Genomic DNA, 113,605 nt, shown 5'->3' with positions numbered 1-113,605 from the left:
CGTCGTACCGTCGAGGCCGCGGGCGGCCAGGCGCACCGAGAGCGGCGCCTCCTCCCGGGGCGTCGCCGGCGCGGCCGTGGGGAGCGAGGCGGAGGTCACGCGGCCTCGCCGGGGAAGACCAGGACCCGGGGCGAGGCGGCGGCGAGGTGCAGGGCCTCGTCCTGCGCCACCGACCGGTCGGAGCGGAAAAAAAGCTCGGTCCCGTCCTGGGCCACGGCGGTGCCGAAGAAGGCCCGGCCGCGATACTCGACGCTGGCAACCCGGACCGGCAGGCCCTCGGCGGCGGGCGTCAGGTCCTCCGGCCGGATCGCCGCGACGGCCGGGGAGCCCGGATTCACCGTCTCGCGCAGGATCCCGGCGAGGCGTGTCCCGCAGACCTCGACCTCCGCCCGCTCGCCGCTGACCGCGACCGCCCGGCCGCGCAGGCGATTGCGAAAGCCCATGAAGTCGGCGACGTCCGGGTGGCTCGGTCGCTCGTAGAGGTCTTCCGGCGTGCCGACCTGGCGGATGCGCCCGTCGCGCATCACCACGATCCGGTCGGCCATCGACAGGGCCTCGTCCTGGTCGTGGGTGACGTAGATCGTGGTCGAGCCGATGGCGTCGTGGATGCGGCGGATCTCGGCCCGCATCTCGAGACGCAGCTTGGCGTCGAGGTTCGACAGGGGCTCGTCCATCAGCACCACCGGCGGCTCGATCACGATCGCCCGGGCGATGGCGACGCGCTGCTGCTGGCCGCCGGACATCTGGCCCGGGAGCTTGGCGGCCTGCGATTGCAGCCGCACCAGCGCGAGGGCGTCGTCGACCCGGCGCGCGGCCGCCTCGCCCTTGACGCCCCGCATGGCGAGGCCGAAGCCGACATTCTTCGCCACGGTCATGTGGGGGAAGAGCGCGTAACTCTGAAACACCATGCCGAAGCCGCGCTCCTCCGGCTTCAGCCGATCGATGCGGCGCTCGCCGAGATGGATCGACCCGCCGGTGAGCGGCAGGAGCCCGGCGATGCAGTTGAGCGCCGTCGACTTGCCGCAGCCCGAGGGCCCCAGGAGGGCGATGAACTCGCCGCCCCGGATCGTCAGGTCGAGCCCGTCGAGGGCGGTCATCGCCCCGAACCGGCGGCTCAGGCCGCTCAATGACAGGTCCTGCGGCGCCTCGTGATGGCGTGCCATCGGTGTCCTCTCCTGCCGCGTCGCCTCTTCCGAGCGACCATTGCGGCGTTAGAGCATTTCCCGACGAAGCGGAGACTGGCTCGTCATGGAAAATGCGGCACAACAAAATATATAGAGTAGCGACCAATCGCAACGCCACTGTACACGACGGGACGGTTCACGTGCGACACCGGCCCTTCCCACTCGCAACCTCATCCTGAGGTGTCAGTCGATCTTCGATCGACTGACCTCGAAGGAGGGCTCCAGAAGTCTCCGAGCCAACTGGAGCCCTCCTTCGCGGTCAGTCCATCTCTGATGGAGTGACACCTCAGGATGAGGTTGCGGGTGGGATAAGGCCGGACGCTGCCGTGTATCGGGCGCGACTCAGCGCTTCTTGCCGGAGCCGACCTGCTCGTCCCAGCGGCGGAAGGCCACCACCAGCTTGTCGGCGTCGAGGGGCATCTCGATCGGGTGGCCGGCGATCATCGTGTCGTATTCCGGCCGGCCGAACTCCTTCAGCGCGGCGCGGCTCTCCGGCGGGGCCATGTCGAGGGTGACGCCCTTCACGGCGGGCCCGGGATAGAAGTAGCCCTCGTCGTAGGTGTAGGCCTGCTGCGCCGGCTGGAGCAGGAACGCCATCAGGTCGAGGATGACCGCGAGCTTCTCCTCCGGGACGCCCTTCGGCACCGCCATGTAGTGGGCGTCGGCCACCCAGCGGAAGTTCTTGAGCGTGCCGACCTTCGCCTCCGCCGGCACGATGCCGAGGACGCGGGGATTGATGTCCCAGCCGGTGGTCGAGACGATGATGTCGCGGCTGCCCTCGCCGAGCTCCTTCATGGTCTGCGAGGTCCCGCCCGGGTAGTAGTCGATCGTCTCGCCGATCGCCTTCAGGTACTCCCAGGTCTTGTCCCAGCCCTTGTCGGGATCGGTCGGGTTCGTGTCGCCCAGGATGTAGGGCAGACCCATGATCCAGGTGCGGCCCGGGCCGGAATTGGCCGGGCGGGCATACATGAACCGGCCCTTGTTCTGGCGCGCCCAGGCCAGCAGCTCCTCGGCAGTGGTCGGCGCCGTCTTCACCCGGTCGGGCATGTACTCGATCAGCGGACCCGACGGGTACCAGGCGACGCACAGGCCCTGGTCCTGCGCCAGGCCGTTCAGCCGCAGCGCGGCGGGCTGGTAGATCTCGGCGGGTTTCGGCAGCTGGCCGGCATAGGGCTTCAGGTCGATCCAGAGCTTCTGCTCGATGCCGGCCGCGATGCCGTCGGTGCCGGTGAGCACGAGGTCGATGTCGACCCGGCCGGCGGCCTGCTGCGCCTTGAGCTTCGAGGGCAGTTCCGGCGCCGGCGCCTTGGTGAAGGCGAAGCGCGAGACGATGCCGGGCCGCGCCCGGCGATAGGCCTCGATCGCCTTCTGGGTCAGCGCGAGGTTGCCGGCCACGTCCACCACCGTGACGACGACGGGCGAGGTCGGCAGCGCGAGGTTGGCCCGGGCGCGCCCGCCGAGGACGAGCCCCGCCCCGGCCGCGAGCCCCACGACCGCGCTGCGGCGTGTGATCGTCATGTTTCCCCCGCTCTCTCGCACGGGGCTCTGGCGGCCCACGACCGCTACGGATCGCTGCGTGCTTTCATTCCATTGGTGCACTAATATTTTAGGGCGTCAAGCCTGCCTGTAGGAGAGGCCGCACGGTGCGCAGGCCTGTGCACCTCCACTGATCGGCCGGGGTGTCCGGCAGAAGAAAAAGGCGTGGGTTTCCTTCCCTTCGCGCCCTCGGAGGGAAGGAAACCCACGCCCGGCCCCTCCCCCAAACCGCCCTGCTGGGGAGCGGAAGAGGCTCAGGCGTCATACCTCAGGTATACATCGCCTTCAGGTCGAGGGTGCTCTCGCGGCCGACCGAATCGTAGTTCTCCGCCAGCCAGGCCTTCGCCGCGTCCCGCCCGGCGTCGCGCAGGTGCAGGAAGAACGGCCACTGCGCACGAAGCCGCGAGGAGGCCGAGGCGTCGTCGAGCGCGCCGCCGCTGCCGTCGATGCGGTGGAGCAGCACCTGCTTGTAGGCGTTCGAGCGGCCGAGCACCCCGTCCTCGATCAGGTCGTCGACGAAGTCGATCGCCCGCAATTCCCGCAGCAGGTTGGCGTTGAAGGTGATCTCGTTGAGACGGTCGCGGATCTCGGCCGGGCTGCGCGGGGTCTCCCGCCGCTCGACCGGGTTGATCTGGACGAGGAGAATGTCGCGGGACCGGGCGCCGTGATAGAGCGGGTAGAGGGGCGGATTGCCGAGATAGCCGCCGTCCCAGTGCGGCACGCCGTCGATCTCCACCGCCTGGAAGACGGTCGGCAGGCATGCCGAGGCCATCAGGTGGTCGATGGTCAGGTCCGGCCGCTCGAACACCGCCATCTTGCCGGTCCACACGTTGGTGGCCGAAATGAACAGGTCGGCCGGCCCGTCGCGGCGCACGGCCTCGAAATCGACCGTGTCGGCGAGCGCCCGCTTCAGCGGATTGATGTTGAGCGGGTTGGTCATGTACGGGCTGGCGACGGCGTTCCAGAACGCGCCGACCGGCGTCTTCTTCCAGAAGCTCATCACGCCGTCGACGAAGGTCTGCTGGGCATGCGACAGGTCGGCGTCGAGACTGATCTCGCGCCAGAACGTCTCCAGCCGCTCGCGGGCGCCCTCGGGACCGCCGCGCAGCCAGCCGTCGACCATCACGACGGCGTTCATCGCGCCGGCGCTCGCTCCGGTGATCGCCTCGAGGGCGAGGCGGCCATCCTCGATCAGGGCGTCGAGCACGCCCCAGGTGAAGGCGCCGTGGGCGCCGCCGCCCTGGAGCGCCAGGGCGATCGCCTTCTCGGCCCGCGGACCGACGAGGCCGCGGCCCAAGGGTCCCGTCACGGCCTGGGGAGCCGCGGCGAGGTGCGGGCCGGTCGCCGCCTGCGGGCTGGCATCCTCCAGGCCGTGAGCGATGGTCGCGAGAGGCGCGGGCGGAGGGGGAGCGCGGTCACCCGCGTTCCGATCCGGTTCCGGGAGTGAGGCTGAATCCGTCATGGCGTGAGATGTGGTGCGCTGCACTGCGAAAACCAAATGGTGCGCCGCAAGGTCGCGCACGGGAACCCGGCCTGCGCGGGGCGTCACGCGCTTGACGTGCGGACGACGCATCTTCAGCTAAGGTCATGCTCCGGAGCGGATCGGCGCGCCCTCGAGATCCCCGGGCCGCCCGGCGGTCCGAGGAAGGATATCGCAAGGATGTCGCGGCATTCCGCTGGGGACCGGCGTAGCCCGTTGATCGCGCCGGGCTTTCATGCGGCCGGAGCGATTTCCACCGCGCCCGGAAATGCTCTAGACGGAGGGCACGCCGCGATCCTCGCGACCCCGCTCACCCGTCTTGTCTCGATTCTCCTGCGAACGACCCCCTGAAGGTATCCGATGGAAGCCATGGAAGCCCTCGCCCCGGCGGAGACCGCCGCTAAAGAGTACGCCGCCCAAGAGTACGCTGCCCCGGAGATCGCCGGCCCGAGCCCCCGGCACCGCACCGTCGGCGTCCGGATCGGCGAGGGCGAGGGCGCGGTGGTGATGGGCGGCGGCGCCCCGATCGTCGTGCAGTCGATGACCAACACCGACACCGCCGACATCGACGCCACGGTGGCGCAGGTGGCCGCGCTGGCCCGCGCCGGCTCCGAGGTCGTGCGCATCACCGTCGACCGCGACGAGGCGGCTTCCGCCGTGCCGAAGATCCGCGAGCGCCTGGACCGCATCGGCGTCCACGTCCCCCTCGTCGGCGACTTCCACTATATCGGCCACAAGCTCCTGACCGACCATCCGGCCTGCGCCGAGGCGCTGGCCAAGTACCGGATCAACCCGGGCAACGTCGGCTTCAAGGAGAAGAAGGACCTGCAGTTCGGCACCATCGTCGAGCAGGCGGCCCGCTACGGCAAGGCGGTGCGGATCGGCGCCAACTGGGGCTCCCTCGACGAGGCGCTCCTCACCCACATGATGGACGAGAACGCCAACTCGGCGCGTCCGCGCGACGCCCGCGCGGTGATGCGCGAGGCGATGGTGCAGTCCGCCCTGCTCTCCGCCGACCGGGCGGTGGAGATCGGCCTGCCCAAGGAGCGCATCGTGCTCTCGGCCAAGGTCTCGGCGGTGCAGGACCTGATCGCGGTCTACCGCGAGGTGGCGCGCCGCTCCGACTACGCCATCCATCTCGGGCTGACCGAGGCGGGCATGGGCACCAAGGGCATCGTGGCGGCCTCCGCGGCGATCGGCGTGCTGCTCCAGGAGGGCATCGGCGACACGATCCGCTACTCCCTGACCCCGGAGCCGGGCGGCGACCGCACCGTCGAGGTGAAGGTGGCCCAGGAACTGCTCCAGACCATGGGCTTCCGCACCTTCGTGCCGCTGGTCGCCGCCTGCCCGGGTTGCGGCCGCACCACCTCGACGGTGTTCCAGGAGCTCGCCCGCGACATCCAGAACTGGATCACCACCTCGATGCCCGAGTGGCGCAAGACCTATCCGGGCGTGGAAGGACTGAACGTCGCGGTCATGGGCTGCATCGTCAACGGCCCGGGCGAGTCGAAGCACGCCGATATCGGCATCTCGCTCCCCGGCACCGGCGAGACCCCGACCGCCCCGGTCTTCATCGACGGCAAGAAGGCGATGACCCTGCGCGGCCCGACGCTCGCCAAGGACTTCGAGGGCATCGTGATCGACTACATCGAGCGCCGCTTCGGCCAGGGGCGCCGCAGCGCCGCCGAGTAAGAGCCAGAGAAAGCGACGCAGCGAGAGCTGGTGACCGGTGGGGCAGCGGGCCGTGCGCCTTGCGCCCCTCCGGCCCCGTGCTACAATCCTGCCACATTCCGGCCCGGCGCCCACGCCGGACCGCCAAGGATTTGAGCCCGCCCCCGGCCCATCAGCGCGCTTGGCGGCCATCCCGACCGCCCGCGGGCACATCCCCGATCAGACATGACACAGTCAGCCGCACCCACGGACGGTTCCGCCGCGCCGCCCGACAGCCTCACCCCGCAGAGCGGCGGCCCGCCGACCAAGGCCGGCAGCGTCGACGAGGCCGAGGGCCACGGCCACGCCAAGGCGAGCTTCTGGACCCTCTTCCTCGGCTCCGTCGGCGTCGTCTACGGCGACATCGGCACGAGCCCGCTCTACGCCTTCCGCGAGGCGCTGGCCCCGGGCCGGGCCGACGGCGTGCTCACCGGCGAGGAGGTGCTCGGCACCGTCTCGCTGCTGCTCTGGGCGCTCGTGCTGATCGTCACCATCAAGTACGTCCTGCTGCTCCTGCAGATGGACAACAAGGGCGAGGGCGGCATCCTCTCGCTGATGGCGCTCGCCCGCAAGGCGCTGGGCGGCTCGCACATCGTGTTCATGCTGGGCCTGTTCGGCGCCGCCCTGTTCTACGGCGACGCGATCATCACCCCGGCGATCTCGGTCCTGTCGGCGGTGGAGGGCCTGAAGCTCGTCACCCCCGCCCTCGACCATTACGTCCTGCCGATCACCATCGCGATCATCCTGCCGCTGTTCCTGGTCCAGAGCCGGGGCACGGCCCGGATGGCGACGTTCTTCGGCCCGATCATGCTGGTGTGGTTCTCGGTGCTGATGCTGGCGGCCCTGCCGCATATCGCCCGCACCCCGCAGGTGCTGTGGGCGCTCAACCCCTGGCATGCCGTGCATTACCTGCTGGGCCACGGCACCGGCGCGCTGGTGGCGCTCGGCGCGGTGTTCCTGGCGGTGACCGGCGCCGAGGCCCTGTTCGCCGATCTCGGCCATTTCGGCCGCCGGCCGATCCAGACCGCCTGGATCGCCCTCGTCGGCCCGGCGCTCGCCGTCAACTACCTCGGCCAGGCCGCCCTCGTCCTGTCGAACCCCGACACGACCGACCCGTTCTACCAGCTCGTCCCCGAATGGGGCCTGCTGCCGATGGTGCTGCTCGCCACCGCCGCGACCGTCATCGCCAGCCAGGCCGTCATCACCGGCGCCTTCTCGCTCTCGCGCCAGGCGGTGCAGCTCGGGCTCCTGCCGCGCCTCGAGATTCGCCACACCTCGGAATCGCATTCGGGCCAGATCTACCTGCCGCAGATCAACACGCTGCTGATGCTCGGCGTGGTGATCCTGGTGGTGCTCTTTCGCTCCTCCTCCGCGCTCGCCTCCGCCTACGGCATCGCCGTCACCGGGACGATGCTGATCACCGCCGGCCTCGCCTTCCTGGTGCTGTGGCGGGTGTGGAAGTGGTCGCCGCTGGCCGCCGGCGCCGCGATGGTGCCGTTCATCGCCGTCGAGCTGCTCTTTCTGGTCTCGAACCTGCTCAAGGTGTTCGAGGGCGGCTACATGCCGCTGCTGCTCGCCGGCTGCCTCGTGGTGCTGATGTGGACCTGGGTGCGCGGCGTCACGATCCTGTTCAACAAGACCCGCAAGACCGACGTGCCGCTGACCGAGCTCGTCGCCATGCTGGAGAAGAGCCCGCCGCACCATGTCCGCGGGACCGCCGTCTTCCTCACCAGCGACCCCGAGACGGCGCCGGCAGCCCTCCTGCACAACCTGAAGCACAACAAGGTGCTGCACGAGAAGAACGTCGTGCTCACGGTGAAGACCATCGACCTGCCGCGCATCGCCGATGCCGACCGGGTCCGGATCGAGCCGATGGGGCCGCATTTCTGGAAGGTCGTGATGAAGTTCGGCTACATGGAATCGCCGAACATCCCGAAGGGCCTGGCGCTGCTGCGCAAGCAGGGCTTCAAGTTCGACATCATGGCGACGTCGTTCTTCCTGTCGCGGCGCTCGATCCGCCCGGCGGCGCAATCCGGCATGCCGCTGTGGCAGGACCGGGTGTTCATCACGCTCGCCCGCAACGCCAACGACGCGACGGACTTCTTCCAGATCCCGACCGGCCGCGTGGTCGAGGTCGGGACCCAGGTGACGGTGTAGGCCATCCATGGGCGCCCTCGACGGCAAGCGGATCCTTCTCGTCATCGGGGGCGGCATCGCGGCCTACAAGTCGCTGGACCTGATCCGGCGCTTACGCGAGCGCGGCGCCTCGGTGCGCTGCGTGCTCACCAAGGGCGCGCAGGAATTCGTCACTCCGCTCGCCGCCGCGGCGCTGGCCGGCCAGCGTGCCCATACCGACCTGTTCGACCGCGCCGACGAGGCCGATATCGGCCATATCAAGCTCGCCCGCGACGCCGACGCCGTGGTGGTCGCGCCCGCCACCGCCAACACGCTGGCGCGCATGGCCGGCGGCCACGCCCCGGACCTCGCCTCCACGATCCTGCTCGCCACCACCCTGCCGATCCTGATCGCGCCCGCGATGAACGTGCGGATGTGGCTGCACCCGGCGACGCAGCGCAACCTCGCGCTTTTGAAGGGCGACGGGGTCGCGGTGGTCGGACCCAATGTGGGCAGGATGGCCGAGGCCGAGACCGGTCCCGGCCGGATGGCCGAGCCCGACGAGATCGCGGACGCGGTGGAAGCGCTCCTGGCGGGATCGCCGGGGGAGCGGCCGCTTGCCGGCCGCCACGTTCTCGTCACCTCGGGGCCGACGCACGAGCCGATCGACCCGGTGCGCTACCTCGCCAACCGCTCGTCGGGCAAGCAGGGCCACGCCATCGCGGCGGCCGCGGCGGCGGCCGGCGCCCGGGTGACCCTGGTCTCGGGCCCCGTGACCCTGCCCGATCCCCCCGGGGTCGCGGTGGTCCGGATCGAGACCGCCCGCGAGATGCTGGCGGCGGTCGAGGCCGCGCTGCCGGCCGACATCGCGGTCTTCGCCGCCGCCGTCGCCGACTGGCGCCCGGCCGCCTTCGGCGAGGAGAAGATCAAGAAGGGACCGGAGGGCCCCCCTCCCCTCGCCCTCACCGAGAATCCCGACATCCTGGCGACGATCGCGCAGCGGGCACACGGGCGCCCGCCGCTCGTGGTGGGCTTCGCCGCCGAGACCACCGACGTGATCGCGCATGCCCGGGCCAAGATCGCCCGCAAGGGCTGCGACCTCATCGTCGCCAACGACGTCTCGCCCGCCACCGGCGTGATGGGGGGCGACCGCAACACCGTCCACTTGATCGGCCGCGACGGCAGCCTCGAGACCTGGCCGGACCTGCCGAAGGACGAGGTCGCCCGCCGCCTCGTCTCGCGGCTCGCCACCCCTGAGGCAAGATAACGCCGCCTGCCTGGTTTGGCGCGGCGGCGCCCGGCACTATCCTGCCTCCCCCACGAGGAGGCACGCCTCCTTCATCCGGGAGGCCGCCATGCCCACCATCCTCGTCGTCACCCTGATCTGCGCCTCGTCCCTGGCGGCGAAGGACTGCACCCGCGACACCGCCCAGGACGTGATGACCCATCCGGCGCACACGCCGCAGGAATGCCTGCTGCTCGGCCCGGCCATCGCGGCGAATTCGGGTCGCGGGACGGAGGCGGGGACGTATGTGAAGACGCTCTGCGAGCGGCGGCGCTGAGCGTTCTGGCGAGACAGTCCTGCGCCGCAAGGGTGGCTCCGTCTCCATCGGCGCGAAGGCATGGTTCGGACGACGCACCGAACCGATCGGAGAGCCGTGACCCCGCGCCGAGCCCCCGGGAAAGCGCGCGGCGGCACAGGCGCGGACCGCGCCGCCTTGCCATCCCACCCCCGATCGGATAAAGGCCCGGCCATCCCACACGCGGAGCCGGCCTCATGCCTGAATGAGGCGTTTCCGGTGGCCGGTCGATTCCTGGTTCTTGTCTCTCGGCAAGTCCCTGGTCACGCCGGTCGCTTCCTCCGCGGCGGAGACAACCGGAGAGAACAAAGATCATGGCCCTTCCCGACTTCACCATGCGCCAGCTGCTCGAGGCCGGCTCGCACTTCGGTCACCAGGCGCACCGCTGGAACCCGAAGATGCAGTCGTACATCTTCGGCACCCGCAACAACATCCACATCATCGACCTCGCCCAGACCGTGCCGGCGCTCGCCCAGGCGCTGCAGGCGGTGAGCGACACCGTCGCCAAGGGCGGCCGCGTGCTGTTCGTCGGCACCAAGCGCCAGGCGGCCGACACCATCGCCGACGCGGCCAAGCGCTCGGCCCAGTACTACGTGAACTCGCGCTGGCTCGGCGGCACGCTGACCAACTGGAAGACCATCTCGGGCTCGATCCAGCGCCTGCGCAAGGTCGACGAGACCCTCGCCGGCGGCGGCCAGGGCCTCACCAAGAAGGAGCGCCTGATGCTGTCCCGCGAGAAGGACAAGCTCGAGAAGGCGCTCGGCGGCATCAAGGACATGGGCGGCGTGCCCGACCTGCTGTTCGTGATCGACACCAACAAGGAGCAGCTGGCGATCAAGGAGGCGAACCGCCTCAAGATCCCGGTGGCCGCCATCGTCGACACCAACTGCAACCCGGACGGCATCACCTACGTGGTCCCGGCCAACGACGACGCCGGCCGCGCCATCGCGCTCTACTGCGACCTCGTCGCCCGCGCGGCGATCGACGGCATCTCCCGCGGCCAGGGCGCGCTCGGCGTCGACCTCGGCGAGTCCGAGGAGCCGATGGCCGAGGAGCTGCCCGCCCTCGCCAACGAGCCCGAGGTCGCCACCGTCGACATCACCGAGCCGTATGTCGGCGAGCCCTTCGAGCTGCTGGCCGCCCCGCGCGGCGCCCCGGACGACCTGACCAAGCTCACGGGCGTCGGCCCGCAGCTGGTCCAGAAGCTCAACGATGCCGGCATCTACCACTACTGGCAGATCGCCGCGATGAGCCCCGAGGACGTCGCCAAGGTCGACGGCGACCTGAAGCTCAACGGCCGCTTCGACCGCGACGGCTGGGTGAACCAGGCCCGCGGCTTCGTCGAGGCCGCCGCCGCCGCGTAACCTCGGCTCGGTGACCAGGCGGGGCGATCGTCCCGCGACCCGATGCTCTGCAAAAGCCCGGCGCCGCCACGGCGCCGGGTTCCCTTTTATCCGCCGACCGGCGCGGCCCTCGGGCCCGCGGGGGCGCCAATCGAGAGGATCCCACGATGGCCAACATCACGGCAGCGATGGTCAAGGAGCTGCGCGAGAAGACCGGCGCGGGCATGATGGACTGCAAGTCGGCCCTCAACGAGACCGCCGGCGACCTCGAGGCGGCCGTGGACTGGCTGCGCAAGAAGGGCCTCGCCAAGGCCGCCAAGAAGGCCGGCCGCGTCGCCGCCGAGGGTCTGGTCGCGGTCGAGTCCGCCGGCCATCACGCCGCGGTGCTCGAGGTGAACTCCGAGACCGACTTCGTCGCCCGCAACGACGGCTTCCAGGCCTTCGTGCGCGAGGCCGCTAAGCTGGCGCTGAATGCCGGCGACAGCATCGAGACCCTCGAGGCCGCCCGCTTCCCGGGCGCCGAGGGCACGGTGAAGGACAAGCTGCAGGAGCTGATCGCCACCATCGGCGAGAACATGACCCTGCGCCGCGTCGCCAAGCTGTCGGTCGAGAAGGGCGTCATCGCCTCCTACGTCCACGGCCAGGTCTCCGAGGGCCTCGGCAAGATCGGCGTGCTCGTCGCCCTCGAATCGGCCGGCGACGTGACGTTCCTCAGCCAGCTCGGCCGCCAGATCGCCATGCACGTCGCGGCGACCAACCCGGTGGCGCTGGACGCCTCGGGCGTCGACGCCGCCACGGTCGAGCGCGAGAGCAACATCCTGCGCGAGAAGAACGCCGGCAAGCCGGACCACGTCATGGCCAAGATCGTCGAGAGCGGCCTGAAGAGCTACTACAAGGAGGTCACCCTCCTCGAGCAGCCCTTCGTGCATGACGGCTCGAAGACCGTCTCGCAGGTGCTCAAGGAGGCCGAGGGCAAGGCCGGTTCTCCGGTGAAGCTCACCGGCTTCGTCCGCTACGCGCTCGGCGAGGGCATCGAGAAGGAAGAGGCCCCGGACTTCGCCGCCGAGGTCGCGGCCGCCGCCAAGGGCTGAGCTCGACGGCCAGCGTCGCCTCGGGCGATGCGTCGCATGAAACGAGGGGGTCCGCGCAGGCGGGCCCCCTTTTTCGTGGCGCGATCACCCCTCGCGCTGCCCCACGCGCGCCCCTGCCCCGACCCGTCCTGGCGTGCCGATTCCGTCGCGCCGACGCCTCGACGGGCCGGGAGCGACAGGCTAGAACCCGGCCCGACTCGCATCGATACTTGACGCCGGCAGCGGCCGCCCCACCCGGGCGGGCCAGAGGAGCGCCCATGCCAGACCATCGCTTGTCGGACCCTTCCCTGACGGCGCAGGGCTCGCCGCGCTTCCGCCGCGTGCTGGTGAAGCTCTCCGGCGAGGCGCTCGCCGCGCCCGACGGCTACTGGCTGCACCCGCCGACCCTCGCCGCGCTCGCCGACGACATCGCCCGGGCGGTGGACAAGGGCTTCGAGATCGCCCTCGTGGTCGGCGGCGGCAACGTGATCCGCGGCGCTCGCGTCTCGGCCGCCGGCTGGATCGACCGCGCCACCGGTGATTCCCTCGGCATGATGGCGACGGTGATGAACTCCCTGGCGCTCGAGACGGCGCTCAACGCCGCCGGCGTCACGGCCCGCACCATGTCGGCGGTGTCGATGCCGACGATCTGCGAGACCTATGCCCGCCAGCCCGCCCTGCACCACCTCGACAAGGGCCAGGTCGTGGTGCTGGCCGGCGGCACCGGCAACCCGTACTTCACCACCGACACCGCCGCGGTGCTGCGCGCGGCCGAGCTGAAATGCGACGCCGTGCTGAAGGCGACCCAGGTCGACGGCGTCTACTCGGCCGACCCGAAGACCAACCCCGATGCCGTGCGCTATGACCGCCTGAGCCACGACGAGGCGATCGCCCGCGACCTCAAGGTGATGGACACCGCCGCCTTCGCGCTCGCCCGCGACGGCGGGCTGCCGCTGATCGTCGGCTCGGTCCACGCCCCGAGCTCGGTGACGGCGATCCTCACCGGCGCCGCGCCCTCGACCTTGGTGGCGCCGTAGGATCCCGCGGCGCGCGAAATCCGCCATATCCTCAAGCGAAATCCGCGGCCCGACGATTTGCGGCGGGTCGGGTTTTGGTTCATTGAAGCCCGATCGGGGCGCGGCCTCGGCCCGCCCGCAAGGGTTCGGCGTCGGGCCCGCTCCTCCCCTTCTCCTCACGACGCCTCGGGACGCGCAGGAATGGCTACACCCTCCTTCGACCTCAACGACATCAAGCGGCGCATGCAGGGCGCGATCAACTCCCTGAAGCACGACCTCGGATCGCTGCGCACCGGGCGGGCCACGCCCTCGCTCCTCGACCCGATCCAGGTCGACGCCTACGGCGCCGCGATGTCGATGGCGCAGGTCGCCACGATCAGCGTGCCGGAGCCGCGCCTCCTCAGCGTCTCGGTCTGGGACCGCGGCATGGTGGCGGCGGTCGAGAAGGCGATCCGCGAATCCGATCTCGGTCTCAACCCGATGACCGAGGGCCAGACCATCCGCCTGCGCATCCCCGAGATGAACGAGCAGCGCCGCAAGGAGATGGTCAAGGTCGCGCACAAATATGCCGAGGAGGCCCGCGTCGCGGTCCGCCACGTGCGCCGCGACGGCCTCGATCTCCTGAAGAAGCTCGAGAAGGACGGCGCCATCGGCCAGGACGACGAGAAGCGTCAGGCCGACCAGGTGCAGAAGGCGACCGACCAGCACATCGCCGAGGTCGACCAGACCCTGGCGTCCAAGGAGAAGGAGATCATGCAGGTCTGAGGTGTCTCGGACCGGCATGATCGAAGCGACGGCGTGGAGAGCGCGGAGCCGGGTCACGGCTCCGCCGGGGTCGGGGCCAGCATGGCAGGCGACAGCGAGACGGTGACCCTGCTGGACGCAGGCCGGGCCGAGGGCCGGGACGGGGCGTGTCCCGAAGCCGGCGGCGCGAATCCCGGGACGATGCCGGCGCATGTCGCCATCATCATGGACGGCAACGGCCGCTGGGCCGCCCGCCGCGGCCTGCCGCGGGTCGAGGGCCACCGCCGCGGCGTCGAGGCGGTGCGCCGGGCCGTACGCTCGGCGATCGACCTGCGGATCCCCTACCTCACCATCTACAGCTTCTCGTCGGAGAACTGGCGCCGGCCCGCCGCCGAAGTCGCCGACCTGATGGGCCTGCTCAAGCTGTTCGTGCGCCGCGACCTCGCCGACCTGCACGCCAACGGCGTGCGGGTGCGGATCATCGGCGAGCGCGACGGCCTGCCGGGGGACATCGCCGGCCTCCTGCGCGAGGCCGAGGAGCGCACCGCCCGCAACACCAAGCTGACGCTCGTGGTGGCGTTCAACTACGGCGGCCGCCAGGAGATCCTGCGCGCCGTGCGGGACCTCGCCCGCGCCGTCGCCGAGGGGCGGCTCTCGCCCGAGGCGATCGACGCCGCGGCGATGACGGGGGCGCTCGACACCCACGGCATTCCCGATCCAGACCTCGTGATCCGCACCTCCGGCGAGCAGCGGGTCTCGAACTTCCTGACCTGGCAGACCGCCTACTCGGAATTCGTGTTCGTACCGGATTTCTGGCCGGACTTCGATCACGCCACCTTCCTCGCCGCGATCGGCGAGTTCCAGAATCGCGACCGCCGCTTCGGCGGCCTCAGCGCCCGGGCGGGCTGATGGCGGGCTCCGACGGAACGAAGCTCCCGGGCGCGCGGCCGGGCTGGCCGGCGACGGAACTCGGCGCCCGCACGGTGTCGGGCATCGTGCTCGGCCTCCTGGTGCTCGGCGCCACCCTCAACGGCGGCTGGATCTTCGCGGTGGTCTGGTTCCTGGCCGGCCTCGCCATCGTCGGCGAATGGCTCGCCATCACCCGGACCGCGCCGCACCGGCCGCTTCTGGCCATCGCCGGCCTCGTCCTCCTCGGCGTCGTCGCGGGCGCGCGGCTGCCGGTCGCGACGCCCTGGCTCGTCGGCACCGTCGCGCTCGGCCTCGCGGCCCTCGCGCTCCTCGCCCGGCCGGCCGCGGGCCGGATCTGGGCGCCTGCCAGCCTCGCCTGCGCCCTCGTCGTCGCCCTGGTGCCGGTGCTCCTGCGCGACGATCCCCGCATCGGGCTCGCCGGCCCGCTCTGGCTGTTCGGGGTGGTCTGGACCACCGACATCGCCGCCTACTTCACCGGCCGGTCGCTCGGCGGGCCGAAGCTGTGGCCGGCGGTGAGCCCGAAGAAGACCTGGTCGGGCTTCTGCGGCGGACTCGTCGGCGCGACGATCGTCGGCGGCGCGGTGGCGGCGGGCGCGCGCCATCTCGGCGCCACCGAGGCGCTGTCGCTGCCGCTGGCCTGCGCGCTGTCGGCCATCGCCTCGGTGATGAGCCAGGGCGGCGACCTCGCCGAATCGGCCCTCAAGCGCGCCTACGGCGCCAAGGATTCCGGCCGCCTGATCCCGGGCCATGGCGGCGTGATGGACCGCCTCGACGGCTTCTTCGCCGTCGCGCTCCTCGCCGGGCTCCTGCTCGCCGGCCTCACTCTCACGGGACATCCATGACCCTCACCGTTTCCGTCCTGGGGGCCACCGGCTCGATCGGGCGCTCCACTGCCGACCTGCTCGACCAGCACCGGGACCGCTTCCGGGTCGGTGCCGTGGCGGGCGGCCGCGACGCGCAGGCGCTGGCCCGCGTCGCGCGCGAGCTGAACGCCGAGTTCGCGGCGATCGCCGATCCCGAGGCCGGCCCGGCGCTGCGCGACGCGCTGTCGGGCTCCGGCATCGCCTGCGGCGCCGGTCCCTCGGCGGTGATCGAGGCGGCAACGCGCGAGGCCGACATCGTCGTGGCGGCGGTGAGCGGGGCGGCGGGCCTGAGCCCCACCTGCGCGGCGATCCGCCAGGGCCGCACCGTGGCGCTCGCCAACAAGGAGAGCCTGGTCTGCGCCGGCGACGCCTTCATGCGCGACGCGAAAAAATACGGCGCCCGTCTCCTGCCGATGGATTCCGAGCACAACGCGCTGGAGCAGTCGATCGGCACCGGCCGGATCGACGACATCACCCGGATGACCATCACGGCGTCCGGCGGGCCGTTCCGGACCGCGACCCGCGAGCGGATCGCCGCGGCGAGCGCCGCGGACGCGGCCGCCCACCCGACCTGGTCGATGGGCATGAAGATCAACATCGATTCGGCCACCCTGATGAACAAGGGGCTGGAGCTGATCGAGGCCCACCATCTGTTCGGCATCGAGGCCGAGCGTCTCGACGCCGTGGTGCATCCGCAATCGATCGTCCACGCCCTCGTCACCTGGCGCGACGGCGCGGTCACGGCCGGGCTCTACGTCCCCGACATGCGGGTGCCGATCTCGCACTGCCTGGGCTTGGGCGACCGCCTGTCGATCGCCCGCGGCAAGCCCCTCGACCTCGCAAGCGTCGGCAGCCTCACCTTCGAGCGCCCGGACGAGGAGCGCTTCCCCTGCCTGCGCATCGCCAAGGCCGCGCTCGCGGCGGGCGGTGCCCAGCCGACGGTGATGAACGCCGCGAACGAGATCGCGGTCGCGGCCTTCATCGCCGGGCGCATCGGCTTCTACGACATCGCCGCCCTGGTCGAGCGGGCCTGCGAGCATTTCGCGGCTCGCTTCCCGGAAGCCCCCGCCGACGTCGAGGAGGCGCTCGCCATCGACGCCGAGGTGCGCGGCTGGAGCACGGCGGCACTCGCGGCCTGAGGGAGCGTCAAGCTTCCGTTAAGTTAACCCTCGGTCGACGCGCGGCCTGTTCGCAGGCCCGTGGACTCTGTATGAGTGACGATCGGCAAGGTGGCCGGATCGGACCGGAGAGGGTCCGCCGCGCCGCATCGAGGTGACCATGGATCTGCTCAACGTCGTCGGCGGCGCGACGACGAACCTGCTCGGCTACATCGTGCCGTTCCTGTTCGTCCTGACCGTCGTGGTCTTCATCCACGAGCTCGGCCATTTTCTGGTCGGGCGCTGGTGCGGCGTCGGGGTGACCAGCTTCTCGATCGGCTTCGGGCCCGAGATCGTCGGCTTCAACGACCGTCGCGGCACCCGCTGGAAGCTCTCGGCGATCCCGCTCGGCGGCTACGTCAAGTTCGTCGGCGACATGAACGGCGCCAGCGTGCCGGACCCGAGCGCCATGGCGCGGATGAACCCGGCCGATCACGCGATCAGCTTCCACGCCCAGAACGTCTGGAAGCGGGTCGCCATCGTGGCGGCGGGCCCGGTCGCCAACTTCCTTCTCGCCATCGCGGTCTTTGCCGGCGCCGTCTACGCCACCGGCCGCTACGAGGTGGCGCCCCGGGTGTCGGCGGTGCAGGCGGGCAGCGCGGCCGAGCGGGCCGGTTTCCAGGCCGGCGACGTCGTGCTGACGATCAACGGCAGCGCCATCCACAACTTCGCCGACATGCAGCGCACCGTCTCGGGCGCCGCCGGCGACCGGCTCGACTTCACGGTCGAGCGCGGCGGCGTCACCACGCCGCTCACCGCGACGCCGGACGTCTACGAGGACAAGACCCCGTTCGGCACCCAGCGCATCGGGCGGCTGGGCATCCAGGGCCCGCGCGACGCCGCCGACGTCAAGCTGGTGCAGTACGGCGCCCTCGACTCGCTGAAGATCGGCGTGACCGAGACCTACTTCGTCGTCGACCGCACCTTCAGCTACATCGGCAAGCTGATCACGGGGCGCGAATCGGCCGACCAGCTCTCGGGGCCGATGGGCATCGCCCGGGTGTCGGGCCAGGCCGCCAAGGTCGGCGGCATCGGCGCGCTCGTCGGGCTGATCGCGGTCCTGTCGGTCTCGATCGGCCTCATCAACCTGTTTCCGGTGCCGATGCTCGATGGCGGGCACCTGATGTTCTACGCCGTCGAGATCGTCCGCGGCCGGCCCCTGAGCGAGCGGGCGCAGGAGATCGGCTTCCGCATCGGTCTCGCGCTCGTGCTGATGCTGATGCTGTTCGCGACCTGGAACGACATCCTGCACATCGGCGCCGCCTTCAACCGCGGCACCTGAGGCCTCCCCTCCCCCGAGGGCACGCCGTCCGCGCGCGAGCGCGGGCGGCGTTTTGGCGAATCCACACAATTTTCATAAAAAGCGTTCCATTCCGGGGCTTTCGCCTCGGTGCGCCGTTCACCGCGCGCTGACCCTGCCCTGTGAAAAGCGTGGCCGTGGGCCGTGACAGGAAGGCAACGTCTGGGCAAAATCCCGGTAGGTCGGGAGCGTGGCGTTTGCGTCGCCGGGGATTCCCGATAGAAGCAGGGCTAGGACCAGGGGACTTCGACCTCGTGAGAGTTCGATCGTCTGCGGGTGCAAACCCGTGCCGACAAAAAATGAGACGGGCCATTTATGATGTCGATGACGGGTAAGCGCCGGCGTGCGTCGGCGAAGGGCGCCATTGTCATGGCCGCTACCATCGCCGCCAGCGGCAGCGCCTTCGCGCAGCAGATCGTCGTTCAGGGCAATTCCCGGATCGACCCGGATACGGTCCGTTCCTACGTGGTCGGCGTGTCGCCCGAGGAGGGCCGCCGCAACCTGATCGCCAGCGGCATGTTCTCGGACGTGCGGGTCTCGCATAGCGGCGGCCGCATCGTCGTCTCGGTGCGCGAGAACAACACGATCAACCGCGTCTTCTTCGAGGGCAACAAGAAGGTCGAGAAGGGGACGCTCGAGAGTATCGTCGAGTCGAAGTCGCGCGGGCCCTACAGCCAGGCGCAGGTCAACTCCGACCTCGAGCGCATCCGCGAGGTGTACCGTCGCGCCGGCCGCGGCTCGGCCAAGGTCTCGGTTCGCACCGTCGACCTGCCGAACGGCCGCGTTGATGTCGTCTACACCATCGAGGAAGGCGACAAGACCGGCGTCAAGGAAATCAAGTTCGTCGGCAACCACGTCTACTCGGACGGCCGACTGAAGGACCTGATGACGCTGTCGGAGATGAACCTCCTCAGCTTCGTCAAGACCTCCGACGTCTACGATCCCGACCGGCTCGCCAACGATCTCGACCTGATCCGCCGCTACTACCTGAAGAACGGCTATGCCGACTTCCGGATCGCCTCGGCGGATTCGCGCTACGACGACGCGGCCGGCGGCTGGATCATCACCATCACGGTCGAGGAAGGCCAGCAGTACCGCGTCGGCGCGGTCTCGGTCGATTCCCGCATCCCGGGCGTCGACGGCACCGTCCTGCGCGACGAGCTGCGCACCGGCGTCGGCGACGTCTACAACGCCGAGGACGTCGAGAAGACGCTGACCGGCGTCACGACGTCGGTGGCCCGGTCCGGCCATCCCTTCGCGCAGGTCCGCCCGACCGGCGAGCGCGACCGTGCCACCGGCACCGTCGCCCTCGGCTACATCGTCGAGGACGGCCCGAAGGTCTACATCGAGCGCATCAACGTGCGCGGCAACACCCGCACCCGCGACTATGTCGTGCGGCGCGAGCTCGACCTCACCGAGGGCGACGCCTACAACCGCGTCCTCGTCGACCGCGCCGAGCGGCGCCTGAACGGCCTCGGCTTCTTCAAGAAGGTGCGGTTCTCCAACGAGCCCGGCTCCGCCCCCGACCGCGTCGTCGTGAACATCGATGTCGAGGATCAACCGACCGGTTCGTTCTCGGTCGCCGGCGGCTACTCGACGGCGGACGGCATCATCGGCGAGGTCTCGGTCTCGGAGTCGAACTTCCTCGGTCGCGGCCAGTACGTCCGCCTCGCCGGCACCGCCGGCCAGTACACCCGTGGTGTCGACTTCTCGTTCACCGAGCCGTACTTCCTCGGCTACCGCCTGGCGGCCGGCTTCGACGTCTTCAACAAGTACAGCGACCAGACCCGCTACTCGCGCTACGTGACCGACGTGGTCGGCGGCCAGCTCCGCCTCGGCCTGCCGATCACCGAGGATTTCGGCATCACGCTGCGCTACTCGATCTACAACACCGACCTGAAGATCCCGAACACCCTCAAGCGGCCGTACAACGACTGCTCGTTCCCGATCCCGGGCTACACCAAGACCTACGATCCGGGCACGATCCTCAACGGCCGCAACGTCGGCGGCCTGGCCCAGTACCCGAACTGCGCCTATGACGGCGAGGCCTCGATCGCGCTCAAGGAGGCGGTGGGCTCCACCCTCACCTCGCTCGCCGGCGTGACGCTCGCGTACTCGACCCTCGACAACCTGCAGCTGCCGCGCAACGGCTTCTACGGCGAGATCAAGCCGGAATACGCGGGCATCGGCGGCGATTCGAAGTTCTTCCGCGTCACCGGCGAGGCCCGCTACTACAAGGAGCTGTGGGAAGACGTCGTCGGCTTCGTGAAGTTCCAGGGCGGCCACGTCCAGCCGACCGAGGGCAACTCGCTCCGCGTCACCGACCAGTTCTTCCTCGGCCCGTCGCTGGTGCGCGGCTTCGCGCCCAACGGCATCGGCCCGCGCGACGTCGGCTCGGGCGACGCCCGCTCCAACGCGATCGGCGGCACCACCTATGTCGGCGCCTCGGTCGAGGTGCAGTTCCCGATCTGGGGTCTGCCCCGGGATCTGGGCCTGAAGGGCGCGGTCTTCGCCGATGCCGGTACGCTGTTCGGCTACAAGGGCCGCCGCGCCTTCGACGTCAACGGCGACGGCTTCATCAACGGCACCGCGCCGGGCGGCGCGTGCAACTTCAACGCCTCGACCATCGGCGTCGAGCCGGAATGCGTGAACGTCCGCGACAAGGCCACGATCCGCTCGTCGGTCGGCGCCTCGATCCTGTGGAACTCGCCGCTCGGCCCGATCCGCTTCGACTACGCCTACGCCCTGACCAAGGACGAGGGCCAGAAGGTCTTCGGCGCCGACGGCACCTACTTCGGCAAGGTCGGCAAGGACCAGACGCAGGCGTTCCGCTTCTCGGGCGGCTCGCGCTTCTAAGACCGATCGCGGGGGCGCCGCCGGCGCCCCTTCCGGACAGACGGCCGCCGGGCATCCAGCCCCGCGGCCGTTTTCGTTTGTACCCACCCGATTATGCCGCTAGTCCGGGCGCCCTCCCCTCGACGAGGACGGGACGGGCCGGCTCCCCGGCGCGCCCGGCCCCAGCGGATGCAGGCGATGTCGGAACCGGTCTTCTTTCCCCTCGCGGGGCCCGTCTCGTTGAGCGAGATCGCGGCGCTCGCCGGTGCGACCCTGCCGCCGGAGGTCGACGGCGAGGCGGTGATCCGGGCCGCGAGCCCGCTCGAGAGCGCCGGGCCCGACGACCTCGCCTACATGGACAACGCCAAGTACGGCGACGCGCTGGCGGCGACCCGCGCCCGCGCCTGCCTGGTCTCCCCGCGCTTCTCCGCCCGGGTGCCCGCCGGCACGGTCGCCCTCGTGACGCCCCAGCCCTACCGGGGCTTCGCCAAGGTGCTGGCCCGGCTGTTTCCGAGCGCGGCGCGTCCGACCTCGCTGTTTGGCGCCACCGGGATCTCGCCCGGCTCCTTCGTCCACCCGACCGCCCGGCTCGAACCCGGGGTGGTGGTCGATCCCGGCGTGGTGATCGGGCCGGAGGCCGAGATCGGCGCCGAGACGGTGCTGGCGGCGGGCTGCGTCGTCGGTCCGGGGGTGCGGATCGGGCGGGGATGCGCCGTGGGTCCCGGGGCCTCGGTGCTGCACGCCTTCCTGGGGAATCGGGTGATCGTGCATGGCGGCGCCCGCATCGGCCAGGACGGGTTCGGCTTCGCCATGGGGCCGGGCGGCCATCTCAAGGTGCCGCAGGTCGGCCGGGTGATCATCCAGGACGACGTCGAGATCGGCGCCAACACCACGATCGACCGCGGCGCCAGCCGCGACACGGTGGTGGGCGAGGGCACCAAGATCGACAACCTCGTGCAGATCGCCCACAACGTCGTCATCGGCCGCCACTGCGTGATCGTCGCCCAGGTCGGCATCTCGGGCTCGACCACGCTCGAGGATTACGTCGTGCTCGGCGGCCAGGTCGGCGTGGTGGGGCATCTGCGCATCGGCATGGGCGCGCAGATCGCCGGATCGAGCAACGTCAACAAGGACGTGCCGGCGGGCTCGCGCTGGGGCGGCACGCCGGCCAAGCCCGTGCGCGAGTGGTTCCGCGAGATGACGACGCTCAAGAACCTCGCGGCGCGCGCGCGCGACGAGGGCGGCGAGGGCTGAGGCGCCGGACGTCACGGCCGGGCCGCCGGGGACGACGCCTCCGCCGCGCTCCCGCCGCAAATCGCTTGCATCCGCGCCGCTTCTCGCCAAAGACGACGCACCGATGACCGGAGCGTCTCCGGGACCGCCACGAGGGAGCCAGACACCATGACCGAGATGCCAGCCGAGCTGGGCACGGCCGACATCCTGCGGGTGATGGAGCTTCTGCCCCACCGCTACCCGTTCCTGATGATCGACAAGATCGTCCAGATCGATCGGGACGAGAGCTGCATCGGCATCAAGAACGTCACGATCAACGAACCGCACTTCACCGGCCACTTCCCGGCCGCCCCGGTCTTCCCGGGCGTGCTGCTGATCGAGGGCATGGCCCAGACTGCCGGCGCGATCTGCTGCGCCCACAAGCTCAAGGGCGACACCAAGCCGAGCAAGGTCTTCTTCATGACCATCGACAAGGCGAAGTTCCGCAAGCCGGTCGTGCCGGGCGACGTGGTCGAGTACCATATGCGCAAGACCAGCAACCGCCGCTTCATGTGGTGGTTCAAGGGCGAGGCCAAGGTCAACGGCGTGCTGGTGGCCGAGGCCGAGATCGGCGCGATGCTGGTGACCGAATGAGCGAGAGCCAGACGAGCGAGGCCCGGACGGCCGATCTCCCGGAGACCCGCATCCACCCGAGCGCGGTGGTCGAGGACGGCGCGGTGATCGGCGCCGGCGTCGAGATCGGGCCGTTCTGCCATGTCGGGCCGCAGGCCGTGCTCGGCGACGGCGTCAAGCTCGTCAGCCACGTCGTCGTGGCCGGCCGCACCACGGTCGGCCCGCGCACCCGGATCTATCCCTTCGCCTCGATCGGCCACCCGCCGCAGGACCTGAAGTTCCGCGGCGAGGACTCGACCCTGACGATCGGCGCCGATTGCCAGATCCGCGAGGGCGTGACGATGAACCCCGGCACCGCCGGCGGCGGGCTGGCCACCACGGTCGGCGATTCCTGCGCGTTCCTCGCCAACAGCCATGTCGGCCACGATTGCCGGGTCGGCCACCACGTCGTGTTCTCCAACAACGTGATGCTGGCCGGCCATTGCCAGGTCGGCGACTACGCGATCCTCGGCGGCGGCGCGGCGGTGATCCAGTTCGCCCGGGTCGGCGCCCATTCCTTCGTGGGCGGGCTGTCGGGCCTCGAGAACGACCTGATTCCCTACGGCATGGCGGTGGGCAACCGCGCCCACCTGTCGGGGCTCAACATCATCGGGCTGCAGCGCCGCGGCTTCTCCCGCGAGGAGATCCACGCGCTGCGCAAGGCCTACCGGCTGCTCTTCGCCCTCGAAGGCACCCTGATGGAGCGGGTCGAGGACGTGGCGGCGGAGTTCGACCAGCACCCGATCGTGCAGGAGATCCTGGCCTTCATCCGCGAGGGCGGCAAGCGCTCGGTCTGCACCCCGCGCGAGGCGCCGGGCCCGGCGTGATGGCCGCCGCGGCGGCCCACGCCGATCGCTCTCCCGCTCCGCAGGCGGCCGGGCCGGTCGCCATCGTGGCCGGGGCCGGCCGGCTGCCGCTCCTCATCGCCGCCGCCCTGGAGGCGGTCGGGCGTCCCTGCCGCGTGCTGGCGATCCGGGGCTTCGCCGATCCGGCGACCCGGCGGCGGGCCGACGCCACGGTCGACCTCCTCGACGTGCGCGGCGCCCTCGACATCCTCTGCGGCTGGCATCCGGCCGGCGTGACGCTCGCCGGCGCGGTGGCGCGGCCGAGCCCCGCCGCCCTCCTCAACACGCTCGCGGCCTACCGCAACCGCGAGACCCTGCGCTCCCTCGCCTCCGGCGGCGACGACCACCTCCTGCGCGGCGTGCTGGCCCTGCTGGAGGAGCACGGCCTGCAGGTGCTCGGCGTGCGCGACCTCGCCCCCGGGCTGATGGCACCGGTCGGCCGCCTCGGGGCGCTGGGGCCGGACGCGGCGGCGGAGGCCTCGGTGGCGGCCGGGCGGGCGCTGCTCGCCAGCCTCTCGCCGCACGATGTCGGCCAGGCCGCGGTCGTGGCGAGCCGGCGGGTCCTGGCGGTCGAGGGGCCGGAGGGCACCGACCGCATGCTCGACCGCGCGAGGGCGCTCTCCCGCCGCCCCTTCGGCCTCGGGCGCGCCCCCGCCGCGATGGTGCTGGTGAAGCGCGCCAAGGACGGCCAGGACCTCCGGGTCGACCTGCCGGCGATCGGTCCGCGCACGGTGAAGCGGGCGGCGCAGGCCGGCTGCATCGGCATCGCGGTCGGGGCCGGCGACACCCTGGTGCTCGACCGCGCCGAGACCGCGGCGCTGGCCGACCGGCTCGGCCTCTTCCTCCTCGGCCTGCCGCCCGATCCTCCGGAGCCTGCCCCTTGAGCGACACGGCCCCGACCGGGCGTCCCCTCACGATCTGGCTGGTGGCGGGCGAGGAATCCGGCGACCAGCTCGGCGCCAAGCTGATCCGCTCGCTCCACGCCCTCTCCGACCGGCCGCTGTCGCTCGCCGGCGTCGGCGGCGACGCCATGGCGGCGGAGGGCATGGCCTCCCTCTTCCCGCTCGAGGACGTGGCGGTGATCGGCTACCTCGCGGTGGCCGCCCGCATCCGCCTCCTGATGCGGCGCATCCGCCAGACCGTGCAGGCCTGCGTGGCGGCGCGTCCCGACGTGCTCGTCATCATCGACAGCCCGGGCTTCACCCACGCGGTGGCGAGCCGGGTGCGCCGGCAGCTGCCCGGCCTGCCCGTGGTCGATTACGTCAGTCCGAGCGTGTGGGCGTGGCGGCCGTGGCGCGCCAAGACCATGCGCGGCTACATCGACCACGTGCTCGCCCTGCTCCCGTTCGAGCCCGACGCGCATCGCCGCCTCGGCGGGCCGACCTGCACCTATGTCGGCCACCCGCTGATCGAGCGGCTCGGCGAGTTGCGCCCGGGCTCGGCGGAGCGGGAGGCACGCCAAGGCCCCCAACCGGTCCTGGCGGTTCTGCCGGGCTCGCGCCGCAGCGAGATCGAGCGCCTGATGCCGATCTTCGGCGCCGCCCTCGCCAAGGTGCAGGCGCAGGGCCACCCGTTCACAGTCGAATTGCCGGCGGTGGCGCGCCACCGCGCCCTGATCGCGCGTCTCGCGGCCTCCTGGACGGTGCGCCCGCGGCTGATCGACGGCGAGGCCGACAAGCTCGCGACCTTCCGGCGGGCCCGCGCGGCGCTCGCGGCGTCGGGCACGGTGACGCTCGAACTGGCGCTCGCCGGCGTGCCGATGGTGGTGGCCTATCAGGTGCCGAAGATCGAGGAGGTGATCGTCCGCCGCCTGATCCAGGTGCCGACGATCGTCCTGCCGAACCTGATCCTGGGCGAGAACGCGATCCCCGAGCTGATCCAGGCCGACTGCACCCCCGAGCGCTTGGCGGCGGCGCTCGCGCCCCTCCTGCCCGAGGGCCCGGCCCGGGCGGCGCAGGCGGCGGCGCTCGCCCGCCTCGACGCGACGATGCGGCTGCCCGACGGCGACGAGCCGAGCCGCAGCGCCGCCCGGATCGTGCTGGCGGCGGGCAAAGGCGCGGCGGCCTGAGCCGCTACTCGCCCCAGCCGCGGATGTCCGCGCCGCCGAACACGACCCGGTTGCGCAGGGGCGGCCGCGACAGGCCGGAGAGCATCGGCCCGCCGCCGCTCGCCGCATCGAGCGCCGCCAGGTGCTCGGGCGAGAGCGCAACGTCGAGCGCGGCGGCATTGTCGCCGACCTGCCCGGCCCGGCTCACCCCCATCAGGGTCGAGGCGATGCCGGGCCGTCCGACCACCCAGGCGAGCGCGATCCGGGCCGGCGTCTCCCCGGCCTCGGCGGCGACGCGCTTCACCGCATCGACGATGTCCCAGTTGCGCGCGGTGAACAGGCTGTCGCCGAAGGGATTGTCGCCGTCGAGGCGCTTGTCGTCGGCCGCGCGGACGGCACCGTCCATGGCGGCCTCGTTCGGCACGCCGTCCCGGCGCCGCGGGCCGGCCTCGACCGCGGCACGGTCGTACTTGCCGGTCAGGAGCCCGTAGGCGAGCGGGCTCCACGGCACCAGGCCGAGGCCGGCGGACCGGGCGAAGGGCAGGTGCTCCCGCTCCGCCCCGCGCTCCACCAGGGCGTAGAATTCCTGAAGCCCGACCGGCATCGGCCGGCCGCGCAGCCGCGCCAGGGTGGCGATCTCGGCCGCGTACCAGGCCGGCGTGTTGGACAGGCCCCAGTAGCGGATCTTGCCGGCCCGGATCAGCGCCGTCATCGTCTCCAGAAGCTCCTCCGCCGGGGTGATCCCGTCCCAGACGTGGACCCAGTAGAGGTCGACGAAATCGGTGCGCAGCCGCGCCAGCGAGCGGTCGAGGGCGGCGCGGACGTGGCGTGCGCCGTTGCCGCCCTCGTGCGGGCCCCGCCCGGTCGCGAAGCCGGATTTCGTGGCGATCACCAGGCGGTCGCGCAGGCCGCCCTCGGCGACGAACCGGCCCACCATCTCCTCCGACCGGCCGCCGGCATAGACGTCGGCCGTGTCGATGAAATTGCCGCCGAGGGCGACGTAGCGGTCGAACACCGCGCGGCTGCCGGCCTCGTCGAGGCCCCAGCGCGGGGTGCCGAAGGTCATGGTGCCGAGCGCGAGCGGGCTGACCAGCAGCCCGGAGCGGCCGAGGGCGCGGAGCGCGTGGAGATCCATGGCAAAGGGTCCTGTCTCGTCGGAGCGAGGGAATCCGAGGACTCGTCCCTCGGAGGCTGTCCCGGAGATGGACCGGGGGCGGACCGCGGATTAGACCGGGCAGGCCGCACGGGTTGCTGAAGGATTCTCAGCAGTGGATCGTGATCTCTGGTCCGGGCTCGCCGTCTTCGCGGCCATCGTCGAGGCCGGCAGCTTCGCCCGGGCCGCGATCCGGCTCGGCCTCTCGGCTTCCGCGCTCAGCCATGCGATGCGGAGCCTCGAAGCCAAGCTCGGCGTCCGGCTGCTCGACCGGACCACCCGCTCGTTGGCGCCGACGCAGGCCGGCGCGGACCTGCTGCTGAGCCTGCGCCCCGCCATGGCCTCCGTCGAGGAGGCGCTCGGCGGCCTGGACGCCGCCCGCGCCCGGCCCGCCGGCCGCATCCGGGTCAACGCCCACCGCACGGCGGCCGTGCACGTCGTGCTGCCGCGCCTGGCCGGCTTCGCGGCGGCCTGCCCGGACGTCTCGGTCGAGCTCGTCGTCGATGACGGCCTGACCGACATCGTGGCGGAGCGGTTCGATTGCGGGATCCGGCACGAGGTCGAGCTGCAGCGCGACATGATCGCGGTCCGCGTCAGCGGGGCCGTGCCGCTCGTCTTCGTGGCGGCCCCGGCCTACCTCGCGGCCCACGGCGCGGTGCGGGAGCCGGACGATCTCGGCCGGCATCGCTGCCTGTGCTACCGCTACACCTCGTCGGGCACGATCCACGTCTGGGAGTTCGTGCGGGACGGGCATCGGTTCGAGCGGGCTGTGCCCGGCGCCTTCGTCACCAACGACGTCGAGCTGATGCGGGATGCCGCGCTCGCGGGCCTCGGCGTCGCCTGCCTGCCGCGCGCCTGCGTCGAGGACGGGATCGCGGCGGGTTCCCTCGTCGAGGTGCTGGCCGGGTGGGCGCCGGTCCTCCCGCCCAACCACCTCTACTATCCGAGCCGGCGCCAGCCCAGCGCGGCGTTCCGGGCCTTCGTGGAGGCGCTGCGGGCCTGACCCCTACCGGCTCCTCAGGTAATCGAGCATCGTCCCGGCATCCGAGACCGTCAGGCCGACGCCCGGCGGGTCGTCGCGAAATCCCGGCTCGACGAACATCTTGGCGATCGTGCCGTTCTCGACATGCATCGCGTAGCGCCAGCTGCGCATCCCCATGCCCTGCCGGCCGCGCTTGACCAGCATACCCATCTGCCGGGTGAAGTCGGCATTGCCGTCGGGCAGCATGAACACCTTCTCGATGCCCTTGGACCGTGCCCACTGGAACATCACGAAGGCGTCGTTGACCGAGAGGCAGACCACCTGATCGATGCCGAGCGCGGCGAAATCGTCGGCATGCTGCTCGTAGCCGGGCAGGTGGTCGTCCGAGCAGGCCGGCGTGAAGGCGCCGGGGAGCGCGAACAGCACGACGTTGCGGCCGCCGAACACCTCGGTCGAGGTGAGGTCCTTCCACTCGAACGGGTTGGGCCCGCCGAGGGCGTCGTTCCTGACGCGGGTGTGGAAGGTCACGTCCGGGACGGTGGCGGGTGGCATCGGAACCTCGCGGGCGAACATCGTGGACGACAGAAATGGGCACGATGAGTCTAGCCTCGGGACCGGTCGGGCGTCACGTCGAAATCGCTCCGCGCCCGTGTCGGAGCGAGGGCCGGTTGCGACCCCGACCATCGGGCATCGCCGACGGCAACACAGGTGAACCGCCTTGTCGGCCGGGATCCGCCGAAGGTGAGAGCCGCGCCGTCCACCGTCGCCCCCTCGATCCGGATCGTTCCACGAAGATGCCGCGACAAAGACGCGCTCCGGGAAGTCGTGCACTATCCTTTGGGGCCGGTTGATATCCTGCCCCGACGCCTATCTGTTCGACGGTGATGGAGGCCTGACCGCGTGTCGCGTGGCTCAGCCGGCGACGAGGAGGCCTCGGGTGGTGGACATATCGGAGAAGCCGGATCTCGGCGGTCTCGGGCCCGCCGTCACCTCGCGCGGGCCGCGGGCCGTCACCGACACGCATTCGGATATCTTCTTCGCCGCCGTCGAGACGACGCGGATGCCGATGATCGTGACCGATCCGCACCAGCCGGACAACCCGATCGTCTTCGCCAACCAGGCCTTCCTGCGCATGACCGGCTACACGCCGGACGAGCTGGTCGGCACCAATTGCCGCTTCCTGCAGGGCCCGGAGACCGACCGCGAGACGGTGGCGGAGGTGCGCCGCGCCATCGCCGAGCGCAAGGAACTCGCCACCGAGATCCTGAACTACCGCAAGGACGGCTCGACCTTCTGGAACGCGCTGTTCATCTCGCCGGTCTACGACAAGAAGGGCGAGCTGGTCTATTTCTTCGGCTCGCAGCTCGACGTGTCGCGCCGGCGCGACGCCGAGCTGGCGCTGCACCAGGCTCAGAAGATGGAGGCGCTGGGCCAGCTCACCGGCGGCATCGCGCACGACTTCAACAACCTGCTCCAGGTGATCAGCGGCTACACCGACGTGGTGCTGGCGCTCGCCGAGCATCCGACGATCGACGTGAACCGGCTGCTCGGCGCCGGGGCGGCGATCCGCGCCGCGACCGACCGGGCCGCCCGGCTCACCCACCAGCTCCTCGCCTTCGCCCGCAAGCAGCGCCTCGACGGACGGGCGCTCAACCTCAACAACCTCGTGCGCGGCATGAACGAGATCACCGGGCGCACGCTCGGCGATCACGTCGTCATGCGCACCGACCTCTCGCCCGAGCTCTGGAACTGCCGCATCGACCCGACGCAGGCCGAGGTCGCGCTGCTCAACGTGCTGCTCAACGCCCGAGACGCGATGCCGGGCGGCGGCACCGTGACGATCAAGACCGAGAACCTGACCATCGACGACGAGATGGGCCTGCTGCTGATGGTGCGGCCGGGCCCCTACGCGGTGGTGCAGGTGCAGGATACCGGCCTCGGCATGCCGGCGGAGATCCTGGCCCGGGTGATGGAGCCGTTCTTCACCACCAAGGAGGAGGGCCGCGGCACGGGGTTGGGCCTCGCCATGGTGTACGGCTTCGCCAAGCAGTCCGGCGGCACGGTGCGGATCACCTCCGAGGTCGGCCGCGGCACCACCGTGCGGCTGCTCTTCCCCGCCACCGACCAGGTCGTCGCCGCCGAGCGCCGCCCGGCGCCGCGGGCCGCCGACCGCACCGGCACCGAGACGATCCTGGTCGTCGACGACCGGCCGGACGTCGCCGACACCGCCAGGGTGATCCTGGAGGATTTCGGCTACACGGTGCTCGTCGCGCACGACGCCCGGCAGGCCCTCGACCTCCTCGACGAGAGCGACAAGGTCGATCTCCTGTTCTCCGACCTGATCATGCCCGGGGGCATGAACGGCGTGCTCCTGGCCCGGGCCGCCCGCGAGCGCCAGCCGCGGATCCGGGTGCTACTCACCACCGGCTACGCCGAGGCCTCGATCGAGCGGACCGATGCCGGCGGCAGCGAGTTCGAGATCCTGAACAAGCCCTATCGCCGGATGGAGCTGGCGCGGCGCGTGCGGCTGACGCTGGATGGGCCGACGGGGGTGGGGTAGGCGCCGACCCTCCCCGGGCGGGAAGGATCAGTGGTCGTCACAGGGGTTACGCCTTGGCTAGGCCCCGGCCCCGACGATCGGGCTCCACCGCACGGGGCGCAGGTGAGGCCCCGCCGCGTCCACGGCCGCGAGGCTCGGGAGGACGCGATCCGGTATGGGTGCCAGCGAGCGGCAAAGGGCTGCTCGAGCTGGCGAGGAGCTACACGCCCCCGTCCCGCCGACCGCGTCGGACGCGGCGTCGACCTCGGACGGCCAGAATCGGGCAGGTCGGGCTCATGCGATGACGCGAGGAAAGATTGTTCGCGCAGGCAATCGAAACCTCGTCACGGGACATGCGGGCCTAGAAAAAAACGCGGGCGCGGCCCCCTCCGCCGTCAGAAGCTGTAGCCGACGCGCAGGCGCATCTGGTGCCGGTCGAAGCTCGACAGGTCGAGGGCCCCCGGCTCGTCCACCGCCCGCCCGGCGACCTGAACGTTCCAGGCGACCGAGGCCCAGGCCCGCGGCGAGAGGGTCATATACAGCGTGGGCCCGAGATAGACCGCCTCGCCGGCGAGCCGGTCGAGCGCCGGGCCGTCGTAGGTCCGGGCGTAGCGCATCTCGGCACCGGCGAAGAGGCCGGGCCGGACCTGGTAGGACAAGGCCCCGGCGGCCTCGAACCCCGATGCGAGGGCCTGCCCGCCCGGGACGGCGGGTCGCGTCGAGGAGACCGCGAAGCCCAGATTGACCGCCGCGACTAGCGTGCCGGGGATCAGCTCCCGGTCGGCGAGCAGGCCGACATCGGTGCCGAAGCTGCGGGCCGGTGCGCCCGTTCCGCCATCGACGGTGCCGTAGGCGGGCACGATGCCGAGCGTCAGGCCGAACGGCGCGGTGCGGCGGTCCAGGAGGCGCAGGCGGGTCTCGAGAAATCCGCCATTGAACCCGCCGGTGGTCCGGACTGGAGTGCCGGGCGTCCCGATATCGTGGGCGTTGAAGGTGATCCCGGGGGCGAGGCGGAAATCCGCCGTCAGCGGCACCTTCACGGCGAGCCCGCTATCGATGGCGAGGAAGCGGCCGAGGCGCCGGCCGAGCCGTCCGCTCGTCTCCCATTCGAGTTCCGCCTCGCCCGGTACGCCGAGATCGCTGCCTTCGGTGAAGCCGAACAGGTGCTCGCTGTCGAGGTCGCCGGGAGTCAGGTTCTCGATGGCGGTGGGCAGGGATTGCGCCCGGGCGGGCGGAGTCCCCTGCCCGATCGCCAGACAGGCCAAGACGGCACCGGAGGTGTGGGGTGCGAACGACGGACGGGGAAAGCGCATCGCCAAAGCTCATTATTATAGCCAATGCTATAACTGATAGGCGCGACCAATCCACTCGTCAACGGACGATCGGGTGAGGTCGTGGCCAGGGGAGCCGGGACCGGACTCGCCCGATCGCGCAGGCGAGACAGGCTTTGAGGCCGTACCGCCCCGAGCCGTCTTCGCTGGCGCTTCGTCAGGATCCGTCCAGTCCCCTGCGACATCGCGCGGGCATCGACGGAATGTCGCGCGCCGCCCGCGGCAGTCACGCGATTCGATCAGGAACCCGATCCCCGATCATATGTTATCGAAACACTCACGGCGGTACGCCGTATAGACTGTGGAGATACGCAGATGGCGGATAATAAGCAGCAGTCTCAGTCGCACAATACTGATGATACCACTCGCCACAACCACAAGAATCCCGATGCGCCGAACCAGGGCACCGTCCAGCACTCGGATGACGGCCGCCTGAAGGAGAACCGCGACAAGGGCATCCATCGCGGCGACAAGGAGTAGTCGCCCCTCGCCTCCCGTCGGTCGCAGCCGCGATGGGCAAGCGGCCGACGGGGAATTGAGAGATTGCGGGATCTCCGGCTTCGAACCGGAGCGAGAGGGCCGCCGCGAGGCGGCCCTCTCTCGTTACGCGTCCGCCGGGCGGCCGTCGCTCCATGGGCGCAGCGGGCCGGGGATGCGGAAGTCCCGCGGGACAGCGAAGTCGCGGGCAGCGCCGCGCGCGGCGGAGAGGCCGCCGGGGAAGCCGCTGCGGTGGTGGTACTCGTAGGTTCCGGGCGGCGGCAGCCGCTTGTCGGCCGTCAGCCCCTGGACGCAGACGATGTCGGCGAGCGTCACCCCGGCCACCGCCGCGGTGGCCAGCGCCAGGGTGCCGGCGCGGGGATTGTCGTCCTCGAAACCGGTCGCCAGGGTGGCGAGATCGAGGGCGTCGCCTGCGACCCGTCCCCAGATCCACGGCGTCGGATCGTGGCTCATCAGGATCGCCGCGCCGGTGGCGACCTCGCGGGCGCCGTAGGCCTGGATCAGGGCCTCGCGGCCCTCCATCCCGAGCGCCCGGCACAGGGCCCGGGGCGCCAGGATCTCGGCGAGGCCAAGGCCGATCGAGAACCAGCCGAGGCCGCGGGCGAGGGTGTCGTGCGCCGAGCGGGCGCGGGGGTTCACCGTGCGCTTCATGCTCATGGCCGGGTCCTCACGGCTTGATCACCACCTTGATGCAGCCGTCCTGCTTGTCGCGGAACGTGCGGTACATCTCCGGCCCCTGCTCCAGGCCGACCGTGTGGGTGATGACGAAGGACGGGTCGATCTGCCCCTCCTCGATCCGCCGCAACAGGTCGTCGGTCCAGCGATTGACGTGGGTCTGGCCCATTCGGAAGGTCAGGCCCTTGTTCATCGCCGCGCCGAACGGCACCTTGTCGATCAGGCCGCCATAGACGCCGGGAATCGACAGCACGCCGGCCGGGCGGCAGGCCATGATCATCTGGCGCAGCACGTGCGGCCGGTCGCTCTCCAGCATCACCGCCTGCTTGGCGCGGTCGTAGATCGCGTCGAGCGAGGTGGTGGCGTGCGCCTCCATCCCGACCGAATCGATGCACTTCTCCGGCCCCTTGCCGTTCGTCATGTCGTTGAGCTTGGCGACGACGTTCGATTCCGCGTCGAGGTCGATCGTCTCGGCGCCGCCGGCCCGGGCCATGGTCAGGCGCTCGGGCACCCGGTCGATGGCGATGACGCGCTTGGCCCCGAGCAGGATCGCGGAGCGGATCGCCATCTGGCCGACCGGGCCGCAGCCCCAGATCGCGACCGTGTCCTCCGGCTGGATGTCGCACTGCACCGCCGCCTGCCAGCCGGTCGGGAAGATGTCGGAGAGAAACAGCAGCCTCTCGTCCGGGATGCCGCCCGGCACCTTGATGTGGGTCGCGTCGGCGAAGGGCACCCGCAGGTACTCGGCCTGGCCGCCGGCATAGCCGCCGGTGAGGTGGGTGTAGCCGAACAGGCCCGCGGTGGTGTGGCCGAAGGCGGCCTCGGCGAGCTTGGCGTTGCGGTTGGTGCGCTCGCAGACCGAGAAGTTGCCGCGCCTGCATTGCTCGCACTGGCCGCAGATGATCGTGAACGGCACGACGATCCGGTCGCCGACCTTGAGAGTCTTGTTGTCCCGCCCGACCTCGACCACCTCGCCCATGGTCTCGTGGCCCATGATGTCGCCCGACTTCATGCCCGGCATGAAGTGGTCGTAGAGGTGCAGGTCGGAGCCGCAGATGGCGCAGGCGGTGACCTTGATGATCGCGTCGCGCCCGTCCTCGATCGTCGGATCGGGGACCGTGTCGCACCGGATATCCGCGGTGCCGTGCCAGACGAGGGCCTTCATGCCGATCGGTCTCCGAGGCGCGTGCCGCGGAGAGGCCGGGATTGGCGGACCGCGCACGGGCCGCCCCGGCCCGGGTACATATACCCCCTACCGGTAAGCGGCGATGCCCGGACAACCGATCAGGGGTGGGCCTGTTCCTTGAACGGCCCGCGGGATTCCCGTCGTCGGATCGGTGAGGGGCTCGGAGTCCGGGTTCGGCAGCCCGGCTTCAGCGCGGCCGGGGCGCCGCGCCGCCGCGGCGCAGTTCCAGGGTGGCCCAGCCCTCGATCAGCCGGCGCCGGCGCAGGCGGAAGCCTTGCGCCGCGTAGGCCGAGAGCACGCCCGGCACGTCGCGGGGAATCAGGCCCGAGAGGACCAGCGTACCGTCCGTCGCCACCGCGCGGGCGAGGCTGGGGGCGAGGCCGCGCAGCGGCCGGGCCAGGATGTTGGCGAAGACGAGGTCGTAGCCGCGGGCGACGCGGGCGAGCGGGTGGCGCAGGCCCGGCGCCTCGTAGAACGCCATCAGATTGGCCATGCCGTTGAACGCGGCGTTGGTGCGTGCGGTGGCCACCGCCTCCGGGTCGAGGTCGCCGGCGATGACCCGGGTGTGCAGCAGGCGCGCGGCGGCGAGCCCCAGGATGCCGGTGCCGGTGCCGACGTCGAGGACGCGGTGGGGCCGGCGGCGCTTCACCTCGTCGACGAGGGCGAGGAGGCAGCCGAGCGTGGTGCCGTGGTGGCCGGTGCCGAAGGCGAGCGCCGCCTCGATCTCGATGGGCAGGTCGTTGGGCTGCACCCGGCCGCGGTCGTGCGAGCCGTGGACCAGGATGCGGCCGGCGCGCACGGGCTTCAGCCCTTCCAGGGAGGCGCGGACCCAGTCCTGCTGGTCGATCGCCGCGAAGACCGCCTCGTCGGCGGCGTCGCCGAGGATCGGGCGGATCAGCTCGCGCACCGCCTCCTCGTCGGGCTCCTCGGAAAAATAGGCTTCGAGGTGCCAGGTCTTGCCGTCCTCGGCCTCGAAGGCGGCGACGGCCGTCTCGGTCGGGTCGAAGACCTCGCCGATCAGGTCGGTCATGGCGCGGGCCGCGCGCTCGCTCGTATCGAGACGGAGCACGTGGGTCGGGCGGTGGGGCGGCAGGCCTTCGAGCATGCCCGCGCCCATAGCATCCGCGCCGGCCGCCGTCACCGCCCCGTCACGCCCCTCCGGCATGACGGCGCCGCAGCCGGACCCCCGGCCGCCCCGGCCCGGTGTGGCGTCGACGACACAGTCGCCCTGCCCCTACGGAAGATCCGCATCTTCCGACGGAACCGCGGCAGCGGGTCGACGTTCATAGCGGCGCCGGTCGCCAGAAGCCGGCCGTCGAAGGATCGTGCGATGCGTACCCGACTCCGCGAGCAGGTCGAGCCGGAAGTTTCCGCCGAGACCGCTCAAGCCCCCGCCCGGCTCGTCCCCTCACGGGATGCCTACGGACGGGATGCTGCCCCCTGGCGCCGCGCGGCGCCGCTCACCGCCGAGGATACGGCCCTGCCGGGCCGCATGCTCATGCTGCTCAGCCGGCTCCATCGGAGCGAGCTGGAACTGAAGGCGCAAGCCGAGCAGGCCGACGCCGCCGGCCAGGGCGCCTGACCTGGACCACCTCCCGCAGGGCCCCGGGCGACCGCGCGACGGTCACCCGGGGCCCGCGCGGCAAAGCCGCGTGAGGCCCGGCCGTCAGGCGCCGAGGCGCGAGCCCAACCGGGCATCCGGGACGTAGCCGCGGTTCCAGGTCGGGCTGATCACCACCTCGTTGAGGCAGACGTGGCGCGGGCGCGTCGCCACGAACAGGATCAGCGCCGCCATGTCGTCGGGCTGGAGCATGCGGGCGCGGTCCTCGGGCGTCACCGGTACCGGGCGCTTGTCGAGGATCGGGGTCGCGACCTCGGCCGGGCACAGAACCGTCGAGCGGATGCCGTTGACGCATTCCTCCATGTTGATGCTGTGGCTCATCGCCACCACGGCGTGCTTGGCCGCCGTGTAGGCGGGCCCGCTCACCGGGCTGACGAAGCGCCCGGCCCAGGAGGCGGTGTGGATCAGCACGCCGTCGCCCTGCCGGCGCATCAGCGGCAGCACCGCGAGCGAGGCGTAGAAGGCGCTCGACAGGTTGGCGGCGATCACGTCCTGCGCGCCCTCCGGCGACAGGGCATCCCAGCGCCGCTCGCGCACGTTGCTGCCGGCATTGCTCACCAGCACGTCGATGCGACCGAAGCGCCGCTCGATGCTGCCGACGATGGCGCCGACCCGGCTCGCGTCGGTCACGTCGCCGACCTCGACCTCCGCTTCGCCGCCCTCGGCGACGATCCGTGCCGCGAGGGCCCGCAGCGGCTCCTCCCGGCGGCCGGTGAGCACCACCCGGGCGCCCGCCCCTGCGAGGGCCAGGGCCGCCGCCTCGCCGATGCCGCTGCCCGCGCCCGTCACCCAGGCGATCTTTTCCGCGAGCGGCTTGGTCACGTGTCGGTCCGTCATGTCGGTCTCCTCCCGTCGCCGGCGGCGTCGCATTCGCGCTCCCGCCCGCGGACCTGTCTGCCAAGCCGGCGGCGTTCGACGCAAGGGCGGGATGGGAGATGGCGCGCCTCCTGCACGGGACGAGAGCCGGAGGATCGAAGATCCCGCGCACGAGGATGATGCGATCGAATCAATAGCCCGGAGAGCCTGTTTGATCGACGCATCCCGTCGATCTGGCGCCAACATTGCCGCTTCCCTGCGTCATCCTGGGGCCGCGCAGCGGAACCCGGGATGACGATGGAGGGTTTTGTCTCGAATTTGGTAATCAACCAGCCTCTTGGAGACCGGTTGACTGCTATCGTTGTTTTGCAAATTTTTTATAAGCACCGCGTCGTTCCGGAACCGCGCAGCGGAGCCCGGAACGACGATGAGGGTCTGAAGATCCCTTGTCTGATCGAGCAGGTTCTCGGAACAGGGGCACCCCCGCACGCTTCCCGGTCGCCCCTCCCGCACACGGAGGCGGGAAAGCCGGCACGATCGAACCGGTGAAACCGGCCTCGTCAGTGCAGGTAGCCGAGGAAGAACAGGATCAGGATGATCGGAATCGGAATGCCGATCAGCCAGAGCAATCCGCCTTTCATCATCGTCGCCTCCATCGCTCCATGATACTCACACGGAGTAACAACGAGACGATTCCCGCTCAGGTTCCGGCCACCGTTAGATCTTGCGGGAGAGGCCACGACCTGGCGCTCGGAGCTTTGCTCACGCGGCTCGCCCAACGCCGTCGGGCCCTGCCGCGACGCCGACCCGGTCGCGCCCGCGGGCCTTGGCGTCGTAGAGCGCCGCATCGGCGCGGGCGATCGCCGCGTGGATGTCGGGGTCGAGGCCCGAGACCATCGCGACGCCGATGCTGACCGTGACCCCGATGGTGCCGCCCGGATGGGTGATCGTCGTCTCGCGCACGGCCGCGCACAGGCGCTCGGCGATCAGCACCGATTCGGCGGCACCGAGGCCGACGAGCAGGACCACGAATTCCTCGCCGCCGAAGCGCGCGACGGTGTCGGAGCCGCGCACCGCCTCCGCCAGCAGGGCGCCGACATGGCGGATCACCGCGTCGCCGGCATCGTGGCCGTGCTCGTCGTTGACGCGCTTGAAGTGGTCGATGTCGATGACGAGCACCGCGGCGCCCCGGCCGCTGCGGCCGATGGCGAAGGCCTCCTCGGCCGGCACGACGAAGCCCCGGCGGTTGAGAAGGCCGGTCAGCATGTCGGTCCCGGCGACCTGGCGCAGGGCCTCGATCTGGCGCCGGTAGAAGGCTGCGACGCGCGTCGAGCGGTCGGTGGCGTCGCTGAGCTGCCGTTCGGCGGTGCCGATCCGCTGCAGGAGCGCGCGTAAGGACGCCGACAGCTCGCGAAATTCCCGGGCGTGGTCGAGATGCGGCAACGTCGTCGCGTCGGGCTCGCGGCCGATCCGGTCGGCCGCGGCGGTCATCTGGCGCAGCGGCGCGGCGATGCCGCGGCCGAGGCACCAGGCCAGGGCGACGCCGACGAGGGCCAGGGCGGCGCCGAGGCCGAGAAGCGGTCGGATCGATTGCTGCACCGGCGCGAGGATCTGGACTTGCGGGCGCGTCGCCACCACGATCCAGCCGAGGGCGGGATCGCCGCCCGCGATCTCGGTCCGCTCGCCCTTGGCCGCCGAGGCGAAACCCGCCCGCACCATCTCGCCGCCGAGATCGACCGAGAAGGTGCCGCTGCCGCGCTCGACCATGCCGCCGGTCAGGGCCGGGCCGAACGGTGCCGCCCCGAGATGGGGTCCGAGGAGCACGCGGCCGCGCCGGTCGAGAACCCAGAGCTCGGTACCGGGCGCGGCCGTCTCGATGAGGCGATTGCGGACCCGGCCCGCCCAGTCCCAGCTCAGGTGACCGCCCAGCACCCCGATGACCGCGCCCGCCGCATCGTGCACCGGGGCCGCGAGGTCGACGAGGCGCAGGGGCTCCGCGCCGGTGCGATGAAGCAGGCGGTTCAGCAGCACCGCCTCGTGCACGTCGCCGACAGTGGGCCGGATCAGGCCGGCCTCGAACCAGGCGCGTCCGTTCAGCGCATCCCCCTCCAGCATCCCTTCGGTGCCGATCCGCACGCGCCCGTCCGCGGCCACGAAGCCGAGCCAGGCGTAGTCCGGCGCCGTCGTCCGCATGGCGGCGAGGACGCCGCGGGCCGCCGAGGGGTCGGCGGTCCAGCGCTCGCGCAAGGGCGCGAGGCCGGCGACGACCTGGATCTCGCGGAAGCGCTCGCGCAGGGTGGCGTCGAGGCTCTCGGCCATGCCGGCGGCCAGGCGGCCGAGGCGATCCTCGGCCAGCCGCACGGCGCTGCGCCGCTCGAGCCAGATCGCCCCGCCCACCGTCGCCCCCACGAGGGCGAGGCAGAGCAGCCCGACCAGGGCGGCGAGCTGATGCTCGAATCGCAGCCTGTTCCTGAACGACAAACGAGGGACCTCCACGACGGAGGTCCGTTCTCTCCGGTCCCTCGAAACGATCGGTGCAGCCGATCGTTCACATTTGAACGATCCCGCCCGTTCGCCGCAGGAAAGCCTAGACCTCCACCGTCGGCAGACGGCCGCGGCTGTGCAGGCGCCGTTCCTGCGCGCCCCGTTCGGCGGCGTCGGTCAGCTGGGTGATCAGGGCGCCGGCGGTGCCGAGGGGGATGAGGAGGAACACCGTGCCGCCATCGGGCCCACTCACCTCGGCCGCCAGGGTATCGCCGCCGTCGATGGTGCTCACGGCGGTGATGCTGGTGATCGAGAGGACCCGGGGTCGTGCGTCGTCGGTCGTCATGTCCGCCACTCCTGCGGCACTCAATGCCACGAAAGCGGCCATCGCCAACGTCTAACATGTGATTGCTGAAGAAACTCGTCGGCTCACGTAGGATCTCGTCCTAAGCCGATTGGCCAAGCGAATCGCCCGCAAGCGAGCGGCCCGTCACGATCCGCACCGGTCACGGCGCCGCACCGGTCACGGCGCCGCGCCGGTCACGGCGCCGCGCAGGCGAGGCCCGCTCCTTCGGCGCGCGGGACCTCCGGATAGGCACAGACCGGGCGCGACCACGCGACCGCCCCGCCGGCATCGCGCTTCGTCGCCACGAGTACGCGCGGCGCCTCGCCGGTCTCGACCCAGCGCTCGAGCGCGGTCAGGGGATCGATCCCGGTATCGGCGATGCCCGGCCCCTCGGTGCCGATGCCGCAATGGTCCATGCCCGGCACCATGAACAGGCGCGCGGTGTCCTTGAGCGCCGCGAGACCGTCCGCCTTTCCGGCGGTTCCCTTGACGAGCGCCTCGTAGAAGGCGACGGTCATGAACGGCGTGACCAGGGAATCGCCCCAGCCGTGATAGATCAGGAGCTTGCCGCCGGCCTCGCGGAACGCCGAGAGGTCGGCGGCCGGGCGTACCGTCGCGCTCGCCGGGTCGTAGGTGGCGGCGTTGTAGACCGGCGCCTGCGGTGCCAGCCGGGCCGGATCGGCGGAAAAATCGAAATCCGTGACCCGGTAGGCCGGCCCGGGCGAGGGCCAGAACGCCATGTAGCGCAGGAAGTCGGCGGCGAAGAGCGGCAGGATCGCCGGCGCGTTGCCCAACCCCGTAAGCCAGCGCGGCCAATGCGCCTCCGAGCCGAGCGGGATGCCGCCCGGATAGAGCGCGCGGCCGGAGGCGTCGGTCGGGCCGGCATACCACTTCTCCAGCACCCCGACCTCGGCCTCGGTCAGGCAGGTCTCCGAGGTGGCGCCGGTGCAGCGGAGCGAGGACGGCTTGAAAGTGCAGTGCCGCGGATCGGCGACGAGGCCGCCCGTCTCCTTCGCCCCGCAGGCGGCGGCGACCGCCTCCGTCACGAGCCTGGCCCGCGGCGTCGTCAGGATCGGCTTGCCGTCCGGGCCGGTATTGGCCTTCGCCACCCAGGCGAAGCTCGTGGCGACGAGGCCGGTATAGTCGAGGGCGGGCGCCCCGCTGATGATCCCGTCGAAGTCCTTGGGGTATCTCAGGGCCTCCATCGCCGCCATGCGGCCGCCGGTGGAGCAGCCGGCGAAGTAGGACTTTTGCTGCGGCCGGTCGTAGAAGGCCCGCACCAGCACCTTGCTGACCCGGGCGGTCTCGGTCACGGCGCGCTGGCCCCAATCCATCCGGGCGACGAGGTCGCCGGCGGCCCAGCGCCCGTCGGCCGAGCCGGTGCCCCAGTGGCCGCCATCCATGGTCGAGGCGGCGTAACCCCGGCGCAGGCCGTAATTCATCGCGTTGGTGAAGCCGGGCGCGTCCGACAGGAGGGTGCCGCAGAAGCCGCCGCAGCCGGTGCCGTAATACTTGCCGTTCCAGTCCTGCAGCGGCAGACGCACCTCGAAGCTGGTCGCCGGCCGCACCGTGCCGAGCACCCGGCAATAGGCCGGCAGGTCGCCGGAGGCCGGGACCTCGGCGGCGGAATGGAGGTTCACCGCCTCGACCTTGAGGTTCGCCAGCGCCGCGCAGTCGCCGGCGAGGGCCGGGGCCGTCGACAGGCCGCCGGCGATCCCGGTCAGGAGCCCCGCCACGATTCCGAAGCTGCGCCGCATCGATCCCTCCCCGCTTTTCGGGGAGCTTAGCGGCAACCCCTTGCGCCGTCGCCAGGGGAATGCGCTACACCGGCCGCCAGAAAACGAGAGATCAGGGCGGGACGCACGATGGCAGGCACCACGGCCGGCGGTGGTTTCGAGGATTTCGGCACCTACGACTACATCGTGGTCGGGGCGGGCTCGGCGGGCTGCGTGCTCGCCAACCGGCTGTCGGCCGATTCCCGTCGGCGGGTGCTGGTGCTGGAGGCGGGCGGGCGCGACAACTGGATCTGGTTCCACATCCCGGCCGGCTACCTCTTCGCCATCGGCAACAAGCGGGCGGACTGGCTGTTCACCACCCAGGACGAGGCCGGCCTGAACGGGCGCCGCCTCGCCTATCCGCGCGGCAAGGTCATCGGCGGCTCCTCGGCCATCAACGCGATGATCTACATGCGCGGCCAGGCCGCCGATTACGACGGCTGGCGCCAGCTCGGCCTGGAGGGCTGGGGCTGGGACGACGTGCTGCCCTACTTCCTCAAGCACGAGGACCACATCGCGCCGCCCAACAGCTTCCACCGCTCCGGCGGCGAGTGGCGGGTCGAGCCGCCGCGGATCCGCTGGGCGATCCTCGACGCGATTCGCGACGCGGCGGAGGCCGCCGGCATCCCGAAGATCCCGGACTTCAACACCGGCGACAACGAAGGCTCGTCCTATTTCCAGGTCAACCAGCGCCGGGGCCGGCGCTGGAGCGCCGCCCGCGGCTTCCTGAAACCCGCGCTGCACCGCCCGAACCTCCGGCTCGAGACCGGCATCCACGTCGAGCGGGTGGTGATCGAGGACGGCCGCGCCGTCGGGGTGGCGTTCGAGCGCGACGGGCGGCGCTACCTCGCCCGGGCGAACGGCGAGGTGGTGCTGTCGGCCGGCGCCGTCGCGACCCCGAAGCTCCTCGAACTGTCGGGCATCGGCGACGGGACCCGGCTCCGGGGACTCGGGGTCGGGGTCGCGCATCACGCGCCCGGCGTCGGCGAGAACCTGCAGGACCATCTGCAGATCCGGCCGGTCTACAAGGTGACGGGGGTGCCCACCCTCAACCTCACATACGCCAACCTGATCAAGCGCGGCTGGATGGGCGTCGAATACGCGCTGTTTCGCACCGGACCGCTCACCATGGCGCCGAGCCAGGTCGGGGTGTTCACCCGCTCCTCGCCCGACTACGCCACGGCGAACCTCGAATACCATTTCCAGCCGCTCTCCCTCGACAAGTGGGGCGAGGGCCTGCACCGGTTCGGGGCGTTCACGGCGAGCGTCTGCAACCTGCGCCCGTCGAGCCGCGGCAGCGTGCATGCGGCAAGCCCCGACCCGCTGGCGCCCCCGGAGATCCGCCCCAACTACCTCTCGACCGAGGAGGACCGCCGGGTGGCGGTCGATTCGCTCAAGGTGACCCGCCGCATCGTCGCCCAGGCGCCGCTCGCCCGCTACCGGCCGGAAGAGCACCTGCCCGGACCCTCGATCGCCAGCGACGCCGACCTGCTGAAGGCGGCGGGCGACCTCGGCACCACGATCTTCCATCCCGTCGGCACCGCCCGGATGGGGGCTGACCACGATGCCGGCGCCGTGCTCGATGCGCGCCTGCGGGTGCGCGGGGTGCGGGGCTTGCGGGTCGCCGACGCCTCGGCGATGCCGCGCATCACGTCCGGCAACACCAACTCGCCGACGATCATGCTGGCCGAGAAGGGCGCCGCGATGATCCTGGAGGATGCCGGGTGAGGCCCTACTCCGCGGCGATCAGCACCGGCGCCGCGGCCGGGCGCCCCTGGGACAGATAGATCAGGCAGGAGCAGCGCAGCAGGGAGGCGAAGTTGCGCACCTCGCCGTGGCGCTCCAGCACCTCGTCGTGCAACTTGGTGGCGAATTTGGCGACGCTGAGACCCTCCTGGCGGGCGATCTCCTCCAGGATGGCCCAGAACGCGGCCTCGAGGCGAAGCGACGTGCAGTGCCCGCCGATCCGCAGCGAGCGCGTCTCGTAGGCATAGCGCTCCGGCGTCTGCTCGGCGAAGATCCGGCACATGGGGGCTCCTCCTGTCTCTGTTCCCCCGAGAGTAGGGAGGTGGAGGCCGGGTCGGCAAGCCGCCGATGCGTCGCGGACGAGACGATCGCGGGGCCGCGATTCCCGGCGCGGCCCGTCGTCGGTTCGCCCGGCCTTCTTCGCGATCTCGACAAGTGCAGCTTCCTCGCTGACGCTGCGTTGAGAACAAAACCCGAGCGGGAGGACACGGATGGCGCAGGAGAGCATGACGGAGGGGCTGATGCGCACGAAGCCCATCGACCGGCTGCGGCAGGACGCCGAGGGCAGCGGCCACGCCCTGGAACGGACCATCGGGCCGCTCAGCCTGATCGGGCTCGGCATCGGGGCGATCATCGGCGCCGGGCTGTTTTCGCTCACCGGCATCGCGGCGGCGGAGAATGCCGGCCCGGCGGTGGTGATCTCGTTCGCCATCGCGGCCATCGGCTGCGCGCTCGCCGGCATGTGCTACAGCGAGCTCGCCAGCATGATCCCGGTCTCGGGCAGCGCCTATACCTACGCCTACGCCACGATGGGCGAGTTCGTCGCCTGGATCATCGGCTGGGACCTCGTCCTCGAATACGCGGTCGGCGCCGCCACGGTCTCGGTCAGCTGGTCGAAATACGTCGCGACCCTGCTCCAGGACTGGGGCATCACGCTGCCGCCGCGGCTCCTGCACTCGCCGTTCGAGACCGTGCAGCTCGCCGACGGATCGAGCGTGCACGGCCTCGTCAACCTGCCGGCGGTGCTGATCCTGTGCCTGATCTCGCTGCTGCTGATGCGGGGCGTGCGCGAATCGACCCGGGTCAACAGCGTGATCGTCGTGGTCAAGGTCGCGGTGGTGCTCGCCGTGGTCGGCGTCGGCCTGTTCTACGTCAAGGCGCAGAACTACGTGCCGTTCATCCCCGAGAACACCGGCACCTTCGGCGAGTACGGCTGGAGCGGCATCATGCGGGCGGCCGGCGTGGTGTTCTTCGCCTATATCGGCTTCGACGCGGTCTCGACGGCGGCGCAGGAGGTGAAGAACCCGCAGCGCACGATGATGGTCGGCATCCTCGGCTCGCTCGCGATCTGCACCGTGCTCTACATCGCCTTCGCGGCGGTGCTCACCGGCCTCGTTCCCTACGCCTCGATGAAGGGCGACGCGGCCCCGGTCGCGACCGCGATCAAGCAGACCCCGTTCCCCTGGCTCCAGACCCTGGTGACCCTCGGCGTCATCGCGGGCTTCACCACCGTGATGCTGGTGCTGCTCTACGGCCAGTCGCGGGTGTTCTACGCCATGGCGAACGACCGGCTGCTGCCGAAGTTCTTCGCGGCGATCCATCCGACCTGGCGCACGCCCTACCGCTCGAACCTGTTCTTCATGGTGTTCGCGGCCTTGCTCGGCGGCCTGACCCCGATCAGCACGCTCGGTCACATGACCAGCATCGGCACGCTGCTCGCCTTCATCATCGTGTGCGCGGGCGTCGTCATCATGCGGCGCACCCATCCGAACGAGCCGCGCGGCTACCGGGTGCCGCTGGTGCCGGTCGTGCCGGCGGCCGGCATCCTGGTCTGCCTCGCGATGATGCTCTCCCTCGACGGCGAGACCTGGCTGCGCCTGGTGGTCTGGCTGGCGATCGGGCTCGCGATCTATTTCGGCTACGGCCGGCGCCACAGCCGGGTCGGCCGCGACGCGGCGCGCTGATCCCCCTCCCCTGGCGGGGCGGGCCGGGAGCGCGCTAGATCCCGGTCCGAACGCCAGGGAAGCATCGCCAGGAGGGCACATGGAGATCAACCGGAGCGGGTCCCGTCCGTCGCAGGCGGGATCCGCGGAGTACTTCACCGGCCGGGTGCGGATCGACCCGCTGATGAGCCCGGGCGAGCCGGCCCGGGTCGCCGGGGCCCACGTCACCTTCGAGCCGGGGGCGCGCACGGCCTGGCACACCCATCCCCTCGGCCAGACGCTGATCGTCACCGCGGGCCTCGGCCTCGCCCAGACCGAGGGCGGCGCGATCGAGGAGATCCGCCCCGGCGACGTGGTGTGGTTCGAGCCCGGCGAGCGCCACTGGCACGGGGCGAGCGCGACGACCGGGATGAGCCACATCGCCATCCAGGAGAAGCTCGACGGCAGCGCCGTGACCTGGCTCGAGCCGGTCACCGATGCCGAGTACGGCGCCCGCTAAACGAGGAGACCACGCTCCATGCCGCACGTCATCGTCAAGCTCTATGCCGGCCGCAGCGACGAGCAGAAGCAGCGCATCGCCGACGAGGTCACGAAGGCGCTCATCACCGCCACCGGCTGTTCCGAAGGCTCGGTCTCGGTCGGCGTCGAGGATGTCGAGCCGAGCGCCTGGACCGCGACCGTCTACGAGCCGGACATCGTCGCCAAGGCCGATACGATCCTGAAGAAGCCCGGCTACGCCCCGGCCTGATCGGGGCCGCCGCCTGATAAAAAAAGCCGCGCTCCCGTGGGGAGCGCGGCCCGAACGTGCCGGGGCCCGCCGGAGCGAGCCCGTGCGCCATGCCTTAGGACGCGGCGTCCTTGGCGGCGTTGGTGGCCTGGTCGGTGGCGCTGCGGGCCGCATCGGCGCCCTTCTGCATCGCCTGCCGGGCCTGGTCGGCGCCCTGCTGCATGGCCGAGCGGGCGTGCTCGGCCCCCTGCTGCATCGCCTGCTTGGCGTTCTCGGCGCTCTGCTGCATCGCGCTCTGGGCGATGCCGCCGAACTCGCGGGCCTGGTTCTGCATCGCGGCGAACTGGCTGCGCACGAACTCGGCCTGGTGCTGCATCGCCTCCTGGACGTCGCGCGAGCGGACGAGCTTCTGGGCGAGGTCGAACGCGGCGTTCACGTTCTGCTCGGCGAAGGAGAAGCCGCGGCTCGAGACGTCCTGCGCGTTGTTGCGCGCCATCTCGGCCGAGCCCTGCAGGGTGTCGGAGGTCTTGCGGGCCGCGCCGATGAACGAATCGAACGCCTTCCGGGCCTGCTCGACGCTCTTCTCCGCGAAGTCCCGCATCTCGGTCGGAATCTCGTAGTTCGGGGTCTGGGTCATGTTCGTCTCCTCGTTTTCTGATGCGGCCCTTGACGCGGCACGCTTGGAACCTTGCCGCAGCTCGCTTGGGATCCGGCACGTATTGTGCACTGCACAATAGCACGCTTTGGGTGAAACGCCACCTTTCCGGGGTTCGTTAAGGTTGACGCCACGATAACGCAACGACTGCGCATTTCGTGCCGGTGCGGGACGATGCCAGTTGCGTTAAAGCGGAAGTCGGTTTCGGTCCGGATCTCGCGTGGGTTCGGCGCGGCGCAGCGCGCCAAAGGAGAGGCAGTGGGTCGGGACGTGCTCTTCGAGACGACGATCGAGGCCCTGCGGGCCGATCCGGCCTTCGGTCAGCGGATCGCCGGCCCCGATCGCGCCTTCCTGCTGCTCGATCCGGGCGCCGAGCGGGTGCTCCACGCCTCCCCGGCGGCGGACTCCCTGCGCGAGACGATCGCCGACGCGCAGGGGCGGATCGATCCGGCCCTCGACCTCGCGCGGCAATTGCGCGGGGTGGCGAACCGGCCCGACGGCCCGGCGCAGCCGCGGCTCGCGCGCCTGCGCCTCGCCGCCGGCCGCCTCGCCCCGCCCCTGCTCTGCGCCTGCCTACCGGCCGCCCTGCCCGACGGGACCACCGGCCTCGCCGTCGCGATCGTCGATCCGCTGCCGGCGCGGCGCGGACGCCGGGCGGCGGCGCAGGAGCCCGCCACGCCGGAAAACCCGATCCGGGAGGTCGCCCCGGCGCCGGTCCTGGCGCCCGCCCCCCCGCCCGAGGCTCCGGCATCCGATCTGCCGGCGCCCGCGGCCGACGCCGCCCCGGTGCAGCCGCGGCCCGCATCCGGTCCGGGCCTGCGCTTCCTGTGGCGCAGCGACGCCCACGGCGTCCTGATCGAGGCGACCGGACACCTGTCCGACACCGTCGGCGCCTCCCCGGTCGGCCAGAGCTGGGAGACGCTCCTCGCCGGGCCGGTCGAGGCCGAGGCGGATCTCGCCGAGGCGCTCGCACAGCCGCGCACCTTCCGGGCCGTGCCGGTGCGCTGGCGCCTGGACGGAACCCGGCAGGCGGTGGCGGTCGACCTGTCGGGCGCGCCGCGGCTCGGCGCCGGCCGGAGCTTCGCGGGCTTCAGCGGCTTCGGCGTCATCCATCCCGAGCGGATCGTGCCGGCGGCCGACCGGCCCGCGCCGGCGGCGCCGAAGCCGCCGCGCCCGAGCCTGCGCGAGCGCGCCGCCGCGGTGATCGCCGTCGGCCGCCACGTGCCGGCCCTGGACGCGCCGCTCCCCGGCCCCGTCCGGCCCCGCCCGGTCGCGGCCCCCGATCCCGTGCCCGACGCCACCGGCGAGGCGCCCGACCTCGCCTCGATCGCCGGCGCCACGATGGCGGAATTCGCCGGCCTGATGGCGGTGCCGTTCGCGCAGCTCGGGATGAGCTGGGGCTTTGCCGGCAAGCCGTCCGTCCGGGCGGCGACCGCGGCACCCGCGGCCGCCCCCGCCTCGCCCGGGCCGGGCGCCCCGGTCGCGCCCTCCGGCGAGACGACGGATGCGCCGGTCGAGCCCGGCGAGGGGGACGCGACGCCTCCGGCCGCGCTTCCTCCGGAGGCGCCGACGCCCGAGATTCCCGCTGCGGGCACCGTCCATGACATCGCCGGGGATGCGGCGTCGCCGCAGGCCGGCCCGGCGCAGGCACCGCTCCCGGAGGAAAGCGCATCCGACGCGGTGGCGGCGCAGGCCACTTCGAACGAGGACGCCGCGCGCGCCTCCACCGAGGCCGTGCCCGTCGAGGACCCGCCGACGGCGGCGATGCCCGGCCGGGACGGCACCGAGCCCCTGCACCCTGCGGGTGAGAATCCCCCGCACGAGAAATCCGCGGGAGAGGACCCGGCCCAGGCGCCAGGGCAGGCTGCGACGGAGCACGCGGCGACGGGTGAGGCATCGTCGGAGGACGAGGAGGCGCCGCATGCCGCCGCCCTCACCCTCAACGAGCACGCGGCATTCCGCGAGATCGCCCGGGCGCTCGGCGCCCGCTTCGGCGGCGACCAGGGCGGCCTCGGCGGCGGACCGGCGCCGCAAGGGCTGTCGGGCCGGGGAGCGGTGACGCCGTTCCGCGGCGCTCAGGCCCTCGCCCGCCTGCCCGAGCGCGGCACCGAGGCGGCGCTGGCGCGCCTCGTCGAGCGGCTGCCGGTCGGGCTCCTGGTCCATCGCGGCGACGAGGTGCTGCTCGCCAACCGCCACCTCCTGGCGCTCGCGGATTACGACAGCCTCGAAGCCCTGGCGGCGGCCGGCGGCCCGTCCGCGATCTTTCGCGGCCGCGACCCGGCGGCGGCGACGCCCGGTGCCGGTGAGGGCGCTCCGACCGTCCTCGCGACCCGGGCCGGCGGCAGCGTGCCGGTCGGGGTCGCCGTCGCGGTGGTCGAGTGGGACGGGGCACCCGCCAGCGTCCTCACCGTCCGGCGGCTGCCCGACCTGGACCCGGCCCAGTCCCTCGCGGCGGCGGAGGCCCATCTCGCCCACCGCGACGCGCATCTGCGCGAGACCACCGCGATCCTCGACGCGGTGACCGACGGCGTGGTGGTGCTCGACGACGAGGGCCGCATCGTCGGGATGAACCGGGGCGCGCGCGACCTGCTCGCCGTCGAGTCCCGCGAGGTCGCGGGCGAGCCGCTGCTCGGCCTGTTCGCGCCCGAATGCCGGCCGGCGGCCCAGGCCGCCCTCCTGCGGGCGAGCGCGGGCCAGACCGCGACCACCGGCGAGGAGGTGATGGCGCGGGGGCCCGACGGCCCGCTGCCCGTCCTCCTCACCCTGGCGCCGGTGGCGACCGGGACGCAGCGCCGCGTCGCCGCCGTGCTGCGCGACGTCTCGGCGTTCCGGCGCACCGAGGCCGAGCTGGTCCGCGCCCGGCGCGAGGCCGAGCGCGCCAGCGCCCAGAAATCCGATTTCCTGGCCACGATCAGCCACGAGGTCCGCACGCCGCTCAACGCCATCATCGGTTTCGCCGAGGTGATGCTGGAGGAACAGTTCGGCCCCGTCGGCAGCGAGCGCTACCGGGACTACCTGCGCGACATCCGCGCCTCGGGCGAGCACGTCGTCAGCCTCGTCAACGACCTCCTCGACCTCGCCAAGATCGAGGCCGGGCATCTCGATCTCGCCTTCGCGGGGCTTCCCCTCAACGACCTCGTGGCGGCGTCCGTCGCCCTGATGCAGCCCCAGGCCGCCCGGCAGCGGGTGGTGATGCGCACGAGCTTCGCCGCCGGCCTGCCGGCGGTGCTGGCCGACCAGCGCTCCCTGCGCCAAGCGGTGCTCAACGTGATCTCGAACGCGGTCAAGTTCACCGATGCGGGCGGCCAGGTGATCGTCTCGACGGCGACGACCGACCGGGGCGGCGTGGCGCTCCGGGTGCGCGACACCGGGATCGGCATGAGCCCCGAGGAGGTCGAGGTCGCGCTCCAGCCCTTCCGCCAGGTCGCCACCGCCCAGACCCGCCGCGGCGGCGGCACGGGGTTGGGCCTGCCGCTCACCAAGGCCCTGGTCGAGGCCAACCGCGCCACCCTGCGGATCACCAGCCGCAAGGGCGAGGGCACCCTCGTCGAGCTGCTGTTCCCGGCCGGCCGCGTGCTCGACGCCTGACGGATCCGTCGGGCGGGCCACCCGCAGGTGGTCTATCGCCGGGCCGGGCCCGGGCGTAGGGTCGGGCTCCCCGATTCCAGGACCCGGCCATGCCGCCCCGCCCCGCCGCCATCGCCGTCCTCCTCGCCGTGCTGGCCGCCCTGCCGGGCCGGGCCGTCGCGGCCGAGGACCTGCCGCTGACCGTGCTGACCGAGCGCACCGGCCCGGCCGCCGCCGCGGGCACGCCCCTCGCCAACGGATTGTTCGATTACCTCGCGATGCTCGGCCGGCGCGACGGCGGGGTCGGCGGCATCCCCCTCGCGGTCGAGGAATGCGAGACCGGGGGCGAGCCGGCCCGGGCGCTGTCCTGCTACGAGGCCGCGACCGCGCGGGGCAGCATCGCCCTCGTGCCGGCGAGCGCCGACGCGGCCCTGGCGCTGCTGCCGCGGCTGGCCGCCGACCGGATGCCCCTCGTCGCCGCGGGCTACGGCCCGGCCGTGATGGCCCGCGGCGACGTGCTTCCCTGGGCCTTCGCGCCGCCCGCCACGGTGTGGGACGGCCTCGCCGTCGCGCTGGCCCACCTCGCCCAGGACGGCAGCGAGGACAGCCCGCAGGGCCGCAGCCTCGCCTACCTGCACCGGGACAGCCCGGCCGGGCGCGAGCCGGTGGCGGTGATGCGGGCGCTCGCCGCGGAGGCCGGCCTCGCCTTCCGCGCCTACGCGCTGCCCGACAGCCCCGAGGCGGGCGGCACCGACCCGTGGCGCGCCGCCCGGGCGGCCGACCCCGACTACGTGATCCTCGACGCCACGGCGGGCCTCGGCGGCACGCCGCTGCGGGATGCCGCGGCGGCGGGCTTGCCGCTCAACCGGGTCGTCACGGTCGGCTGGACCGGCGAGGACGACCTGCTGCGCCCCGCCCCCGGCGCCCGCGACCTCACCGCCAAGGGCCTGCGCGTCGTCACCTGGCACGCACCGGGCGACAGCTTCCCGGCCTTCGACCAGATCGACCTCCTGGTGGTCGATGCCGGCCTGTCGCAGACGCCCAAGGAGGAGATGCCCGGCCCGCTCTACAACCGCGGCGTCTATGCGGGAGTGATCCTGGCCGAGGGCATCCGCAACGCCCAGCGCCTCGCCGGCCGCAAGCGGATCGACGGCACCGAGATGCGCCGCGGCCTCGAGACGATCGACCTCGATCCGGTGCGCTGGAAGGAGCTCGGCCTCGTCGGCTTCGCCCGGCGCCTGCGCCTCACCTGCGCCGACCACAGCGGCCACCGCCCGGCCACCGTACAGGAATGGACCGGTGCCCGCTGGGTCCAGGTCGGCGACGAGATCCCACCGCCGCAGGCGCAGCTGGCGCCGCATCTCGACGCCGCCGCAGCGGCCCATGCCGAGCGCGTCGCCGGCGAGACCGGCACGGCGGGCACGGCCGGCCGGGCAAGCTGCGCCGGAACGCCGTGAGAGTTTTCGCAAGCATGCTGCATTGCGAAAAACTGCCCGACTGATTCCCCTCGGTTTCCGGCAACTTCGTTCCGTCATGATCCCCTGGCCACAACATCGAGTGGCGACCGCATCGAGCGGCTTTATCCTTGGGGCATCCGGGCCGGGGGTATCGAAAACACCGGATAGGTGCGCTGCGGGGGCTGTACCCCGGCCCGGCATTCTCCTAGTGCGTTGCACGACGCGCGGGCCCGCGGCCCCGTCGCGCCGCCAGAATCCCACCTCCGGGAGGAGACCGAACCCGCGATGACATCCAGCGCCCAGAGCCGGCCCGCCGCCGACAGCCTCGCCTCGCCGAACCCGACCATCGCGGCCTACGACAACAAGGCCCGCATCAAGGCCATCATCGGCTCGTCGTCGGGCAACCTCGTCGAGTGGTACGATTTCTACGCCTACGCCTTCACGGCGATCTACTTCAAGGACGTGTTCTTCCCCGGCGCCGACCCGACGGTGCAGCTCATCAACACCGCGGCGGTGTTCGCCATCGGCTTCCTGATGCGGCCGATCGGCGGCTGGCTGTTCGGCCGCGTCGCCGACCGCTACGGCCGCAAGACCTCGATGCTGATCTCGGTCATGATGATGTGCGCCGGCTCGCTCGTCATCGCGATCCTGCCGACCTACGCCCAGATCGGCATCTTCGCGCCGATCCTGCTGCTCTTCGCCCGCATGGCGCAGGGCCTGTCGGTCGGCGGCGAGTACGGCACCTCGGCGACCTACATGAGCGAGGTGGCGCTGAAGGGGAAGCGCGGCTTCTACGGCTCGTTCCAGTACGTGACTCTCATCGGCGGCCAGCTCCTGGCCTCGCTCGTCGTGGTGCTGGTGACGCTCGGCCTCGACGACAAGGCGATGACCGCCTGGGGCTGGCGCATCCCGTTCTTCATCGGGGCCGCGGCCGCCGTGGTCGCCCTCTACCTGCGGCGCTCGCTGCACGAGACCTCGACCGCCGAGACCCGCACCTCGCGGGAGGCCGGCAGCATGGCCTCGATCTGGCGCAACCATCGCCGCGCCTTCGTCACCGTGCTCGGCTACACCGCCGGCGGCTCGCTGATCTTCTACACCTTCACCACGTACATGCAGAAGTACCTGGTGAACACCGCGCACATGGACAAGAAGACCGCCAACCTGGTGATGACGGCGGTGCTGTTCACCTACATGGTGGCGCAACCCTTCTTCGGCATGTTCGCCGACAAGTTCGGCCGCAAGACCTCGATGCTGCTGTTCGGCGGGCTCACCACCCTGCTGACGGTGCCGCTGATGCACGCGATCGGCGATGCGCAGAGCCCGGTCATGGCCTACGGGCTGATCACCGCCGCGCTGCTATGCGTCTCGTTCTACACCTCGATCAGCGGGCTCGTGAAAGCCGAGATGTTCCCGGCCGAGGTGCGGGCGCTCGGCGTCGGCCTGTCCTACGCCATCGCCAACGCGATCTTCGGCGGCTCGGCGGAGTTCGTGGCGCTGAAGTTCAAGGAATACGGCTACGAGACCACCTTCTTCTGGTACGTGACCGCGATGTGCGCCATCGCGTTCCTGGTCTCGCTCCAGATGCCCGACAGCCGCAAGTCCGGCTACCTGCAGGGCGACGGGACGGCGTGAGTTCGGTTTTGCTTCGTTCAGGGCCGATGCGTCTCTGACGAGTCCACCTCACGAGGTTACCCGGCGCAGGAGCGACGGTCGCCGCGCAAGCCCCCTCCCCCTCTGCGGGGGAGGGTGGCCTGCGGATGCAGGCCGGGAGAGGGGCAGCGCGACGCTGCTCCAGGTGGCGCCCGTCATCACGGTCGCGACCTCTCCAGAAGCGGCGTCCCCTCTCCCGGCTCACTGCGTTCGCCACCCTCCCCCGCAGAGGGGGGGAGGGTTCACGCGATAGGGACCCTCGCTCCTCACACGAACAGGCGCTCCTTCTCGAGCCCCTTGTAGAGGTCGGCGACCTGCGCGCCGTAGCCGTTATAGATCAGGGTCGGCACCCGCTCGTCGGTGCCGAGCACCCGCTCGCTCGCCTGGCTCCAGCGCGGATGCGGCACGGCCGGGTTCACGTTGGCCCAGAAGCCGTATTCGGAGGCCTGCAGGCCCTCCCAGAAGGTCTTGGGCCGCTCGGCCGTGAAGGTGATGCGGTTGATCGACTTCACCGACTTGAAGCCGTACTTCCACGGCACGGCGAGCCGGAGCGGCGCGCCGAACTGGTTGAGCAGCGGCTTGCCGTAGACGCCGGTGACCATGAAGGCCAGTTCGTTGTTGGCCTCGGCCATCGTCAGGCCCTCGGTATAGGGCCATGGATAGAAGAAGGCACGCTGGCCCGGCGCCATCGCCTTGTCCATGAAGGTCTGCATCTGGATATACTTGGCGTCGCCCTTCGGCTTGGCGAGCGCCAGCAGGGCCGAGAGCGGGAAGCCGGTCCACGGCACCGCCATCGACCACGCCTCGACGCAGCGGTGGCGATAGAGCCGCTCCTCCAGCGCCATCTTGCGCACCAGGTCCTCGAAGCCGATCTCGAACGGCTTCTCGACCAGGCCGTCGATCTTGATCGTCCAGGGCTGGACCTTCAGCGCATTCGAGCCCGGCGTCACCGTCTTGTTGGTGCCGTACTCGTAGAAGTTGTTGTAGTCGGCGCTGTAGCGCTCGGCCGTCAGCGGGCGGTCGAGGGTGTAGGCCGGGTTCTGCTTGGCCGGATAGAGGTCGGCGGTCTTGACGGCGCCGGTCCCCTCCCCCGGCAGGGCCGCATGGGCCGGGCCGCCGACGAGCGACGCGGCGGCGAGGCCGAGGCCGCCGCCCAGCAGCGCCCGACGGTCGAGGAAGACCGATTCGGGGGTGGCGAGGCGCTCGGGCATCTCCCAGGCGCGCTTGACCTTGATGTGCATGATCCAGTTCCTCGGGGGAATGGGGCCGCGGCGTGAAGCCGTGTCTGTCAGCGGAGATCGGGGCGAACGGCCGGCTGCGCAAGTCACAGGTCAGCGAGGCCCAGTTCATCAGGCCCAGATCGGCGAGGCTTTGCCGCGGCGAAACGCGTATCTCCCGTAACGGCTTCGGCGGAGACAGGGGCGCGGCCCCATGCGATACCGGGCCATGCCACCGAAGAAGCCGAAGCACACCGCCTTCACCGTCGCCGTCTCGGCCGCCGACGACGGGGCCAGCGCCCCGGCCCTGCGGGTCTACGTCGCCCTGGCGACCGATCCCCTGGCCGCCGTCGCCGCCGTGCAGGCGGTGGCGCCGGAGGCATCGGTGGAGCTGAGCGGCACCCTGTCCGACCGCCTCGCCGCGCGCCTCAAGCTGCGCCCCGGCGAGGTGCGGCCGATCTGAGCCGCCCGGCGGCGTGCCGCCGGGCCGGGAGGAGCATCGGCATGCGCGCATCGGTCTCCCGCACGGTCGGCACTCTCGCAGGCCTGCTTCTCGCAAGTGTGCTTCTTGCAAGTGTGCTTCTTGCAAGTGTGCTCCTCGGAGCCGCAGCACAGGAGAGCCCGCTCCCCGGCATCCCGCCCGCCGAGCGCCGCTCCGGCTTCGACCAGATGGCGCCCGAGACGCGGGCGATGCAGGCCGACGACACCGCCAATCCGGGCATGCTCTGGGTTCGTGACGGGGCCGACCTCTTCGCCCGTCCGCCCTCGCCCGGAGCGGCGCCCTGTTCGGGATGCCATACGGAAGCGGCGATGCGCGGCGTCGCCGCCCGCTACCCGGCCTTCGACGACGCGGCGGGTCGGCCCGTCGACCTCGAGGGCCGGATCGACCTGTGCCGCACCCGCCATCAGGGAGCGGCCCCACTGCCGCGGGAGAGCCACGACCTCCTGGCGCTCACCGCCTACCTCGCGAACCTCTCGCGCGGCCTGCCCCTGTCGCCCCCGGACGATCCCCGCCTCGCGCCGGCGCGGCGCGAGGGCCGGCGCCTGTTCGCGACGCCGATGGGCCAGCTCGGCTTCTCCTGCGCCGCCTGCCACGATGCCCTGTGGGGCCGGCGCCTCGGCGCCGCCACGATCCCGCAGGGGCATCCGAACGGCTACCCGCTCTACCGCCTGGAATGGCAGGATCTCGGCTCCCTGGAGCGGCGCCTGCGCAACTGCCTGACCGGCATGCGGGCGGAGCCGTTCAGCCCGGGCTCCGCGGAGGTCGTGGCGCTCACGCTCTACCTCGCCGAGCGCGCCGCCCCCCTCCCCGTCGAGAGCCCCGCCGTGCGTCCGTGACGGCCTCGCGTCCGGGACGGCCTCGCGTCCGTGACGGTGGCGGTGTGAGAGCCAGGCGCGTATCCTCCTGTCTCCGGGAGGACCAGCATGGCGCAAGACCACGACCACTCGCACGGTCATGACCACCACGATCATGACCACGACCACCCGCATGGCAGCGAGCTGTCGCCGATGGACCTGCGGGTGCGGGCCCTCGAATCGATCCTGGTCGAGAAGGGCTACGTCGATCCGGCCGCCCTCGACACCCTGATCGAGACCTACGAGACCAAGGTCGGGCCGCATAACGGCGCCCGGGTGGTGGCGCGGGCCTGGGTCGATCCCGCCTTCAAGGCGCGCCTCCTGGAGGATGGCAGCGCGGCGATGCGCGAGCTCGACGTCGGCGGGCGCGGCGGCGAGCACATGGTGGTGGTCGAGAACACGGCCGAGGAGCACAACGTCGTCGTCTGCACGCTCTGCTCCTGCTACCCCTGGCCGGTGCTGGGCCTGCCCCCAGTCTGGTACAAGTCGCCGCCCTACCGCTCCCGCGCCGTCATCGATCCGCGCGGGGTGCTGGCCGAGTTCGGCACGACGCTGCCGCCCGAGACCCGGATCCGGGTGTGGGATTCGACCGCGGAGCTGCGCTACATGGTGCTGCCGATGCGCCCCCCCGGTACCGACCACCTCGACGAGGCGGCGCTCGCCGACCTCGTCACCCGCGACGCGATGATCGGCACCGGGCTGCCCTTGAGCCCCGACCAAGTGGTGCGCGCATGAACGGCGGACAGGATCTCGGCGGGATGCAGGGCTTCGGCCCGCTCGGCCTCGAGGCGGACGAGCCCTGGTTCCACGCACCCTGGGAGAAGCGGGTCTTCGCCATGGCGATGGCGATGGGCCTCACCGGCACCTGGAACCTCGATGCCAGCCGCGCCGCCCGCGAATCGCTGCCGCCGGGCGAGTACCTGACCTCGAGCTACTACCGGATCTGGTTCCGGGCGCTGGAACGCCAGGTACAGCAGCACGGCCTCGTGGAGGCCGGCGAGCTGGTCGCCGGCGCGGCCCTCGCGCCGCCCGCGCCCGTGGCCCGGGTGCTGAAGGCCGAGGAGGTGGGACCGCTCTTCGCCCGCGGCTTCCCGAGCGACCGCCCGGTGGCGACCCCCGCCCGCTTCGCCCCCGGCGACGAGGTGCGGGCCAAGGTGATCCATCCGGCCGGCCATACCCGCCTGCCCCGCTACGTCCGCGGCCGCACCGGCACGGTCGAGCGGGTCCATGGCGGCTTCGTTTTCCCGGATTCCAACGCCGCCTTCGCGGGCGAGGCTCCGCAATGGCTCTACACCGTGCGGTTCGCCGCCATCGAATTGTGGGGCGAGGACGCGGATCCCGGCCTCACCGTCTCGGTCGCCGCCTTCGAGAGCTACCTCGAACCGGCGCGGAGGACGGCTGCGTGAGCCGCCCGCCGGACGCCCCGGTCTTTGCCGCCCCCTGGGAGGCGCAGACCTTCGCGCTCGTCGTGTCGCTGCACGATGCCGGGCTGTTCACCTGGACGGAATGGGCGGACGCCCTCGGCCGGTCGGGCCACCGCACGGCGGATTACGCCCTGTGGCTCGAGACGATCGAGGCGCTCATCGCCGCGCGCGGCCTCACCGACGCGGCGGCTCTGGAGGCGCGCCGGGCCGCCTTCGCCCGGGCCGCGGCGGCGACGCCGCACGGGCAGCCGATCCTGCTGGCGAACGATCCGGGGGCGTGAGGGTGCCGATGGATTCCCGGAGCGCGGCCGTGTGTGAGTAGGGGTCCCGGATCGACCTTTCACCGGGCGGCCCGGCCGACGGCGTCGTACAGGCCTTCAGATCGTGTAGGGACCATGCACGTTCGGATCGCCGGCCGAGAAGTCCCGCCTGTCGCGCGTCACCAGCGTCTACGGTACACGACTCTGGCCGGGAACCTTGCAAGCCAGGCTCCATGACCCATTGCAAACCGACCCCTTTTCCGGACGACTGAAGCGAAGCGGAAGGAGATCCGGAATCCAGCACGAAAAGCCGCGAAGCGTCTCAGTGTCTGCGACGGTGCAACAGGGTGAGCCGCTTCGCGGCAGGTCCTCTGCTGGATCCCGGATCTCCTTCCGCTGACGCTCCAGTCGTCCGGGAAAGGGGGTGGAACGCCCGCGTGGTGGCCTCTACTTTCTTCAATGTCGTGTACCGTGACCAGCGTCAGGCCATGGACCTGTGCCGAGGCCAGGATGATCGCGTCGGGCAGCTTGATCCAGCGTGCCCGGTACACCTGCGCGGCCTGCTCACGACCGACCAGGAAATCGATCAGGATGTTGGTGTCGTAGAGCGGCGCTACCACTCCGCGCGCAACCGGCTCTGGAGTTCGAGGCCGTCGATCGGACGATCTCCCCAGTTCCCGAAGAAGCGATCGAGATCGGATGCGCTCCCGTGCCTGGACACGAACTCAGCGATCAAAGACTGCACGAGAGCCTCGCGCGACATGTGCTCGCGAGCGGCGATCCGGTCGAGGGCCTCGACCTGTTCGGACGGAATTTCGACGGTGGCCGGCATGGCATCCTCATCAATGGTCGCCATTCTAGCAAGCAAGTCGCCGCACGCGAACGACGAAGGCCGCTCCGGGCCGCCGAAGCCCGCGATCACGCTAGAGCGCTTCACGATCGCGCTGCAACACGGTACACGACATTGAAGAAAGTGGAGGCCACCACGCGGGCGTTCCACCCCCTTTCCCGGACGACTGGAGCGTCAGCGGAAGGAGATCCGGGATCCAGCAGAGGACCTGCCGCGAAGCGGCTCAACCTGTTGCACCGTCGCAGACACTGAGACGCTTCGCGACTTTTCGTGCTGGATTCCGGATCTCCTTCCGCTTCGCTTCAGTCGTCCGGAAAAGGGGTTGGTTTGCAATGGGTCATGGAGCCTGGCCGCACGGTTCCCGGCCAGTGTCGTGTACCGTGGCGCTGCAATCGCGAAGCACTCTAAGTCATTGTCTTGTCGCATTTTCTTCGACGAACCGGCATCCACTTCGTCGGAAAATGCTCTAGAATCGCAGGCTCCGACGGCGATGCCGTCGCGGCCGCGCGATCCGCCGGCCGGGGCGGGATCCGATCGATCGTCCCCCCTTGCGGCCTCGCCCTACCCCCGCCCGGCCCGCCGCGCCGACACGGTCGCCAAAGCCGCCAGGTCCTTCTCGCCGTCGCCGTGGGCGAGGGCATCGAGCAGGCTGTCACGGAGCACGCTGGCGAGCGGCATCGGCACCCGGGCGGCCTCGGCGGCGGCGAGGGCCAGGCGCACGTCCTTGGCGCCGAGGGCCAGCCCGAAGCCCGGCGGCTCGTAGCGGCCGGCCGCGATCGAGGCGCCGTAATTCTTGTAGACCGGGGCGGAAAAGATCGTGTTCGTCAGGAGGTCGAGGAGGTCGGCCGCCGGCACGCCGTGGGCCTCGCCCAGCGCCGCGGCCTCGCCCATCGCCTCGATCGCCGCGACGATCATCATGTTGCCGGCGAGCTTGACGGCGTTCGCCCGGGCCGGCGCCTCGCCGAAGCGCCAAACCTTTGCCCCCATCGCGTCGAGGAGCGGCTGCGCCGCGGCGATCGCCGCCTCGGGGCCCGCAGCCAGAATGTTGAGCTTGCCCGCCTCCGCGACGTCCGGCCGGCCGAAGACCGGAGCGGAAATATAAGGCACGCCGGCTCGGCCGTGCACCGCCGCCAGTTCCTCGGCGAGGGCGACCGAGATGGTGCTGGTACCGAGATGGAGCCCGGGGCGCTCGGCCTGGTCGAGCAGGCCGCCTTCCACGATGACGGCGCGCAGCGCCGCGTCATCGGCCAGCATCGTCACCGCCGCGTCGCCGCGAAACGCCTCGGCGGGAGTCGCCACCGGCTCGGCACCGTGGGCGCGCAGCTCTTCGGCGGCTTGGGCAGACCGGTTCCAGACCCGGACCCGGTGGCCGGCCTTGACCAGGTTGAGCGCCATCGGCCGGCCCATCCGGCCGAGTCCGAGAAATCCGACATCCATCGCGATCCGTCTCCCGCGTCGTCGCGCGGGAGATAAGGCGGAATCGCCCGGTGTCAGGGCCTCACAAACCGAGGAGCGCCGCCTTGTCGACGGACAGCACCTCGGCGATCTCGTCCAGCGCCTTGTGCTCCAGCTCGCTGATGCCGCCCTGGTCGGCGACGTCGGCGGCGATGAGGAAGACGTCCTGGCGCTGCTCCAGCGGCCGGTCGGCGATGCCGCCGACGAGGCGCAGGTTCTCCAGCCGCCCGGCCCGGCTCTTGGCCCGGGCGATCGCCTCGTGCAGCTCCTGTTCGAGCTTCAGCACGCCATAGGACTTGTGCAGGATCGGGTTGTTGCTGAGATCGGCCAGAGCCGTCTCGATCTCCTGCTCGTCGATCTCCTGGTCGGCCAGGATCACGGCGGCGGCCGCCGAGCAGGCGGCGTGGAGGAAGGCGGTGTCTCCCGCATAGGACATGACGACCCGGCCGACCCGGGTGAAGGCATCCTGAAACAGCCCCATGGCACGTCCTTCGGTGAAGGTCCTCGGGCCGGCCGCCGGCGGCCCTCGTCGCGGTCGATCATCGATGCGGCCGATCTTGGATGCCTGTGCCCGCGCCCCCGGGCAAGGCCGGCACCGGCCCGTGGAGCGGTGCGGAGTGCCGAGGAGAGCGCGCCAGACACGAAAAACTGCCGGCGTGCCCCGCCCGCAACGCGCGCGAGGCCACCCTCCCCTCGCCGGACTCCCCTCACATGGCGATGACCTGCCGGATCGCCTCGCCGCGGTCGAGCCGGTCGAAGCCCTCGTTGATCTGGTCGAGGGTGAGGGTGCCGGTCATGAGCTTGTTCACCGGCAGGCGGCCCTGGCGGTACATCGCGATGTAGCGCGGGATGTCGCGGGCCGGGACGCAGGAGCCCATGTAGCTGCCGCGCACCACCCGCTCCTCGCCGACGAGGCCGACCGGCGGCAGGGTGAAGCTGTGGTTCGGGTTGGCGAGGCCGGCGGTCGCCGTGGTGCCGCCCCGGCGGGTGATCCGGTAGGCGGTGTCGAAGGCCTTCACCGAGCCGGCCATCTCCAGGGCGTAGTCGACGCCGCCATCGGTGGCGTCGCGGATCGCCGCGACCGCATCGGGATCGGAGGCCAGGAACGCGTCGGTGGCGCCGAGCTCGCGGGCGATCCGGAGCTTGTCTTCCGAGAGATCGACCGCGACGACGCGGCCCGCCCCGCTCGCCACCGCCCCGATCAGCGCCGAGAGGCCGACGCCGCCGAGGCCCACCACCGCGACGCTCTGGCCCATCTGCACCCGGCAGGTGTTCACCACCGCGCCGACGCCGGTCATCACCGCGCAGCCGAACAGCGCCGCCTCGACGAGGGGGATGTCGGGATCGATCCGCACGATCGAGCGGCGCGAGATCACCGCGTACTCGCCGAAGGCCGAGACGCCGCTGTGGTGGCTCACCTCCACCCCGTCGCAGCGGATGCGACGCGCGCCCGACAACAGCGTGCCGCGGCCGTTGGCGGCGTTGCCGGGCTCGCACAGGGCCCCGCGTCCCTCGCGGCAGGGCGCGCAGCCGCCGCAGGTCGGAACGAACGACATCACGACGTGGTCGCCGCGCTCGAGGTCGGTGACGCCGGGACCGAGCTCCTCGACGATGCCCGACGCCTCGTGGCCGAGCGCCACCGGCACCGGCCGGATCCGGTCGCCGTTGATGACCGAGAGGTCGGAATGGCACAGGCCCGCGCCCGCGATCTTGACCAGCACCTCGTCGGGCCCGGGCGGATCGAGCTCGATCGTCTCGATGGTGAGCGGCCGGGTCTCGGCATAGGGCCGCGCCACGGGGGCGTGGTGCAGCACGGCGGCGCGAACGCGTAAGGGCACGATTCATCCTCCCGGCGGGGCGCGTCTTGGTGCGGGCCCCGGCGGGATCAGGCTGGCAGCGGCTCCCCTGCCGGTCAACCGGCCGCGGCGCATGCCAGGACGGGGGCCGGCACCGGCTGCGGACGGCTCACGCCGCGTCGTGCGCGCCGGCCTGCCAGAACGGGCGCCGGGCTTCCGCCACGGCCTCCGGGCGGCTCAGCCCGACATCGGCCAGGGTCTCGTCGGTCATGAAGGGCAGGTCGCGGGAGAGGGTGCGGCGGGCCGACCAGCGGCGGAACCAGCCCCGCAGGATCGCCACGCCGGCCAAACGCGGTTCGTGCGCACGGCTCACGGTCAGCGTCCGCGGAGCGCCGGCGACGCGGTGCATCGGGAACGGGATGACGGTGGTGGCCACGGCGGATCTCCTTCTGTCTCGCTTCCCATGCCTACCCGGGCACCACGGCGGCGTATATTGAGTTCTTCCGCGCGCTTCGTGCGCAGAACTCACGGATGGGACCGATGCGCCAGCTGCCGCCCCTCTCCGCCTTGCGCGCCTTCGAGGCCGCAGCGCGCCTCGGCTCGGTCACGAAGGCGGCGGACGAGCTCGGGCGCACCCACGGGGCGGTGTCGCGCCAGGTGCGGGCGCTGCAGGAGCAGGCCGGCACCGCCCTGTTCGAGAAGGCCGGGACCGGCCTGCGGCTGACGCCGGCCGGCGAGGCGTTTCGCGGCGTGGTGGCGGGCGTGCTCGACGAGCTGGAGCGGGGCTACCAGCGTCTGCGCGATGCCGGGGGCAGGCCTACCGTCCACCTCGCCTGCGGGGCGACCTTCGCGATGCGCTGGCTCGTACCGCGCCTGTCGGGATTTTACCGCGAGCGACCGACGGTGGAGGTCCGGCTCTCGATGACCTCGGCGCGGGCGCCGCGGGACGACGGCGCCGACCTGATGCTGAGCTGGGACCGGCTCGCCCGGCCGATTCGCGACGAGGCCCGGGCGATCCGGCTCGGTGACGTGGCCTTCGGCATCGTCTGCGCCCCGGCCTATCCGGTCCGGGCGGAGGACGGGCGGCTCTTCGCCGAGACCCGGATCCGGCACGAGCATACGCCGCATTCCTGGCCGGCCTGGGAGGCGGCGACCGGCCGCGCGCTCGCAGCGGCACGGGACATCGCCTTCCCGCATAACGGGCTGTGCATCGAGGCGGCGCTCTCGGGCCTCGGCGTCGCCCTGGTGGAACAGATGCTGGTGCGCGACGACCTCGCGGCCGGCCGCCTCGTCGCGCCCGCGGGCTTCCACCGGTTCGAGAGCGGCTTCGCGGCCCTGCCGGCGCCCGACCGTCCGCTCTCGCCGGAGGCCGCGGCCTTCATCGAGTGGCTGCGCCGGATGCTGGCCGAGGAGGCGTGAGGCCGGCGCCGCACCGCCACAGGTTACCGAATCCTTTCATCGTCCTGGCGGTGCGTCCGTCACAGAGCCGATGATCGCCAGATCGCGGCGGTCGACACAGGCCGCAAGTATGCCGTTGCGTTGCGGGAAAGACACGCAGCAACAAGCCCTGGCTGAACATGGCTAATTTTGCATATTTTTTGAGCAGATGCACAACATTCGGTTTTGCCACGTTCCGGCCATACTGCCAGCTTGGCTGCAGTTGGCCCGGCCGTCACCGGCCCCAGATGGACTTGTCACCGTGGCAATGCGCTTCACCCTCAGCAGCCTGACCGTCGCCCTGCTGTCGACCGGCTCCGCCCTGGCCGCCGACCTGGCCGCCCCGGCCCCGGCCCCGGTGGCGGTTGTCGAACACTGCAAGGCGACCCTGTCGCTGCCGGCCTATGGCGGCGTGATCAAGCCGAACCCGAACCCGTCCTGCTTCACCCTCGGCGGCTTCGGCGACATCTATGTCGGCGGCGCGATCACCGGCTACGCCTATACCCAGACCAATCCCTTCCCGTTCTCGGCCGCCCCGCTGCCGAGCGACCGGGCGGCCCGGGTCGACTTCACCAACATCCAGGGCTGGATCCAGAAGGCCGACGGCCCGTTCCAGTTCTACGTCCAGGCCGGCGCCTACGCGATTCCGGCGCTCGGCTTCCTGAACTACAGCGCCCTCGACCAGACCGACCTGCTGTTCTCGCCGCTGCCGGTCGCCTTCGGCAAGTACGTCTTCAACGACAACTGGTCGATCCAGGGCGGCCGCATGCCGACCCTGATCGGCACCGAGGCGCCGTTCACCTTCCAGAACCTGAACATCTCGCGCGGCCTCCTGTTCAACCAGGAGAACATCATCAATCACGGCGTGCAGGTGAACTACAGCGACGGGCCGTGGTCAGCCTCGGTCGCCGGCACCGACGGGTTCTTCTCCGGCAACATCAGCTGGCTGACCGGCGCCATCACCTACAAGCTCGACGACAACAACACCTTCGGCATCAACGGCGGCCTCAACCTCGACCGCACCGACGTGCTGTCGCGCAGCCTGCGCTACTCCTACGCGACCCCGCTGTTCCAGCAGAACAGCGGCATCCTGTCGATCAACTACACGTACTCGAACGGGCCGTGGACGATCACGCCCTACTTCCAGTACACGAACGTCGCGCGCGACTTCAAGATCGGCATCGCCGAGGGCGCCTCGACCTATGGCGGCGCGGTTCTCGCCAGCTACGCCTTCAACGACAACTTCGCGCTCGCCGGCCGCGTCGAGTACATCGCCCAGACCGGCGACCGCTTCGCCGGCGGCACCAGCCTGCTCTACGGCGCGGGCAGCTCGGCCCTGTCCTTCACCATCACCCCGACCTTCACCTTCGACCGCTACTTCGTGCGCGGCGAGTACTCGCGGGTGCAGCTCTACGACATCAGCCGCGGCGACCTCGCCTTCGGCACGCTGGGTACCGGCTTCGGCCGCACCGGCAACCGCACCTCGCAGGACCGCTACATGATCGAGGGCGGCATCACCTTCTGATCGACGGCCTCGATCCGAGCTGCCTCCATCCGCGCCCGCCCGGGACCCTCCCGGGCGGGCGCTTCCGTTCGTGCGGAATTGGCGGCCGGGCGGCGAACCGCTACAGACCGGGGCAGCCGCCGCGGAGCCGCCCGATGAGCTTTCTGCCCGACGCCCCGACCCTGATCGCCTATCTGGCCGCCTGCCTGGTGCTGTTCGTCACCCCCGGGCCCGACATGAGCCTGACGCTCGCCCGCACCATCGGCTCGGGGCGCCGGGCCGGGATCGTGACGGTCCTGGGCACGAGCCTCGGCACCTTGCTCCACACGCTCGCCGCGGTGCTGGGCATCTCGGCCCTGATCGCCGCCTCGGCCACCGCCTTCACGGTGCTGAAGGTGGTCGGCGCGCTCTACCTCGCCTGGCTCGCCATCGACGCCCTGCGCCACGGTTCGGCGCTGACCGTGCGGCCCGAGACGGTGCGGGGCGGCCCGTGGCGCACCTTCTGCCTCGGCCTCGGGGTGAACCTCACCAATCCCAAGGTGGTGCTGTTCTTCCTGACCTTCCTGCCGCAATTCGTGCGGGCCGATGCCCCGAACCCGACCGGGCAGCTCGCCGTCCTGGGCCTCACCTTCGTCGGCCTGGCGCTGCCGCTGGGGATCCTGATGGTGCTCGCCGCCGCCCGGATCACCGGCGCGCTCCAGGCCCGGCCGCGGCTGATGCGGGGGATCGACTGGCTGTTCGCCGGACTGTTCGGGACCTTCGCGGCCCGCATCCTGCTCACGGTGCGCTGAGCGCTCACGCCCCGCCGGAGGAGGCGACGAGGCGCAGATGCGTCGGCGCCGGGCGCGTCGCGGCCCGGCAGACGCGGTCGCGGCCGGCGGCCTTGGCCTCGTAGAGCGCCGCATCCGCCGCCCGGTACAGCTCGGCCGGCGTGTCGGCGGCGGTCGACGGGGCGAGGCCAACGCTCACCGTCACCGCGCCGGCCGCGATGCCCGCCTGGCCCAGGGCGAGCGTCGCCACCTCGGCGCGCACGCCCTCCGCGACCCGGGCCGCGCCCTCCTCGTCGGTCTCCGGCAGGATCAGGGCGAACTCCTCGCCGCCGATCCGGCAGACGAGGTCGTGCGGCCGGTGGACGGCCGCCGACAGGCAGCGTGCCAGCCCGCGCAGGATCTCGTCGCCGACGGCGTGGCCGTGGCGGTCGTTGAAGCGCTTGAAGTGGTCGGCATCGACGATCAGCAGCGACAGGGGCCGGCCGGAGCGGGCCGCGCCCCGCCAGGCCTCGTCGAGCGCCGCGTCGAAGCGGCGACGGTTCGGCAGCCCGGTCAGCCCATCGGTGAGGGAGAGGCGGGCGAGCTCGGCCTCGACGGCGCCGCGGCGGCGCAGCTCGCGGCCGCACAGCAGCGCGAGCAGCACGGCGACGCAGAAGAGCGCGAGCAGGGTGCCGCCGATGGTCATGGCCTTGGCACGCCAGCCGGCCTCGATCTCCTCGGTGCCGATTCCGAGCACCAGGAAGAGCGGCAGGTCGCCGACCTGCCCGAAGGTGAACAACCGGTGCACGCCGTCGCGGGCCGCCCGGTCGGCGAAGCTGCCGCTTCGCTCGTGCAGCACGCGCTGGAAATTCGGCATGGTGGAGAGGTCGGTGCCGACATCCCGCACGGTGTAGGGCAGCCGCACGATGCGGATGCCGTCCTCGCGCACGAGGTTGATGCTGCCGTCGCGGCCCAGGCCGACCTTCTCGAGGATCTGCGTGAAGTGGGACAGCTTCAGCGTTGCGACGGCCACGCCGCCGAACGAGCCGTCCGGCTTCGAGATCCGCCGGCTGAACGCCACCGTGTAGGCACCCGACATCCGCGACAGGTAGGGTTCGCTGATGTAGAGCCCGGCATCCGGGCTGGTCTGGTGGACGCGGAAGTAGTCGCGGTCCTCGAAGGTGCCGCCGGCCCCCGACGGATAGCGCGAGTTCAGGATCCCGGTGCCGTGCTCGTCGAACAGCACCAGGATGCCGAGGCCGTCGGCGGTCACCACGCGGTCGAACAGCACCAGGCGCCGCAGCGCCTCCGGTGCCGCGGCGACGGAGGGGTTCTCGGCCTTGGCGATGAGCCCCTGCAGCGCCAGGTCGGTGATCTCGATGTTGCGGGCGATGTCGCGCTCGATCACCTGCAGCAGGCTGCGGGAGGTCTCCTCGGCCCGGGCCCACATCTCCCGCCGCATCTCGTACAGCATGAAGCCCGACACGACGAGCATGCCGAGGGGCGCCAGCAGGCCGAGCACGATGCTGACCCGGACGGCCTGGGAGCCGGCGAGGAGGCGGCGTGGCAGCGGCATGGTTCGGGAGCTCTCGGGTAGGCGGCCTGCGAGGTGCAACTTGGCACCCATACCTCTAAACAGGACTTTCACGGCCGTCCCGCGCAAACGGATTCTATCGTTCGGTTGCACGAACCTTCGGATAGATTCACCGGTGCGGTTACCGGTTCGGCAAGGAGCGGCGATCGTTTGTTGACACACCGAATATCGAGCCGGCCCGCAGGGCGGCCGGGGTCACCGCCGCGGGGCGGCCCAGAGCGTCGGCGCCCCACGCCCGGCGAAGCGCCCGGCGGCGAGCCAGTAGACGAGACCGGCGACGCCCCCGGCGCAGAACAGGATCGCGGTCACACGCCCCTCCCCGGCCCCGGCGGGCCCGGCCTGCCCGCGCATCAGCCAGGGCAGCAGCGCGGTGAGGAGGCCGGTGGCGCCGCCGTACCAGGCGAGCGAGCGGAACCGCAGCACCTCGCCCACGACGGCGTTGAGGGCCGGCGGCACCGCGACGAGGAGCAGGATCGCCCGGCCCAGATTGACCGCACCCTCGACCATGCCGGGATCGGGGGCGTAGCCCTCGGCGAGGTCGGAGAGCACGGCTTCGAGCCCCGACAGGCCGAGAGTGCCGAGGAGGTCGCGCAGGACCGGGTCGAGCACGACGCCGATCCCGAGGGCGAGACCGCCGCAGGCGATCGCCATCAGGAGCGCGGTCGCGACCGCGAGGAGGCGCCCGAGGGACATTCCTTCGGCCCGCTCAGTCGTCGTCGTGGGCGCCGGCATAGACGCCCTCGGCACCGATGCCCTCTTCCAGCATCATCCGGGCGCGGGCCCGCAGCTTCTCGGTCTCGCTCTTGAGCTGGCCGCAGGCCGCCAGGATGTCGCGGCCCCGCGGCGTGCGCACCGGCGAGGCGTAGCCGGCGTTGAACACGATCTCGGAAAAACGCTCGATCCGCTCCCAGTCCGAGCATTCGTACTTGGAACCGGGCCACGGATTGAACGGGATCAGGTTGATCTTGGCCGGGATGCCCTTGAGCAGGCGCACCAGTTCGCGGGCATCGGCGTCGGAATCGTTGACGCCCTTCAGCATCACGTACTCGAAGGTGATGCGGCGGGCATTCGACACGCCCGGATAGTCGCGGCAGGCCTGGAGCAGCTCGCGGATCGGATACTTGCGGTTGAGGGGCACCAGCTCGTTGCGCAACTCGTCGCGCACGGCGTGGAGCGAGATCGCCAGCATGGCGTTCGCCTCGAGGCCGAGCCGCTCGAATTGCGGCACCACCCCGGAGGTCGAGACGGTGATGCGCCGGCGCGAGAGGCCCAAGCCCTCGTGGTCGCTCATCACGCCGACCGCGTCGATGACGTTGTCGACGTTGTAGAGCGGCTCGCCCATGCCCATGAAGACGATGTTCGAGACGAAGCGCGACCCGTCGACCGGCACGAAGGCGCCCTTCGGCGGGGTCTTGCCGGGCCAGTCGCCGAGGCGGTCGCGGGCGACCACCAGCTGCGAGACGATCTCCTGGCACGACAGGTTGCGCACCAGGCGCTGCGTGCCGGTGTGGCAGAACGAGCAGGTGAGCGTGCAGCCGACCTGCGACGAGACGCAGAGCGTGCCGCGGTCGTTGGCCGGGATGTAGACGCACTCGATCTCGGCGCCGCGATTGTGGTCGTGCTTGCCGGTCGGCGGCATGCGGATCAGCCACTTGCGGGTACCGTCGCGCGACACCTGCTCGCTTACCACCTCGGGCCGGTCGAGGGTGTGGATGCCGGCGAGCTGACCTTTCAGCACCTTGCTGACGTTGGTCATCTCGTCGAAGGACGAGGCGCCCCGCACGTTGATCCAGTGCCAGAGCTGGCCGGCGCGCATGCGCTGCTCGCGCTCGGGCACGCCGATGGCGGCGAGACGGGCCTTCAGGGCCTCGCGGGTGAGGCCGACCAGCGAGGTCGGGCCGGTGGTCTCCAGCGCCTCGGGGCGGATCTCGGGCGTCTTCTCGATCGCGGGAGCCGGACCGGGATGGGCCTCACCGGGACCAGCGCCATTCCCGCGCCGGGCGGAGTCGAACGACGCCGTCGCCATGATACGTCAAACCTTCGGATGAAACGGAGTGAAGCGGGCATATAAGGGCAATCGGGCCGAAACGCGATGCCCCGCATGGAATCACGCCGCCCGCCCCGCGCCGAGGCGCGCGATCTCCCAGGGCGGCGCGATCTCCTCCCGGGTGGCGCAGAGGCCGGACCGCACCATGGCGCGTCCCGCCCCCCGCGCCGCCGTGAGGACGCAGAACGGCACCGCCATGAGGCTGCCCAGCGTCAGCGGCAGGCTCCAGACGAGCAGCACCGGCGAGACGGCGGCGAGCGCACCGCAGACGAGAACCCCGAACAGCGTGACGCCGCCGAGCGCGCGGATGGCCGCGCCCCAGCGCAGGCCCCGGGCATCGCGGTCCTGCGCGCTCCAGGCTCCGGCCCGGCCGAGCGCGAGCCCGATCATCGCGCCGGTGAGCCGCACCGACGAGGCGCCGAGCAGCAGGAACGAGGCCGCGACCTCGGCCAGCGCCCCGGCGAGGAACCGCATCCCCCCGCCATGGGCCGACCGAGCCTCGCGGTCGGCCAGCACGGCGGCGTAGCCGGCGAGCTTCGGGGCAAGCGAGAGGAGGAGCCAGAGGAGGTAGAGGGCGGCGGCCCCCGCCGCCGGGCCGTCCTGGGTCGCGGCGCGAAGCGGCAGGAGCAGGAGGGCCAGGGTCAGGGCCGGCGGATTGAGGAACATCAGGACCGCCCAGACGAGCTGGAACCGGCTCATCGGCTCGAGACCCGGCAGTGGCGGCAGGCGGAGATATTGCAGGTTGCCGCGGCACCAGCGGACGTCGCGGGCGAGGTGGTCGAGGAGCGTCGGCGGATTGTCCTCGAAGCTGCCCTCCTCGATCGGCAGAACCCGGACCTCGTAGCCGGCCCGGCGCATCAGCACCGCTTCGACCTGGTCGTGCGACAGCACCGCGCCGCCGCCGCGCAAGGGGGGCAGCCGGCACTGCGCCGCGAAGGGGGCGATGCGCACGAGCGCGTTGTGGCCCCAGAACGGGCCGCATTCCGCCCCCCACCAGGCGGCGCCCAGCGTGTAGGGCAGCATGCCGTGGCGCATGCCGAACTGGAACAGCCGCGCGAAGGCGCTCGCGGCGGGGGCGCCGACCGCGAGGCTCTGGAGGATGCCGAGGCGCGGATGGGCCTGCATGATCCGCACGAGGCGCAGGATCGCCGGGCCGGTCATCAGGCTGTCGGCATCGAGGGGCAGCATCAGGTCGGCGTCGCTGCGGACGCAGAATTCCTGCAAGTTGCCGGCCTTGTAGCCCTCGTTGTCCGAGCGCCGCCGGTAGCGGATGCGGGCGGCCTCCGCCTCGGGCAGCCCGGCGCGCCACGCCGCGACCCAGTCTTCCTCGGCCTGCGCCACCACGGGCCGGTCGCTGTCGCTCAGCACATGGTAGAAGAAGGCCGCTCCATGGCCTGTGCGCTCCAGGCTCTCGCGCACCAGGGCGAGGCGGGCGAGCGCCCGGCCCGGATCCTCGTTGCGCAGGGTCATCACCACGGCGGTCGTCAGGTGGAGCGGCGCATCCCCCTCCCCGGCCGCGGCGTGCGGCGCGGCGGCGAGGAGGCCGGCGCGGCCGGCCCGCAGCAGCAGGAAGCCGATCGCGGCGTTCCACAGTCCGAGCACCGTCCAGGGCAGGGTCGCGAGGCCGCAGATCAGCAGCGCGAGGTCGAGACCGTCGAACCCGTCCTGCGCCAGCACCGCGGCCAGCGCGAGCGCGAAGCCGAGGCCGGTGACGAGAGTCAGCCCGAGCACCGCGAGGCGGCGGCGACGCAGGGTGATGCAGGCTTGCAGGCCCGTCGGCGTCGTGAGAGGAGCGCGGGCGGAACTCTCCGCGCGGGCGACCACCGAGGAGTCGGTTTGCGGCATCGTCAGGCATCCGAGGGCGACACGGCTCAGACCGTGCGGGCGCTCTGGTATAGCGCGGCCGGGCAAGCGGAGCTGCGACACGAGCGCCTGCCCCCGCCCGATCCCGACGAGGCCCGGGTGCGCACCCTGTGGACGGCGCTCAGCCGCGGCACCGAGCGCCTGGTCTTCGAGGGCCGGGTGCCGGCGGCAGTCGCCGGGCGGATGCGCGCCCCGGCGCAGGGCGGCGAGTTCCCGTTCCCGGTCAAGTACGGCTATTGCGCGGTCGGCGAGACCGAGGAGGGCGGACGCGTCTTCGCGCTCCAGCCGCACCAGGAGGGCTTCGTTGCCCCCCGGGCGACGCTCTGCCCGCTGCCTTCGGACCTGCCGCCGCGCCGCGCCGTGCTCGCCGCCAACATGGAGACGGCGCTGAACGCCGTGTGGGATTCCGGCGCCGGCCCGGGCGACCGGATCGCGGTGGTCGGCGGCGGCGTGGTCGGGCTCCTCGTCGCCCATCTCTGCGCCGGCCTGCCGGGAGCGGAGGTGCAGCTGATCGATCGCGATCCCGCCCGCGAGGCGACCGCGCACGCCTTGGGCCTCGCCTTCGCGCGGCCCAAGGCGGCCACGCCGGAGGCCGACATCGTGGTCCATGCCAGCGCCAGCGCGGCGGGGCTCGACCTCGCCCTGTCGCTCGCCGGCGACGAGGCGGCGGTGGTCGAGCTGAGCTGGTACGGCACCGAGCCGGTCGCGGCGCCGCTGGGCCTCGCCTTCCACGCCCGGCGCCTGCGCCTCGTCGGCAGCCAGGTCGGGGCGGTGGCGGCCTCGCGCCGGCCGCGCTGGACCCACCGGCGGCGGCTCCTCAAGGCCCTCGACCTGCTGCGCGATCCGCGCCTCGACGCCCTCCTCACCGAGGAGGTCGCCTTCGCCGATCTGCCCGCCGCCCTGCCCCGCCTGCTGAGCCCCGGCGCGCCGGGCCTGTGCACCGTGATCCGCTACTGAGGAACCCGCCCATGTACGCCGTCGAGGTCCGCGACCACGTGATGATCGCCCACAGCTTCCGGGGCGATCTGTTCGGGCCGGCGCAAGCCCTGCACGGAGCGACCTTCGTGGTCGACGTGGCGTTCTTCCGCGAGAGCCTGACACCGGACGGGGTGGTGGTCGATATCGGCCGGGCGAGCGAGGCGCTCAAAAGGATCCTGGCGCCGCTGAACTACCGCAACCTCGACGACGTGCCGGAATTTTCCGGCGAGAACACCACCACCGAGTTCCTGTGCGGCCACATCCACCGGGCGATGGCCGCCGCGACCCGGGCCGGCGATCTCGGCCCCGGCGGCGAGGGGGTGAGCCGCCTGCGCGTGACCCTGCACGAATCGCATCTGGCCCGGGCCTGGTTCGAGGCGCCGCTCGCCTGATGCGCCTGGTCCTCGCCGTCCCGGGCGACCTCGCGGCCCCGACCGGGGGCTACGCCTATGCCCGGCAGATCCTCCGGCACCTGCCGGCTCGAGGGGTCGCGGCCGAGTCGCTGGCGCTGCCGGACGGCTTCCCCGATCCGGGCGCCGACGACCTCGCCCGGACGCGGGCCGCCCTGGCGGGGGTGCCGGCGGAGGCCGCGCTCCTCGTCGACGGGCTGGCCTACGGTGCGCTGCCGCCGGAGCTGATCCGCGCCGCCGGGCGGCCGATGGCGGCGCTGGTCCATCATCCCCTCGGCTACGAGACCGGGCTGTCGCCGGAGCGCGCGGCCACCCTGGTGGCGGGCGAGCGGGCGGCCCTGGCGCTCGCAAGCCACGTCGTCGCGACGAGCCGCTACACCGCCCGGCTTCTCACGGCCGCGTTCGGCGTGGCGCCGGAGCGGATCACCGTGGCGGAGCCCGGGACCGCTCCGGCCGCCCGGGTGGCGCCGCGCCCGGGACCCCACCTCCGGCTCCTCGCCGTCGGCACCGTGAGCCCGCGCAAGGGCTACGACATCCTGGTGCGGGCGCTCGCGACGCTCGCCGATCTCGACTGGTCGCTCACCATCGCGGGCAGCCTCGACCGGGTGCCGGAGAGCGCCGCCGCCCTGCGCCGGCAGATCGCCGCGGCGGGCCTCGCCGGGCGGGTCGCGCTCGCCGGCGCGGTGACGCCGGACGCCCTCGGCGCCCTCTTTGCCGGCGCCGACATCGCGGTCTCGGCGTCCCTGTTCGAGGGCTACGGCATGGCGCTGACGGAGGCGCTCGCCCGGGGCCTGCCCCTCGTCGCCGCCACCGGGGGCGCCGCCGCCGAGACGGTGCCGGCGGGGGCCGGCCGCACGGTGCCGCCCGGGGACGCTCCCGCCCTCGCGGCGGCGTTGCGCGACCTCATCGCCGATCCCGCCCGGCGGGCCGAGGCCGCCGCCGCGTCCTGGGCGGCCGGGCAACGGCTGCCGGACTGGCCCGACACCGCGGCCTCGATCGCCGCAGCCCTGAGGATGTCATGAGCGGCTTCAGTCCCGACTGGCTCGCCCTGCGCGAGCCCGCCGACCACGCCGCCCGCGAACCGGGCCTCGTCGCCGCGCTCGGCCGGTCGCTGAGGGCGCCCGTGCGGGCGGTCGATCTCGGCTGCGGCACCGGCTCGAACCTGCGGGCTCTGGCGCCGCATCTCGGCCCGGCCCAGGACTGGGTGCTGGTCGATCACGATCCCGCGCTCCTCGCCGCCGCCCGCGCCCGGCTCGCGGCCTGGGCCGAGCGGGTGGAGGAGGCCGGCGACGGGCTGATCCTGGACCGGGGCGGCGCCCGGATCGCCGTGCGGTTCCGGGTCCTCGACCTCGCGGCGGGTCCGGAGGCGGCCCTTTCGGAGGCGCCTCGTCTCGTCACCGCGGCGGCGTTGTTCGACCTCGTGTCGGAGGCCTGGATCGCCGCCCTGGCGCGGGCGGTCGCGGCGGCGGGCGCCGTCTTCTACACCGCGCTCACCTATGACGGGCAGGAGCGCTGGACGCCGCCCCACCCGGCCGACGCCGCGATCCATGCCGCCTTCCTGGCCCACCAGGGCGGCGACAAGGGGTTCGGCCCCTCGACCGGCCCGGCCGCCACCGCAGCCCTGGCCCGGGCCTTCCGGAGCCACGGCTACGCGGTCGAGACCGCGAACAGCCCCTGGCGCCTCGGCCCGGACGAGGCCGACCTGCTGCATCAGCTCGCCGAGGGCACGGCCCGGGCGGCTGCGGAGACCGGGCGGGTCGCCCCGGACGAGGCCGAGGCGTGGCGCGAGGCCCGGCAGGCGCCCGGGACGGGGGCGGTGATCGGACACCGGGATTTGCTGGCGGTGCCGCCACCGGCCTGAGGAGCACCGGAGCGGACCGGGAGCGAGACCACCCATACGTCGTTCCGGTCGCTGTGGCGCGGCTCGGGAATGGCCGGAAGTTTGCGAATCCCTTCACGAGACGAGCCGAGTGGGGGTTTCCCCTCTCCCCGCGGGCCCAGCGGATTCACACAACGTTTCTGAAGCCCAACCCCTTGTGAAAGCGGGCGCTTTCCCCTTCCTCAAGCAATCCCGGACTGCCCGGTATCGCTGCAAGTTGTGTGGAGGGCTGTCCGGGAAAAATCCCCTTAAGGATCAAGCGCGGGATCCCCTCTCCCGTGTGGGAGAGGGGTAGGGGCGATCGAAGATCGCACGAGGGTGCTACGGCTCTGAGTCGAACTCAAACCGTACCGCTGCGAGCACGACGTTCACCGCTTCAAACTGAACCGTATCACCCTCACGCGCGATCTTTGATCGCCCGGCCCCTCTCCCAGTCGGGAGAGGGGGGACGCGCCCGATCGACATCCCGAAAGATCGCACCGACATCGCGTCACAGCGGCAGCACCCCGTCGCTCTTCACCTCCTCCATCACCGCGTAGGTGCGGGTGTTGTTGACGCCGGGCAGCGACAAGAGCCCCTCGCCGAGGAAGCGGCGATAGGCCGGCATGTCGGCGACCCGGGCCTTGACCAGGTAGTCGAACCCGCCGCCGACCATGTGGCATTCCAGGACCTCCGGCGCGCGGCGCACCGCGGCGGCGAAGCGCGCGAAGGCGTCGGGCGTGGTCTTGTCGAGGGAGACCTCGACGAAGACGAGCAGGCTCAGGCCGAGGCGCTGCGGGTCGAGCCGCGCGCCGAAACCCGTGATCACCCCGTCCTTCTGCAGCCGGCGCAGCCGCTCGCCGGTGGCGGTGGGCGAGAGCCCGACCCGCTCGGCGAGCTCGACGTTCGGGATGCGCCCCTCGCGCTGGAGGATTTTCAGGATCTGCCGATCGACCCGGTCGAGCCCGTCCGTCATTTTCTCTGTCACAACCCGGTTTCACCGCCGATCATGCGGCGAACGAGCGATACCCGCCATCGAAGCGCGGTGGAAGGGCGACTACGCTGCAGATCGTTCAGCCGCCCCGCCCGGACCCGCCCCGATGCCCGCCCCTCTCCCGGTCTTCCACGCCCCCTACGCCGCCGACGACGCCGCCCTCGCCCGCCTGTTCCTGGAGCGGGGGACGCTGCCCCCGGAGCGCGAGGCGAAGGTCGATGCACTCGCCCGCGATCTCATCGGGGCGATCCGGCAGGAGAGCGGGGGTCTCGGCGGCGTCGAGGCGATGCTGCGCGAATACTCGCTCTCGACCAAGGAGGGGCTGGCCCTGATGGTGCTGGCCGAGGCCCTGCTGCGGGTGCCGGACGCCGCCACCGCCGACCGGCTGATCGAGGACAAGCTGCGCTTCGGCGGGTTCGAGCAGCACGCCACCCGCTCGGAGGCCCTGCTGGTGCGCTCCTCCGCCTGGGCGCTCGGCCTCTCGGCCCGGATCATCCAGCCCGGCGACACGCCAGAGGGCATCCTGGCCGGCCTCGCCAAGCGCCTGGGGCTTCCGGCCGTGCGCCAGGCCGCCCGCCAGGCGATGCGGGTGATGGGCGGGCATTTCGTCCTCGGCGAGACGATCGAGGCGGCGCTCAAGCGCTCGGCGAGCGGACAGGGCCGGCTCTACCGCTACTCCTTCGACATGCTCGGCGAGGGCGCCCGCACCGCCGAGGATGCCCGGGCCTACAAGGAGTCCTACGCCGCCGCCATCGAGGCGATCGGGCGGGCCGCCGGCAACCGGGCGCTGCCCGACCGGCCGGGCATCTCGGTCAAGCTCTCGGCGCTCCATCCGCGCTACGAGGCGGTGGGCCGCGACCGGGTGATGGCGGAACTGGTGCCGGTCCTCCTCGACCTCGCCAAGGCGGCCAAGAGCTACGACCTCAACTTCACGGTCGATGCCGAGGAGGCCGACCGGCTCGAACTTTCCCTCGACGTGATCGCGGCGGTCCTGGGCGATGCCTCGCTCGCCGGCTGGGACGGGTTCGGCCTCGCGGTCCAGGCCTACCAGAAGCGCTGCCTGCAGGTGATCGACCACGTCGCCGACCTCGCCGCCCGCCTCGACCGGCGGCTGATGGTGCGGCTCGTCAAGGGCGCGTACTGGGACACCGAGGTGAAGCGGGCGCAGGAACGGGGCCTGCCCGACTACCCCGTCTTCACCCGCAAGAGCATGACGGATCTCAGCTACCTGGCGGCGGCCGAGCGGATGCTGGCCCATCGGCCGCGGCTCTTCCCACAATTCGCCACCCACAACGCGCTGACCGTCGCGGCCATCGTCGAGCGTGCGGGTCCGGAGGCCGGCACCTACGAGTTCCAGCGCCTGCACGGTATGGGCGAGGCGCTCTACGCCCGGCTGCTCGCCACCGTGCCGGGGGCGGCCTGCCGCACCTACGCGCCGGTCGGCGGTCACCGCGACCTGCTGGCCTACCTGGTGCGCCGCCTGCTCGAGAACGGCGCCAACTCGTCCTTCGTCTCGCAGGCCGCCGACCCGGCCGTGCCGGTCGAGACCCTGCTGCGCCGCCCGGCCGAGAGCGTCGGCAACCCGGACAGGGCCCGCCACGCGAAGCTGCGGCGCCCGGCCGCGCTGTTCGCGCCGGAGCGGGTCAACTCCGCCGGGTTCGAGCTCGGCGACCGGGCGAGCCTGGAGCGCCTGACGGATGCGGTCGCCGCCGCCCGTGGAACCGCCGAGGCGGCACCGGTGATCGACGGCGCGACGCAACCCGGCACGATGCGCGACGTGGTGAGCCCGAGCGATGCCCGCACGGTCGTCGGCCGCGTCGCCGAGGGCTCGCCCGAGACCGCGGCCGCCGCGATGCAGGCCGCCCGCAAGGGTGCGGCCGCCTGGGGCCGGGTCCCGGCCGAGCGGCGCGCCGCGGCCCTGGAGCGGGCCGCCGACGCGATGGAGGCCGCGACCGGCCGGCTGATCCACCTGCTCCAGGCCGAGGCCGGCAAGACCCTCGACGACGCCGTGGCAGAGCTGCGCGAGGCGGTGGATTTCTGCCGCTACTACGCCGCGCAGGGGCGCACGCTCTTCGGGGCGCCGCAGGCCCTGCCGGGCCCGACCGGCGAGAGCAACCGGCTGACCTTGCGCAGCCGCGGCGTGTTCGTGGCGATCTCGCCGTGGAATTTTCCGCTCGCGATCTTCGTCGGCCAGGTCGCGGCGGCCCTGATGGCCGGCAACGCCGTGGTGGCGAAACCCGCCGAGCAGACGCCGCTGGTGGCCGCGGAGGCCGTGCGCCTGCTGCACCGGGCCGGCATCGCGGCAAGCGCTCTCCACCTCGTGCCGGGCGACGGCGCGGTCGGGGCGGCGCTCGTGGCCCATCGCGACGCGGCCGGCGTGGTCTTCACCGGCTCGACCGAGGTCGCGCGCCACATCAACCGGACGCTCGCCGCCAAGGACGGGCCGATCGTGCCACTGATCGCCGAGACCGGCGGCATCAACGCGATGCTGGTCGACGCCACCGCGCTGCCCGAGCAGGTCGCCGACGACGTGGTGACCTCCGCCTTCCGCTCCGCCGGCCAGCGCTGCTCGGCGCTCCGCCTGCTGCTGGTGCAGGAGGACGTGGCCGACAAGGTGATCGGCATGGTGGCGGGCGCCGCGCGCGAATTGCGCCTCGGCGATCCGCGCGACCCCGCGACCCATGTCGGCCCGGTCATCGACGCGGAGGCCCGCGCCCGCCTCGACCGCCACGGCGCCGCGATGCGCCGCGCGGCCCGGGCCCATTACGTCGGCGAGGTGCCGGGCGAGGGCCATTTCGTGGCGCCGCAGATCTACGAGATCGCCGGTCCGGAGGCGCTGGCGGAGGAGGTGTTCGGGCCGATCCTGCACGTCGCCCGCTACAAGGCGGCCGATCTCGACCGGGTGCTCGATGCGATCGAGGCCAGCGGCTACGGCCTGACGCTCGGCGTGCATTCGCGCATCGACGCCACGGTGGAGCGGGTGGTGTCGCGGCTCTCCACCGGCAACGTCTACGTCAACCGCAACATGATCGGCGCGGTGGTCGGCGTGCAGCCCTTCGGCGGCCACGGCCTGTCGGGCACCGGCCCGAAGGCCGGCGGTCCGCATTATCTCTTGCGCTTCGCCACCGAGCAGACCGTGACGATCAACACCGCGGCGGCCGGCGGCGACGCGGCGCTGATCGCCATGGAGGGCTGAGCGCCGCGGGGGCTCAGCCGTAGCGCCGCGCCGCCTCGACGGTCAGCCCGAGGCCGACCGAGCCGAAGGTGTCGCCCTCGACCACCCGGGCCCCGGGCGCCGCCGCCAGGATCGCGGCGCGGACGGGGGCGAGGCGGGTCGAGCCGCCGGTCAGGAACAGGGCGTCGATGGCGGACGCCTCCACCCCGGCATCGCGCAGGCAGCGGGTGATGCAGGCGCCGATGCGCCGGGCGAGGTCGGCGGAGTGGCGCGCGAGGTCGGGGCGGCCGATCTCGGCGACGAGGCCGGGCTCGACCCAGCCGAGGGGCAGCGCGACCCGCTCGATCTCCGACAGGGCGATCTTGGCGTCCTCGATCTCCATCGCCAGGGTGTGGCCGCGCTCGGCCTCGATCACCGCGGCGAGGCGGTCGAGCAGGTCCGGCCGGGCGACGTCGCGGCGCAGCGAGCGCAGTTCGCGCAGGGTCTTGCCGTCGTAGAGCCGGTTGATCTGCGACCAGGTGGCGAGATCGTGGAAATAGGACGAGGGCACGTCGAGGCCCGGGCGCCGCATCGGGCTCCCGAGGCCCAGCAGCGGCATCACCTCGCCGACGCTGAGGGTGCGGTCGAAATCGGTGCCGCCGATCCGCACGCCGTCATTGGCCAGGATGTCGCCGGCCCGCTCCACCGCCCGGTGCCGCTCGGGGCTCAGGCGCACCACCGAGAAGTCCGAGGTGCCGCCGCCGATATCGGCGATCAGCGCCACCTCCTCCCGGTCGAGGCCGCGCTCGTAGTCGAGCGCCGCGGCGATCGGCTCGTACTGGAACGACACCTCGGTGAAGCCGACCTCCCGGGCGATGCCGGCGAGCGCGTCCTCGGCCCGGCGGTCGCCCTCCGGGTCGCCGTCGACGAAGTGGACCGGCCGGCCGTGCACCACTTGGCAGAGGGCCTCGCCGGCCTCGGCTTCCGCCCGCGCCTTCACGGCGGCGAGGTAGCGGGCGATCACCGCCCGGAACGACAGCCGGCGGCGGCCGACCAGGGTGGTCTCCTCCAGGAGCGAGGAGCCGAGCACCGACTTGAGGCTGCGCATCAGCCGTCCGGGCGTCCCTTCGACATAGGCCGTCATCGCGGCCCGGCCGATCGCCTCCTCGCCGGCGGGCGGGAAGAAGATCGCGCTCGGGATCGTGACCGCCTCGCCCTCCAGCCGCGCGAGCGCCAGCCCGTCGTTACCGGCGGAGCCGGGGGCGACGAGGCCGAGCGTGGTGTTCGAGGTGCCGAAATCGAGGCCGCAGGCCTTCATGCCGAATCTCTGACGGTGCCGGGAGGGAGGGCGCGCGACCTAGCGGGTTCCACCGCCGCGGTCCAGCCCGGGCGGCGCACGGTCGTCCTGTCGCAGCGGAACAATGCGCTGGCTCGGCGGTTCATCAGGCCTGAGCAGTCGACGAACTGCACGAACCGAGGAGCTTCCCATGAGCAGCACCACCGACAAGATCAAGGGTCTCGCCAACGAGGCGGTCGGCAACGTGAAGCAGGGCATCGGCAACATGACCGGCAACGAGAAGCTGCAGGCCGAGGGCAAGGCCCAGGAGCTGAAGGGCGAGGCCCAGAAGACCACCGGCGACGTCAAGGACGGCATCAAGAATGCCGCCGACACGGTGAAGAGCAAGCTCTGATCCGCGCGAGGGCCGGCATCGCGCCGGCCCGACCGCAGCGGACGTTCGGGCCGGCCCCTCGCAGCTCAGGCGGGAGGCCGGCCTTTTCTTTTCCCGCGTCCGTTTCCCGTGCTCGAACCCGATGGAGACCGTGATGAACAGGGACCAGATCGAAGGCGGCCTGCGCCACCTCAAGGGGCGCGGCCAGACCGCCCTCGGCGCCGTCGCCGGCCGCGCCAGGCCGCAGGCGGAAGGGGCGTTCAACCAGGTGGTGGGCGGCGCCCAGTACGCCTATGGCCGCGGCCGCCGCGTCGCCGAGGAACTGACGCATGACGGCGCGGCGCTCGCCGGAGAGATCGAGAAGCGCGGGCGCGACGCCTATGCCCGCGGCGTCTCGGCCTATGGCGAGGCCCGTCATCGCGGCCGCACCGCCCTGCGCCGGGCCGAGTCGCACCCGACCGAGACGCTGCTCGCGGTCGCCGGCCTCGCCTTCGTCGCCGGCTGGCTGCTGAAGGGCCGCCGCTGACCCCGGACGTTCTTCGGAAGACGTTCTTCGGACCGGTCCCTCCGGCGTGCCGCCGCTGCAACGCGGCGGCGCTTCGGTTGCATCGCACCGCGGCAGGGCCGCTTCGCCCTCGCCTCCCGGGTGCTTATGCTCTAGCTTGGCGTGATCCCCGCGCCAGTCGAAGACCCGATGACCCAGAGCACGCCCCCCGGTCCGCCCACGATCGTCGCGGCCGATGCCGCCCAGAACACGAACCGAGAGACGATCGAGGCCCCGGTCCGGGGCGCGGCGCCCGTCCTGCCCGCATCGGTCCAGGAGCATCTGGGCGAGCGGCTGCGCGCGCATTACGCAGCCGTCGAGGTCGAGGCGGCGCCTGCCGCCTTCGCCGACCTGCTCGGGCGCCTGGAGCTGGCGCTCGCCGCCCTCGGCGCGCCGAAGAAGGACCGGTTCCGGGAGGATCTGCTCGCGGCGACGCCCTCCCTGCGCCGCTTCGCCCTCACGCTCACCGCCAATCCGGCCCGGGCCGACGACCTCGTGCAGGACACGATGCTGAAGGCCTGGCAGAACCGCGACCGGTTCGAGGCCGGCACCAACCTCAGCGCCTGGCTGTTCACGATCATGCGCAACGCCTTCTACTCGGAGCACCGCAAGCGCTCGCGCGAGGTGGAGGACAGCGAGGGCGCCTATTCGGCGCGCCTGACCTCGGCGCCCAACCAGGGCGACCGCCTCGACGTGCAGGACCTCCAGGCCGCCCTCAACAAGCTGGTCGCCGAGCAGCGCGAGGCCCTGATGCTGGTCGCGGTCGGCGACCTCTCGTACGAGGATGCGGCCGCGCTGATGCAGTGCAAGGTCGGCACGGTGAAGAGCCGGGTCTGCCGCGCCCGCGACAAGCTCGCGGAGCTGCTGGGCTATTCCGGCGGCGAGCTCGGGGCGGACCGGCTCACCCGCTCGGTGATGGGGCATGCCGGCGCGGTCGCGCTCGACAGCTGAGCGCCCGCGACCCGCCGCAAGCCGCATTTCGAACGTCGCCCCGCTGCCGGATGCCGCCGGGGCGACGTCACGCCGCGCGCCCGGTCGCCGAACGCCCCTGCACGCCTCGATCGGGCACGGCCCCAAACCTCAGGCTAATTCCACCGCCCTGGGCAAGGTCGGGTGGGATGTTTCAGCGACAAAGTCGAGAGAGCGCCGGGACCTGACGCAGGGGCGACCGTCATCGAACGATTGCTTTGGCAACCCGCGCAACCCGCAGTCATGCCGCGTCATCGCCATGAATCCTCGATCGATGCGCCATTTTCCGCCCAAAACCGTATGCCAGACTGTCGTTTAAATGTCTCAAGATGATATTACTAAAGAAAATACCTTCTTTATAATGCGTGGGATGAGTCGATTAGTTCTTTAAATTTGTAATATATATAATATATTTTCTGTATTATCATAGAACATAATGGTGATGATTGTCGCCTAATGCTTTTTCAATGAACTTAAAAATAGTGTACCACAGTATGTCTTGGCTGCTGAACTCACACGCTCGGCTATCCGAGATAGGCCGGAATCGGTCTGGAAGCGTTCGAAATACGACAGACAAGATGCTGTCCTGGCGTTAGTTTATGGATGGTCTCGCTTCGGTCGCGGGGATGCGCGATGCGCGAGCGCAGGGCAACGGTCGCTGTTTTTTCGGCGATCCAACATCCTCCGGCCGGCCCGCGAGGCGGGTGCCTGATTTCCGGAGACGACGACGTTGAATGCGCCGGATGACTCACGAGCCCTCGTGGCCGGTCTCTTCGAGGGCAATCTGCTGCTGGAAGCCCTCGACACGGCGGATCGCGCCCTGCTGGCGCCCTATCTCGAGCGCGGACATCGCGGCCGTGGGGCCGTGCTGTTTCGCGCCGGGGAGGATGTCTCGCACGTCACCTTCCCGCTGAACCAGACGACCGTGACGCTGGTCTCGCGCATGAGCGACGGCCGCATGATCGAGACCGCGACGGTGGGCCACGAAGGGGCGGTCGGCGGCGTCGTCAGCAACGGCTACCTGCCGGCTTTCAGCGAGGCCATCGTGCAGGTCGCGGGCGACGTGATGCGCCTCGACGCCGAGCGGCTGACCCGGGCCAGGGCCTCGTCCCCGGTCCTGCGCGACCTGTTCGTCCGCTACGCCGATTGTCTGCTCGCCCAGGTGCTGCAATCGGTGGCCTGCAACGCCGTGCACCCGATCGAGGAGCGCTGCCTGCGCTGGCTCCTGACTTTCCAGGACCGGCTCGGGACGCCGGTCCTGCCGGTGACGCAGGAGATGCTGGCCGAGATGCTCGGCGTGCGCCGCACCTATCTCACCGGGGTGATCGGGGCACTGCAGCGCCGCGGCCTGATCTCGGTGCGCCGCGGCCAGATCACCATCCTGGACCGCGCCCAGGCGGAGCATGCGGCCTGCGAATGCTACGGCCGGGTGCGGAACCATTTCCGCACCGTCCTCGGGGCGGTCTACGCCGAGGGCCGCGGCATCGTGGCGGTCGACCCGACGGCCCGGGAGAACTCGCGGCTCTCGCCGAGCCGGGCGTAATAGCGCCGGACCGGCGCGCTCCGGTTTCAACGACCTCAGGCGGCGGGATCGACCACGGGGATGCCCGTCCGGCGGCGCGGGATGGGCACGCGCGCGGCCGTGCTATGGCGCGGGCGGCCGCGGGTGCTATGAGACCCGCCGCCGAGGGTCGCGGAAGGAGGCGACGGAGCCAGTGACTGACCGCCGCGAAACCGACCGCATCGACGCCGAGATCGGCCGGTCGGCCCCGAGCCACGATCCGTTCGCCGCCGCCGTGCGCGCGACGCGGATGCCGATGCTGATCACCGATCCGCACCAGCCCGACAACCCGATCATCTTCGTCAACGCCGCCTTCTCCAAGCTGACCGGGTACGGCCGCGACGAGATCCTCGGGCGCAACTGCCGCTTCCTGCAGGGGCCGGAGACCGACCGCGCCGACGTCGAGAAGATTCGCGATGCCGTCGAGCGTCGCGTGGCGATCGAGATCGATCTCCTGAACCACAAGAAGAACGGCGAGCGGTTCTGGAACCGCCTCCTGATCTCGCCGGTCTTCGGCCGGGACGGCGAGCTGACCTACTTCTTCGCCTCGCAATTCGACGTCACGCTGGAGCGCGAGCACCTGCACAACCTCGGCGAGGCCCTGCGCCGGCGCGAGCAGATGCTGGATGCCCTGGTGCGCTCCTCGTCCGAGGTCCGCTACCGGATCAGCGCCGACTGGAGCCGGCTGTTCCAGCTCTCGGGCGGGGACTTCCTGTCCGACACGACCTCGGCGAGCACCGACTGGATCGAGACCTACATCCCGCCCGAGGACCGAGAGGCGGTGCGCGCCGAGATCGAGCGCGCGATCCGCACCAAGACCTCCTACAGCCTGGAGCACCGGGTCCATCTCGCCGACGGCTCGGTCGGCTGGGCCTCGTCGCGCGCCGTGCCCGTGCTGGACGCCGACGGCCGGATCACCGAGTGGTACGGCGCGGCCACCGACATCACCGAGCGCAAGCGGCAGGAGGCCGCCTCGCGCGACCTCACCGCGTCCCTCGGCCGCCAGGTCGCCGACCGGACGGCGGAGCTACGGCTCTACGGCGACATCATCCAGTCGAGCGCCGCACCGATCTGCGCCTTCGACACGAGCTACCGGCTGATCGCTTTCAACCAGGCCCATAGCGACGAGTTCCACCGGATCTTCGGCATCCGCGTGCGGATCGGCGACGTGTTTCCCGACCTGTTTCCGCCGGACCAGGCCCCGGTGATGCGCGGCCTGATGACCCGGGCGCTCGCCGGCGAGAGCTACACGGTGACCGAGGAGTTCGGCGATCCGGGCCTCGCCAAGCCGGCCTGGGAGGTCACCTACTCGCCCCTGCGCGACGGCGAAGGACGGGTGATCGGCGCCTTCCACCATGCCCGCGACATCTCCGACCGGCTGCGGGCCGAATCCGAGCTGGCGGCGACCCAGGAGGCGCTGCGCCAGTCGCAGAAGATGGAGGCGGTGGGCCAGCTCACCGGCGGCCTCGCCCACGACTTCAACAACCTGCTCGCCGGCATCTCGGGCTCCCTCGAACTGATGCAGACGCGCCTGCAGCAGGGTCGGTTCAAGGATGTCGAGCGCTACATGGCGGCGGCGCAAGGGGCGGCCAAGCGCGCCGCGGCGCTGACCCACCGGCTCCTCGCCTTCTCGCGGCGCCAGACGCTCGACCCGCGCCCGACCGACGTCAACCGCCTCGTCGCCGGCATGGAGGAGCTGATCCGCCGCACCGTCGGCCCGAGCATCGCCCTCGACGTGGCGGCGCGCGGCGACTGGCCGGCGCTGGTCGATCCCTCGCAGCTCGAGAACGCGCTCCTCAACCTCTGCCTCAACGCCCGCGACGCGATGCCGGACGGCGGCCGGATCACGGTCGAGACCGGCAACCGGGTGATGGACGCGCAGGCGGCGCGCCGGCACGACCTCCCGGAGGGCGAGTACCTGGCCCTTTCCGTCACCGATACCGGCACCGGCATGGCGCCGGAGGTGATCGCCCGGGTGTTCGAGCCGTTCTTCACTACGAAGCCGATCGGCGAGGGGACGGGCCTCGGCCTGTCGATGATCTACGGATTCGCCCAGCAATCGGGCGGGCAGGTCCGCATCGCCTCCACGGTCGGCGAAGGCACGACCGTGAGCCTGTACCTGCCGCGCCACGACGGCCCGGCCCCGAGCGAGGCCGAGACGGCGGCTTCGGCGGAGCTGCCCCGGGCGGCCGAGGGCGAGACCGTGCTCGTCGTCGACGACGAGCCGACGGTGCGGATGCTGGTCACCGACATCCTGGAGGATCTCGGCTACACGGCGATCGAGGCGGCCGACAGCGCGGCCGGCCTCAAGGTCCTGCGCTCGGACGTGCGCATCGACCTGCTCGTTACCGATGTCGGCCTGCCCGGCGGCATGAACGGCCGCCAGATGGCGGAAGCCGCGCGGGAGACCCGGCCGGACCTGACGGTGCTGCTGATCACCGGCTACGCCGAGACCGCCATCCTCGGCACCGGGACGCTCGCCCCCGGCATGAGCGTGCTGACCAAGCCCTTCGCCGTGGAGGTGATGGCCGCCCGCATCCGCTCGATCATCGAGGCCGGACGGGAGCGGGCGCGGCGCGCGGAGGGCTGACGCGCCCTCACCCGGTGCGGCGGGCGGTCCAGCGTCCCGCGCACGGGCTGATCCCCGCGAGGCTCCAGCGCCCCTGGCCGGCGGCGCCGCGCAGGCGGCCGGTGACCGAGACGCTGGCGAGCCCGCTGCGGATCGTGCCGGTGATGCGGCCGTCGGCGCCGGCCCGCCCGGAGGCGTCGACCCCGTTGCCCCCGGCATCGTCGACGACGCCGTCCCGGATGACGATCGGGTAGCGGTAGGGACCGGTGCAGGTCCCCGTCTCGGCGGTGGCGACGACGGACCAGGCGCCGTCGAAGCGGTTCGCCGACGGAGCGGCCGAGGCCGGGCCGGCGAGGACGAGGCACACGGCGGGCAGAAGAATCGGAAAGCGGGATGAGGTCATGGTCTCCTCTTGGGGCCGGTGCCCGGATGCGGGCGGCCTCGGGGATGGGCCGCGGGTCGAACCGGATGCCCCGGGAAGCGAGGCGGGACGGCAGGAACGCCCGAAGTCGGTGCGGGTTGGGGCATTCCATCGGGCCTTGCCCCTACCGGTGGCCGGCATCCGGATGCTGGCCGAGATTCTGGCCGGGACCCTGGCTGGGACCCTGGCCGAGATCCCGCGCGAGCCGGTCGCGGGCACGGCTGACGCGGCTCTTCACGGTACCGGCGGGACAGCCGAGGACCACGGCAGCGGCCTCGTAGGTCAAACCCTCGACCCCGACGAGGAGCAACGCCTCGCGATGGCCCGGCTCGAGCCGGTCGAGGGCGTCCTGCAGGTCGCGCAGGGAGGCCCGGTGCTCCTGCACCGCCTCGCTGACGAGGGCGGCGGCGTGGATTCCATCGGGATCGGCCACTTCGCGGCGGTGCCGCCGGCGGCCGTTGAAGAAGCCGTTGCGCAGGATCGTGAACAGCCAGGCCGGCATGCTGGTGCCGGGGACGAACTGGCGCCGGTGCTCCCAGGCCTTGAGCAGGGTCTGCTGCACGAGGTCGTCCGCATCGGCCCCGCGCGGGGCGAGCGAAAGGGCGTAGCGCCGCAGCCGCGGCACCGCGCCGAGGAGTTCCGCCCCGAACGAGGCCGGCACCTCGCGTCCGGCTTCAGCCCTCGCGAGAGCGAGCGTCAGACGTGCCAGGACCTCGCCGAGGCGCGATCCCCCGCTGATCTCGACGACCTCCGGGTAGTACTGCCGCAGCTGTCGGCCCAGGTGCGACTGCATCAGGGCGATGGTGCCGTCCGGCGTCCCGTTCGGTTCGCGCGTCACATCGTCTGTTCCCACCGTCGAGATCCCGTCGAACGCCCGTCTCGCCGGACTAGACCACTCGACCCAACGGTCTAGTCCCGTGGGGCAATGCGGGGTGCAGGCGATGACAGGATTTATTTCTGGTCGCCGGCAATTACGTCAATGATACGAATCTACCGGTGAAACCCGTGCCTGCCCGGGAACCCGATGGCGCGCGATCCGTTTGTGCTCCGCTGCCCGAGAGGCGAGCGAGAGGACCGCCGAGGGGCGGTCCGACGGCACGAAAGGACCGCACGAGCCGTGACCCCAGGCGTCGACAGGCACGAACTCCGGCAGATCATCGCCGGCCTCAGCGAGGGAGTGATCCTGGTCGAGCCCGACCAGACCATCGCCTACGCCAACGAGGCCGCGCTGGCGATGCACGGCGCCGAGAGCCTGGACGAGATCGGCCCGACGGTCGACGCCTACCGCGAGCGCTTCGCCCTGCGCTACCGCAACAACCGCGCGCCGGAGAACTACCCGATCGAGCGGGTCGTGGCCGGCGAGCGCTTCCACGACGTCGTGGTGGAGGTGACGCGCACCGACAGGCCCGATGTCGGCTTCGTGCATTCCCTGCGCAGCCTCGTCGCCACCGACCGGGAGGGCAAGCCGAGCTGCCTGGCCCTGATCCTCAAGGACGTCTCGGACCAGTTCGAGGCCGAGGAGCGCTTCGAGCGCACCTTCAACGCCAATCCGGCCCCGGCCGTGATCACGCGGCTCTCGGACCTGCGCCACGTCAAGGTCAATGCCGGCTTCCTGGAGATGACCGGCTACACCCGCGACGCCGTGATCGGCCGCAGCGTCTACGAGGTCGACGTGCTGGCCAATGCCCGCAACCGCGATCTCGCGGTGTCGCGGCTGAACCAGGGCGGCACGATCCCGCAGATGGAGGCGCGCCTGGAGCTGCCCGACGGTGGCGGCCGCTTCGTCATCGTCGCCGGCCAGCCGATGGAGATGGGCGACGAGCCCTGCATGCTGTTCACCTTCGCCGACCTCGAATTGCGGCGGAAGGCCGAGACGGCCCTGCGCCAGAGCGAGGAGCGCTTCGCCAAGGCCTTTCGCCTCACTCCCGTCCCGACGCTGCTCGCCCGCGCCGCGGCGTTCCAGGTCACCAGCATCAACGAGGCCTTCGGGCGGGTGTTCGGCTTCGGCGAGGACAGGGTGGTGGGGCGGGCCCCGGGCGAGTTCGGGCTCTGGGTCTCGGACGAGCAGCGCCGCCGCTTCGAGGACGTGCTCGCCCGCACCGGCTACGTGCTCGGCCTCGAGGTCTGCCTGCGCCACGAGAGCGGGACCGACCTCGACTGCCTGGTCTCGGCCGAACGCGTCGTCATCGGCGACGAGGAATTCGTCCTGATGGTCCTGCAGGACATCACCGAGCGCAAGCATACCGAGCGCGAACTGTTCGACGCGATCGAGACGGTGATGGCGGACACCTCGTGGTTCAGCCGCGGCCTGATCGAGAAGCTGGCGAACCTGCGCCGGCCGGGGCGCGAGACCCCCGGGGCGGCGGTGCCGGATCTCACCCTGCGCGAGCGGCAGATCCTCAACCTGATCTGCTCGGGTCTCGACGACGACGCCATCGCCCGCAAGCTCGGCCTGTCGCGCAACACCGTGCGCAACCACGGTGCCGCGCTCTACCGCAAGCTCGGCGTGCACCGGCGCACCGAGGTGATCCTGTGGGGCCGCGAGCACGGCTTCCCGCTCCAGGCTTCTGGTAGCTGATGCTCAGCATACCAGTATCTTTCTACCATTGAACGCGCGCCGGGAGGGCACATCTGCAAGCCGGTCGGAGTTTTCTCTCAGTCGTCACGGAGTTGCTCATGACCAAGCGCGCGACACCCACTTCCACCGAGCAGGTCAAGGGCTCGGTGAAGGAGGCCATCGGCAAGATCACCGGCGACGTCCGGGTCGAGACCGAGGGCCGACGTCAGAAGGACGACGGACGCTCCCCCGGGGAGACCGCACCGCGCCGCGACTGACGACATGAGGTCATCCGGCGGCCCCGATCAGGTCGCCGTCCCTTTCATCCCGTTACCAGGAGAATCCAGATGGTTGACACGGATCGCATCACCGGCGCCGCCCGCGAACTCGGCGGCAAGATCCAGGGCGCTGTCGGCGACCTGACCGGCTCGCACCGCGACTCGGCCGAGGGCCGGTTCCGCGAGGCGCAGGGCGCGGCCGAGAACGCCTACGGCCAGGCCAAGGACGGCGTGCGCCAGGCCGCCGACCGGGCGCAGGACTACGCCCAGGACTTCGCCCACGACGCCCGCGGCTATGCCGACGAGGCCCGCGACTACGCCGAGGACGCCTACGAGCGCGGCAGCCAGGCCCTGCGCCGCGGCACCCGCCAGGTCGGCCATCAGGTGGCCGAGTACCCGGTCGCCTCGCTGGTGATCGCCGGCCTCGTCGGCTTCGGCCTCGGCCTCCTCGTGAGCGCCAACCGCGACTGATCGCGCGACCGACCGCGTCGCGGCCGGACATCGACGACCCCGGGAACCCGGCGCGGGAGAGCGCCGCGGCCCCGGGGCCGCCCCGACCCATCGATGCATGAACGACCCGGAGTAACCACGTGACCATCCAGACCCCCGTTTCCCCCCTCGCGACCGCCGCCCAGGCCGATACCCGCGCGGTCCTGCTCAACCAGGTGTCGTGGGGCGCCATCTTCGCCGGCGCCGTCACCGCGCTCGTGACGCAGGTGATCCTGAACCTCGTCGGCGTCGGCGTCGGCCTGTCGTCGGTGGGCGTGAACGCCAGCGACAACCCGGCCGCCTCGACCCTGTCGACCGGCGCGGGCCTGTGGTTCGTGGTGTCGGGCATCGTCGCCTCGCTCGTCGGCGGCGCGATCGCGGGCCGGCTCTCCGGCAAGCCGCTGCCGGGCGCGGCCGCCCTGCACGGCCTCGTCTCCTGGGCGGTGACGACCCTGGTGGTGATCTATCTCGTGACCTCGGCGGCCAGCGGCCTCGTCGGCGGCACGCTCAGCACGGTCTCGAGCGCGCTCGGCGGCGCCGGCAACCTCGTGGGCGGCACGGTGCAGACCGCCGCCCAGGCCGCGGCCCCGTCGCTGTCGAAGATCCAGAACCCGCTCGAGGGCATCGAGGACAAGGTGCGCCAGCAGGCCGCCGGCCAGGACCCGCAGGCCGCCCGTGACGCCGCCGTCGCGGCGGTGCGCGCCCTGATCACCGGCGACGCCTCGCAGAAGCAGCAGGCCGAGACCCGCGCCGCGGACGCCCTCGCCAAGGCGCAGAACATCCCGGTCGACCAGGCCCGCCAGCAGGTCCAGGACTACGAGAAGCAGTACGACCAGGCGGTCGCCACCGCCAAGCAGAAGGCCGAGGCCGCGGCCGTGACCGCGAAGTCGGCCGCCACCCAGGGCGCCTTCTACGCCGCCATCGCGCTGCTGCTCGGCGCCGCCGCCGCCTTCTTCGGCGGCCGCCTCGGCGCCCCGAAGCTGGTCGGCGCCTACGACACCACCCGCCGCGTCTGACGCCGGCGTCGGCTCCCGCCCCGCGGCGGGAGCCCTCCACCCCCTCATGCCTTCCATCCCCCTCATGACGGAGAGAGTTCGATGAGCAGCACCACCGACAAGCTCAAGGGCCTGGCCAACGAGGCCGTCGGCAACGTCAAGCAAGGTGTCGGCAAGGTCACCGGCAACGACAACCTCGTGGTCGAGGGCAAGGCCCAGGAGCTCAAGGGCGAGGCCCAGCGCACCGTCGGCGAGGCCAAGGACGGCGTGAAGCACGCCGCCGACAGCCTGCTCGGCCGCAAGTAACGCCTCAAGTAACGCCGCAAGGAACACCGAGTACGCAACCCTCCGCGGCGGGCCCGGCCCGTCGCGATCCATCTTTCCGAGACTCAGGAGGACAGCATGAACCGCGATCAGATCCGTGGCGCGTCCCGTCACCTGAAGGGCCGCGCCCAGACCGCCCTCGGCGGCCTCACGGGCGACCCGGCCCAGCAGGTCCGCGGCGCCGCCAACCAGGTGGCCGGCGGCGCGCAATACGCCTATGGCCGCGCCCGCGACCAGGCCGAGGACCTCATCGACGACGGCCGCCATCTCGCCGAGGCCGCCCGCGACCGGGCCGAGCATCTGGCCGGCACGACCCGAGACTACGCCGAGGATGTCGCCGGCACGGCCCGGGACTTCACCGATACCGCCCGCGGCCACGCCGACCGCGTGATCAAGGATGGGCGCTACGCCGCCCGGGAGGCGCGCCGCCGCGGCGAGAGCTACGGCCGCCAGGCCCTCGCCTACGCGGACGGGCACCGCACCAACACGGTGCTGGGCATCGCCGCCCTCGCCTTCGCGGCGGGCTGGCTGATCCGCCGCAAGCATTGAGGCCCCGGGCGACGCGCGCCCGACAGCATCCTCGCCGGGGCGCCCTCACCCCGGCGAGGACAGCGACACGAACGCGATCGCCAGATCAGTCCGAAATCATGCAGCAATTATTTCAGGATCTTTTCCCGACGGCAAACGTTTGACGACATCGAAGCACCCTTGCCACAAGGAAGTCAGTCATGCTCCGCAAGATCTTCATGCTGTTCGTCCTGCCGAAGCTGATCGCCCACTTCAACCGTCGTAGCGCCCGCCCTCGGCACGGCCGGACGTACTGAGCCGGTCGCATCGATCGATTGGGAAACGGCACGATCACGACCAGGAATCCGGCAGGCCCATGACGCGTCTCCTCGTTGCCGCCGCGACCCTCGCGGCCCTCCTCGTCGGCGGCCCCGTCTCGGCAGAGCCGGCTGGGTCCGCCGCCGCCGCCGCGGCCCTCGCCCGCGGCGAGCTTCCGACGGAGTTCTCGCAATACCGCCGCTTCGGCCGGCACCACGGCTACCGCCGGGGCTACGGTGTTCGTCGCGGCTACGGTGTCCGCCGCGGCCCGGGCGTCGGCGCGGCGGTCGGGGCCGGTGTCGCGGGCCTCGCTGCCGGGGCGATCATCGGCGGCGCCATCGCCAATTCACAGGCGCAAGCGGCCCCGGTGGTGGTCCAGGGCGGACCCGATCCGGAGACGGTCGCGGCCTGCGCCCGCCGGTTCCGTTCCTACGACCCGGCGAGCGGCACCTACCTGAGCAACGACGGTACCCGCCGTCCCTGCCCGTGAGATCCTGCGCGGCCGTCGTCCCCCGGGGCGGCGGCCCTGCCGTGCGGGGGCGAACCGAGCCACCGCCCCACCGTTGTGCCGGCATGTCAGCACGCATTCCCCTCCCCGCCCGCTCCCTGCCTCCCGCCGCCGGCCTCGCCCTGGCGGGGACCGCGCTTCTCGCCGCCGGCGCCGTCGAGACCGGCCGCCGCGCCCGGGCGGCCGAACGGGCGACGCCGCCGGTCGGCCGCTTCGTCGAAGTCGGCGGCACCCGCCTCCACGTCCTCGAACGCGGGCGCGGCCCGGCTCTGGTGCTGCTGCACGGCAACGGCAGCCTGATCCAGGATTGGCTCGTCAGCGGCCTCATCGACCGGGCGGCGGCCACCCACCGTGTCATCGCCTTCGATCGGCCGGGCTTCGGCCACAGCGAGCGGCCGCGCAGCCGGATCTGGACGCCGGCGATGCAGGCCGGGCTGATCCGCGGCGCGCTCCACAGCCTCGGGGTCGAGACGGCGACGATCCTCGGCCATTCCTGGGGCACCCAGGTGGCGATCGCTCTCGCCCTGCAAGACCCGGCCCGCGTGCGGTCCCTGATCCTCGAATCCGGCTACTACTTCCCCTCGCCCCGGATCGACGGGATCCTCTTCGCGCCCCAGAGCCTGCCGGGCCTCGGCGACCTGATCAGCCATACCGTCGCGCCGGTGACCGGACGCCTGCTCTGGCCGCGCATCCTGGCGCGCCTCTTCGGGCCGAGCCCGGTGCCGGAGCGCTTCGCCCGCGACTTCCCGGTCGACATGGTGCTGCGCCCCTCGCAGCTGCGCAGCGCCGCGGCCGAATCCGCCCTGATGGTGCCGGACGCCTTCGCGCTCCGACCGCATTACGGCGAGGTGCGCCCGCCGGTGACGATCCTATCCGGCACCGGCGACCGCCTGGTCTCCCATGCCGGGCAGTCGGTCGCCCTGCACCAGCGGATCCCGGGCAGCCGGCTCGTCGCGGTCGAGGGCGCCGGCCACATGCTTCACCAGATCGCGCCCGACCGGGTGCTCGACGCCGTTTTAGCCGCATGACGGACGACGGATCGTCCCGCCGCGGCCGCGAGACTCGCAGCATCGAGAATCACAAGCTGGGGCCGCGCCCGATTGCAAGCCGATCGGGCGCTGCTCTAGGAGGTGACTCGACGTCCGCCGGCCCCGGCCGGCTCCCTCTTGAGCGGTCCTTCCCGACGTGACGATCCTGAAACGTGCGCGGCGCCTCGCCGAGACGGGGCGGCAGTGGTTCGTGCCTCCCCCGGGCCCGGTGGCCTGGGGCCGGCTCTACAATTGCGGCGTCCTGGTCGCCCTGAACCCGGAGGCGGATGCCGACGCGGTCAGCCTCACCCTGGCCCAGGGTGGCGAGCGCGACCAGCCGCTTCCCGTCGACCGGACCTTCGTCGCGGACGGCGTCACCTACCTGCACGCCGCCCTCGACCCGGCGCTCATCGCCGGTACCGGCCGCCTGCGGCTGACGGTGACCGAGCCGGGCCGGGCCGAGCAGCAGCGGATCGCGGTCGGGCCGGGCCATCACACGATCCATCTCGACGGCATCTCGGGCGGCGTGCTCTCGGGCTGGGTCTCGTCCCTGTCCTCGGATCCGCTGCCGGCCGTGCACCTGATTGTCGACGGCCTGGAGGGCGAGCCCGTCCGTCCCGGCCTCTACCGGCCGGAATTGCGCTTCGGCGGCCGCGAGGGCGGCTGGAACGGCTTCCGCTTCACCCTGCCGGCCTGGGCCCTCGACGGACAGCCGCACACGATCGGCGTGCGGGCCGGCGACACGATCGCGACGCTCGGCGCCTACGCGCCGCACCTGCGCGCGAGCCTCTACATCGAGGCGCCGGACCGGGTCACCGGCTGGGTGTTCGACGAGGCCGGACCCGACCGGCCGACCGTGGTGCGGGCGGTGCGCAACGGCCAGGAGGTCGCACAGGTCGAGACGCATGCGCGCCCCGACCTCCTGGAGCTGTTCGGCCGCCACTCCGCCGCCTTCGCCTTCCCGCCCGGGGCGCTCAAGCCGGGCACCGATCTCGCGGTCGGTCCGATCGGCGCCGGCGAGGTCATCGGGCACCTGCGCGGCACGATCGAACTCGCCCGGGCCGAGGCCCGCGCCCTGCTGCTGCCGAACGATCCCTCGGCCACCCGCGAGGAGCGCCTCGCCGTCCATGACCGCCTCGTCGCGGCGATCCGTCCCGGCGGCGGCGCCCGCCTCGTCCTCGGCGAGATCGCGGCGCCGGAGCCGGATTCCCCGGAGGGCGCCCGCACGCCGCCCCCTGCCTGCGCGATCGTGCCGGTCTATAACGGGCTCTCCGACCTCAAGGCCTGCCTCGCCTCGCTGCTGCCTCAGCTGGCGCCGGGGCGGATGCGGGCCCTCGTGATCGACGACGCCTCGCCCGATTCGGCGGTGACGACCTACCTCGATGCCCTGGCGGCAGAGGCCCGTCCGGGCCTGACGGTGCTGCGCAACCGGGAGAATCTCGGCTTCATCGGCACGGTCAATGCCGGCTTCGCCCTCCTGGAGCCGGGCGAGGATTGCATCCTCGTCAATGCCGACACGGTGCTGGCGCCCCGGGCCCTGGAGAAGCTCGCTGCCGCCTGCCACCGACGGCCCGGCATCGCCAGCGCCACGCCCCTGTCGAACAACGCCACCATCCTGGGCTTCCCCGGGATGCCGGAGGCGCAAGGACCGCTCCTCGGCCTCCCGCCCGCCGCGATCGACGCGGCCCTCGAAGCGGCCTCGCCCGCGCCGGTCACGATCCCGACGGGAATCGGCTTCTGCCTCTACCTCAACCGGCAGGCCCTCGACGAGGTCGGGGCGTTCTCGCCGGAATGGGGCCGGGGCTATTGCGAAGAGGTCGATTGGTGCCTCAAGGCCCGCGACCTCGGCTGGATCCACGTCGCGGCCACCGACACCTATGTCGAGCACGAAGGCTCGGCGTCGTTCGGCAAGGGCGAGCGGCTGGCGATCCTGGAGCAAAACCACGCCCGCCTCGTCGCCCTCTACCCGGAATACCAGGACGAGGTCGACGCCTTCCTGGCCGCCGATCCGCTGGCGCCGCTGCGGCTCGCCGTCCTCGGGCAGCTCCTCGCCGCGCGCCTGCGGCGCCTGACGCTCCATATCGGCCACGGCCTCGGCGGCGGGGCGACGCGCTACGTCGACCAGATCCGCGGCCTCGCCCGGGCCCCGGACCACGAGATCGGGTCCCTCGCCCCTGTGCGCGGGGGGCTGTCGCTCACCCTCGACACCGCGCGGGCGGCCGTGACCCTGGGGCCGGACCAGCTCGTCGGCCTTCTGGAGACGCTGGAGGAGGCCGGCGTCGCCGTCGACCTCCATCTCGACGCCCGCTTCGGCTACGAGTCGGCGTTCCTCGACCGGCTGGTCTCCGGCCGCTGGCCCTACGCGGTCACGCTGCACGACTTCCAGTGGTACTGCCCGAAGGTCCATCTGGTGGACGGGCGCAACGTCTATTGCGAGGAGCCCCCGGCCGATCTCTGCCGCCACTGCACCGTGCAGGGAGTGACGCACGATTACGCCGACCAGAACGCCCTGATGGGCGGCGGCCTCGACGGCTGGCTGGCGACGAACGAGCGCATCCTGCGCGGGGCCCGGCGCCTGGTGGCCCCCTCCCACGACACCGCGGCGCGCTACGCCCGCCGCCTCGGGCTGACCGGCATCGCGGTGGTGCCCCATCCCGAAGCGGCCCCGGCCCGGACCGCCCCGCCGCCGCGCCGTCCGCGCACCGGCGCCGTGCGGGTCGCCGTCGTCGGCGCCCTCGGCAACCACAAGGGCTTCGAGCTCGTCGTGGCGCTCGCCGAACGCGCGGCCCGGGAGCGCCGGCCGATCGCCTTCACGGTGATCGGCTACGTCGCCGATCCGCGGCGGGTCGCCGGATTGTCCAATCTCACGGTGACCGGCGCCTACCGGCCCGACGACCTGCCGCGCCTGCTGGCCGAGGCCGATCCCGACTACGTCTTCCTGTCGAGCGTCTGGCCGGAGACCTATTCCTACGTCCTGTCGGAGGCCTGGGCGGCGGGCTACCCGGTCGTCGCCCTCGATATCGGCGCCCCGGCCGAGCGCATCCGCGCCGAGGGCGGCGGCCGGCTGCTGCCCTTCAGCCGCGACACCGCCGCCCTGCTCGACGCTCTCGTGGCGGCCCGCGGCCAGCTTACTGATGCCGTGATTCCGTCCCTCCCGGCCACCGCCCCGAGCCTCGCCGCCTACGAGGCGGCCATCGAGACGGCACTGCCGGAAGGCGCGGGACGCGCGTGACGGAGACGAGGACGGCGCGGCGTCCCCGCCGGTGCCGTCCTCGTCCTATCCACGGGGAAAGGGCGTGCCGCATCGAGGAGGCGCCGGTGACGCGCGCGAGGTCAGGCGGCTCCGCCGACGAGCGGCACCGTCTCCAGCACGCCGCCACCGCGCAGCTCGACCGTGATCGGGCCGAGCGCCGCCAGGGCGGCCCGCTGCTCGGCGAAGAGCGACGGCACGAAGACCGTCCGGCTGCGGCGATCGGCCAGGGCCTCGTCCGGGCAGAGGACGGGCCCGGCCGCCACCGGATCAGTCGTCCTTCTTGCGGGCGGACTTCACGGTCGGCTTCGCCGCCGGCTTGGTCTCGGCCTTCGGCGTGGGCTTCGCCGCCGGCTTGACATCCTGCTTGGCGGAGGGCTTCGCCGCGGCCTTGTGGCCCTTCGGATCGGCGATCACCGCGGTGGCCGGGCCGGTGGAGGCGAAGGCGGACGCGGCGGCGGGCGCCGCGCCCTTCTGACGGGCGAGGAGCTTCGGCTGCGGCACGGTGGCGCCGGTCGCCGCGATGCTGCGGCTCGGGGCCGGCTTGTGCGGCACGGGCTTGGCGACCTTCACCCGCGCGGCCGGCTTGGCCGCGACGGGTTTGGCGGGCGCGGCCTCGTCGGTCGCCGCGATGGCGCTCTCGGCCGGGTCGCGGCCGGTCCAGACCAGCACGGGCTGGAGCGGCGCCCGCGGCGGCAGCGCGCGGTTGCGAAGCGCCGCGCTGTTCATGGTGGCGAAGGCGAGCGCCGAGGAGGGCGGCGCGCCGGCCGCCATCAGCTGGGCGTTCGCGTTGTCGGCATTGCCCCCGGCCGCCGCCGCGCTCGCCGTGAGGGCGGCCGAATCGGCGTCGGTCGGCATCGGCCGGCGCTTGTCGCAGATATAGGGCCGCATGTCCGGCGGCGCGGCGATCGACGAGGTCGGCAGCTCGGCGAGGGTCTGGCCGCCAAAGCTGAATCCCGACTGGCCGAAACCGTAATCGAACAGGTCGGCGGCCTTCAGGTCGCGCTCGCGGGCGCTCGACTGGCCCATCACCACCGTGAGGATGCGCCGGCCGTTGCGGTTGGCGCTCGCCACCACGTTGAAGCCGCCCGCGCAGATGAAGCCGGTCTTCATCCCGTCGACGCCGGCGTAGCGGCCGAGCAGGCCGTTGTGGTTCGGCATCACGGCGCGGCCGAACTGGATCGCCGAGATCGAGAACAGGTCGCGGTTCTCGGGAAAATCGCGGAGCAGCGCCCGGCCGAGGACCGCCATGTCCCGGGCCGAGGTCCATTGCCGGGCGTCGGGCAGGCCGTTGGGGTTGTACCAGTGGCTGTCGCGCATGCCGAGGCGCTGCGCGGTCTCGTTCATCTGGGCGGCGAAGCCGTCGATCGAGCCGCCGAGATTCTCGCCGATCGCCCAGGCGACGTCGTTGGCCGACTTCACCATGATGATCTTGAGGGCGTTGTCGAGGGTGAGCTGGGTGCCGGGCTTGAAGCCCATCTTGGAGGGCGGCTCGGCCGCGGCGGCCTCCGAGATGGTCAGCAGCTGGTCCATCGAGGCGCGGCCCTGGCGCACCATGTCGAGGGCGACGTAGGTCGTCATCAGCTTGGTGATCGAGGCCGGGTACCAGGGGTCGGTCGCGCCCTGGCTGTAGATCACCTTGCCGGAATCGACGTCCACGACCAGCATCGGCGCGGTGACCGCCCCTGCCGTTCCGGCAGCCAGAAGAGCACCGAGGCCGAGGAGGCGTCCGGCGAGGCGCGGCAGCAGCGCAGCGTTGAACATTCCGATGGGTTCCCGTCGTACCGGTGCCGCCCCGCGGCGCGTCCCGCGACCATCCGGCCCCTTGGTCCAGGCCGTCCGGTCACGCCGCCCCGGGCACCGCACGGCGGACCGGTCGTGATTGTAGGGCAGCGGCGAAGCTTTTGACAGCGCCGCGCGATGGTCCCATGAACCCGACATCCATGGCGGGAGCATGGCGGCGGGCCCCTCCCCCGGCCGCCCACAGGCTCGTCCACAGGCGGGCGACGCGCGCACCGGCCCTGCGCCCGGCGCCCTTGCGGGCGCGGGCCGCATCTGACACGGCAGGGCGTCATCGCGATTCACAAGGGAGCACCGCGCGACGCCGCAAGGCGGCGCCCGACGACCGCCATCATGAGCTACGCCGTCAAGGAGATCTTCCACACCCTCCAGGGCGAGGGCGCCCAGGCCGGGCGCGCCTCGGTGTTCTGCCGCTTTGCCGGCTGCAACCTGTGGAGCGGCCGCGAGGCCGACCGGGCGCAGGCGGTCTGCCGCTTCTGCGACACCGATTTCGTGGGCACCGACGGCCTCGGCGGCGGCCGCTTCCCCGACGCGGAGGCCCTGGCCGAGGCGATCGAGCGGACCTGGAACGGGGCCCGCGGCCGGCGCTACGTGGTGTTCACCGGCGGCGAGCCGCTGCTCCAGCTCGACGCGGCGCTCCTCGCGGCGGTGCATGCCCGCGGCTTCGAGGTCGCCGTCGAGACGAACGGCACGCAGGATGCCCCGGAGGGGATCGACTGGATCTGCGTCAGCCCCAAGGCCGGCGCCCCCTTGCGCCTCACGCGCGGCCACGAGCTGAAGCTCGTCTACCCGCAGGCCGAGCTCGACCCGGACACCCTCGCCGAGCTCGATTTCCGCCATCACTGGCTCCAGCCGATGGACGGGCCCGACCGGATCGCCAACACGCAGGCCGCGGTGGCCCATTGCCTGCGCGACGCCCGCTGGCGCCTGAGCCTGCAGACGCACAAGCTGATCGGCATTCCCTGACGCGGCGTCCGGTCGCGATCCACGACAGGCTCCCCGGGGAGGCGCCGAAGGCGGGTTCGCCCGCCGGAGCATCGGTGCTAAGGGGCGGCCCACAGCAACCCACAGCCAGATTCCGATGAAGATCACCCAAGCCTTCACGTTCGAGGCGGCCCACCGCCTGCCGACCGTGCCCGCGACCCACCGCTGCGCCCGGATGCACGGCCATTCCTACCGGGTCGAACTGACGCTCGACGGGCCGGTCGATCCGCAGACCGGATGGGTGGTCGACTTCTACGACGTCGAGCACGCCTTCCGTCCGGTGCTCGAGCGCCTCGACCACCATTGCCTGAACGAGGTCCCGGGCCTCGAAGTCCCCACCGCCGAGCATATCGCGATGTGGATCTGGGAGCAGACCCGTCCGGCCATGCCGCTGCTCGCCCTGGTCAAGGTGTTCGAGACGCCGATGTGCTGGGCGGAATATTCGGGCGCGTGAGCGCCGGATGACCGGGACGGATCCCGGGACGTCGTCCGAGGAGGGCGCGCTCGCGCGTCGCCTCGCGGCGATCGTCCGGGCCGATCCGGACCTGATGCGGCTCCTCGCGGCCGCCCGGTCGCTCGCCCTGCCGCAATGGCGCCTCGTCGCCGGCTGCCTCTACCAGACGGTCTGGAACAGCCTGACCGGGCGGCCGCGCGGCCACGGAATCCGCGACTACGACCTGATCTACTTCGATCCCGATCTCTCCTGGGAGGCCGAGGACGCCGTGTTGCGCCGCGCCGCCCCGGTCCTCGCGGGCTGCTCCGGCCCGGTCGAGATCCGCAACCAGGCCCGGGTTCATCTCTGGTTCGAGACCCGGTTCGGCAGCCCCTACCCTCCCCTGCCGAGCGCCGACGCGGCGCTCGCGCGCTACGCGGCCGTCGTCCACGCGGTCGGGGTGCGGCTCGACCCCGACGACCGCCTCGATATCGCCGCGCCCTTCGGCCTCGCCGACCTGTTCGGGCTGGTGCTACGCCCCAACCCGGCGATCCCGAACGCCGCCACCTACGCCCTGAAGGCCGAGCGGGTGCGGGCGCTCTGGCCCGAGATCGCGGTACTGCCCTGGCCCGGAGCGGACGACACCGCTGTCAAGTGCGCGGGAGACACGGCGACGGTTTCCAACGGGCTGTCCCCCGGGCCCTCCCCGTTCTCGACAACCTGTTGAGCCCGCAGGGATCTTTCGGCCGTCGCACGATCGCTTCAACGAAACGGTCACGATTCCAGCATCTTGCCGCCGGACAGGCTGTGGATCGGGTGGGGGTGGCTGCGTCGTGTAACGATCGGTTCACCCTGCGGGCGATCGTTCCTGTTGCGAAGCGTCACCAGGACAGCCTAGTTTTTGGTCCATGCCCGCCCTTCGCGCGGGTCTCGTCCCGCTCTGAGATGATCGACAGGACCGGCTTCCGGGCACGACGCGCCCGGGCGTCCCGTTTGGCTGCCGCCAACCATCGGCTCGGCCTCGCGGAATTCAGGGTCTCCGGTCCTTTAAGAGAAACGAGACCAGTTGTTGATAGACCGGGGTGAACCACGGGAAAAAGGCACGGGAGCCGTTGACTTCCGCCGCCTTCGACCCGGCCGCCGGGCCCCTCGTCCGGGGTTGCGGCAAGCGTATCTGCGTACGGACCGAGAAGCGGGCAGCCGCCGACGGGCCGAGAAGGGACCAGTCATGCGTGTGGACGGCAGCTTGGCGGAAGGAGTCGGCTCCGGCCGTGGCGGCAACGGCGAGACCGCGGCGGCCGACATCTCGGGAGCCTGGCAGCGGGTGAAGCGCCGGCTGCGGGCGGAACTCGGCGAGGACGTGTTCGCGAGCTGGTTCGCCCGGCTCGAGCTGCAGGAGGTGTCCGGCGGCGTCGCCCGCCTCACCGTGCCGACCCGGTTCCTGAAGAGCTGGATCGAGTCGCACTACATCGACCGGGTGCTCGCCACCTTCCGCAGCGAGGCCGACGGCATCGAGAGCCTCGAGGTCGGGGTACGCGGCGCGATGGCCCCGGCCCGTCCGGGGGCCGCCGCGGCGGCCAAGCCCGCCCCGGCCCCGCGCCCGGCGGCCTCCGCCGGCCCGGCGACCGACCTGCCCGAGCCCGAGCGCCTCGCCCGGGGCGCCGCCCCGGAGGGCGATCTCGGCGGCGCGCCGCTCGATGCGCGCCTCACCTTCGAGAGCTTCGTGGTCGGCCGCTCGAACGCGCTCGCGCACGCCGCCGCCGAGCGGGTCGCCCGCCACGACGGCGGTCCGGCCCTCTACAACCCGCTCTACTTCCATGCCGGCGTGGGCCTGGGGAAGACCCACCTCCTGCACGGCATCGGCCACGCGGTGAAGAATGCCGGCCGCCGGGTGATCTACCTCACCGCCGACCGCTTCATGTACGGCTTCGTCAACGCGCTGAAGACCCAGAGCGCGCTGGCCTTCAAGGAGAAGCTGCGGGCGATCGACGTCCTGATCCTCGACGACGTGCAGTTCATCCAGGGCCGCTCGATCCAGGCCGAGTTCGGCCACACGCTCAACGCCCTCATCGATGCCGGGCGCCAGGTGGTGGTGGCGGCCGACCGGCCGCCGACGGAGCTGGAAGCCCTCGACGAGCGGGTCCGCTCGCGCCTCGCCGGCGGTCTCGTGGTCGAGATCGGCACGCTCGACGAGGCCCTGCGCGCCTCGATCCTGCAATCGCGCCTCGAAGCCGTGCGCGCCTCGCACCCGGCCTTCGAGGTCGGTCCCGCGGTCGCCGAATACGTGGCGAAGGCGATCACCGCCAACGGCCGCGACCTCGAAGGCGCGGTCAACCGGCTGCTCGCCCACGCCACGCTCACCGGGGCGCCGGTCACCCTCGACACCGCCGAGACGGCAATCCGCGACCTCGTGAAGAACCGCGAGCCGAAGCGGGTCAAGATCGAGGACATCCAGAAGCTGGTGGCGAGCCGCTACAACGTCTCGCGCTCCGACATCCTCTCCGAGCGCCGCACCGCCGCGGTGGTCAAGCCGCGCCAGATCGCCATGTACCTCTCGAAGGTGCTGACGCTCCGCTCCCTGCCGGAGATCGGCCGGCGCTTCGGCGGGCGCGACCACACCACGGTCCTGCACGCGGTGCGCAAGATCGAGAAGGCGATCGGCGAGGACACGGCGCTCTGCGACGAGGTCGAGCTCCTGAAGCGCATGCTCCAGGATTGAGGCGCCGGAATCGATAACCCTGCGCGACGCCCGCGGGGGAGGCTCGTGGATGAGCCTCCCCCGCCGGCTTGCGTTCGGGGAGCGCCTTCGCCAAAGTTCCGCTCCCGTGCCTGCACGGGGCAACGAGTGCGGTTGCCGGCCTTGAACGGTCGGTCGTTCGAGACACGGATCACCCTGATGAAAGTCACCGTCGAGCGCGCGGCCCTTCTTCGGTCGCTCGGCCACGTGCACCGCGTCGTGGAGCGGCGCAACACGATTCCGATCCTGTCGAACGTGCTGCTGCGCTCCGGGCCGGACGGCCTCCAGCTCAAGGCCACCGACCTCGACATCGAGGTGACCGAGACGATCCCCGCCGACGTGGTCGACGGCGGCGCCATCACGGTGCCGGCCCACGTCATCTACGACATCGTCCGGAAACTGCCCGACGGCGCCCAGGTCTCGCTCGAGACCAGCGGCGAGACCGGCCAGATGCTGATCCGCTCGGGCCGCTCGCGCTTCACCCTCGGCGCCCTGCCGGAGGCCGATTTTCCCGATCTCGCCGCCGGCGAGCTGCCGCATTCCTTCGAGCTCCCGGCCGCCGACCTCAAGCGCCTGATCGACAAGACCCAGTTCGCGATCTCGACCGAGGAGACGCGCTACTACCTCAACGGCATCTTCTTCCACACCATCGACGCCGAGGGCTCGCTCAAGCTGCGGGCGGTCGCCACCGACGGCCACCGCCTCGCTCGCGTCCAGATGGAGGCGCCGGAGGGCAGCGGCGGCATGCCGGGCATCATCGTGCCGCGCAAGGCCGTGGCCGAGATCCAGAAGCTCGTCGAGGATGGCGGCGACACCGTCGGCGTCGAGATCTCGTCGGCCAAGGTGCGGTTCAGCTTCTCGTCCGGCGTCACCCTGATCTCGAAGCTGATCGACGGCACCTTCCCGGATTACGCCCGCGTCATTCCGACCGGCAACGACAAGCGCCTGACGGTCGAGCGCGACCAGTTCGCCAAGGCGGTCGACCGCGTCTCCACCATCTCGTCCGAGCGCGGCCGCGCGGTGAAGCTCGCCATGACCGACGGGCGCCTGTCGCTCTCGGTCAACAACCCGGATTCGGGCTCGGCGACCGAGGAGCTGGACGTCGATTACGAGTCCGGCCCACTCGATATCGGCTTCAACGCCCGCTACCTCCTCGACATCACGGCCCAGCTCGACGGCGACACGGCGCTCTTCCGCCTCGCCGATCCGGGCTCGCCGACGGTGATCCAGGACCGCGAGGGCGCGCCGGCGCTCTACGTGCTGATGCCGATGCGGGTGTAAGGGCGGGATTGCGCGCCCTCGAACGTTCCCATCGCCCAGCAGAGTCGTCTTTCTCCTACCCACAACCTCATCCTGAGGTGTCAGTCGATTGAAAATCGACTGACCTCGAAGGAGGGCTCCAGAAGCCTCTGCGATCCCTGGACCCCTCCTTCGAGGCCAAGCGATCTTCGATCGCCCGGCACCTCAGGATGAGGTCGCGGATGGAACAAGATTTTCGGAAAAAATAGCGCTATCGCCGGCCCCCGCGACGACCTGTGATATGGCCCGGGGATGACCGAGCCCGATCCCTTGCGCGTCACCCGTCTGATCGCCCGCGACTTCCGCAACCACGCCGATCTCGACCTCGCGGTCGGGCGCCGTTTCGTCGCGCTGGTGGGGGAGAACGGGGCCGGCAAGACCAACATCCTGGAGGCCCTGTCGCTGTTCGCCCCCGGACGGGGCCTGCGCCGGGCGGACTTTTCCGGGATGGCGCGGGAGGGCGGGGCCGGCGGCTTCGCGGTCTCGCTGACGCTCGAAGGACCGAACGGCGACCACCGCATCGGCACGGCTTGGGAGCCGCCGCGGGGCCGCGAGGAGCGCGGCGGCCGGCTCTGCCGCATCGACGGGGCCACCGCCGCCTCCCCTACCGCCTTTGCTGAGCAGGTGCGGGTGGTCTGGCTCACCCCCGACCTCGATGCGCTGTTTCGCGGGCCGGCCGGCGACCGGCGGCGCTTCCTCGACCGGCTGGTGCTCGCCGTCGATGCCGGCCACGGCGCCCGGGTCAACGCGATGGAGCGGGCACTCCGCTCGCGCAACCGCCTCCTGGAGGAGCGGCCCGACGACGGGCCCTGGCTCGACGCGGTGGAGCGCGAGGTGGCGGAGCTCGCCGTCGCGGTGGCGCTCGCCCGCCGCGAGACGGTGGAACGGCTCGACAGCCTGATCCTGTCCAGCCGCGACGAGGCCTCGCCCTTCCCCTGGGCCGGGGTGCGGCTCGAGGGCGACATCGACGACCTCGTGGCGGTCTGGCCGGCGGTCGATGCCGAGGACCGCTACCGCGCCACCCTGCGCCAGAACCGGTTTCGCGACCGCGCCGCCGGCCGGACGCTCGCCGGCCCCCAGGCCTCCGACCTCGTGGTCCGCCACGGCCCCAAGGACGTGCCCGCCGCCACCGCATCGACCGGCGAGCAGAAGGCCCTGCTGATCGGCCTCGTGCTGGCGCATGCCCGTCTCGTCACCGGGATGAGCGGGTTGGCCCCCCTGGTCCTCCTCGACGAGGTCGCGGCCCATCTCGATCCCCGCCGCCGCGCCGGGTTGTTCGACGCGCTGGAGGCCCTTCCGGGGCAGGTCTGGATGACCGGGGCCGATCCTGTGATGTTCGGGGAGCTGGGCGGGCGGGCGGATGTGGTGCAGGTGGCAGAGGGGAGCGTCCGGGCTTGAGCACCTGGAACGCCCACAACTCCAAGCTCAATCGCCGCTCAACTCGTCGTAGAACGCCTTGTCGGCCTTCAGGCCAGTGCGCGGAAACGACGCGATGTAATCCTGGATCGGTTTGATGCGCGCCCAGAACTCGGCGAGCGACTGTTCGCGCCGTTGCGCTTCGTCTGCCGAGGCCATACCACCCTCCTCGGTCTTATCCACCGCTTCGACCTTGCCGAGTCCCGCCGTCGATGCCAGCGTCTGGACGGGCCGGTCCGCGTCCTCATCACGATCATCGTGCGTCATGGTGGCGTCCCGCATCGGCGATGAATACCTATCGTTGGTGAGGGGGCGTCCACAACCCGTCCCAGTGCCGCCCGCCCGCAACGAGCCCGCAGAACCCCGATGACAGACCGCCTCGACGAGGCCCGCGCCGCCCTTCGCAAAACCTTCGGCTACGAGGATTTCCGTCCCGGCCAGGCCGAGGTGATCGGTGCCGTGCTCGACGGGCGCGACGTCTTCGCGGTGATGCCGACGGGCTCGGGCAAGTCGATGACCTACCAGCTCCCCGCCCTCGTGGAAGAGTCGCTGACCGTCGTCGTTTCGCCCCTGATCGCGCTGATGCACGACCAGGTGAAGCAGATGGAGGCCTTCGGCATCGCGGCCGGCACCCTCAACTCGACGGTGTCGGAATCGAGCGCCCGCGAGACCTGGCGCGGCATCCGCCAGGGGAGCTTGCGCCTGCTCTTCGTCTCGCCCGAGCGGCTGCTGATGGAAGGATTGATCGAGGCGCTGCAGGGCGCGGGCGTCCGGCGGCTCGCCGTCGACGAGGCGCATTGCGTCTCGCAATGGGGCCACGACTTCCGGCCCGAATACCGCGACCTCGCCCGCGCGCGCGAGGCGCTCGGCGACGTGCAGACCGTGGCGCTGACCGCGACGGCGGACGCCGCGACCCGGGCCGACATCTCCGAGCGGCTGTTTCCCCGCGGCCGCAAGCCCGAGCTGTTCGTCCACTCCTTCGACCGGCCGAACATCCGCCTGACCTTCGCGCCGAAGGAGCATCCGACGCGCCAGCTCTCGCGATTCCTGCGCCCCCGCAAGGCCGAGAGCGGCATCATCTACTGCTCGTCCCGCAAGCGCACCGAGCAGATCGCCGAGATCCTGCAGCAGGACGGCTTCAACGCGCTCGCCTACCATGCCGGCCTCGAACAGAGCGTGCGGATGCGCAACCAGGACACCTTCCTCCAGGAGGACGGCGTCGTGGTGGTGGCGACCATCGCCTTCGGCATGGGCATCAACAAGCCGGACGTGCGCTACGTCTGCCACGCCGACATGCCCTCGACGATCGAGAGCTACTACCAGGAGATCGGCCGCGCCGGCCGCGACGGGCTGTCGGCCGACACCCTCACCCTCTACGGCCTCGACGACATGGCGCTCCGCCGCCGCCAGATCGACGAGAAGGAGGTGCCGGACGACCGCCGCCGGGTCGAGCGCCGCAAGCTCGAGGCGATGATCGGGCTATGCGAGGGCGCGACCTGCCGGCGCCAGTCGCTGCTCGGCTATTTCGGCGAGCAGAGCGCTCCTTGCGGCCGCTGCGACCTGTGCCGCGGCGGCGTCTCGCTCATCGACGGCACGGTGGCGGCGCAGAAGGTTCTTTCCGCGGTGGTGCGCACCGGCCAGCGCTTCGGCGCCGCCTACATCTGCGACCTCGTCCACGGCAAGGAGAGCGAGCAAATCCGCCGCAACGGCCACATCCAGCTCAAGACCTTCGGGGTCGGCTCCGACAAGCCGGTGGCGGCCTGGCGGGCGATCCTGCGCCAGCTCTTCGCCGCGGGCGCGGTCGCGGAGAACGGCGACGGCTACGGCGGCCTCTCGCTGACCGACAAGGGCGAGGCGATCCTGTTCGGCCGCGAGCCGGTGCAGTTGCGCCCCGACCCCGAACCGAAGGCCCCGAAGGAGCGCCGCCGCTCGGGCAGCGCCGACCGCGACGACAGCCTCGGCCTGTCGGAGGCCGACGAGGCGCTGTTCCAGCACCTGCGCGGCCTGCGCGCGACGCTCGCCCGCCAGGAGGGTGTGGCTGCCTACATGATCTTTCCCGATCGCACCCTGATCGAGATGGCGCGCGCGAAGCCCGTCGATCTCTGGGCCCTGCGCTCGGTCCACGGGGTGGGCGAGCGCAAGCGGGATGCCTATGGGCAGCCTTTCGTCGAGGCGGTGGCGGAGTTCCTGGCGGATGCGGCGAAGCGGGCGGGGTGAGCGGGGCGCGGTCCCTCCTATCGCCAATCTGCCGCAACGCTCGCTCGGGCGGCCCGAGACGGAGCGGACACGGGCGCCGCGACCTGCCTGACGGGCCGCATCCGCTCCTGTTGGTCACACCCCTTCAATTCTGCCGAGGATCGCAGGGTGCCGTCCGTTCAACGTCAAGCATCCCGGCCAAGGGGGGCATTCGCTGACATGAATTCGAGCAAGATCGCGCGTTATTCGCTGCAGAACTGATACAACTCTCTACTCGTCGAATGCGTTCGTGCCGACGCGTCGCGCCAGCGATTTTTATTATATATTTCTCGATGCACAACATCAAAATAACGCAGATCGACTTTGGCTCACCATTGGGATTGCTGGCCTCGAAAGGAAAAATCAACCGCGGATAGAATAGAGATACCGCCGTTCCCAAAGAGGGTGTCTCCATGACCAGCGCGTGCATATGGGTCACCGTTGTGGCCGTCCTCTCGGCGATCTCGGCCGTGACAGCGACGATCCTCGCGCTAAGATTCCGCTTTCGGGCACACGCCGCGGAGGAACTGCTGGACGACGTAACGGATGCAATCCCGGGCGGCTTCGTGCTGTGGGACAGCAACGACCGCCTCGTGCGCTGCAACCAAACCTTCCGGGATTACTACGCCCACAGCGCGCCGTTCCTGACGCCCGGAATCCCATTCGAGGAGGTGATCCGGCGGGGCGTCGCCGCCGGTCAATATCCTCAGGCAGCCGCCGATCCGGAAGCGTTCATCAGGGAGGTCGTATCTCAGCACGGCAGTGGCGAGGGCGTGTTCGAACGCCTGCTCCCGAACGGTATCTGGCTCATCGTCTCGGAGTTGCGAACGGCACGCGGTGGTATCGTTGGCATCCGGACGGATGTCACAACCCTGAAACGCGCCCTCTCCGACCTCGCCGCAGCGAACGCTCGCATCGAGCACTTCGCTCACCACGATCCCCTGACCGGCTTGCCGAACCGGGGCCGGTTCCACCGCGAACTGGCCGCCGCGCTGGCCCGATCCCACGGCGGAGAATCCATCGCCCTGCTGGCGCTGGATCTCGACCGGTTCAAGCTGGTCAACGACACCCTCGGCCATGGCGCCGGCGACGAGTTGCTGCGCCAAGTCGCCGAACGCCTCACCGACTGCGCGGGGGCCGAAGCGTTGGTCGCACGCTTCGGCGGGGACGAGTTCATGGCACTCGTGGAGGGTCCGGCTGCCCGCGATCGCGCGATTGCAATCGGCGCCAGGATCGTGGCCGCCATGCGGAGCCCGTTCGCTCTGACGCTGGGCCCGGCCGAGATCGGCGTGAGCGTTGGAATCGCCGTCGCTGATGGGTCGGACGCCGACGCGCTGATCGAGCGCGCGGACCGCGCCCTCTACGAGGCGAAGCGCGGGGGCAAGGGTCAGGTCCGGCAGTCTCCTTGCGCGTCGACCCAGGCGGCCTGAACCACCTTGGCCACGGCGAGAGACCAGGCGGGGAAGTCGGGCCGGAATTTCCCTGTCACCGATCGCGAACGGAGCACTCGCTCACTGATGGCCCGCACCCTGCCGCATCCGAAAATCCCGCAAGGTCGCGCTCAGACGCTCCCTTAGCGCCACCTCCGACAACGGCCCCGTCACCACAAGGCTCGCCACCACCTCCGGATGCTTAGACCGCTGCTTCGGAGTCCGGGCATGGTTGGCCACCCGCAACTGACCCTCGGCACCGAGCAGGCCGAAGTAAAAACTCTCGCCCCGCGTCCCCCGCCCGATCTCCGAAAAGCCTTCCGCCACGAGGAGCGCCCGAGCGCGATCAATCGCCGCCGCCGGGGTCACGGCCGCCAGCCCGCCTCGTCCTCCTCATCGCCGTCGTCGGTCTCGCGATACGGCCCATCCGTCGCCTCGGCGCCGCGATAGCCGGTCGCCAGCACGTAGAGCTCGCTCGAATCGGCCCGGCTCGCCGCCGGCTTGACGTGGCGCACGTTCGCAAAATCGCGCTTCAGATCGGTGAGCAGCCCGCCCTCGGTGCCGCCTTGCAGCACCTTGGCGAGGTAGAGGCCGCCCGGCGCCAGGATCTCGCGGGCGAAGGCCAGGGCCGTCTCGGCCAGACCCATGATGCGCAGGTGGTCGGTCTTCTTGTGGCCGGTGGCGTTGGCGGCCATGTCGGACATTACGACATCGGCGGGCCCTCCCAGCATCTCGGTGAGGAGACCCGGCGCGGTCGGATCGAGGAAGTCGAGGGTGACGAAGTCGACGCCCGGCATCGGCTCGATCTCGAGCAGATCGATACCGACCACCCGGCCCCGCGGCATCGGGGCGCCGGGATGGCTGCCGACCTTGGCGGCGGCCACCTGCGACCAGCCGCCCGGCGCAGCGCCGAGATCGACCACCCGCTGGCCGGGCTTCAGCAGCCGGAAGCGCTCGTCGATCTCCAGGAGCTTGAAGGCCGCCCGCGAGCGGTAGCCCTCGCGCTTCGCGCGGGCCACGTAGGGGTCGTTGAGCTGGCGTTCGAGCCAGAGCTTGGAGGAGACCGTGCGCCCGCGCCCGGTCTTGACCCGCTGCTTCAGGTCGCCCCGCAGGCCGCCGCCGCGACGATCGCTCATATCCCGTGACCTTCGATGATCGAAAAAATCGTTCAAGGTCAATGACGCTCCGGGCCCGCATGTGCAAGCCCGGAGGTCGTCAGCTCGGCCGCCCTCCCCGGCGCCAGACGCCGTCCTCGCGCATCATGTTCATGAGCAGGCCCTCGCGCAGGCCGCGATCGGCGATGCGCAGGCGCTCGGACGGGAAGGCGCGGCGGATCGCCTCCAGGATGGCGCAGCCGGCGAGCACCAGGTCGGCCCGGTCGCGGCCGATGCACGGGTTCTGCGCCCGGTCCGACAGCCGGGTCGAGAGCAGGCCGTCGATGGCGTCGGTGACCTCGCGGTCGCGCATCCACAAGCCGTCGATCCGGCGCCGGTCGTAGCGCGGCAGACGCAGGTGGGTGGCGGCGAGCGTCGTCACCGTGCCGGAGGTGCCGAGCAGGTGGAAGTTCGGCGCATGCGCCGCAGCACCGGCGATCAGCGCGAACTTGGTCAGGCGGTCGGCGACCTCCTCGACCATGCCCTCGAAGACCGGGCGGGTCACGTCGGCCCCGCCATAGCGCTCGGCCAGGGTGACGACGCCGACGGGCAGCGAATCCCAGGCGCGGATGCGCAGGGTCGGATCGGCGCTGCGGGCGAGCGCGGCCGAGCCGTCGAGCCAGACGATCTCGGTCGAGCCGCCGCCGATGTCGAAGATCACCACCGATTCGGCGTGGCGGTCGGCGAGCGCCGCGCAGCCGGTGACCGCGAGATAGGCTTCCGTCCGCCGGTCCACCACTTCGAGGTCGAGGCCGACCTCGCGATGGACCCGGTCGACGAAGGCCGGCCCGTTGACGGCGAGGCGGCAGGCCTCGGTGGCGATGGATTTCGAGCGCACCACCCCGCGGCTGCGCATCTTCCCCAGACAGACCCCGAGCGCGTCGACGGTACGCTCCACGGCGTCGTCGCTGAGCCGGTCGGTGGTGCCCAATCCCTCGCCGAGGCGCACGATGCGCGAGAACGCATCGATCACCCGGAACCCGTAGGGCGCCGGCTCGGCGATCAGGAGCCGGCAGTTGTTGGTGCCGAGATCGAGCGCCGCATAGGCGCGCCGCTCCGGACGACGTGGGGGATCATCCCCCGCCGGGTCCGGCGGAGGTGCGGTCGCACGCGCTGTCTCGGCATACTCCGCGGCGCGCGCCGGCACGGAGACGGCCGTCTCATCCCTCATCGGCGATGCCGATATCCTTCACGACCGTCCCTGACGGGGCGGCTTAAGCCCATCACATGATGGAAGCTTACGTGGCTCCGGGCTGAACGCAAAGCAGCGATCGTGCCGCGCGGGACCTCATCCCACCGGCGAGATCCGGAGGCGCACGAACGCATTGCGGTCAATCGACCGCAGTGCCCGTCAGCTCGGCCTTCGTGAAGCGCTGCTGCTCCTCCATCACCAGCCCGCCGAGTTCGCGCTTCAACGCGTTGAATTCGGCCGAGGCGGTGTCGCGGGGACGGGCGAGCGGCACGATCAGGTCGCGCTTCATCCGGCCCGGACGGTAGGTGAGCACGACGATGCGGTCGGCGAGGTAGATCGCCTCCTCGATCGAGTGGGTCACGAACACGATGGTCTTGCGGTACTCGGCCCAGATCCGCAGCAGCTCGTCCTGGAGGGTGCGGCGGGTCAGCGCGTCGAGGGCGCCGAAGGGCTCGTCCATCAGCATCACCGGCGGGTCGAGGGCCAGGATGCGGGCGATGGCGACGCGCTGGCGCATGCCGCCAGAGAGATCCTTGGGAAAACGCCCGAGGAAGTCCGAGAGGCCGAGCGTGCTGGCGATGCGGGCGACGACCGTGTCGGCCTCCGACCGGGCGACGCCCTTGATGTCGAGGCCGAAGCGGATGTTCTGCTCGACCGTCATCCACGGGAACAGGGCGTATTCCTGGAAAACCATGCCCCGGTCCGGGCCCGGATCGACGACCGGGCGGCCGTTCATCCGGATCGACCCGCCGGTGAGGGGCGAGAACCCCGCGATGGCGTTGAGCAGGGTGGACTTGCCGCAGCCGGAGGGCCCGAGCAGGCAGACGAATTGCCCGCCGGGGATCGACACGGAGACGCCGTCGAGCGCCACCACGGCGCCCTCCCCGGTGCCGAAGACCTTCGAGGCGTCGTCGATGGCGATCTCGGCGGCGCCCGGGGCGGGACGGGCGGCGGGCTCGGTGCGGCGGAGCGGGGCCGTCGCGGTCTTTGCTTGCGCGGTCATGGTCAGCGCTCCAGGCCGCGATGCCAGCGCAGCAGGTGGTCGTTGAGGCGCGACATCGCGCCGTCGATGACGAGGCCCAGGATGCCGATCGTCAGCATGCCGCCGATGATCTTGTCCGACCACATGTATTCCCGCGCTTCCAGAATCCGGTAGCCGAGGCCGTCCGAGACCGCGATCATCTCGGCGACGATCACCACGATGAAGGCGGTGCCGATGCCGATGCGCATGCCGGCGAGCACGAAGGGGCTCGCCGCCGGCAGGATCACCCGCCGGAACATCGTCCAGGAATTGGCGCCGAGGTTGCGCGCCGCCCGGATGTAGATCGAATCGACCTGCCGCACCCCCGCCACCGTGTTGACGAGGACCGGGAAGAAGGTGCCGAGCGCGATCAGGAACAGGGCCGGCGGGTTGCCGAGACCGAACCACACGATGGCGAGGGGAATGTAGGCGATCGGCGGGATCGGCCGCAGGATCTGCAGCAGCGGATTGACGAGGCCGTAGAGCCGGTCGCTCGTGCCCATCAGCAGGCCGACCGGCAGGGCGAGGCCGACGCCGATCGCGAAGCCAGCGATGACGCGGCCGAGGCTCGCCACCGCGTCGTGCGGCAGCTCGCCGGAGAACAGCCAGGCGGTGTAGCTCTGGGTCGCGGGGTCGTAGGGCAGGGCCGGAACGAGGCTCGCGAACCAGCGCAAGGCCACCGCGCTCGGCGGCGGCAGCACCACGGCGGAGAAGAGGCCGGCCCGGCTGGCGGCCTCCCAAAGGATCAGGAGCCCGACCGGCAGCAGGGCGCCGCGGAAGGCGGAGAGACGATTCACGATGACGGCTCAGTTCGTCTTGGTATTGGTCTTGGCGCCGAGCTCGGCCTTCGCCTTCTCGAGCAGGTCGAGCTTGACCCACTCGGCGTCGCCCTTGGGCGGATTCGTCATCTTGCCGAGCCCATACTTGTGCATCAGGTCGGCCGTGACCTGCATGTGGCCGGCGGGCATGTCGTAGGTGTAGTCCGCGTTCTCCATCGAATCGCGAAAATCCTTGCTGCTGAGCTGGCCCTTGAAGACCGTTTCGCGCACGTATTTCTCGGCGAGATCCGGCTTCTCGATGAAGGTCTTGGTCGCCTCGACGAACAGCTTGAGCACCCGGGCGGCGATTTCGGGCTTCTCGGTATACATCTTCTCGGTCATGACCAGCGGGCGGTAGGGCACGCCGACCGGGGTGTCGTAAGGCTTGACGATCTCGTAGCCCCAGCCGTTCGAGATGGCCTGCGTCGATTGCGGCTCGCTCTGGCAGATCACGTCGACGTATTTTTGTGCCAGAGCCTGGTTCAGGTCGGCATAGTTGTTGAAATAGACGAGCTGCACGTCCTTGCCCGGCCGCTCCGACCAGGTCAGGCCGTTCTTCTCCAGCTCGGCCAGCAGCATCAGGTCCTGGGTGCCGCCGCGCACCACCGCGACCTTCTTGCCCTTCACGTCGGCGAGCGTCTTGGCGCCGAGATCGGGCCGGCCGAGGATGCGCACGCCGCCATTGGCGAAGCCCGCCACCACCAGGAGCTTCACGCCGTTGCCGCGCGCCGCCACCGCGCCGTCGGCGCCCGAGGCCGCGATGTCGATCTGGTCGACCGCCATCGCCGGATAGATGTCGGCGCCCTTGGCGAACTGCTTCTCGTCGATCTTCAGGTTATATTTTCCGGCGATCTCCTTCATGTAGGAGATCGCGCCGTAATGGGCGAATTTCAGGTTGCCGAGGCGCACGACGTCCTGGGCGGCGGCCGGGCCGGAGATGGCCGCCAGAGCGGCGGCGATGGCGGCGAGGCGCTTGAGCATGGTTCACTCCCTGTCCGTCCGGTCGCTCGCGACGCCGGTTCGGTTTGGACGGGGATATTGGACAAAGGTCGAGCGGCCCGAAAGCCGGATTACGCTGTCACAGGTAAGACTTTAGACTCGCGGATTAAATGTGCGGCTCGACCGGCTCTGTCCTGTCGCGATCGCCTCAGAGCATGCCCTTGACCGCCGCCGCGGCGGCGAGGCGGGGCTGGGGCCGCAGCAGGCTCTTGACCTGCGAGAACGGGCGCGGCCGGTTGATCACCTCGTCGAGGCGCGACCACAGGGTCTTGGGCGAGAACGGCTTGGCGATGATCTCGTTGACGCCGAGATTGATCGCCCGATCGACGACATTGCGGCGCGGCTGGGCCAGCATCAGGATGA

103 protein-coding genes (2 of these 103 cut by a window edge) are annotated in these 113,605 nt (G+C 71.5%); 64 read left to right on the top strand and 39 right to left on the bottom strand.

The features are described 5' to 3' along the window. From miv_RS20500 to miv_RS20485, 4 genes are all read right to left on the bottom strand, one after another. Window positions 1-99: the 5' end (the start) of an ABC transporter permease gene (locus tag miv_RS20500; RefSeq protein ID WP_082711190.1), read on the bottom strand. The gene continues 822 nt to the left of window position 1, outside the view; only the first 99 of its 921 coding nucleotides appear in the window; the start codon lies at window positions 97-99; its stop codon lies off the left edge, out of view. Beyond that, entirely contained in the window at window positions 96-1,163 is a 1,068-nt protein-coding gene (locus miv_RS20495; protein WP_207178568.1) for an ABC transporter ATP-binding protein, read from the bottom strand. The genes miv_RS20500 and miv_RS20495 overlap by 4 nt, the downstream gene beginning before the upstream one ends. Before the next feature lie 363 nt (window positions 1,164-1,526). Next, entirely contained in the window at window positions 1,527-2,702 is a 1,176-nt protein-coding gene (locus tag miv_RS20490) for an ABC transporter substrate-binding protein (protein ID WP_048429884.1), read from the bottom strand. A 286-nt stretch (window positions 2,703-2,988) separates the two neighbouring features. Beyond that, window positions 2,989-4,206 (bottom strand): patatin-like phospholipase family protein, encoded by a 1,218-nt coding sequence (locus miv_RS20485; RefSeq protein ID WP_425312929.1) that lies wholly within the window; start codon window positions 4,204-4,206, stop codon window positions 2,989-2,991. A 354-nt stretch (window positions 4,207-4,560) separates the two neighbouring features. On the opposite strand from miv_RS20485, the gene ispG reads away from it, so the two are divergent. The 18 genes from ispG (at window position 4,561) to lpxB (ending at window position 25,660) form a co-directional block, all read left to right on the top strand. Then, on the top strand, window positions 4,561-5,892 hold the full coding sequence (gene ispG, locus miv_RS20480) for a flavodoxin-dependent (E)-4-hydroxy-3-methylbut-2-enyl-diphosphate synthase (RefSeq protein WP_207178564.1): 1,332 nt from the start codon (window positions 4,561-4,563) through the stop codon (window positions 5,890-5,892). 204 nt (window positions 5,893-6,096) lie between these two features. Beyond that, a complete protein-coding gene (locus tag miv_RS20475; RefSeq protein ID WP_048429882.1) occupies window positions 6,097-8,067 on the top strand; it encodes a potassium transporter Kup in 1,971 nt (656 codons plus the stop codon). Between the two features lie 7 nt (window positions 8,068-8,074). Next, window positions 8,075-9,292: a bifunctional phosphopantothenoylcysteine decarboxylase/phosphopantothenate--cysteine ligase CoaBC gene (gene coaBC / locus miv_RS20470; protein WP_058617716.1), complete on the top strand. Its 1,218-nt coding sequence runs from the start codon at window positions 8,075-8,077 to the stop codon at window positions 9,290-9,292. 88 nt (window positions 9,293-9,380) lie between these two features. After that, a complete protein-coding gene (locus miv_RS20465; protein WP_048429880.1) occupies window positions 9,381-9,587 on the top strand; it encodes a hypothetical protein in 207 nt (68 codons plus the stop codon). 332 nt (window positions 9,588-9,919) lie between these two features. Continuing rightward, on the top strand, window positions 9,920-10,969 hold the full coding sequence (locus miv_RS20460) for a 30S ribosomal protein S2 (RefSeq protein WP_048429879.1): 1,050 nt from the start codon (window positions 9,920-9,922) through the stop codon (window positions 10,967-10,969). 146 nt (window positions 10,970-11,115) lie between these two features. Continuing rightward, window positions 11,116-12,039: a translation elongation factor Ts gene (gene tsf / locus miv_RS20455; RefSeq protein WP_048429878.1), complete on the top strand. Its 924-nt coding sequence runs from the start codon at window positions 11,116-11,118 to the stop codon at window positions 12,037-12,039. Window positions 12,040-12,296: 257 nt separating this feature from the next. After that, the gene (gene pyrH / locus miv_RS20450) at window positions 12,297-13,055 is read left to right on the top strand and encodes a UMP kinase (RefSeq protein WP_058617714.1); all 759 of its coding nucleotides are present in this window, start codon (window positions 12,297-12,299) and stop codon (window positions 13,053-13,055) included. Window positions 13,056-13,235: 180 nt separating this feature from the next. After that, window positions 13,236-13,799, top strand: a complete 564-nt coding sequence (gene frr, locus miv_RS20445; RefSeq protein ID WP_048429876.1) for a ribosome recycling factor — start codon at window positions 13,236-13,238, stop codon at window positions 13,797-13,799. 180 nt (window positions 13,800-13,979) lie between these two features. Beyond that, entirely contained in the window at window positions 13,980-14,687 is a 708-nt protein-coding gene (locus miv_RS20440; RefSeq protein WP_048429904.1) for an isoprenyl transferase, read from the top strand. Continuing rightward, window positions 14,687-15,550, top strand: a complete 864-nt coding sequence (locus miv_RS20435) for a phosphatidate cytidylyltransferase (protein WP_048429875.1) — start codon at window positions 14,687-14,689, stop codon at window positions 15,548-15,550. The genes miv_RS20440 and miv_RS20435 overlap by 1 nt, the downstream gene beginning before the upstream one ends. Further along, entirely contained in the window at window positions 15,547-16,710 is a 1,164-nt protein-coding gene (gene dxr, locus miv_RS20430) for a 1-deoxy-D-xylulose-5-phosphate reductoisomerase (RefSeq protein WP_058617713.1), read from the top strand. The genes miv_RS20435 and dxr overlap by 4 nt, the downstream gene beginning before the upstream one ends. A 139-nt stretch (window positions 16,711-16,849) precedes the next feature. Beyond that, entirely contained in the window at window positions 16,850-18,010 is a 1,161-nt protein-coding gene (gene rseP / locus miv_RS20425) for an RIP metalloprotease RseP (RefSeq protein ID WP_048429873.1), read from the top strand. A 333-nt stretch (window positions 18,011-18,343) separates the two neighbouring features. Continuing rightward, entirely contained in the window at window positions 18,344-20,884 is a 2,541-nt protein-coding gene (gene bamA / locus miv_RS20420; RefSeq protein WP_207178560.1) for an outer membrane protein assembly factor BamA, read from the top strand. 177 nt (window positions 20,885-21,061) lie between these two features. Beyond that, window positions 21,062-22,117, top strand: a complete 1,056-nt coding sequence (gene lpxD, locus miv_RS20415) for a UDP-3-O-(3-hydroxymyristoyl)glucosamine N-acyltransferase (protein ID WP_207178558.1) — start codon at window positions 21,062-21,064, stop codon at window positions 22,115-22,117. A gap of 156 nt (window positions 22,118-22,273) precedes the next feature. Continuing rightward, window positions 22,274-22,729, top strand: coding sequence for a 3-hydroxyacyl-ACP dehydratase FabZ (fabZ, locus tag miv_RS20410; protein WP_420865479.1), 456 nt, complete (start codon window positions 22,274-22,276; stop codon window positions 22,727-22,729). Next, window positions 22,726-23,574: an acyl-ACP--UDP-N-acetylglucosamine O-acyltransferase gene (gene lpxA / locus miv_RS20405; protein ID WP_207178556.1), complete on the top strand. Its 849-nt coding sequence runs from the start codon at window positions 22,726-22,728 to the stop codon at window positions 23,572-23,574. The genes fabZ and lpxA overlap by 4 nt, the downstream gene beginning before the upstream one ends. After that, complete coding sequence (locus miv_RS20400) at window positions 23,574-24,476, top strand: LpxI family protein (protein WP_207178554.1); 903 nt, start codon at window positions 23,574-23,576, stop codon at window positions 24,474-24,476. Before lpxA ends, miv_RS20400 begins: the two co-directional genes overlap by 1 nt. After that, window positions 24,473-25,660, top strand: coding sequence for a lipid-A-disaccharide synthase (gene lpxB, locus miv_RS20395; protein WP_244748621.1), 1,188 nt, complete (start codon window positions 24,473-24,475; stop codon window positions 25,658-25,660). The genes miv_RS20400 and lpxB overlap by 4 nt, the downstream gene beginning before the upstream one ends. A gap of 4 nt (window positions 25,661-25,664) precedes the next feature. Here lpxB and miv_RS20390 read toward each other — a convergent pair whose 3' ends face one another. Then, window positions 25,665-26,774: an aldo/keto reductase gene (locus miv_RS20390; protein ID WP_207178552.1), complete on the bottom strand. Its 1,110-nt coding sequence runs from the start codon at window positions 26,772-26,774 to the stop codon at window positions 25,665-25,667. 133 nt (window positions 26,775-26,907) lie between these two features. Here miv_RS20390 and miv_RS20385 point away from each other — a divergent pair, with 133 nt between their 5' ends. Then, window positions 26,908-27,795: a LysR family transcriptional regulator gene (locus tag miv_RS20385; protein WP_207178550.1), complete on the top strand. Its 888-nt coding sequence runs from the start codon at window positions 26,908-26,910 to the stop codon at window positions 27,793-27,795. Between the two features lie 3 nt (window positions 27,796-27,798). Here the strand turns inward: miv_RS20385 and miv_RS20380 are convergent, their stop codons facing one another. Beyond that, window positions 27,799-28,326, bottom strand: a complete 528-nt coding sequence (locus tag miv_RS20380; RefSeq protein WP_207178548.1) for a peroxiredoxin — start codon at window positions 28,324-28,326, stop codon at window positions 27,799-27,801. Between the two features lie 385 nt (window positions 28,327-28,711). Here miv_RS20380 and miv_RS20375 point away from each other — a divergent pair, with 385 nt between their 5' ends. Beyond that, window positions 28,712-30,334, top strand: a complete 1,623-nt coding sequence (locus tag miv_RS20375) for a hybrid sensor histidine kinase/response regulator (protein ID WP_082171810.1) — start codon at window positions 28,712-28,714, stop codon at window positions 30,332-30,334. Between the two features lie 374 nt (window positions 30,335-30,708). On the opposite strand, the gene miv_RS20370 is transcribed toward miv_RS20375, so the two are convergent. Beyond that, a complete protein-coding gene (locus miv_RS20370; RefSeq protein WP_207178546.1) occupies window positions 30,709-31,626 on the bottom strand; it encodes a hypothetical protein in 918 nt (305 codons plus the stop codon). Window positions 31,627-31,959: 333 nt separating this feature from the next. Between miv_RS20370 and miv_RS20365 the strand changes: the two genes are divergently transcribed. Further along, the gene (locus miv_RS20365; RefSeq protein ID WP_207178544.1) at window positions 31,960-32,124 is read left to right on the top strand and encodes a hypothetical protein; all 165 of its coding nucleotides are present in this window, start codon (window positions 31,960-31,962) and stop codon (window positions 32,122-32,124) included. 123 nt (window positions 32,125-32,247) lie between these two features. Here the strand turns inward: miv_RS20365 and miv_RS20360 are convergent, their stop codons facing one another. The 3 genes from miv_RS20360 to miv_RS20350 all read right to left on the bottom strand — a co-directional run bounded on the left by miv_RS20360 (window position 32,248) and on the right by miv_RS20350 (window position 35,108). Beyond that, complete coding sequence (locus miv_RS20360; RefSeq protein WP_207178542.1) at window positions 32,248-32,799, bottom strand: cyclase dehydrase; 552 nt, start codon at window positions 32,797-32,799, stop codon at window positions 32,248-32,250. 10 nt (window positions 32,800-32,809) lie between these two features. Beyond that, on the bottom strand, window positions 32,810-33,982 hold the full coding sequence (locus tag miv_RS20355) for a zinc-dependent alcohol dehydrogenase (RefSeq protein ID WP_058617705.1): 1,173 nt from the start codon (window positions 33,980-33,982) through the stop codon (window positions 32,810-32,812). A gap of 208 nt (window positions 33,983-34,190) precedes the next feature. After that, complete coding sequence (locus miv_RS20350; protein ID WP_048429899.1) at window positions 34,191-35,108, bottom strand: 50S ribosomal protein L11 methyltransferase; 918 nt, start codon at window positions 35,106-35,108, stop codon at window positions 34,191-34,193. Between the two features lie 225 nt (window positions 35,109-35,333). On the opposite strand from miv_RS20350, the gene miv_RS20345 reads away from it, so the two are divergent. Then, window positions 35,334-35,585 carry a hypothetical protein gene (locus miv_RS20345; RefSeq protein ID WP_058617704.1) on the top strand — a complete coding sequence of 84 codons (252 nt, stop codon included), beginning with the start codon at window positions 35,334-35,336 and terminating at the stop codon, window positions 35,583-35,585. Window positions 35,586-35,669: 84 nt separating this feature from the next. On the opposite strand, the gene miv_RS20340 is transcribed toward miv_RS20345, so the two are convergent. The 4 genes from miv_RS20340 to miv_RS20325 form a co-directional block, all read right to left on the bottom strand. Then, window positions 35,670-36,446 (bottom strand): SDR family oxidoreductase, encoded by a 777-nt coding sequence (locus miv_RS20340; protein ID WP_048429898.1) that lies wholly within the window; start codon window positions 36,444-36,446, stop codon window positions 35,670-35,672. Between the two features lie 756 nt (window positions 36,447-37,202). After that, window positions 37,203-38,921, bottom strand: a complete 1,719-nt coding sequence (locus miv_RS20335) for a sensor domain-containing diguanylate cyclase (RefSeq protein ID WP_058617703.1) — start codon at window positions 38,919-38,921, stop codon at window positions 37,203-37,205. A 106-nt stretch (window positions 38,922-39,027) separates the two neighbouring features. Then, a complete protein-coding gene (locus tag miv_RS20330; protein ID WP_207178540.1) occupies window positions 39,028-39,270 on the bottom strand; it encodes a hypothetical protein in 243 nt (80 codons plus the stop codon). A 194-nt stretch (window positions 39,271-39,464) separates the two neighbouring features. Beyond that, complete coding sequence (locus tag miv_RS20325) at window positions 39,465-41,027, bottom strand: tannase/feruloyl esterase family alpha/beta hydrolase (protein WP_207178538.1); 1,563 nt, start codon at window positions 41,025-41,027, stop codon at window positions 39,465-39,467. A gap of 108 nt (window positions 41,028-41,135) precedes the next feature. Here miv_RS20325 and miv_RS20320 point away from each other — a divergent pair, with 108 nt between their 5' ends. Next, window positions 41,136-42,773: a GMC family oxidoreductase gene (locus tag miv_RS20320; protein WP_207178536.1), complete on the top strand. Its 1,638-nt coding sequence runs from the start codon at window positions 41,136-41,138 to the stop codon at window positions 42,771-42,773. Window positions 42,774-42,777: 4 nt separating this feature from the next. Here miv_RS20320 and miv_RS20315 read toward each other — a convergent pair whose 3' ends face one another. Beyond that, the gene (locus miv_RS20315) at window positions 42,778-43,074 is read right to left on the bottom strand and encodes a ribbon-helix-helix domain-containing protein (RefSeq protein WP_207178534.1); all 297 of its coding nucleotides are present in this window, start codon (window positions 43,072-43,074) and stop codon (window positions 42,778-42,780) included. Window positions 43,075-43,282: 208 nt separating this feature from the next. Here miv_RS20315 and miv_RS20310 point away from each other — a divergent pair, with 208 nt between their 5' ends. The 3 genes from miv_RS20310 (at window position 43,283) to miv_RS20300 (ending at window position 45,482) form a co-directional block, all read left to right on the top strand. Next, window positions 43,283-44,755 carry an amino acid permease gene (locus miv_RS20310; RefSeq protein WP_244748620.1) on the top strand — a complete coding sequence of 491 codons (1,473 nt, stop codon included), beginning with the start codon at window positions 43,283-43,285 and terminating at the stop codon, window positions 44,753-44,755. 79 nt (window positions 44,756-44,834) lie between these two features. Continuing rightward, entirely contained in the window at window positions 44,835-45,233 is a 399-nt protein-coding gene (locus miv_RS20305; RefSeq protein WP_207178532.1) for a (R)-mandelonitrile lyase, read from the top strand. Window positions 45,234-45,251: 18 nt separating this feature from the next. Further along, entirely contained in the window at window positions 45,252-45,482 is a 231-nt protein-coding gene (locus miv_RS20300) for a tautomerase family protein (protein WP_207178530.1), read from the top strand. Between the two features lie 94 nt (window positions 45,483-45,576). Here the strand turns inward: miv_RS20300 and miv_RS20295 are convergent, their stop codons facing one another. Beyond that, window positions 45,577-46,098, bottom strand: a complete 522-nt coding sequence (locus miv_RS20295) for a phasin (RefSeq protein WP_207178528.1) — start codon at window positions 46,096-46,098, stop codon at window positions 45,577-45,579. Between the two features lie 276 nt (window positions 46,099-46,374). On the opposite strand from miv_RS20295, the gene miv_RS20290 reads away from it, so the two are divergent. The 3 genes from miv_RS20290 to miv_RS20280 all read left to right on the top strand — a co-directional run bounded on the left by miv_RS20290 (window position 46,375) and on the right by miv_RS20280 (window position 52,772). Next, on the top strand, window positions 46,375-49,704 hold the full coding sequence (locus miv_RS20290; protein ID WP_244748619.1) for an ATP-binding protein: 3,330 nt from the start codon (window positions 46,375-46,377) through the stop codon (window positions 49,702-49,704). 89 nt (window positions 49,705-49,793) lie between these two features. Continuing rightward, on the top strand, window positions 49,794-51,140 hold the full coding sequence (locus tag miv_RS20285) for an ABC transporter substrate-binding protein (protein WP_207178526.1): 1,347 nt from the start codon (window positions 49,794-49,796) through the stop codon (window positions 51,138-51,140). Between the two features lie 285 nt (window positions 51,141-51,425). After that, a complete protein-coding gene (locus tag miv_RS20280) occupies window positions 51,426-52,772 on the top strand; it encodes an MFS family transporter (RefSeq protein ID WP_048461367.1) in 1,347 nt (448 codons plus the stop codon). Window positions 52,773-53,056: 284 nt separating this feature from the next. Here the strand turns inward: miv_RS20280 and msrP are convergent, their stop codons facing one another. After that, window positions 53,057-54,031: a protein-methionine-sulfoxide reductase catalytic subunit MsrP gene (gene msrP / locus miv_RS20275; protein WP_048430758.1), complete on the bottom strand. Its 975-nt coding sequence runs from the start codon at window positions 54,029-54,031 to the stop codon at window positions 53,057-53,059. A 205-nt stretch (window positions 54,032-54,236) separates the two neighbouring features. Here msrP and miv_RS20270 point away from each other — a divergent pair, with 205 nt between their 5' ends. From miv_RS20270 to miv_RS20250, 5 genes are all read left to right on the top strand, one after another. Continuing rightward, a complete protein-coding gene (locus tag miv_RS20270; RefSeq protein ID WP_048430759.1) occupies window positions 54,237-54,470 on the top strand; it encodes a hypothetical protein in 234 nt (77 codons plus the stop codon). A 128-nt stretch (window positions 54,471-54,598) separates the two neighbouring features. Then, entirely contained in the window at window positions 54,599-55,345 is a 747-nt protein-coding gene (gene soxA, locus miv_RS20265) for a sulfur oxidation c-type cytochrome SoxA (RefSeq protein ID WP_244748617.1), read from the top strand. 87 nt (window positions 55,346-55,432) lie between these two features. Beyond that, window positions 55,433-56,098 (top strand): nitrile hydratase subunit alpha, encoded by a 666-nt coding sequence (gene nthA / locus miv_RS20260; protein ID WP_048430761.1) that lies wholly within the window; start codon window positions 55,433-55,435, stop codon window positions 56,096-56,098. After that, a complete protein-coding gene (nthB, locus tag miv_RS20255; protein ID WP_207178522.1) occupies window positions 56,095-56,769 on the top strand; it encodes a nitrile hydratase subunit beta in 675 nt (224 codons plus the stop codon). Before nthA ends, nthB begins: the two co-directional genes overlap by 4 nt. Further along, the gene (locus tag miv_RS20250) at window positions 56,766-57,068 is read left to right on the top strand and encodes a nitrile hydratase accessory protein (RefSeq protein WP_244748615.1); all 303 of its coding nucleotides are present in this window, start codon (window positions 56,766-56,768) and stop codon (window positions 57,066-57,068) included. Before nthB ends, miv_RS20250 begins: the two co-directional genes overlap by 4 nt. Window positions 57,069-57,660: 592 nt before the next feature. On the opposite strand, the gene miv_RS20245 is transcribed toward miv_RS20250, so the two are convergent. The 5 genes from miv_RS20245 to miv_RS20225 form a co-directional block, all read right to left on the bottom strand. After that, window positions 57,661-57,969, bottom strand: coding sequence for a ribbon-helix-helix protein, CopG family (locus miv_RS20245; RefSeq protein ID WP_244748613.1), 309 nt, complete (start codon window positions 57,967-57,969; stop codon window positions 57,661-57,663). Window positions 57,970-58,458: 489 nt separating this feature from the next. Beyond that, complete coding sequence (locus tag miv_RS20240) at window positions 58,459-59,334, bottom strand: NAD(P)-dependent oxidoreductase (protein ID WP_207178518.1); 876 nt, start codon at window positions 59,332-59,334, stop codon at window positions 58,459-58,461. A 61-nt stretch (window positions 59,335-59,395) separates the two neighbouring features. Next, window positions 59,396-59,833, bottom strand: a complete 438-nt coding sequence (locus miv_RS20235) for a tellurite resistance TerB family protein (RefSeq protein ID WP_207178516.1) — start codon at window positions 59,831-59,833, stop codon at window positions 59,396-59,398. Between the two features lie 226 nt (window positions 59,834-60,059). Continuing rightward, the gene (locus tag miv_RS20230) at window positions 60,060-61,190 is read right to left on the bottom strand and encodes a zinc-dependent alcohol dehydrogenase family protein (protein ID WP_207178514.1); all 1,131 of its coding nucleotides are present in this window, start codon (window positions 61,188-61,190) and stop codon (window positions 60,060-60,062) included. 127 nt (window positions 61,191-61,317) lie between these two features. Then, window positions 61,318-61,584, bottom strand: a complete 267-nt coding sequence (locus miv_RS20225; RefSeq protein ID WP_244748612.1) for a DUF1127 domain-containing protein — start codon at window positions 61,582-61,584, stop codon at window positions 61,318-61,320. A gap of 104 nt (window positions 61,585-61,688) precedes the next feature. Between miv_RS20225 and miv_RS20220 the strand changes: the two genes are divergently transcribed. From miv_RS20220 to miv_RS20210, 3 genes are all read left to right on the top strand, one after another. Further along, a complete protein-coding gene (locus miv_RS20220) occupies window positions 61,689-62,567 on the top strand; it encodes a LysR substrate-binding domain-containing protein (RefSeq protein ID WP_207178512.1) in 879 nt (292 codons plus the stop codon). 280 nt (window positions 62,568-62,847) lie between these two features. Next, complete coding sequence (locus tag miv_RS20215; RefSeq protein ID WP_082171938.1) at window positions 62,848-64,110, top strand: porin; 1,263 nt, start codon at window positions 62,848-62,850, stop codon at window positions 64,108-64,110. Window positions 64,111-64,244: 134 nt separating this feature from the next. After that, window positions 64,245-64,880 carry a LysE family translocator gene (locus tag miv_RS20210; RefSeq protein ID WP_048430113.1) on the top strand — a complete coding sequence of 212 codons (636 nt, stop codon included), beginning with the start codon at window positions 64,245-64,247 and terminating at the stop codon, window positions 64,878-64,880. 4 nt (window positions 64,881-64,884) lie between these two features. On the opposite strand, the gene miv_RS20205 is transcribed toward miv_RS20210, so the two are convergent. The 4 genes from miv_RS20205 to mdoH all read right to left on the bottom strand — a co-directional run bounded on the left by miv_RS20205 (window position 64,885) and on the right by mdoH (window position 70,324). Further along, window positions 64,885-66,414, bottom strand: a complete 1,530-nt coding sequence (locus tag miv_RS20205; RefSeq protein WP_207178510.1) for a sensor domain-containing diguanylate cyclase — start codon at window positions 66,412-66,414, stop codon at window positions 64,885-64,887. Between the two features lie 213 nt (window positions 66,415-66,627). Further along, a complete protein-coding gene (locus miv_RS20200) occupies window positions 66,628-67,125 on the bottom strand; it encodes a hypothetical protein (protein WP_048430111.1) in 498 nt (165 codons plus the stop codon). A 13-nt stretch (window positions 67,126-67,138) separates the two neighbouring features. Further along, the gene (gene rlmN / locus miv_RS20195) at window positions 67,139-68,458 is read right to left on the bottom strand and encodes a dual-specificity RNA methyltransferase RlmN (protein WP_207178508.1); all 1,320 of its coding nucleotides are present in this window, start codon (window positions 68,456-68,458) and stop codon (window positions 67,139-67,141) included. Window positions 68,459-68,539: 81 nt separating this feature from the next. After that, window positions 68,540-70,324: a glucans biosynthesis glucosyltransferase MdoH gene (mdoH, locus tag miv_RS20190; protein ID WP_207178506.1), complete on the bottom strand. Its 1,785-nt coding sequence runs from the start codon at window positions 70,322-70,324 to the stop codon at window positions 68,540-68,542. Between mdoH and miv_RS20185 the strand changes: the two genes are divergently transcribed. The 4 genes from miv_RS20185 to miv_RS20170 are packed head-to-tail and all read left to right on the top strand — an operon-like array spanning window position 70,316 to window position 73,591. Further along, window positions 70,316-71,299 carry a zinc-dependent alcohol dehydrogenase gene (locus tag miv_RS20185; RefSeq protein WP_244748611.1) on the top strand — a complete coding sequence of 328 codons (984 nt, stop codon included), beginning with the start codon at window positions 70,316-70,318 and terminating at the stop codon, window positions 71,297-71,299. The genes mdoH and miv_RS20185 overlap by 9 nt on opposite strands. A gap of 11 nt (window positions 71,300-71,310) precedes the next feature. Further along, window positions 71,311-71,712: a 6-pyruvoyl trahydropterin synthase family protein gene (locus miv_RS20180; protein ID WP_207178504.1), complete on the top strand. Its 402-nt coding sequence runs from the start codon at window positions 71,311-71,313 to the stop codon at window positions 71,710-71,712. Beyond that, window positions 71,712-72,752 (top strand): glycosyltransferase family 4 protein, encoded by a 1,041-nt coding sequence (locus miv_RS20175; protein ID WP_207178502.1) that lies wholly within the window; start codon window positions 71,712-71,714, stop codon window positions 72,750-72,752. The genes miv_RS20180 and miv_RS20175 overlap by 1 nt, the downstream gene beginning before the upstream one ends. Further along, the gene (locus miv_RS20170) at window positions 72,749-73,591 is read left to right on the top strand and encodes a methyltransferase (RefSeq protein ID WP_207178500.1); all 843 of its coding nucleotides are present in this window, start codon (window positions 72,749-72,751) and stop codon (window positions 73,589-73,591) included. The genes miv_RS20175 and miv_RS20170 overlap by 4 nt, the downstream gene beginning before the upstream one ends. Window positions 73,592-74,099: 508 nt before the next feature. Here the strand turns inward: miv_RS20170 and miv_RS20165 are convergent. Then, window positions 74,100-74,564: an Lrp/AsnC ligand binding domain-containing protein gene (locus tag miv_RS20165; RefSeq protein ID WP_060848166.1), complete on the bottom strand. Its 465-nt coding sequence runs from the start codon at window positions 74,562-74,564 to the stop codon at window positions 74,100-74,102. A 124-nt stretch (window positions 74,565-74,688) separates the two neighbouring features. On the opposite strand from miv_RS20165, the gene putA reads away from it, so the two are divergent. Continuing rightward, window positions 74,689-77,778: a bifunctional proline dehydrogenase/L-glutamate gamma-semialdehyde dehydrogenase PutA gene (putA, locus tag miv_RS20160; protein WP_207178498.1), complete on the top strand. Its 3,090-nt coding sequence runs from the start codon at window positions 74,689-74,691 to the stop codon at window positions 77,776-77,778. 13 nt (window positions 77,779-77,791) lie between these two features. Here the strand turns inward: putA and miv_RS20155 are convergent, their stop codons facing one another. Further along, complete coding sequence (locus tag miv_RS20155) at window positions 77,792-79,054, bottom strand: Hsp70 family protein (protein ID WP_207178496.1); 1,263 nt, start codon at window positions 79,052-79,054, stop codon at window positions 77,792-77,794. 169 nt (window positions 79,055-79,223) lie between these two features. Here miv_RS20155 and miv_RS20150 point away from each other — a divergent pair, with 169 nt between their 5' ends. The 5 genes from miv_RS20150 to miv_RS20130 all read left to right on the top strand — a co-directional run bounded on the left by miv_RS20150 (window position 79,224) and on the right by miv_RS20130 (window position 85,070). Beyond that, window positions 79,224-79,427 carry a CsbD family protein gene (locus miv_RS20150; protein WP_048431213.1) on the top strand — a complete coding sequence of 68 codons (204 nt, stop codon included), beginning with the start codon at window positions 79,224-79,226 and terminating at the stop codon, window positions 79,425-79,427. Between the two features lie 133 nt (window positions 79,428-79,560). After that, window positions 79,561-79,932 carry a CsbD family protein gene (locus miv_RS20145; RefSeq protein ID WP_048431223.1) on the top strand — a complete coding sequence of 124 codons (372 nt, stop codon included), beginning with the start codon at window positions 79,561-79,563 and terminating at the stop codon, window positions 79,930-79,932. A gap of 168 nt (window positions 79,933-80,100) precedes the next feature. Next, window positions 80,101-80,901, top strand: coding sequence for a NepR family anti-sigma factor (locus tag miv_RS20140; RefSeq protein WP_082711493.1), 801 nt, complete (start codon window positions 80,101-80,103; stop codon window positions 80,899-80,901). A gap of 778 nt (window positions 80,902-81,679) precedes the next feature. Then, entirely contained in the window at window positions 81,680-82,462 is a 783-nt protein-coding gene (locus miv_RS20135) for a Crp/Fnr family transcriptional regulator (RefSeq protein ID WP_244748610.1), read from the top strand. Window positions 82,463-82,634: 172 nt separating this feature from the next. Beyond that, the gene (locus miv_RS20130; protein ID WP_058617122.1) at window positions 82,635-85,070 is read left to right on the top strand and encodes a PAS domain-containing protein; all 2,436 of its coding nucleotides are present in this window, start codon (window positions 82,635-82,637) and stop codon (window positions 85,068-85,070) included. A 7-nt stretch (window positions 85,071-85,077) separates the two neighbouring features. Here miv_RS20130 and miv_RS20125 read toward each other — a convergent pair whose 3' ends face one another. Then, window positions 85,078-85,452, bottom strand: a complete 375-nt coding sequence (locus miv_RS20125; protein ID WP_058617123.1) for a hypothetical protein — start codon at window positions 85,450-85,452, stop codon at window positions 85,078-85,080. A 142-nt stretch (window positions 85,453-85,594) separates the two neighbouring features. Beyond that, window positions 85,595-86,323: a sigma-70 family RNA polymerase sigma factor gene (locus tag miv_RS20120; protein ID WP_244748609.1), complete on the bottom strand. Its 729-nt coding sequence runs from the start codon at window positions 86,321-86,323 to the stop codon at window positions 85,595-85,597. 264 nt (window positions 86,324-86,587) lie between these two features. On the opposite strand from miv_RS20120, the gene miv_RS20115 reads away from it, so the two are divergent. The 9 genes from miv_RS20115 (at window position 86,588) to miv_RS20075 (ending at window position 95,706) form a co-directional block, all read left to right on the top strand. After that, window positions 86,588-88,048 (top strand): helix-turn-helix transcriptional regulator, encoded by a 1,461-nt coding sequence (locus miv_RS20115; protein WP_207178494.1) that lies wholly within the window; start codon window positions 86,588-86,590, stop codon window positions 88,046-88,048. A gap of 98 nt (window positions 88,049-88,146) precedes the next feature. Further along, entirely contained in the window at window positions 88,147-88,305 is a 159-nt protein-coding gene (locus miv_RS20110) for a CsbD family protein (protein WP_082172007.1), read from the top strand. Window positions 88,306-88,374: 69 nt separating this feature from the next. After that, complete coding sequence (locus miv_RS20105) at window positions 88,375-88,776, top strand: CsbD family protein (RefSeq protein WP_048431218.1); 402 nt, start codon at window positions 88,375-88,377, stop codon at window positions 88,774-88,776. 119 nt (window positions 88,777-88,895) lie between these two features. Continuing rightward, complete coding sequence (locus miv_RS20100) at window positions 88,896-89,810, top strand: PhnA-like protein (protein WP_207178492.1); 915 nt, start codon at window positions 88,896-88,898, stop codon at window positions 89,808-89,810. A gap of 81 nt (window positions 89,811-89,891) precedes the next feature. Next, on the top strand, window positions 89,892-90,095 hold the full coding sequence (locus miv_RS20095; RefSeq protein ID WP_048431220.1) for a CsbD family protein: 204 nt from the start codon (window positions 89,892-89,894) through the stop codon (window positions 90,093-90,095). A gap of 96 nt (window positions 90,096-90,191) precedes the next feature. Further along, a complete protein-coding gene (locus miv_RS20090; protein WP_207178490.1) occupies window positions 90,192-90,662 on the top strand; it encodes a CsbD family protein in 471 nt (156 codons plus the stop codon). Window positions 90,663-90,996: 334 nt separating this feature from the next. Then, on the top strand, window positions 90,997-91,428 hold the full coding sequence (locus miv_RS20085) for a BA14K family protein (RefSeq protein WP_207178488.1): 432 nt from the start codon (window positions 90,997-90,999) through the stop codon (window positions 91,426-91,428). 83 nt (window positions 91,429-91,511) lie between these two features. Then, window positions 91,512-92,474 carry an alpha/beta fold hydrolase gene (locus tag miv_RS20080; protein ID WP_207178486.1) on the top strand — a complete coding sequence of 321 codons (963 nt, stop codon included), beginning with the start codon at window positions 91,512-91,514 and terminating at the stop codon, window positions 92,472-92,474. Between the two features lie 157 nt (window positions 92,475-92,631). Further along, the gene (locus miv_RS20075) at window positions 92,632-95,706 is read left to right on the top strand and encodes a glycosyltransferase (protein WP_207178484.1); all 3,075 of its coding nucleotides are present in this window, start codon (window positions 92,632-92,634) and stop codon (window positions 95,704-95,706) included. Between the two features lie 101 nt (window positions 95,707-95,807). On the opposite strand, the gene miv_RS20070 is transcribed toward miv_RS20075, so the two are convergent. Both miv_RS20070 and miv_RS20065 read right to left on the bottom strand, forming a co-directional pair. Continuing rightward, window positions 95,808-95,990, bottom strand: a complete 183-nt coding sequence (locus tag miv_RS20070) for a hypothetical protein (RefSeq protein WP_207178482.1) — start codon at window positions 95,988-95,990, stop codon at window positions 95,808-95,810. Between the two features lie 4 nt (window positions 95,991-95,994). Then, entirely contained in the window at window positions 95,995-97,488 is a 1,494-nt protein-coding gene (locus miv_RS20065) for a D-alanyl-D-alanine carboxypeptidase family protein (RefSeq protein WP_207178480.1), read from the bottom strand. Between the two features lie 369 nt (window positions 97,489-97,857). On the opposite strand from miv_RS20065, the gene queE reads away from it, so the two are divergent. The 6 genes from queE (at window position 97,858) to recF (ending at window position 104,375) form a co-directional block, all read left to right on the top strand. After that, window positions 97,858-98,490 (top strand): 7-carboxy-7-deazaguanine synthase, encoded by a 633-nt coding sequence (gene queE, locus miv_RS20060; protein WP_207178478.1) that lies wholly within the window; start codon window positions 97,858-97,860, stop codon window positions 98,488-98,490. A 115-nt stretch (window positions 98,491-98,605) separates the two neighbouring features. Beyond that, complete coding sequence (queD, locus tag miv_RS20055; protein WP_048427599.1) at window positions 98,606-98,962, top strand: 6-carboxytetrahydropterin synthase QueD; 357 nt, start codon at window positions 98,606-98,608, stop codon at window positions 98,960-98,962. Between the two features lie 7 nt (window positions 98,963-98,969). Further along, entirely contained in the window at window positions 98,970-99,668 is a 699-nt protein-coding gene (locus miv_RS20050; protein WP_207178476.1) for a nucleotidyltransferase family protein, read from the top strand. 501 nt (window positions 99,669-100,169) lie between these two features. Next, window positions 100,170-101,660 (top strand): chromosomal replication initiator protein DnaA, encoded by a 1,491-nt coding sequence (dnaA, locus tag miv_RS20045; RefSeq protein WP_058617775.1) that lies wholly within the window; start codon window positions 100,170-100,172, stop codon window positions 101,658-101,660. Between the two features lie 177 nt (window positions 101,661-101,837). Continuing rightward, window positions 101,838-102,959 carry a DNA polymerase III subunit beta gene (gene dnaN, locus miv_RS20040; RefSeq protein WP_207178474.1) on the top strand — a complete coding sequence of 374 codons (1,122 nt, stop codon included), beginning with the start codon at window positions 101,838-101,840 and terminating at the stop codon, window positions 102,957-102,959. A 270-nt stretch (window positions 102,960-103,229) separates the two neighbouring features. Next, a complete protein-coding gene (gene recF / locus miv_RS20035; protein WP_207178472.1) occupies window positions 103,230-104,375 on the top strand; it encodes a DNA replication/repair protein RecF in 1,146 nt (381 codons plus the stop codon). A 27-nt stretch (window positions 104,376-104,402) separates the two neighbouring features. Here recF and miv_RS20030 read toward each other — a convergent pair whose 3' ends face one another. Then, window positions 104,403-104,660 (bottom strand): transcription factor, encoded by a 258-nt coding sequence (locus miv_RS20030; RefSeq protein WP_207178470.1) that lies wholly within the window; start codon window positions 104,658-104,660, stop codon window positions 104,403-104,405. Window positions 104,661-104,759: 99 nt separating this feature from the next. Between miv_RS20030 and recQ the strand changes: the two genes are divergently transcribed. Continuing rightward, window positions 104,760-106,610, top strand: a complete 1,851-nt coding sequence (gene recQ / locus miv_RS20025) for a DNA helicase RecQ (protein WP_207178468.1) — start codon at window positions 104,760-104,762, stop codon at window positions 106,608-106,610. A 431-nt stretch (window positions 106,611-107,041) separates the two neighbouring features. Beyond that, window positions 107,042-108,058, top strand: a complete 1,017-nt coding sequence (locus miv_RS20020) for a sensor domain-containing diguanylate cyclase (protein WP_207178466.1) — start codon at window positions 107,042-107,044, stop codon at window positions 108,056-108,058. Between the two features lie 365 nt (window positions 108,059-108,423). Here the strand turns inward: miv_RS20020 and miv_RS20015 are convergent, their stop codons facing one another. The 6 genes from miv_RS20015 to miv_RS19990 all read right to left on the bottom strand — a co-directional run. After that, window positions 108,424-109,194 (bottom strand): RlmE family RNA methyltransferase, encoded by a 771-nt coding sequence (locus tag miv_RS20015; RefSeq protein ID WP_207178464.1) that lies wholly within the window; start codon window positions 109,192-109,194, stop codon window positions 108,424-108,426. A gap of 79 nt (window positions 109,195-109,273) precedes the next feature. Beyond that, window positions 109,274-110,383 (bottom strand): Ppx/GppA phosphatase family protein, encoded by a 1,110-nt coding sequence (locus tag miv_RS20010; protein WP_048427608.1) that lies wholly within the window; start codon window positions 110,381-110,383, stop codon window positions 109,274-109,276. Window positions 110,384-110,543: 160 nt separating this feature from the next. Then, window positions 110,544-111,407: an ABC transporter ATP-binding protein gene (locus miv_RS20005; protein ID WP_207178462.1), complete on the bottom strand. Its 864-nt coding sequence runs from the start codon at window positions 111,405-111,407 to the stop codon at window positions 110,544-110,546. Between the two features lie 2 nt (window positions 111,408-111,409). Further along, window positions 111,410-112,192 carry an ABC transporter permease gene (locus miv_RS20000; protein WP_425312989.1) on the bottom strand — a complete coding sequence of 261 codons (783 nt, stop codon included), beginning with the start codon at window positions 112,190-112,192 and terminating at the stop codon, window positions 111,410-111,412. Window positions 112,193-112,231: 39 nt separating this feature from the next. Then, complete coding sequence (locus miv_RS19995) at window positions 112,232-113,224, bottom strand: ABC transporter substrate-binding protein (RefSeq protein WP_207178460.1); 993 nt, start codon at window positions 113,222-113,224, stop codon at window positions 112,232-112,234. Between the two features lie 166 nt (window positions 113,225-113,390). Then, on the bottom strand, window positions 113,391-113,605 hold the final stretch of the coding sequence (locus miv_RS19990) for a response regulator (protein WP_048427611.1). Its footprint extends 265 nt past the window's final position; the window shows 215 of its 480 coding nt (coding positions 266-480); the start codon falls outside the window, past its right edge; it ends in the stop codon at window positions 113,391-113,393.

This window comes from Methylobacterium indicum, from assembly GCF_017347565.1.
Classification (GTDB): domain Bacteria; phylum Pseudomonadota; class Alphaproteobacteria; order Rhizobiales; family Beijerinckiaceae; genus Methylobacterium; species Methylobacterium indicum.
This window is presented reverse-complemented; position numbering and strand designations above follow the sequence as displayed.

What these genes read in the sequence shown, in the direction of transcription:
- miv_RS20495 (WP_207178568.1), bottom strand. Translation starts at nt 1,163, where the DNA reads ATGGCACGCCATCACGAGGCGCCGCAGGACCTGTCATTGAGCGGCCTG.
- miv_RS20490 (WP_048429884.1), bottom strand. Translation starts at nt 2,702, where the DNA reads ATGACGATCACACGCCGCAGCGCGGTCGTGGGGCTCGCGGCCGGGGCG.
- ispG (WP_207178564.1), top strand. Translation starts at nt 4,561, where the DNA reads ATGGAAGCCATGGAAGCCCTCGCCCCGGCGGAGACCGCCGCTAAAGAG.
- miv_RS20475 (WP_048429882.1), top strand. Translation starts at nt 6,097, where the DNA reads ATGACACAGTCAGCCGCACCCACGGACGGTTCCGCCGCGCCGCCCGAC.
- coaBC (WP_058617716.1), top strand. Translation starts at nt 8,075, where the DNA reads ATGGGCGCCCTCGACGGCAAGCGGATCCTTCTCGTCATCGGGGGCGGC.
- miv_RS20465 (WP_048429880.1), top strand. Translation starts at nt 9,381, where the DNA reads ATGCCCACCATCCTCGTCGTCACCCTGATCTGCGCCTCGTCCCTGGCG.
- miv_RS20460 (WP_048429879.1), top strand. Translation starts at nt 9,920, where the DNA reads ATGGCCCTTCCCGACTTCACCATGCGCCAGCTGCTCGAGGCCGGCTCG.
- tsf (WP_048429878.1), top strand. Translation starts at nt 11,116, where the DNA reads ATGGCCAACATCACGGCAGCGATGGTCAAGGAGCTGCGCGAGAAGACC.
- pyrH (WP_058617714.1), top strand. Translation starts at nt 12,297, where the DNA reads ATGCCAGACCATCGCTTGTCGGACCCTTCCCTGACGGCGCAGGGCTCG.
- frr (WP_048429876.1), top strand. Translation starts at nt 13,236, where the DNA reads ATGGCTACACCCTCCTTCGACCTCAACGACATCAAGCGGCGCATGCAG.
- miv_RS20440 (WP_048429904.1), top strand. Translation starts at nt 13,980, where the DNA reads ATGCCGGCGCATGTCGCCATCATCATGGACGGCAACGGCCGCTGGGCC.
- miv_RS20435 (WP_048429875.1), top strand. Translation starts at nt 14,687, where the DNA reads ATGGCGGGCTCCGACGGAACGAAGCTCCCGGGCGCGCGGCCGGGCTGG.
- dxr (WP_058617713.1), top strand. Translation starts at nt 15,547, where the DNA reads ATGACCCTCACCGTTTCCGTCCTGGGGGCCACCGGCTCGATCGGGCGC.
- rseP (WP_048429873.1), top strand. Translation starts at nt 16,850, where the DNA reads ATGGATCTGCTCAACGTCGTCGGCGGCGCGACGACGAACCTGCTCGGC.
- bamA (WP_207178560.1), top strand. Translation starts at nt 18,344, where the DNA reads ATGATGTCGATGACGGGTAAGCGCCGGCGTGCGTCGGCGAAGGGCGCC.
- lpxD (WP_207178558.1), top strand. Translation starts at nt 21,062, where the DNA reads ATGTCGGAACCGGTCTTCTTTCCCCTCGCGGGGCCCGTCTCGTTGAGC.
- fabZ (WP_420865479.1), top strand. Translation starts at nt 22,274, where the DNA reads ATGCCAGCCGAGCTGGGCACGGCCGACATCCTGCGGGTGATGGAGCTT.
- lpxA (WP_207178556.1), top strand. Translation starts at nt 22,726, where the DNA reads ATGAGCGAGAGCCAGACGAGCGAGGCCCGGACGGCCGATCTCCCGGAG.
- miv_RS20400 (WP_207178554.1), top strand. Translation starts at nt 23,574, where the DNA reads ATGGCCGCCGCGGCGGCCCACGCCGATCGCTCTCCCGCTCCGCAGGCG.
- miv_RS20390 (WP_207178552.1), bottom strand. Translation starts at nt 26,774, where the DNA reads ATGGATCTCCACGCGCTCCGCGCCCTCGGCCGCTCCGGGCTGCTGGTC.
- miv_RS20380 (WP_207178548.1), bottom strand. Translation starts at nt 28,326, where the DNA reads ATGCCACCCGCCACCGTCCCGGACGTGACCTTCCACACCCGCGTCAGG.
- miv_RS20370 (WP_207178546.1), bottom strand. Translation starts at nt 31,626, where the DNA reads ATGCGCTTTCCCCGTCCGTCGTTCGCACCCCACACCTCCGGTGCCGTC.
- miv_RS20365 (WP_207178544.1), top strand. Translation starts at nt 31,960, where the DNA reads ATGGCGGATAATAAGCAGCAGTCTCAGTCGCACAATACTGATGATACC.
- miv_RS20360 (WP_207178542.1), bottom strand. Translation starts at nt 32,799, where the DNA reads ATGAGCATGAAGCGCACGGTGAACCCCCGCGCCCGCTCGGCGCACGAC.
- miv_RS20355 (WP_058617705.1), bottom strand. Translation starts at nt 33,982, where the DNA reads ATGAAGGCCCTCGTCTGGCACGGCACCGCGGATATCCGGTGCGACACG.
- miv_RS20350 (WP_048429899.1), bottom strand. Translation starts at nt 35,108, where the DNA reads ATGCTCGAAGGCCTGCCGCCCCACCGCCCGACCCACGTGCTCCGTCTC.
- miv_RS20345 (WP_058617704.1), top strand. Translation starts at nt 35,334, where the DNA reads ATGCGTACCCGACTCCGCGAGCAGGTCGAGCCGGAAGTTTCCGCCGAG.
- miv_RS20330 (WP_207178540.1), bottom strand. Translation starts at nt 39,270, where the DNA reads ATGACGACCGACGACGCACGACCCCGGGTCCTCTCGATCACCAGCATC.
- miv_RS20325 (WP_207178538.1), bottom strand. Translation starts at nt 41,027, where the DNA reads ATGCGGCGCAGCTTCGGAATCGTGGCGGGGCTCCTGACCGGGATCGCC.
- miv_RS20320 (WP_207178536.1), top strand. Translation starts at nt 41,136, where the DNA reads ATGGCAGGCACCACGGCCGGCGGTGGTTTCGAGGATTTCGGCACCTAC.
- miv_RS20315 (WP_207178534.1), bottom strand. Translation starts at nt 43,074, where the DNA reads ATGTGCCGGATCTTCGCCGAGCAGACGCCGGAGCGCTATGCCTACGAG.
- miv_RS20310 (WP_244748620.1), top strand. Translation starts at nt 43,283, where the DNA reads ATGGCGCAGGAGAGCATGACGGAGGGGCTGATGCGCACGAAGCCCATC.
- miv_RS20305 (WP_207178532.1), top strand. Translation starts at nt 44,835, where the DNA reads ATGGAGATCAACCGGAGCGGGTCCCGTCCGTCGCAGGCGGGATCCGCG.
- miv_RS20300 (WP_207178530.1), top strand. Translation starts at nt 45,252, where the DNA reads ATGCCGCACGTCATCGTCAAGCTCTATGCCGGCCGCAGCGACGAGCAG.
- miv_RS20295 (WP_207178528.1), bottom strand. Translation starts at nt 46,098, where the DNA reads ATGACCCAGACCCCGAACTACGAGATTCCGACCGAGATGCGGGACTTC.
- miv_RS20285 (WP_207178526.1), top strand. Translation starts at nt 49,794, where the DNA reads ATGCCGCCCCGCCCCGCCGCCATCGCCGTCCTCCTCGCCGTGCTGGCC.
- miv_RS20280 (WP_048461367.1), top strand. Translation starts at nt 51,426, where the DNA reads ATGACATCCAGCGCCCAGAGCCGGCCCGCCGCCGACAGCCTCGCCTCG.
- msrP (WP_048430758.1), bottom strand. Translation starts at nt 54,031, where the DNA reads ATGCACATCAAGGTCAAGCGCGCCTGGGAGATGCCCGAGCGCCTCGCC.
- miv_RS20270 (WP_048430759.1), top strand. Translation starts at nt 54,237, where the DNA reads ATGCCACCGAAGAAGCCGAAGCACACCGCCTTCACCGTCGCCGTCTCG.
- nthA (WP_048430761.1), top strand. Translation starts at nt 55,433, where the DNA reads ATGGCGCAAGACCACGACCACTCGCACGGTCATGACCACCACGATCAT.
- nthB (WP_207178522.1), top strand. Translation starts at nt 56,095, where the DNA reads ATGAACGGCGGACAGGATCTCGGCGGGATGCAGGGCTTCGGCCCGCTC.
- miv_RS20240 (WP_207178518.1), bottom strand. Translation starts at nt 59,334, where the DNA reads ATGGATGTCGGATTTCTCGGACTCGGCCGGATGGGCCGGCCGATGGCG.
- miv_RS20235 (WP_207178516.1), bottom strand. Translation starts at nt 59,833, where the DNA reads ATGGGGCTGTTTCAGGATGCCTTCACCCGGGTCGGCCGGGTCGTCATG.
- miv_RS20220 (WP_207178512.1), top strand. Translation starts at nt 61,689, where the DNA reads ATGCGCCAGCTGCCGCCCCTCTCCGCCTTGCGCGCCTTCGAGGCCGCA.
- miv_RS20210 (WP_048430113.1), top strand. Translation starts at nt 64,245, where the DNA reads ATGAGCTTTCTGCCCGACGCCCCGACCCTGATCGCCTATCTGGCCGCC.
- miv_RS20205 (WP_207178510.1), bottom strand. Translation starts at nt 66,414, where the DNA reads ATGCCGCTGCCACGCCGCCTCCTCGCCGGCTCCCAGGCCGTCCGGGTC.
- miv_RS20200 (WP_048430111.1), bottom strand. Translation starts at nt 67,125, where the DNA reads ATGTCCCTCGGGCGCCTCCTCGCGGTCGCGACCGCGCTCCTGATGGCG.
- rlmN (WP_207178508.1), bottom strand. Translation starts at nt 68,458, where the DNA reads ATGGCGACGGCGTCGTTCGACTCCGCCCGGCGCGGGAATGGCGCTGGT.
- mdoH (WP_207178506.1), bottom strand. Translation starts at nt 70,324, where the DNA reads ATGCCGCAAACCGACTCCTCGGTGGTCGCCCGCGCGGAGAGTTCCGCC.
- miv_RS20180 (WP_207178504.1), top strand. Translation starts at nt 71,311, where the DNA reads ATGTACGCCGTCGAGGTCCGCGACCACGTGATGATCGCCCACAGCTTC.
- miv_RS20175 (WP_207178502.1), top strand. Translation starts at nt 71,712, where the DNA reads ATGCGCCTGGTCCTCGCCGTCCCGGGCGACCTCGCGGCCCCGACCGGG.
- miv_RS20170 (WP_207178500.1), top strand. Translation starts at nt 72,749, where the DNA reads ATGAGCGGCTTCAGTCCCGACTGGCTCGCCCTGCGCGAGCCCGCCGAC.
- miv_RS20165 (WP_060848166.1), bottom strand. Translation starts at nt 74,564, where the DNA reads ATGACGGACGGGCTCGACCGGGTCGATCGGCAGATCCTGAAAATCCTC.
- putA (WP_207178498.1), top strand. Translation starts at nt 74,689, where the DNA reads ATGCCCGCCCCTCTCCCGGTCTTCCACGCCCCCTACGCCGCCGACGAC.
- miv_RS20155 (WP_207178496.1), bottom strand. Translation starts at nt 79,054, where the DNA reads ATGAAGGCCTGCGGCCTCGATTTCGGCACCTCGAACACCACGCTCGGC.
- miv_RS20150 (WP_048431213.1), top strand. Translation starts at nt 79,224, where the DNA reads ATGAGCAGCACCACCGACAAGATCAAGGGTCTCGCCAACGAGGCGGTC.
- miv_RS20145 (WP_048431223.1), top strand. Translation starts at nt 79,561, where the DNA reads ATGAACAGGGACCAGATCGAAGGCGGCCTGCGCCACCTCAAGGGGCGC.
- miv_RS20140 (WP_082711493.1), top strand. Translation starts at nt 80,101, where the DNA reads ATGACCCAGAGCACGCCCCCCGGTCCGCCCACGATCGTCGCGGCCGAT.
- miv_RS20125 (WP_058617123.1), bottom strand. Translation starts at nt 85,452, where the DNA reads ATGACCTCATCCCGCTTTCCGATTCTTCTGCCCGCCGTGTGCCTCGTC.
- miv_RS20110 (WP_082172007.1), top strand. Translation starts at nt 88,147, where the DNA reads ATGACCAAGCGCGCGACACCCACTTCCACCGAGCAGGTCAAGGGCTCG.
- miv_RS20105 (WP_048431218.1), top strand. Translation starts at nt 88,375, where the DNA reads ATGGTTGACACGGATCGCATCACCGGCGCCGCCCGCGAACTCGGCGGC.
- miv_RS20095 (WP_048431220.1), top strand. Translation starts at nt 89,892, where the DNA reads ATGAGCAGCACCACCGACAAGCTCAAGGGCCTGGCCAACGAGGCCGTC.
- miv_RS20090 (WP_207178490.1), top strand. Translation starts at nt 90,192, where the DNA reads ATGAACCGCGATCAGATCCGTGGCGCGTCCCGTCACCTGAAGGGCCGC.
- miv_RS20085 (WP_207178488.1), top strand. Translation starts at nt 90,997, where the DNA reads ATGACGCGTCTCCTCGTTGCCGCCGCGACCCTCGCGGCCCTCCTCGTC.
- miv_RS20080 (WP_207178486.1), top strand. Translation starts at nt 91,512, where the DNA reads ATGTCAGCACGCATTCCCCTCCCCGCCCGCTCCCTGCCTCCCGCCGCC.
- miv_RS20065 (WP_207178480.1), bottom strand. Translation starts at nt 97,488, where the DNA reads ATGTTCAACGCTGCGCTGCTGCCGCGCCTCGCCGGACGCCTCCTCGGC.
- queE (WP_207178478.1), top strand. Translation starts at nt 97,858, where the DNA reads ATGAGCTACGCCGTCAAGGAGATCTTCCACACCCTCCAGGGCGAGGGC.
- queD (WP_048427599.1), top strand. Translation starts at nt 98,606, where the DNA reads ATGAAGATCACCCAAGCCTTCACGTTCGAGGCGGCCCACCGCCTGCCG.
- miv_RS20050 (WP_207178476.1), top strand. Translation starts at nt 98,970, where the DNA reads ATGACCGGGACGGATCCCGGGACGTCGTCCGAGGAGGGCGCGCTCGCG.
- dnaA (WP_058617775.1), top strand. Translation starts at nt 100,170, where the DNA reads ATGCGTGTGGACGGCAGCTTGGCGGAAGGAGTCGGCTCCGGCCGTGGC.
- dnaN (WP_207178474.1), top strand. Translation starts at nt 101,838, where the DNA reads ATGAAAGTCACCGTCGAGCGCGCGGCCCTTCTTCGGTCGCTCGGCCAC.
- recF (WP_207178472.1), top strand. Translation starts at nt 103,230, where the DNA reads ATGACCGAGCCCGATCCCTTGCGCGTCACCCGTCTGATCGCCCGCGAC.
- miv_RS20030 (WP_207178470.1), bottom strand. Translation starts at nt 104,660, where the DNA reads ATGACGCACGATGATCGTGATGAGGACGCGGACCGGCCCGTCCAGACG.
- recQ (WP_207178468.1), top strand. Translation starts at nt 104,760, where the DNA reads ATGACAGACCGCCTCGACGAGGCCCGCGCCGCCCTTCGCAAAACCTTC.
- miv_RS20020 (WP_207178466.1), top strand. Translation starts at nt 107,042, where the DNA reads ATGACCAGCGCGTGCATATGGGTCACCGTTGTGGCCGTCCTCTCGGCG.
- miv_RS20015 (WP_207178464.1), bottom strand. Translation starts at nt 109,194, where the DNA reads ATGAGCGATCGTCGCGGCGGCGGCCTGCGGGGCGACCTGAAGCAGCGG.
- miv_RS20010 (WP_048427608.1), bottom strand. Translation starts at nt 110,383, where the DNA reads ATGAGGGATGAGACGGCCGTCTCCGTGCCGGCGCGCGCCGCGGAGTAT.
- miv_RS20005 (WP_207178462.1), bottom strand. Translation starts at nt 111,407, where the DNA reads ATGACCGCGCAAGCAAAGACCGCGACGGCCCCGCTCCGCCGCACCGAG.
- miv_RS19995 (WP_207178460.1), bottom strand. Translation starts at nt 113,224, where the DNA reads ATGCTCAAGCGCCTCGCCGCCATCGCCGCCGCTCTGGCGGCCATCTCC.